Source organism: Rhizobium albus (assembly GCA_030160035.1).
Classification (GTDB): Bacteria; Pseudomonadota; Alphaproteobacteria; order Rhizobiales; family Rhizobiaceae; genus Georhizobium; species Georhizobium albus.
In genome coordinates, this window is the sequence record BSNO01000001.1 from 1,198,725 (window position 1) to 1,308,532 (window position 109,808).

General features: G+C 63.1%; 118 protein-coding genes, 1 tRNA gene and 2 pseudogenes (2 of these 121 cut by a window edge). 65 read left to right on the forward strand and 56 right to left on the reverse strand.

Annotated elements, in window-relative coordinates; all coding sequences use genetic code 11:
• The 4 genes in view from cbiE to cobM are tightly spaced (each overlapping or abutting the next) and all read left to right on the forward strand, a layout consistent with a single transcriptional unit that may run on beyond the window.
• Positions 1-895, forward strand: partial view of a bifunctional cobalt-precorrin-7 (C(5))-methyltransferase/cobalt-precorrin-6B (C(15))-methyltransferase gene (gene cbiE, locus QQL76_RS05700; protein ID WP_499206745.1) — the 3' portion only. The gene continues 350 nt to the left of window position 1, outside the view; the window shows 895 of its 1,245 coding nt (coding positions 351-1,245); its start codon lies beyond the left edge, outside the window; its stop codon occupies positions 893-895.
• A complete protein-coding gene (cobI, locus tag QQL76_RS05705) occupies positions 892-1,620 on the forward strand; it encodes a precorrin-2 C(20)-methyltransferase (RefSeq protein ID WP_499206746.1) in 729 nt (242 codons plus the stop codon). Before cbiE ends, cobI begins: the two co-directional genes overlap by 4 nt.
• The gene (cobJ, locus tag QQL76_RS05710) at positions 1,617-3,440 is read left to right on the forward strand and encodes a bifunctional cobalt-precorrin 5A hydrolase/precorrin-3B C(17)-methyltransferase (protein ID WP_499206747.1); all 1,824 of its coding nucleotides are present in this window, start codon (positions 1,617-1,619) and stop codon (positions 3,438-3,440) included. The genes cobI and cobJ overlap by 4 nt, the downstream gene beginning before the upstream one ends.
• Positions 3,437-4,216 carry a cobalt-precorrin-4/precorrin-4 C(11)-methyltransferase gene (cobM, locus tag QQL76_RS05715; RefSeq protein ID WP_499206748.1) on the forward strand — a complete coding sequence of 260 codons (780 nt, stop codon included), beginning with the start codon at positions 3,437-3,439 and terminating at the stop codon, positions 4,214-4,216. The genes cobJ and cobM overlap by 4 nt, the downstream gene beginning before the upstream one ends.
• Here cobM and QQL76_RS05720 read toward each other — a convergent pair.
• Both QQL76_RS05720 and QQL76_RS05725 read right to left on the reverse strand, forming a co-directional pair.
• Positions 4,211-4,978: a precorrin-6A/cobalt-precorrin-6A reductase gene (locus tag QQL76_RS05720; protein WP_499206749.1), complete on the reverse strand. Its 768-nt coding sequence runs from the start codon at positions 4,976-4,978 to the stop codon at positions 4,211-4,213. The genes cobM and QQL76_RS05720 overlap by 6 nt on opposite strands.
• Positions 4,962-6,083 (reverse strand): cobalt-precorrin-5B (C(1))-methyltransferase, encoded by a 1,122-nt coding sequence (locus QQL76_RS05725; protein WP_499206750.1) that lies wholly within the window; start codon positions 6,081-6,083, stop codon positions 4,962-4,964. Before QQL76_RS05725 ends, QQL76_RS05720 begins: the two co-directional genes overlap by 17 nt.
• A gap of 47 nt (positions 6,084-6,130) precedes the next feature.
• Here QQL76_RS05725 and cobA point away from each other — a divergent pair, with 47 nt between their 5' ends.
• Genes cobA through cbiB form a run of 4 tightly spaced genes read left to right on the forward strand, consistent with a single transcriptional unit; the run spans position 6,131 to position 10,302 of the window.
• Positions 6,131-6,985, forward strand: coding sequence for a uroporphyrinogen-III C-methyltransferase (cobA, locus tag QQL76_RS05730; protein ID WP_499206751.1), 855 nt, complete (start codon positions 6,131-6,133; stop codon positions 6,983-6,985).
• 1 nt (position 6,986) lies between these two features.
• A complete protein-coding gene (locus QQL76_RS05735; RefSeq protein ID WP_499206752.1) occupies positions 6,987-8,288 on the forward strand; it encodes a hydrogenobyrinic/cobyrinic acid a,c-diamide synthase in 1,302 nt (433 codons plus the stop codon).
• Positions 8,285-9,319: a threonine-phosphate decarboxylase gene (cobD, locus tag QQL76_RS05740; protein WP_499206753.1), complete on the forward strand. Its 1,035-nt coding sequence runs from the start codon at positions 8,285-8,287 to the stop codon at positions 9,317-9,319. The genes QQL76_RS05735 and cobD overlap by 4 nt, the downstream gene beginning before the upstream one ends.
• On the forward strand, positions 9,316-10,302 hold the full coding sequence (cbiB, locus tag QQL76_RS05745; protein ID WP_499206754.1) for a cobalamin biosynthesis protein CobD/CbiB: 987 nt from the start codon (positions 9,316-9,318) through the stop codon (positions 10,300-10,302). The genes cobD and cbiB overlap by 4 nt, the downstream gene beginning before the upstream one ends.
• On the opposite strand, the gene QQL76_RS05750 is transcribed toward cbiB, so the two are convergent.
• The 6 genes from QQL76_RS05750 to QQL76_RS05775 all read right to left on the reverse strand — a co-directional run bounded on the left by QQL76_RS05750 (position 10,286) and on the right by QQL76_RS05775 (position 15,711).
• The gene (locus QQL76_RS05750; protein WP_499206755.1) at positions 10,286-11,215 is read right to left on the reverse strand and encodes a lipid A biosynthesis lauroyl acyltransferase; all 930 of its coding nucleotides are present in this window, start codon (positions 11,213-11,215) and stop codon (positions 10,286-10,288) included. The genes cbiB and QQL76_RS05750 overlap by 17 nt on opposite strands.
• Positions 11,216-11,228: 13 nt before the next feature.
• On the reverse strand, positions 11,229-12,257 hold the full coding sequence (locus tag QQL76_RS05755; RefSeq protein WP_499206756.1) for a zinc-binding dehydrogenase: 1,029 nt from the start codon (positions 12,255-12,257) through the stop codon (positions 11,229-11,231).
• Between the two features lie 60 nt (positions 12,258-12,317).
• On the reverse strand, positions 12,318-13,598 hold the full coding sequence (locus QQL76_RS05760; RefSeq protein ID WP_499206757.1) for a beta-ketoacyl-ACP synthase II: 1,281 nt from the start codon (positions 13,596-13,598) through the stop codon (positions 12,318-12,320).
• Positions 13,595-14,794 carry a beta-ketoacyl-ACP synthase II gene (locus QQL76_RS05765; RefSeq protein ID WP_499206758.1) on the reverse strand — a complete coding sequence of 400 codons (1,200 nt, stop codon included), beginning with the start codon at positions 14,792-14,794 and terminating at the stop codon, positions 13,595-13,597. The genes QQL76_RS05760 and QQL76_RS05765 overlap by 4 nt, the downstream gene beginning before the upstream one ends.
• Positions 14,791-15,294 (reverse strand): 3-hydroxyacyl-ACP dehydratase FabZ family protein, encoded by a 504-nt coding sequence (locus QQL76_RS05770; protein ID WP_499206759.1) that lies wholly within the window; start codon positions 15,292-15,294, stop codon positions 14,791-14,793. Before QQL76_RS05770 ends, QQL76_RS05765 begins: the two co-directional genes overlap by 4 nt.
• Before the next feature lie 132 nt (positions 15,295-15,426).
• Positions 15,427-15,711: an acyl carrier protein gene (locus tag QQL76_RS05775; RefSeq protein ID WP_126009739.1), complete on the reverse strand. Its 285-nt coding sequence runs from the start codon at positions 15,709-15,711 to the stop codon at positions 15,427-15,429.
• Between the two features lie 190 nt (positions 15,712-15,901).
• On the opposite strand from QQL76_RS05775, the gene ade reads away from it, so the two are divergent.
• The 5 genes from ade to QQL76_RS05800 all read left to right on the forward strand — a co-directional run bounded on the left by ade (position 15,902) and on the right by QQL76_RS05800 (position 23,228).
• Positions 15,902-17,692: an adenine deaminase gene (gene ade / locus QQL76_RS05780; RefSeq protein ID WP_499206760.1), complete on the forward strand. Its 1,791-nt coding sequence runs from the start codon at positions 15,902-15,904 to the stop codon at positions 17,690-17,692.
• An 88-nt stretch (positions 17,693-17,780) separates the two neighbouring features.
• Positions 17,781-19,196 carry an NADP(+)-dependent, decarboxylating phosphogluconate dehydrogenase gene (gnd, locus tag QQL76_RS05785; RefSeq protein WP_499206761.1) on the forward strand — a complete coding sequence of 472 codons (1,416 nt, stop codon included), beginning with the start codon at positions 17,781-17,783 and terminating at the stop codon, positions 19,194-19,196.
• Between the two features lie 249 nt (positions 19,197-19,445).
• On the forward strand, positions 19,446-20,804 hold the full coding sequence (locus QQL76_RS05790; RefSeq protein WP_499206762.1) for an NAD(P)-dependent oxidoreductase: 1,359 nt from the start codon (positions 19,446-19,448) through the stop codon (positions 20,802-20,804).
• A gap of 15 nt (positions 20,805-20,819) precedes the next feature.
• A complete protein-coding gene (gene preA, locus QQL76_RS05795) occupies positions 20,820-22,133 on the forward strand; it encodes an NAD-dependent dihydropyrimidine dehydrogenase subunit PreA (RefSeq protein WP_499206763.1) in 1,314 nt (437 codons plus the stop codon).
• 129 nt (positions 22,134-22,262) lie between these two features.
• Entirely contained in the window at positions 22,263-23,228 is a 966-nt protein-coding gene (locus QQL76_RS05800; RefSeq protein WP_499206764.1) for a DMT family transporter, read from the forward strand.
• Here QQL76_RS05800 and QQL76_RS05805 read toward each other — a convergent pair.
• Together QQL76_RS05805 and QQL76_RS05810 are read right to left on the reverse strand one after the other, a co-directional pair.
• On the reverse strand, positions 23,225-23,533 hold the full coding sequence (locus tag QQL76_RS05805; RefSeq protein ID WP_499206765.1) for an EthD domain-containing protein: 309 nt from the start codon (positions 23,531-23,533) through the stop codon (positions 23,225-23,227). The genes QQL76_RS05800 and QQL76_RS05805 overlap by 4 nt on opposite strands.
• Positions 23,534-23,615: 82 nt before the next feature.
• A complete protein-coding gene (locus QQL76_RS05810; RefSeq protein ID WP_499206766.1) occupies positions 23,616-24,293 on the reverse strand; it encodes a TetR family transcriptional regulator C-terminal domain-containing protein in 678 nt (225 codons plus the stop codon).
• 298 nt (positions 24,294-24,591) lie between these two features.
• Here QQL76_RS05810 and aptA point away from each other — a divergent pair, with 298 nt between their 5' ends.
• From aptA to QQL76_RS05860, 10 genes are all read left to right on the forward strand, one after another.
• Positions 24,592-25,917, forward strand: coding sequence for an omega-aminotransferase AptA (aptA, locus tag QQL76_RS05815; RefSeq protein ID WP_499206767.1), 1,326 nt, complete (start codon positions 24,592-24,594; stop codon positions 25,915-25,917).
• Positions 25,918-25,969: 52 nt separating this feature from the next.
• Positions 25,970-27,217: a Zn-dependent hydrolase gene (locus tag QQL76_RS05820; protein ID WP_499206768.1), complete on the forward strand. Its 1,248-nt coding sequence runs from the start codon at positions 25,970-25,972 to the stop codon at positions 27,215-27,217.
• Positions 27,218-27,221: 4 nt separating this feature from the next.
• The gene (locus tag QQL76_RS05825; protein WP_499206769.1) at positions 27,222-27,734 is read left to right on the forward strand and encodes an endonuclease domain-containing protein; all 513 of its coding nucleotides are present in this window, start codon (positions 27,222-27,224) and stop codon (positions 27,732-27,734) included.
• 44 nt (positions 27,735-27,778) lie between these two features.
• A complete protein-coding gene (hydA, locus tag QQL76_RS05830; protein ID WP_499206770.1) occupies positions 27,779-29,236 on the forward strand; it encodes a dihydropyrimidinase in 1,458 nt (485 codons plus the stop codon).
• An 11-nt stretch (positions 29,237-29,247) separates the two neighbouring features.
• Positions 29,248-30,072 carry an ABC transporter ATP-binding protein gene (locus tag QQL76_RS05835; RefSeq protein ID WP_404864491.1) on the forward strand — a complete coding sequence of 275 codons (825 nt, stop codon included), beginning with the start codon at positions 29,248-29,250 and terminating at the stop codon, positions 30,070-30,072.
• Positions 30,073-30,084: 12 nt separating this feature from the next.
• Complete coding sequence (locus QQL76_RS05840) at positions 30,085-30,987, forward strand: ABC transporter permease (RefSeq protein ID WP_499206771.1); 903 nt, start codon at positions 30,085-30,087, stop codon at positions 30,985-30,987.
• Entirely contained in the window at positions 30,984-31,859 is an 876-nt protein-coding gene (locus tag QQL76_RS05845; protein WP_499206772.1) for an ABC transporter permease, read from the forward strand. The genes QQL76_RS05840 and QQL76_RS05845 overlap by 4 nt, the downstream gene beginning before the upstream one ends.
• Before the next feature lie 13 nt (positions 31,860-31,872).
• Positions 31,873-32,859, forward strand: a complete 987-nt coding sequence (locus QQL76_RS05850) for an ABC transporter substrate-binding protein (RefSeq protein ID WP_126009753.1) — start codon at positions 31,873-31,875, stop codon at positions 32,857-32,859.
• Positions 32,860-32,975: 116 nt separating this feature from the next.
• Positions 32,976-33,296 carry a hypothetical protein gene (locus QQL76_RS05855; protein ID WP_126009754.1) on the forward strand — a complete coding sequence of 107 codons (321 nt, stop codon included), beginning with the start codon at positions 32,976-32,978 and terminating at the stop codon, positions 33,294-33,296.
• 132 nt (positions 33,297-33,428) lie between these two features.
• Positions 33,429-33,677 carry a YMGG-like glycine zipper-containing protein gene (locus QQL76_RS05860; protein WP_499206773.1) on the forward strand — a complete coding sequence of 83 codons (249 nt, stop codon included), beginning with the start codon at positions 33,429-33,431 and terminating at the stop codon, positions 33,675-33,677.
• 97 nt (positions 33,678-33,774) lie between these two features.
• On the opposite strand, the gene QQL76_RS05865 is transcribed toward QQL76_RS05860, so the two are convergent.
• Positions 33,775-34,551, reverse strand: a complete 777-nt coding sequence (locus tag QQL76_RS05865) for a Crp/Fnr family transcriptional regulator (protein ID WP_499206774.1) — start codon at positions 34,549-34,551, stop codon at positions 33,775-33,777.
• A 302-nt stretch (positions 34,552-34,853) separates the two neighbouring features.
• Here QQL76_RS05865 and QQL76_RS05870 point away from each other — a divergent pair, with 302 nt between their 5' ends.
• Positions 34,854-35,216 (forward strand): response regulator, encoded by a 363-nt coding sequence (locus QQL76_RS05870; RefSeq protein WP_199864584.1) that lies wholly within the window; start codon positions 34,854-34,856, stop codon positions 35,214-35,216.
• Between the two features lie 43 nt (positions 35,217-35,259).
• On the opposite strand, the gene QQL76_RS05875 is transcribed toward QQL76_RS05870, so the two are convergent.
• Both QQL76_RS05875 and QQL76_RS05880 read right to left on the reverse strand, forming a co-directional pair.
• On the reverse strand, positions 35,260-35,832 hold the full coding sequence (locus QQL76_RS05875) for a sigma-70 family RNA polymerase sigma factor (RefSeq protein WP_126009758.1): 573 nt from the start codon (positions 35,830-35,832) through the stop codon (positions 35,260-35,262).
• Complete coding sequence (locus QQL76_RS05880) at positions 35,825-36,016, reverse strand: NepR family anti-sigma factor (protein ID WP_126009759.1); 192 nt, start codon at positions 36,014-36,016, stop codon at positions 35,825-35,827. Before QQL76_RS05880 ends, QQL76_RS05875 begins: the two co-directional genes overlap by 8 nt.
• Positions 36,017-36,174: 158 nt before the next feature.
• On the opposite strand from QQL76_RS05880, the gene QQL76_RS05885 reads away from it, so the two are divergent.
• Complete coding sequence (locus QQL76_RS05885; RefSeq protein ID WP_499206775.1) at positions 36,175-36,972, forward strand: response regulator; 798 nt, start codon at positions 36,175-36,177, stop codon at positions 36,970-36,972.
• A gap of 151 nt (positions 36,973-37,123) precedes the next feature.
• Here the strand turns inward: QQL76_RS05885 and QQL76_RS05890 are convergent, their stop codons facing one another.
• From QQL76_RS05890 to QQL76_RS05915, 6 genes are all read right to left on the reverse strand, one after another.
• Entirely contained in the window at positions 37,124-37,321 is a 198-nt protein-coding gene (locus tag QQL76_RS05890; protein WP_499206776.1) for a CsbD family protein, read from the reverse strand.
• 160 nt (positions 37,322-37,481) lie between these two features.
• Positions 37,482-38,471, reverse strand: a complete 990-nt coding sequence (locus QQL76_RS05895; RefSeq protein ID WP_499206777.1) for a hypothetical protein — start codon at positions 38,469-38,471, stop codon at positions 37,482-37,484.
• Positions 38,455-38,889, reverse strand: coding sequence for a phage holin family protein (locus QQL76_RS05900; RefSeq protein WP_499206778.1), 435 nt, complete (start codon positions 38,887-38,889; stop codon positions 38,455-38,457). The genes QQL76_RS05895 and QQL76_RS05900 overlap by 17 nt, the downstream gene beginning before the upstream one ends.
• A gap of 33 nt (positions 38,890-38,922) precedes the next feature.
• Positions 38,923-39,465: a hypothetical protein gene (locus QQL76_RS05905; RefSeq protein WP_499206779.1), complete on the reverse strand. Its 543-nt coding sequence runs from the start codon at positions 39,463-39,465 to the stop codon at positions 38,923-38,925.
• An 86-nt stretch (positions 39,466-39,551) separates the two neighbouring features.
• On the reverse strand, positions 39,552-40,523 hold the full coding sequence (locus QQL76_RS05910; RefSeq protein WP_499206780.1) for an NADPH:quinone oxidoreductase family protein: 972 nt from the start codon (positions 40,521-40,523) through the stop codon (positions 39,552-39,554).
• The gene (locus tag QQL76_RS05915; RefSeq protein ID WP_499206781.1) at positions 40,520-41,761 is read right to left on the reverse strand and encodes an acyl-CoA dehydrogenase family protein; all 1,242 of its coding nucleotides are present in this window, start codon (positions 41,759-41,761) and stop codon (positions 40,520-40,522) included. The genes QQL76_RS05910 and QQL76_RS05915 overlap by 4 nt, the downstream gene beginning before the upstream one ends.
• A 74-nt stretch (positions 41,762-41,835) precedes the next feature.
• Between QQL76_RS05915 and QQL76_RS05920 the strand changes: the two genes are divergently transcribed.
• The 7 genes from QQL76_RS05920 to modC all read left to right on the forward strand — a co-directional run bounded on the left by QQL76_RS05920 (position 41,836) and on the right by modC (position 47,509).
• Positions 41,836-42,657 (forward strand): Rossmann-fold NAD(P)-binding domain-containing protein, encoded by an 822-nt coding sequence (locus tag QQL76_RS05920; RefSeq protein ID WP_499206782.1) that lies wholly within the window; start codon positions 41,836-41,838, stop codon positions 42,655-42,657.
• A complete protein-coding gene (locus QQL76_RS05925) occupies positions 42,657-43,697 on the forward strand; it encodes a phosphotransferase (protein WP_499206783.1) in 1,041 nt (346 codons plus the stop codon). The genes QQL76_RS05920 and QQL76_RS05925 overlap by 1 nt, the downstream gene beginning before the upstream one ends.
• Complete coding sequence (locus QQL76_RS05930) at positions 43,690-44,466, forward strand: SDR family NAD(P)-dependent oxidoreductase (RefSeq protein ID WP_499206784.1); 777 nt, start codon at positions 43,690-43,692, stop codon at positions 44,464-44,466. The genes QQL76_RS05925 and QQL76_RS05930 overlap by 8 nt, the downstream gene beginning before the upstream one ends.
• A gap of 9 nt (positions 44,467-44,475) precedes the next feature.
• Positions 44,476-44,847, forward strand: a complete 372-nt coding sequence (locus QQL76_RS05935; RefSeq protein ID WP_499206785.1) for a winged helix-turn-helix domain-containing protein — start codon at positions 44,476-44,478, stop codon at positions 44,845-44,847.
• Positions 44,848-44,918: 71 nt separating this feature from the next.
• Entirely contained in the window at positions 44,919-45,698 is a 780-nt protein-coding gene (modA, locus tag QQL76_RS05940) for a molybdate ABC transporter substrate-binding protein (protein WP_499206786.1), read from the forward strand.
• A 6-nt stretch (positions 45,699-45,704) separates the two neighbouring features.
• Positions 45,705-46,394: a molybdate ABC transporter permease subunit gene (gene modB, locus QQL76_RS05945; protein ID WP_499206787.1), complete on the forward strand. Its 690-nt coding sequence runs from the start codon at positions 45,705-45,707 to the stop codon at positions 46,392-46,394.
• A 2-nt stretch (positions 46,395-46,396) separates the two neighbouring features.
• Positions 46,397-47,509, forward strand: coding sequence for a molybdenum ABC transporter ATP-binding protein (gene modC / locus QQL76_RS05950; RefSeq protein WP_499206788.1), 1,113 nt, complete (start codon positions 46,397-46,399; stop codon positions 47,507-47,509).
• An 18-nt stretch (positions 47,510-47,527) separates the two neighbouring features.
• Here modC and QQL76_RS05955 read toward each other — a convergent pair whose 3' ends face one another.
• Positions 47,528-48,292, reverse strand: coding sequence for a Rossmann-fold NAD(P)-binding domain-containing protein (locus QQL76_RS05955; RefSeq protein ID WP_499206789.1), 765 nt, complete (start codon positions 48,290-48,292; stop codon positions 47,528-47,530).
• 88 nt (positions 48,293-48,380) lie between these two features.
• Positions 48,381-49,331, reverse strand: coding sequence for a lytic transglycosylase domain-containing protein (locus QQL76_RS05960; RefSeq protein WP_499206790.1), 951 nt, complete (start codon positions 49,329-49,331; stop codon positions 48,381-48,383).
• Positions 49,332-49,496: 165 nt separating this feature from the next.
• Here QQL76_RS05960 and QQL76_RS05965 point away from each other — a divergent pair, with 165 nt between their 5' ends.
• From QQL76_RS05965 to QQL76_RS05975, 3 genes are all read left to right on the forward strand, one after another.
• Entirely contained in the window at positions 49,497-50,369 is an 873-nt protein-coding gene (locus QQL76_RS05965) for a D-alanyl-D-alanine carboxypeptidase family protein (RefSeq protein ID WP_499206791.1), read from the forward strand.
• Between the two features lie 93 nt (positions 50,370-50,462).
• A tRNA-Arg gene (locus QQL76_RS05970) sits at positions 50,463-50,539 on the forward strand.
• Positions 50,540-50,669: 130 nt separating this feature from the next.
• Positions 50,670-51,104 (forward strand): pyridoxamine 5'-phosphate oxidase family protein, encoded by a 435-nt coding sequence (locus QQL76_RS05975; protein ID WP_499206792.1) that lies wholly within the window; start codon positions 50,670-50,672, stop codon positions 51,102-51,104.
• A gap of 35 nt (positions 51,105-51,139) precedes the next feature.
• Here QQL76_RS05975 and QQL76_RS05980 read toward each other — a convergent pair whose 3' ends face one another.
• The 9 genes from QQL76_RS05980 to QQL76_RS06020 form a co-directional block, all read right to left on the reverse strand.
• Positions 51,140-51,919 carry a hydroxypyruvate isomerase family protein gene (locus QQL76_RS05980; RefSeq protein ID WP_499206793.1) on the reverse strand — a complete coding sequence of 260 codons (780 nt, stop codon included), beginning with the start codon at positions 51,917-51,919 and terminating at the stop codon, positions 51,140-51,142.
• Positions 51,916-52,569, reverse strand: coding sequence for a class II aldolase/adducin family protein (gene otnC / locus QQL76_RS05985; protein ID WP_499206794.1), 654 nt, complete (start codon positions 52,567-52,569; stop codon positions 51,916-51,918). Before otnC ends, QQL76_RS05980 begins: the two co-directional genes overlap by 4 nt.
• A complete protein-coding gene (otnK, locus tag QQL76_RS05990; RefSeq protein ID WP_499206795.1) occupies positions 52,566-53,822 on the reverse strand; it encodes a four-carbon acid sugar kinase family protein in 1,257 nt (418 codons plus the stop codon). The genes otnC and otnK overlap by 4 nt, the downstream gene beginning before the upstream one ends.
• 2 nt (positions 53,823-53,824) lie before the next feature.
• Positions 53,825-54,727 (reverse strand): NAD(P)-dependent oxidoreductase, encoded by a 903-nt coding sequence (ltnD, locus tag QQL76_RS05995; RefSeq protein WP_499206796.1) that lies wholly within the window; start codon positions 54,725-54,727, stop codon positions 53,825-53,827.
• Positions 54,724-55,710 (reverse strand): SDR family oxidoreductase, encoded by a 987-nt coding sequence (gene denD / locus QQL76_RS06000; protein ID WP_499207125.1) that lies wholly within the window; start codon positions 55,708-55,710, stop codon positions 54,724-54,726. The genes ltnD and denD overlap by 4 nt, the downstream gene beginning before the upstream one ends.
• Before the next feature lie 66 nt (positions 55,711-55,776).
• Complete coding sequence (locus tag QQL76_RS06005) at positions 55,777-56,526, reverse strand: Rossmann-fold NAD(P)-binding domain-containing protein (RefSeq protein WP_499206797.1); 750 nt, start codon at positions 56,524-56,526, stop codon at positions 55,777-55,779.
• Between the two features lie 31 nt (positions 56,527-56,557).
• Positions 56,558-57,835: a TRAP transporter large permease gene (locus QQL76_RS06010; RefSeq protein WP_499206798.1), complete on the reverse strand. Its 1,278-nt coding sequence runs from the start codon at positions 57,833-57,835 to the stop codon at positions 56,558-56,560.
• A complete protein-coding gene (locus tag QQL76_RS06015) occupies positions 57,832-58,350 on the reverse strand; it encodes a TRAP transporter small permease (protein WP_499206799.1) in 519 nt (172 codons plus the stop codon). Before QQL76_RS06015 ends, QQL76_RS06010 begins: the two co-directional genes overlap by 4 nt.
• A gap of 64 nt (positions 58,351-58,414) precedes the next feature.
• Positions 58,415-59,398 (reverse strand): TRAP transporter substrate-binding protein, encoded by a 984-nt coding sequence (locus QQL76_RS06020; protein ID WP_499206800.1) that lies wholly within the window; start codon positions 59,396-59,398, stop codon positions 58,415-58,417.
• A gap of 192 nt (positions 59,399-59,590) precedes the next feature.
• Between QQL76_RS06020 and QQL76_RS06025 the strand changes: the two genes are divergently transcribed.
• Positions 59,591-60,349: a FadR/GntR family transcriptional regulator gene (locus QQL76_RS06025; protein WP_499206801.1), complete on the forward strand. Its 759-nt coding sequence runs from the start codon at positions 59,591-59,593 to the stop codon at positions 60,347-60,349.
• Between the two features lie 73 nt (positions 60,350-60,422).
• On the opposite strand, the gene QQL76_RS06030 is transcribed toward QQL76_RS06025, so the two are convergent.
• The 3 genes from QQL76_RS06030 to QQL76_RS06040 all read right to left on the reverse strand — a co-directional run bounded on the left by QQL76_RS06030 (position 60,423) and on the right by QQL76_RS06040 (position 63,672).
• On the reverse strand, positions 60,423-61,880 hold the full coding sequence (locus QQL76_RS06030) for an aldehyde dehydrogenase family protein (RefSeq protein ID WP_499206802.1): 1,458 nt from the start codon (positions 61,878-61,880) through the stop codon (positions 60,423-60,425).
• Positions 61,881-62,040: 160 nt separating this feature from the next.
• Positions 62,041-62,766 carry a transcriptional regulator NanR gene (gene nanR, locus QQL76_RS06035; protein ID WP_499206803.1) on the reverse strand — a complete coding sequence of 242 codons (726 nt, stop codon included), beginning with the start codon at positions 62,764-62,766 and terminating at the stop codon, positions 62,041-62,043.
• An 81-nt stretch (positions 62,767-62,847) separates the two neighbouring features.
• Entirely contained in the window at positions 62,848-63,672 is an 825-nt protein-coding gene (locus QQL76_RS06040; RefSeq protein ID WP_499206804.1) for a phosphogluconate dehydrogenase C-terminal domain-containing protein, read from the reverse strand.
• 108 nt (positions 63,673-63,780) lie between these two features.
• On the opposite strand from QQL76_RS06040, the gene QQL76_RS06045 reads away from it, so the two are divergent.
• The 11 genes from QQL76_RS06045 (at position 63,781) to mnhG (ending at position 75,166) form a co-directional block, all read left to right on the forward strand.
• Positions 63,781-65,040: a ribulose-bisphosphate carboxylase large subunit family protein gene (locus QQL76_RS06045; RefSeq protein WP_499206805.1), complete on the forward strand. Its 1,260-nt coding sequence runs from the start codon at positions 63,781-63,783 to the stop codon at positions 65,038-65,040.
• Positions 65,037-66,350, forward strand: coding sequence for a four-carbon acid sugar kinase family protein (locus tag QQL76_RS06050; protein WP_499206806.1), 1,314 nt, complete (start codon positions 65,037-65,039; stop codon positions 66,348-66,350). The genes QQL76_RS06045 and QQL76_RS06050 overlap by 4 nt, the downstream gene beginning before the upstream one ends.
• A 746-nt stretch (positions 66,351-67,096) precedes the next feature.
• The gene (locus QQL76_RS06055; RefSeq protein WP_499206807.1) at positions 67,097-67,780 is read left to right on the forward strand and encodes a DUF5343 domain-containing protein; all 684 of its coding nucleotides are present in this window, start codon (positions 67,097-67,099) and stop codon (positions 67,778-67,780) included.
• Positions 67,777-68,265, forward strand: a complete 489-nt coding sequence (locus tag QQL76_RS06060; RefSeq protein ID WP_499206808.1) for a TIGR02391 family protein — start codon at positions 67,777-67,779, stop codon at positions 68,263-68,265. Before QQL76_RS06055 ends, QQL76_RS06060 begins: the two co-directional genes overlap by 4 nt.
• A gap of 310 nt (positions 68,266-68,575) precedes the next feature.
• A complete protein-coding gene (locus tag QQL76_RS06065; protein WP_499206809.1) occupies positions 68,576-68,953 on the forward strand; it encodes a hypothetical protein in 378 nt (125 codons plus the stop codon).
• A gap of 173 nt (positions 68,954-69,126) precedes the next feature.
• Positions 69,127-72,054 carry a monovalent cation/H+ antiporter subunit A gene (locus tag QQL76_RS06070; protein ID WP_499206810.1) on the forward strand — a complete coding sequence of 976 codons (2,928 nt, stop codon included), beginning with the start codon at positions 69,127-69,129 and terminating at the stop codon, positions 72,052-72,054.
• Positions 72,054-72,398, forward strand: a complete 345-nt coding sequence (locus QQL76_RS06075; RefSeq protein ID WP_499206811.1) for a cation:proton antiporter subunit C — start codon at positions 72,054-72,056, stop codon at positions 72,396-72,398. Before QQL76_RS06070 ends, QQL76_RS06075 begins: the two co-directional genes overlap by 1 nt.
• The gene (locus QQL76_RS06080) at positions 72,395-74,011 is read left to right on the forward strand and encodes a monovalent cation/H+ antiporter subunit D (protein WP_499206812.1); all 1,617 of its coding nucleotides are present in this window, start codon (positions 72,395-72,397) and stop codon (positions 74,009-74,011) included. Before QQL76_RS06075 ends, QQL76_RS06080 begins: the two co-directional genes overlap by 4 nt.
• A complete protein-coding gene (locus tag QQL76_RS06085) occupies positions 74,008-74,493 on the forward strand; it encodes a Na+/H+ antiporter subunit E (RefSeq protein ID WP_499206813.1) in 486 nt (161 codons plus the stop codon). The genes QQL76_RS06080 and QQL76_RS06085 overlap by 4 nt, the downstream gene beginning before the upstream one ends.
• Positions 74,490-74,771: a K+/H+ antiporter subunit F gene (locus QQL76_RS06090; protein ID WP_126009890.1), complete on the forward strand. Its 282-nt coding sequence runs from the start codon at positions 74,490-74,492 to the stop codon at positions 74,769-74,771. Before QQL76_RS06085 ends, QQL76_RS06090 begins: the two co-directional genes overlap by 4 nt.
• Positions 74,768-75,166, forward strand: coding sequence for a cation:proton antiporter (mnhG, locus tag QQL76_RS06095; protein WP_499206814.1), 399 nt, complete (start codon positions 74,768-74,770; stop codon positions 75,164-75,166). The genes QQL76_RS06090 and mnhG overlap by 4 nt, the downstream gene beginning before the upstream one ends.
• A gap of 13 nt (positions 75,167-75,179) precedes the next feature.
• Here the strand turns inward: mnhG and QQL76_RS06100 are convergent, their stop codons facing one another.
• The 5 genes from QQL76_RS06100 to QQL76_RS06120 form a co-directional block, all read right to left on the reverse strand.
• On the reverse strand, positions 75,180-75,512 hold the full coding sequence (locus tag QQL76_RS06100; protein WP_499206815.1) for an Hpt domain-containing protein: 333 nt from the start codon (positions 75,510-75,512) through the stop codon (positions 75,180-75,182).
• Positions 75,513-75,673: 161 nt separating this feature from the next.
• Positions 75,674-77,245 (reverse strand): GMC family oxidoreductase, encoded by a 1,572-nt coding sequence (locus QQL76_RS06105; RefSeq protein WP_499206816.1) that lies wholly within the window; start codon positions 77,243-77,245, stop codon positions 75,674-75,676.
• Between the two features lie 14 nt (positions 77,246-77,259).
• Complete coding sequence (locus QQL76_RS06110; RefSeq protein ID WP_499206817.1) at positions 77,260-77,784, reverse strand: Twin-arginine translocation pathway signal; 525 nt, start codon at positions 77,782-77,784, stop codon at positions 77,260-77,262.
• Between the two features lie 76 nt (positions 77,785-77,860).
• Positions 77,861-78,256: a VOC family protein gene (locus QQL76_RS06115; protein ID WP_499206818.1), complete on the reverse strand. Its 396-nt coding sequence runs from the start codon at positions 78,254-78,256 to the stop codon at positions 77,861-77,863.
• An 89-nt stretch (positions 78,257-78,345) separates the two neighbouring features.
• Positions 78,346-78,639 (reverse strand): ribbon-helix-helix domain-containing protein, encoded by a 294-nt coding sequence (locus QQL76_RS06120; RefSeq protein WP_499206819.1) that lies wholly within the window; start codon positions 78,637-78,639, stop codon positions 78,346-78,348.
• A gap of 439 nt (positions 78,640-79,078) precedes the next feature.
• On the opposite strand from QQL76_RS06120, the gene QQL76_RS06125 reads away from it, so the two are divergent.
• The gene (locus QQL76_RS06125; RefSeq protein WP_499206820.1) at positions 79,079-79,651 is read left to right on the forward strand and encodes a manganese efflux pump MntP; all 573 of its coding nucleotides are present in this window, start codon (positions 79,079-79,081) and stop codon (positions 79,649-79,651) included.
• Here QQL76_RS06125 and cysQ read toward each other — a convergent pair.
• The 3 genes and pseudogenes from cysQ to QQL76_RS06140 form a co-directional block, all read right to left on the reverse strand.
• Positions 79,648-80,484, reverse strand: a complete 837-nt coding sequence (gene cysQ / locus QQL76_RS06130; RefSeq protein ID WP_499206821.1) for a 3'(2'),5'-bisphosphate nucleotidase CysQ family protein — start codon at positions 80,482-80,484, stop codon at positions 79,648-79,650. The genes QQL76_RS06125 and cysQ overlap by 4 nt on opposite strands.
• Positions 80,477-81,079: pseudogene (gene cysC / locus QQL76_RS06135) on the reverse strand (adenylyl-sulfate kinase); the annotation flags it as partial. The pseudogene cysC and the gene cysQ, both read right to left, overlap by 8 nt.
• Before the next feature lie 27 nt (positions 81,080-81,106).
• Positions 81,107-81,568, reverse strand: coding sequence for a MarR family winged helix-turn-helix transcriptional regulator (locus QQL76_RS06140; protein WP_499206822.1), 462 nt, complete (start codon positions 81,566-81,568; stop codon positions 81,107-81,109).
• A gap of 218 nt (positions 81,569-81,786) precedes the next feature.
• On the opposite strand from QQL76_RS06140, the gene QQL76_RS06145 reads away from it, so the two are divergent.
• The 3 genes from QQL76_RS06145 to QQL76_RS06155 all read left to right on the forward strand — a co-directional run bounded on the left by QQL76_RS06145 (position 81,787) and on the right by QQL76_RS06155 (position 84,072).
• Entirely contained in the window at positions 81,787-82,836 is a 1,050-nt protein-coding gene (locus QQL76_RS06145; protein ID WP_499206823.1) for a TRAP transporter substrate-binding protein, read from the forward strand.
• A gap of 121 nt (positions 82,837-82,957) precedes the next feature.
• Positions 82,958-83,851: a substrate-binding domain-containing protein gene (locus QQL76_RS06150; protein ID WP_499206824.1), complete on the forward strand. Its 894-nt coding sequence runs from the start codon at positions 82,958-82,960 to the stop codon at positions 83,849-83,851.
• A gap of 11 nt (positions 83,852-83,862) precedes the next feature.
• Entirely contained in the window at positions 83,863-84,072 is a 210-nt protein-coding gene (locus QQL76_RS06155; RefSeq protein ID WP_499206825.1) for a TOBE domain-containing protein, read from the forward strand.
• Here the strand turns inward: QQL76_RS06155 and QQL76_RS06160 are convergent.
• From QQL76_RS06160 to QQL76_RS06205, 10 genes are all read right to left on the reverse strand, one after another.
• The gene (locus QQL76_RS06160) at positions 84,053-84,853 is read right to left on the reverse strand and encodes an ABC transporter ATP-binding protein (RefSeq protein ID WP_499206826.1); all 801 of its coding nucleotides are present in this window, start codon (positions 84,851-84,853) and stop codon (positions 84,053-84,055) included. The genes QQL76_RS06155 and QQL76_RS06160 overlap by 20 nt on opposite strands.
• Entirely contained in the window at positions 84,844-85,845 is a 1,002-nt protein-coding gene (locus tag QQL76_RS06165; RefSeq protein WP_499206827.1) for a FecCD family ABC transporter permease, read from the reverse strand. The genes QQL76_RS06160 and QQL76_RS06165 overlap by 10 nt, the downstream gene beginning before the upstream one ends.
• A 72-nt stretch (positions 85,846-85,917) precedes the next feature.
• Positions 85,918-86,973: an iron ABC transporter substrate-binding protein gene (locus tag QQL76_RS06170; RefSeq protein WP_499206828.1), complete on the reverse strand. Its 1,056-nt coding sequence runs from the start codon at positions 86,971-86,973 to the stop codon at positions 85,918-85,920.
• Positions 86,970-87,770, reverse strand: a complete 801-nt coding sequence (locus QQL76_RS06175) for a substrate-binding domain-containing protein (RefSeq protein ID WP_499206829.1) — start codon at positions 87,768-87,770, stop codon at positions 86,970-86,972. The genes QQL76_RS06170 and QQL76_RS06175 overlap by 4 nt, the downstream gene beginning before the upstream one ends.
• Positions 87,754-88,584 carry an ABC transporter substrate-binding protein gene (locus tag QQL76_RS06180; RefSeq protein WP_499206830.1) on the reverse strand — a complete coding sequence of 277 codons (831 nt, stop codon included), beginning with the start codon at positions 88,582-88,584 and terminating at the stop codon, positions 87,754-87,756. Before QQL76_RS06180 ends, QQL76_RS06175 begins: the two co-directional genes overlap by 17 nt.
• Positions 88,585-88,617: 33 nt before the next feature.
• A complete protein-coding gene (locus QQL76_RS06185) occupies positions 88,618-89,361 on the reverse strand; it encodes an energy-coupling factor ABC transporter ATP-binding protein (RefSeq protein ID WP_499206831.1) in 744 nt (247 codons plus the stop codon).
• Positions 89,354-90,061 carry an ABC transporter permease gene (locus QQL76_RS06190; protein WP_499206832.1) on the reverse strand — a complete coding sequence of 236 codons (708 nt, stop codon included), beginning with the start codon at positions 90,059-90,061 and terminating at the stop codon, positions 89,354-89,356. The genes QQL76_RS06185 and QQL76_RS06190 overlap by 8 nt, the downstream gene beginning before the upstream one ends.
• 177 nt (positions 90,062-90,238) lie before the next feature.
• The gene (locus QQL76_RS06195; protein WP_499206833.1) at positions 90,239-91,246 is read right to left on the reverse strand and encodes a 4-hydroxyproline epimerase; all 1,008 of its coding nucleotides are present in this window, start codon (positions 91,244-91,246) and stop codon (positions 90,239-90,241) included.
• Positions 91,247-91,256: 10 nt separating this feature from the next.
• The gene (locus QQL76_RS06200) at positions 91,257-92,504 is read right to left on the reverse strand and encodes an NAD(P)/FAD-dependent oxidoreductase (RefSeq protein WP_499206834.1); all 1,248 of its coding nucleotides are present in this window, start codon (positions 92,502-92,504) and stop codon (positions 91,257-91,259) included.
• A gap of 4 nt (positions 92,505-92,508) precedes the next feature.
• Positions 92,509-93,414, reverse strand: a complete 906-nt coding sequence (locus tag QQL76_RS06205) for a dihydrodipicolinate synthase family protein (RefSeq protein ID WP_499206835.1) — start codon at positions 93,412-93,414, stop codon at positions 92,509-92,511.
• Positions 93,415-93,745: 331 nt separating this feature from the next.
• Between QQL76_RS06205 and QQL76_RS06210 the strand changes: the two genes are divergently transcribed.
• From QQL76_RS06210 to QQL76_RS06235, 6 genes are all read left to right on the forward strand, one after another.
• A complete protein-coding gene (locus QQL76_RS06210) occupies positions 93,746-94,669 on the forward strand; it encodes an ABC transporter permease subunit (protein WP_404861536.1) in 924 nt (307 codons plus the stop codon).
• A gap of 1 nt (position 94,670) precedes the next feature.
• The gene (gene livM / locus QQL76_RS06215; RefSeq protein ID WP_499206836.1) at positions 94,671-96,005 is read left to right on the forward strand and encodes an ABC transporter permease family protein; all 1,335 of its coding nucleotides are present in this window, start codon (positions 94,671-94,673) and stop codon (positions 96,003-96,005) included.
• Between the two features lies 1 nt (position 96,006).
• Positions 96,007-97,080, forward strand: coding sequence for an ABC transporter ATP-binding protein (locus tag QQL76_RS06220; protein ID WP_499206837.1), 1,074 nt, complete (start codon positions 96,007-96,009; stop codon positions 97,078-97,080).
• The gene (locus QQL76_RS06225; RefSeq protein ID WP_404861539.1) at positions 97,077-97,841 is read left to right on the forward strand and encodes an ABC transporter ATP-binding protein; all 765 of its coding nucleotides are present in this window, start codon (positions 97,077-97,079) and stop codon (positions 97,839-97,841) included. Before QQL76_RS06220 ends, QQL76_RS06225 begins: the two co-directional genes overlap by 4 nt.
• On the forward strand, positions 97,841-98,188 hold the full coding sequence (locus QQL76_RS06230) for a DUF6867 family protein (protein ID WP_499206838.1): 348 nt from the start codon (positions 97,841-97,843) through the stop codon (positions 98,186-98,188). Before QQL76_RS06225 ends, QQL76_RS06230 begins: the two co-directional genes overlap by 1 nt.
• A gap of 139 nt (positions 98,189-98,327) precedes the next feature.
• Positions 98,328-99,446, forward strand: coding sequence for a branched-chain amino acid ABC transporter substrate-binding protein (locus QQL76_RS06235; protein WP_499206839.1), 1,119 nt, complete (start codon positions 98,328-98,330; stop codon positions 99,444-99,446).
• A gap of 112 nt (positions 99,447-99,558) precedes the next feature.
• Here the strand turns inward: QQL76_RS06235 and QQL76_RS06240 are convergent, their stop codons facing one another.
• Positions 99,559-99,711 (reverse strand): DUF3563 family protein, encoded by a 153-nt coding sequence (locus QQL76_RS06240; RefSeq protein WP_499206840.1) that lies wholly within the window; start codon positions 99,709-99,711, stop codon positions 99,559-99,561.
• 275 nt (positions 99,712-99,986) lie between these two features.
• On the opposite strand from QQL76_RS06240, the pseudogene QQL76_RS06245 reads away from it, so the two are divergent.
• The 3 genes and pseudogenes from QQL76_RS06245 to QQL76_RS06255 form a co-directional block, all read left to right on the forward strand.
• Positions 99,987-100,385: pseudogene (locus tag QQL76_RS06245) on the forward strand (transglycosylase SLT domain-containing protein); the annotation flags it as partial.
• A 64-nt stretch (positions 100,386-100,449) separates the two neighbouring features.
• Positions 100,450-101,541 carry a serine hydrolase domain-containing protein gene (locus tag QQL76_RS06250; RefSeq protein ID WP_499206841.1) on the forward strand — a complete coding sequence of 364 codons (1,092 nt, stop codon included), beginning with the start codon at positions 100,450-100,452 and terminating at the stop codon, positions 101,539-101,541.
• Between the two features lie 126 nt (positions 101,542-101,667).
• On the forward strand, positions 101,668-101,928 hold the full coding sequence (locus tag QQL76_RS06255) for an acyl carrier protein (protein ID WP_404861540.1): 261 nt from the start codon (positions 101,668-101,670) through the stop codon (positions 101,926-101,928).
• Positions 101,929-101,997: 69 nt separating this feature from the next.
• On the opposite strand, the gene groL is transcribed toward QQL76_RS06255, so the two are convergent.
• Together groL and QQL76_RS06265 are read right to left on the reverse strand one after the other, a co-directional pair.
• Positions 101,998-103,626: a chaperonin GroEL gene (gene groL / locus QQL76_RS06260; protein WP_499206842.1), complete on the reverse strand. Its 1,629-nt coding sequence runs from the start codon at positions 103,624-103,626 to the stop codon at positions 101,998-102,000.
• Positions 103,627-103,675: 49 nt separating this feature from the next.
• Positions 103,676-103,990, reverse strand: coding sequence for a co-chaperone GroES (locus QQL76_RS06265; protein ID WP_126009915.1), 315 nt, complete (start codon positions 103,988-103,990; stop codon positions 103,676-103,678).
• 291 nt (positions 103,991-104,281) lie between these two features.
• Between QQL76_RS06265 and QQL76_RS06270 the strand changes: the two genes are divergently transcribed.
• Entirely contained in the window at positions 104,282-104,548 is a 267-nt protein-coding gene (locus QQL76_RS06270; RefSeq protein ID WP_404861543.1) for an usg protein, read from the forward strand.
• Positions 104,549-104,575: 27 nt separating this feature from the next.
• Here the strand turns inward: QQL76_RS06270 and QQL76_RS06275 are convergent, their stop codons facing one another.
• Positions 104,576-105,871 carry a hemolysin family protein gene (locus QQL76_RS06275; protein ID WP_499206843.1) on the reverse strand — a complete coding sequence of 432 codons (1,296 nt, stop codon included), beginning with the start codon at positions 105,869-105,871 and terminating at the stop codon, positions 104,576-104,578.
• A gap of 270 nt (positions 105,872-106,141) precedes the next feature.
• On the opposite strand from QQL76_RS06275, the gene QQL76_RS06280 reads away from it, so the two are divergent.
• The 4 genes from QQL76_RS06280 to QQL76_RS06295 all read left to right on the forward strand — a co-directional run bounded on the left by QQL76_RS06280 (position 106,142) and on the right by QQL76_RS06295 (position 109,152).
• Positions 106,142-107,545, forward strand: coding sequence for an MATE family efflux transporter (locus tag QQL76_RS06280; protein ID WP_499206844.1), 1,404 nt, complete (start codon positions 106,142-106,144; stop codon positions 107,543-107,545).
• Positions 107,546-107,643: 98 nt separating this feature from the next.
• Complete coding sequence (locus QQL76_RS06285; RefSeq protein ID WP_499206845.1) at positions 107,644-108,501, forward strand: urease accessory protein UreD; 858 nt, start codon at positions 107,644-107,646, stop codon at positions 108,499-108,501.
• 31 nt (positions 108,502-108,532) lie between these two features.
• Positions 108,533-108,835: an urease subunit gamma gene (locus QQL76_RS06290; RefSeq protein WP_126009920.1), complete on the forward strand. Its 303-nt coding sequence runs from the start codon at positions 108,533-108,535 to the stop codon at positions 108,833-108,835.
• Positions 108,836-108,846: 11 nt separating this feature from the next.
• A complete protein-coding gene (locus QQL76_RS06295) occupies positions 108,847-109,152 on the forward strand; it encodes an urease subunit beta (RefSeq protein WP_499206846.1) in 306 nt (101 codons plus the stop codon).
• Between the two features lie 32 nt (positions 109,153-109,184).
• Here the strand turns inward: QQL76_RS06295 and QQL76_RS06300 are convergent, their stop codons facing one another.
• Positions 109,185-109,808, reverse strand: the 3' portion of a protein-coding gene (locus tag QQL76_RS06300) for a hypothetical protein (RefSeq protein WP_499206847.1). The gene runs 15 nt beyond the window's last position; the window shows 624 of its 639 coding nt (coding positions 16-639); its start codon lies off the right edge, out of view; the stop codon is at positions 109,185-109,187.

The following is a 109,808-nucleotide window of genomic DNA, read 5'->3' on the forward strand; positions in this document are numbered from 1 at the left end:
TGGCTGGCCGCTGCAGGATGTCGCCTGTATTTCACTGCACGGACGACCCGTCGCTCGCCTTGCCGCGCATCTGGCCGACGGGCAACGCATTCTGGCGCTGACCTCCGATGGCCAGACGGTGCAGGAGGCAGCGGCGATACTGGCACGCGCCGGCTATGGTGCGTCACGGCTGACGGTGCTGGAGCATCTCGGCGGACCGAGAGAGCGGATCGTCGATCTGAAAGCGAGGGAGGCGCAAGGCCAACTGTTCGCGGACTTCAACACGCTGGCGATCACCTGCATCGCAGATGCCGGCGTTATGATCGACGGGCCGATGTCGGGCCTTCCCGACGATGCCTTCGAGCACGACGGCCAGATGACCAAGCGCGAAATCCGCGCGGCGGTGCTGGCGCATCTGCGGCCCGGCGGCAGTCGTTTGCTGTGGGATGTCGGTGCCGGCTGCGGGTCGGTCGCCGTCGAGTGGCTGCGGGCTGCGCCGCTCGCCCGAGCGATTGCGATCGAGCCGGTCGAGCGAAGGCTCGCCATGATCCGCGCCAATGCCGAGACGCTCGGCGTACCGCATCTGTCGATCGTCGAAGGCCGTGCACCTTCGGGGCTCGCGGGGCTCGCTCAGCCCGACGCCGTCTTCATTGGCGGAGGAATTTCAACGGATGGGACGTTCGAGACGGCGTGGGCGGCGCTTCGTGGCAACGGTCGGTTCGTGGCGAGCGCCGTAACGCTGGAAAGCGAAGCGCGGCTTCTCGATCTACACGCCCGCTTCGGTGGCAATCTCGTGCGCATGGCCGTCTCGCGGGCCGAGCCAGTCGGCCGCTTCATGGGTTGGAAGCCGCTGATGCCGGTGACGCTCTGGTCGGTGACGAAGTCAGCGGATGATTCAGGCGGAGAGCAACCATGAGCGGCACGCTCTACGGGCTGGGTGTCGGTCCCGGCGACCCGGAACTCCTGACACTGAAGGCGCATCGCATCCTCATAGCGGCACCCGTCGTCGCCTATCCTGCGCCGGACAGTGGCGAGAGCTTTGCACGCTCGATCGTCGCTGGGTTTCTCAAACCTGAGCAGCGCGAAATCCCGATCGTCGTGCCGATGCGCGTCGAGCGTTTCCCGGCCCGCGCGGTCTATGACAAGGCCGCCGCGGAGATCGGTGCGGCGCTTGTCGCGGGCGACGATGTCGCGGTGCTCTGCGAGGGCGATCCGTTCTTCTACGGGTCCTTCATGTATCTGTTCGAGCGGCTCGCTGGCGCGCATCGGACCGAGATCGTGCCCGGCGTCTCCTCCATGGTGGCGGCAGCCGCCGCTGCCGGTCGGCCGCTTGCCGCGCGCAACGACGTGCTGACGGTTCTGCCGGCGCCGCTCGACGACGCGGCGCTTCGCGCACGGATAGAGGCCGCAGAGGCGCTCGCGATCATCAAGATCGGTCGCCATTTCAACCGGATCAGGCATTTGCTTCAAGCATTAAATCTGGAGGCCGCGAGCCTCTATCTCGAACGGGTGACGCTCGCATCCGAGCGCGTCCTGCCGCTCAGCGCCGTCACCGAGGACGCAGCGCCCTATTTTTCGATGATCCTCGTCTACAAGGGTGCCGAAGACTGGATCGCCGATCTCACGGAGGCCAGACGATGAAGCCGGCGATCGTCATCCTGTCCACCCATGCGGTGCCGCTGGCGCAGCGGGTCGCCGCCGCGATCGGCGGCGAGGTGCATGGGCTTGCACGCCGGGTGGAGGGCGTCGACGTGCCGTTCGAGGATACGGGTGCCCACTTCGCCGCGCTCTACCGGGCGGGCCGCCCGATCGTCGCAGTGATGGCGAGTGGAGCGATTATCCGGCTTCTGGCGCCGCATCTTGCCGACAAGCATGGCGAGCCGCCGGTCGTAACCGTTTCCGAGGATGGCGCAAGCGTCGTGCCGCTGCTCGGTGGGCATCATGGCGCGAACGATCTCGCCCGCGCGATTGCGGCCGCACTCTCTGCCCATGCGGCGATCACAACGGCCGGCGACCTGCGCTTCGGCGTGGCGCTCGACGATCCGCCCGCGGGCTACCGACTGGCGAATCCGCTAGACGCGCGCGCGGTGATGGCCGATCTCGTTGCTGGTGCATCCGTGCACCTCAAAGGGCAGGCTGCGTGGCTTGAGGAAAGCCGTCTGCCCATCGACACCGGTGGCGCCGTCACGCTGACGGTCACAGACGCGGCAACGGCTCCGGGGCGGAGCGAACTTGTCTATCACCCTGCGACGCTCGTTCTCGGCATGGGTTGCGAGCGCGGTGCCTCCGCCGCTGAAGCCATCGCCCTTGCCGAAGAGGCGCTTGCGTCTGCTGACCTTGCTCCGGCAAGTCTTGCGGCTGTGGTCTCGCTCGATCTCAAGGCAGATGAGGCCGCGATCCATGCCGTTGCCGCGCATTTCGGCGTGCCGGCGCGCTTTTTCGATGCAGCGATGCTGGAAGCCGAAGCGCATCGGCTCAAAAATCCGTCCGATGTCGTCTTTGCGGAAGTCGGGTGCCACGGCGTGGCCGAGGGTGCGGCGCTTGCGGCCGTTGGTCCGGAAGGCGCGCTCATCGTCCCGAAGCGCAAGACCCGCGCCGTCACTGCCGCCATTGCGCGGGCCACCGTCCCTTTGGACGCCGAAACGATCGGGCGGGCGCGGGGTATGCTCTTCATCGTCGGCATCGGGCCCGGCAGCGACGCCTGGCGCTCGCCGGAAGTGAGCGGCATGGTGGAACGGTCGACCGACCTTGTCGGCTACGGCCTCTATATCGACCTGCTTGGGCGCCTCGCAGATGGCAAGACGCGGCATGATTTCGATCTCGGCGCGGAGGAGCTGCGCGTGCGCCATGCGATGGAGCTTGCTGCCACCGGGCGGACCGTTTCGCTCGTCTGTTCGGGCGATGCCGGCATCTATGCCATGGCGACGCTTGCCTTCGAGCTTCTGGATAAAGCTGGCGGCGAGACAGGCCTGACGGATGCGGCGCGGCGGATCGAGATCGTTGTCTCGCCGGGTATTTCCGCTCTGCAGGCGGCAGCCGCGCGCGTGGGCGCGCCACTCGGGCATGATTTCTGCACGATTTCGCTGTCGGATCTTCTGACGCCCTGGGCCGACATTCAACGGCGCTTGAAGGCGGCGGCGGAGGGTGATTTCGTGATCGCCTTTTACAATCCCGTCTCGAAGCGCCGGCGCACGCAGCTTGCCCATGCCCGCGACGTACTGCTGCAACATCGGCCGGCCGGTACGCCCGTGGTGCTCGCCACCAATCTCGGGCGCGAGGGCGAAACCGTGCGGGTCGTGCCGCTCGCAGAGCTTCAGATCGACGATGTCGACATGCTGACGGTGGTGATCGTCGGCTCGTCGGAAACCCGAACGGTCAAGACGGGCGACGGGCGCACATGGGTCTATACGCCGCGCGGCTATGCCGGCAAGGCGGGAACAGCGATGGGAACATCCTCATGACGGTCTATTTCATCGGAGCCGGGCCGGGTGCACCGGATCTCATCACGGTGCGGGGGCTCAGGCTCATCGAACGCTGCCCCGTTTGCCTCTATGCCGGATCGCTGGTGCCGGAGGAGATCGTGAAGGCCGCACCGGAAGGCGCGCGCGTCATGGACACCGCGCCGATGCATCTCGATGAGATCATTGCCGAGATCGAAGTCGCGAATGGGCGAGGCGAGGATGTCGCGCGTGTTCATTCCGGCGACCCGTCGATCTACGGTGCGGTTGCCGAACAGATGCGGCGGCTCGATGCGCTCGGCATCGATTACGAGATCGTGCCCGGCGTTCCGGCCTTCGCCGCCGCCGCCGCGAAGCTGACGACGGAGCTGACGCTGCCGGAAATCGCTCAGACGGTGATCGTCACCCGCACCGGCATGAAGGCCTCCGCCATGCCCGAGGGCGAGCAACTGGAAATTCTCGGCCGCTCCGGCGCCACGCTCGCCATCCATCTCTCGATCCGCAACCTCGTCTATATCCGCGAGGCGCTGGAGCCCTATTACGGAGCGGACTGCCCGGTCGTAATCGCCTACCGCGCGACCTGGCCGGACGAGCTCTATATCCGCACCACGCTTGCCGGCATGAAGGACGCGGTGCGCGAGGCGAAGATCACCCGGACGGCGCTCGTCATGGTCGGCAAGGTGTTTGGCGAGGTGGAATTCCGGGATTCCGCACTCTATGACGCCGCTTATGCCCATGTGCTGCGCAATCGGGGCAAGAAGCAGCGGGCGACTTCATGATGGGTCGGCCAGCTCTCGCAAGAGATCTGCACCGAGAAGCGCCTCGACGGACACGTAAATGTGCGAACCGACGGGCTGCTCAGGACGGTCGATCATGATCACCGGCAGGCCGAGCCGGCGCGCGGCTTCGATCTTGGCATATGCGCCCCGGCCACCGGAGTTGCGGCAGACGATCGTGTCGATGCCATGGGCGACCAGCATCGACTCCTCGGCTGCAATGTCGAGATCGGGTTTGCCGAGCACGAGCACAAAACGCGCAAAGGGCAGCTCGGCCTCGGGTTCGTCCACCATGCGGATGACGAAGGTCACGTCGGCGCGGCCGGCAAAGGGTGCAATATGCTGGCGGCCGAGGGCGAGCAACACGGTCGCACCTTCAGGGATGGCGGTAACGGCATCGGCGATGGTCGCGACGCGTTGCCAACGATCGCCGTCGACAGCCTCCCAGGCAGGGCGCGCAAGACTGATGAGCGGGATGGCGCAGATATCCGCCGCTCGCCGCGCATTGGTCGAGATCGTGCCGGCAAAGGGATGGGTCGCGTCAATCAGGAGGCCGACGGCATTGTCCTCGAGATATGTCGCAAGACCGTCCGCGCCGCCGAAGCCGCCGATCCGGGTTTCGCCTGCCATCGGTTTCGGTTCGCGCGTCCGTCCTGCAAGCGAAGTGACGATGCGGGCCTTGCGGCTTGCCGCGAGCCTCGCGGCGATCTCGGCTGCTTCGAGCGTTCCGCCGAGGATCAGGATCGTTTCAGGCACTGCGGGCAAGGATGTCTCCCTGACGATCGGTGACGATGATTTCGATATTCACCGCCGCGCCGCGCAAGGTTTCGATGGCCGTCTGACGGGCGCGCGCGGCAATCGTCGGTGCGAGATCGATGCCGGAAGCCCGGGTCAATGCAAGCACTTCCAGCGCCGTATTGGCATTCAGAATCCGCTCAAGAAGTTCGGCGTCCGCATGTCCCGCAAGATCGGCGAGGAACGCCATGTCGACCTGGCTGCGCGCCGAATGCAGATCCAGCGCACCTTGCGCGAGCTTCGTCAGCTTGGCGAACCCGCCGGCGATCGTCAGCCGCTCGATGGGGTGCGCGCGCAGATATTTGAGCAGGCCGCCCGCAAAGTCGCCCATGTCGATCAGCGCGATCTCGGGCAGTCCATAGATCGTCTGCGCGGCCGCTTCCGAGGTCGAGCCTGTCGCCGCGATCACATGGGTCAGCCCCTCGGCGCGCGCGACATCGACGCCGCGATGGATGGAGTGGATCCAGGCGGAGCAGGAAAAGGGACGGACGATACCCGTCGTGCCGAGGATCGAAAGCCCGCCGACGATGCCAAGGCGCGGGTTCCAAGTCTTTTCCGCAATCGCCTCGCCGCCGGGGACAGAGATCGTGACCTCCACATCCGGCGAGCGCCCATGCTCCATGCAGAGCGCCTCGATTTCCGCCCGCATCATGGCGCGGGGCACCGGGTTGATCGCCGCTTCGCCGACAGGCACCGGCAGGCCGGCCTTTGTCACCATGCCGACGCCCGGACCAGCGCAAAAGACGATGCCGGCGCTTTGAGGGAGAAAGCGGACGGACGCGATCACCGTCGCGCCATGGGTCACGTCCGGATCGTCGCCCGCGTCCTTGACGATGCCGGCCGAAGCGACGCCGTCGCCAAGCGTTTCAACAGCGAGCGGGAAGGCGGGTTCTTCACCTTTTGGAAGGCGGATCGTCACGGGATCGGGAAAGCTGCCCGTGATGAGCGCGGTCAGCGCCGCCTTGGTCGCGGCGGTGGCGCAGGCACCCGTCGTCCAGCCACGTCGCAAAGGCGCCGCCCCGCCGTCGCCGGCTGGCTTGCTTCTTTTGCCGCGGGCTGTAGCGTCGTCGACCATGGTTCGCTTATAGGCGAGCGCCCGGCACGGGGAAAGGAGACCAGCCGTTGAGGCAATCACCAACGCCCTTTGCCGGCCTGCCCGAGCTTCTGCCGGGTCACGTCTGGCTCGTCGGCGCCGGCCCCGGCGATCCCGGCCTGATGTCGATGCTGGCAGTCCATGCGCTGATGCAGGCCGATGTGGTCGTGCATGATGCGCTGGTGGATGAAACGTGCCTGCAATGGGCACGGCCGGGTGCCGAGATGATCTTTGCCGGCAAGCGCGGCGGAAAGCCTTCGCCGAAACAGCGGGACATTTCGCTCAGGCTGGTCGAACTGGCGCACGCCGGGCGGCGCGTGCTGAGATTGAAAGGCGGCGATCCGTTCGTTTTCGGGCGCGGCGGGGAAGAGGCGCTGACGCTCGTTGAACACCAGATCCCGTTCCGCATCGTGCCGGGCATCACGTCGGGCATAGGCGGCCTGGCCTATGCGGGCATTCCCGTGACGCACCGCGAGACGAACCACGCGGTCACCTTTCTCACCGGCCATGATTCCTCCGGCCTCGTGCCGGACCGGATCGACTGGAACGCCGTTGCCAAGGGATCGCCGGTGCTCGTCATGTACATGGCGATGAAGCATATCGGCGTCATCGTGGAAAAGCTTTTGGAAGCCGGTCGCCGCTCAGACGAGCCGATGGCGTTCGTTTGCAACGCCTCGACGGCCGAGCAGCGCGTGCTCGTCACCACGCTTGGGCAAGCGCTTCCGGCGCTTGAGGATGCCGGGCTCGCACCGCCGGCAATCGTCGTCCTCGGCGAAGTGGTTCGGCTGCGCGCAGGCCTCGACTGGCTGGGCGCGCTTCAGGGCAAGACGCTGACCGCCGACCCGATGGGCGACCGCAGCGACCAGAAGCGGGATGCCGGCTGATATGGCGGGGTTGCTTATTGCTGCACCGAGTTCGGGGCAGGGAAAGACGACTGTCACATTGGGGCTCCTGCGTGCTCTGAAACGGCGCGGCATTGCGCTTGCGCCGGGCAAGGCCGGACCGGATTATATCGATCCGGCATTTCATACGGCGGCTGCCGGTTCCGCCTGCTTCAACTACGACCCCTGGGCCATGCGGCCGGAACTCATGCTTGCCAATGCCAGCCTGCAGATGGCGGGCGGCAAGCTCTTCGTCGTGGAAGCGATGATGGGGCTGTTCGACGCCGCCGCCGACGGCCGGGGCTCCTCCGGCGATCTCGCACGGCTCATGCGGCTGCCGGTCGTCTTCGTCGTGGACGCATCGAAGATGTCGCATTCCATCGCGGCGCTCGTGCGGGGCTTTGCCGGCTTCGACGCAGGCGTGATGATCGCCGGCGTGATCCTCAACAATGTCGCGAGCGAGCGCCATGCGGCGATGCTGCGAGATGCGCTCGGCCGCGCGGGCATTTCCGTGTTCGGTACACTGATGAGCGATCCGGCCCTCAGACTGCCCGAGCGGCATCTCGGTCTCGTCCAGGCGCAGGAGCACGAAGCGCTCGAAGGCTTCATCGAGCGCGCCGCCGACGCGGTTTCGGCCGGCGTCGATCTCGATGCCGTGCTGCGCGCAGCAGGCCTTTTCCGGCAGCCGGAAAGTGAGGCCAATATTCATCGCCTGCCGTCACCGGGCCAGCGCATCGCCGTCGCGCAGGATATCGCCGTTGGTTTCGCCTATACGCACATGCTCTTCGGCTGGCGGCGGCGCGGCGCGGAAATCTCGTTTTTCTCGCCGCTCGCCGACGAAGCGCCGCCGGCCGATTGCGACGCCATCTACCTGCCGGGCGGTTATCCCGAGCTGCATGCGGGGCAGCTTGCCGCGGCGACGCGGTTTCGCAACGGAATGATTGCCGCGCGGGACCGGGGAGCGACGATCTTCGGGGAATGCGGCGGCTACATGGTGCTCGGCGATGGGATCATCGATGCTGACGGCGTCGAGCACCCAATGCTCGGCATGTTGTCGCTCACGACGAGTTTTGCCGAGCGGCGGCGCCATCTCGGCTACCGCGTGCTGACGCCGCTTGCGGGCGCGCCGTCCACCGCGCGCATGACCGCGCACGAGTTTCACTATGCGACGATCGTGCGGGAGGAGGGCGACCGGCTTTTCACAGCGACAGACGCGCTCGGCGCCGATCTGGGACAGGTGGGATTGCGGCGCGGGCGCGTTTCGGGCTCCTTCATGCATCTGATCGATCTTGCGGGTGACGCATGAGTGCTTTGCCGCGCCATGGCGGCGGGATTGCCGCCGCCTGCCGGCTTTTCGGCGGCCAGCCGCGCGACTGGCTGGATCTTTCCACCGGCATCAACCCGCAGCCGGCGGAATTTGCTTGGCCCCCTGGCGACATCTGGCAGCGCCTTCCGGATGCTGATCTGACGGCATCCGCGCGCGCCGCTGCTGCCTTGCATTACGGTGTGCCGACCGATCATCCGCAGCCCTTGCCGGTGCCCGGAACGCAGGCCGCGATCCAGATGCTTCCGCGGCTTGTGGTTGGCGGTCGGCGCATGGTCTTCGCGGCGCCGACCTATAACGAATATGCCCGTGTGTTTCGCGCGAGCGGCTGGCAGGTGGACGAACGGCCGGCGGATGATGCGCTTGAAGCGGACGCGGATGCAATCGTCGTGGTCAATCCGAACAACCCCGATGGGCGGCTTCTCGCACGCACGGACATTCTCGCCGCAGCCGACCGGCTGGCTGCGCGGGGTGGAGCGCTGGTCGTGGATGAGGCGTTCGCCGATACCGACCCGCGTGAAAGCGTGGCCGGCGATGCCGGATCGCGCGACAATCTGATCGTGATGCGCTCCTTCGGCAAGTTCTTCGGCCTTGCCGGCCTCCGCCTTGGCTTCGTCATTGCGCAGGAGGCCCGCCTTACGGCGATCGACGCGATGATGGGGCCCTGGCCCGTGTCGGGTCCGGCGCTCTCCATCGCTGCCGATCTGATGGCAGATTGCGTCAAGGTCGAGGCGATACGCGAGGCAATCCGGGCTCGCCTCCGAGAAACGCGAGATGTCCTTGACCGGACCGGTCTTCCCATCATCGGCGATGGCGGGCTGTTCCTGCTCGTCCAGCATCCTGCCGCCTCGGAAATCTACGCGCATCTCTGCCGTCAGCATGTCCTCGCTCGCGCTTTCGACTTTCGCGCCGACTGGCTGCGTTTCGGGCTAGCGAAGGCTGCGCCGGACGCGCAGCGTCTCGCTGACGCACTGTCCGAATTCCCGCGTTACCGAGATCCTGACCGGCCATGATCATCGATCTCGAACGGCAACTGCTCATCCTTGCCGCAGCACTCCTTATCGATCGCATCGTCGGCGACCCCGACTGGCTGTGGCGGCGCCTGCCGCATCCGGTCGTGATCTTCGGCAAGGCGATCGGTTTTGCGGACAAGCGTTTCAATCGCGAGGGGGCGAGGCCTGCGTCACGTCGCCTCGCGGGCCGGCTCGTCATCGGGACGCTGTTGGCTGCTTCAGTCGTCGTAGGCGCCACACTGTCGCTGATGTTCGCGCATGCCAGCGTCGTCGGCGTGCTGCTCGAATTGATCGTGGTTGCGGTGCTTCTCGCGCAACAGAGCCTCTCGGATCATGTCCAGGCGGTTGCGATCGGCTATCGCACCGGCGGTATCGAGGGCGCGCGTTTCGCGGTTTCCATGATCGTCGGCCGTGATCCGGCGACCCTCGATGAGAAAGGCGTTGCCCGCGCGGCGATCGAAAGCCTCGCTGAGAACTTCTCCGATGGCGTCGTTGCGCCGGCCTTCTGGTATGCGCTTCTCGGCCTTCCGGGGATCCTCGCCTACAAGATGCTGAACACGGCCGACAGCATGATCGGCCATCGCTCCGTCCGCCACATCGATTTCGGCCGCGCTTCCGCGATTGCCGACGACTGGGCGAACTGGCCGGCCGCGCGGCTCTCAGCCGGACTGATCGCCGCTGGCGCCTTCGTCGAGGCGGGCTTGCGTGCGGCGCGGCGGGCGCTGAAAGTTGCCCTGATGGATCACGGGCTGCACCGCTCGCCCAATGCCGGCTGGCCGGAATCGGCGATGGCGGGTGCACTGGATGTGGCGCTCGCCGGCCCTCGGACCTACGGCGGCGAACGCGTTGCCGAACCGATGCTCAATGCGGCCGGCACGGTCTGCACGATGGCCGATATCGATCGCGCGATCCGCATTTACGTCGCGGCGTGCTCGGCTCTGCTCGTTTTGACGGTGCTTGCCGCACTCACAGTTCGTGCTTGATCGCCCAGCGATCGTGGAACCACTGCCATTGGCCGGGATATTCACGCACCCAGGCCTCCACCTTGTCATTCAGCATCTGCGCGGTGGCGGCGACGTCGACATTGCCGTTGGCGTCCTTGGGGATCGTGACGGCCGGCTCGATTTCCAGGCGAAAGCGACCGTTCGGCAGGCGGATCGAGCGGGCGGGATAGACCTCGCAATCATACTGGCGCTGCAGCTTGGCGAGCAGCGGGTTGGTCTTGACCGGCAGCCCGAAGAACTGCGTCGTTACGCCCTTGTGGAACTTCTGGTCGACGAGCATGCCGACCGCGCCGCCGTCTTCCAGCGTGCGCGCCAGCGTCCAGGCGGCGCCTGAGTTGGAGGCAACAAGCTTGCCCATGCGGCTTTGGCGCGCTTTCATGACGCGCTCGGCGACATAGCGATTGTTCGGCGGCCGGAAGAGCGCCGTCACGTCGAGATCGAAGGCCGAAGCCGCAATCGGCAAAAGCTCGAAATTGCCCGTATGGGCGGTGAAGACGATGAAGGGGCGGGGATTGTCGCGCAGGTCCAGGAAGATGTCCGTGCCGGACACTTCGATGGTGCCCGTGTTGCCCGCATTCGGGTCGTAGTCGAACAAATCGTCGAGAAACACGTATTCCGCGGCAAGGCGCGCCATGTTGCCCCACATGTCGCGCGCGATGTCCTCGCGTTCGGCTTCGGTCTTTTCCGGATAGGCGCGGCGCAGGTTCTCCATCGCAAGCTTGTGGCGCGAGGTCATCGGGCCGATCCGCCGCGCCATGCGATCGACGAAATCGATCGCCTTCGCCGTCGGCAGCATCTGCAGAAGCCCGAGCAGGCCGAAGATCAGCTGCGCCGTTGCCCAGTCGCCGAATTTCTTGAGCGCCAGAACGATGCGGGTGATGAAGAGCTTCAAGCGAGCGTGCCCGTCAATCGATCTTCAGGATGATCTTGCCGAAGACCTGCCGGCCTTCCATACGCTGCAAGGCCGTGTCGAGATCGTCAAAGCCAACTTCCGTGTCGATGACGGGATGCGCGATGCCGCGCGCCATCTTCTCCATGGCGTCTGCCATGTTCTCCATGCGGCAGCCGAAGGACCCGATGATGCGCAGTTGCTGCTGAAAGACGTGCATGAGGTTGATCGATGTCGAAACGCCCGAGGTCGAGCCGCAGGTGACGAGGCGGCCGCCGCGCTTCAGGCAGAGCATGGAGCCGGCCCAGGTGTCGGCGCCCACATGCTCGAACACGACGTCGACGCCCTTCTTCTTCGTGAGCTTGCGCACCACGCCTTCGAAGCGGTCTTCGCGGTAGTTGATGACGTGATCGGCGCCGAGCGCCTTCGCCTTCTCGATCTTGTCGTCCGATCCGACCGTCGTGATCACGGTGCAGCCCATCTTCTTGGCAAGCTGGATTGCCGCCGTGCCGATGCCGGAGCCGCCGGCATGGACAAGGATCGTTTCGCCGGGCTCAAGCTTGGCGTTGTCGAAGAGCATGTGCTCGACCGTGCCGAAAGTGACGGGGCTGAGTGCCGCAGCCACCGCATCGACGCCGGGCGGGGCAGGGACGAGCAGGCGAGCGGGAAGATTGACCTTTTCCTGCGCAAAGCCATCCAGGTGGAAGCCGTGCACGCCGGACACGTTTTCGCAGAGATTGTCCCGGCCTGCGCGGCAATGGCGGCAAAGGCCACAGGTACGCGCACCATAGATCGCGACGATCTGGCCCGGCTGCAAATGGCCGACGCCGGGGCCGACCGTTTCCACTTCGCCGGCGGCTTCCGCGCCGATGACGAGCGGCATCTTGCGCTTGGCAAAGGCCATGCCGCGCCAGCCCCAGACATCGATGTGGTTCAGCGCGACGGCGCGGATGCGCACGGTCACTTCGCCGTGGGTCGGCGGCAGCGGCGGTGCGATGTCGGCGATTTCGAGCTTGCGGTCTTCGATGAGCTGGAGGGCACGCATGCGGGTCTACCTTCGCCTTTTAAGGCGCCTGTTCGGTCTTTCGGATGATTGGCCGGTCAGTTAGGCCGGTTCTGCTGTCATGACAAGACAGGCGTTCTGCCCGCCAAAGCCGAAGGAGTTCGACAGAACGCTGGTGACGGCCTTGTCGCGCTTGATATTCGGCACGACGTCTAGAGCGATCGCCGGGTCCGGATTGTCGTGATTGATGGTGGGCGGCAGCGTGCCGTTCGCTATCGTCAGCAGCGAGAATACCGCTTCGATGGCACCAGCCGCCGTGAGCGTATGGCCGATCATCGATTTATTCGACGAGACCGGCACGTTCGGCAGGTGGTCGCCGAAGACCGACGAGATCGCCAGATATTCCATCTTGTCGTTTTCGGGCGTCGAGGTGCCATGGGCGTTCACATAACCGATCTGGCTCGCGTCGAGCCCGGCATCGGCCATGGCTTCACGGATCGTCGCGATCGCCGGCCCGCCATCGGGTGAAGAGCGGGTGCGGTGGAAATGATCGGCCTTCTCGCCGCAGCCCGCCACGATGCCGAGCACGCGCGCGCCCCGGGCAACCGCGCTTTCCAGCGATTCAAGCACCAGCGTTGCCGCACCTTCCGCCAGCACAAAGCCGTCGCGGTCCTTGGTGAAAGGCTTCGACGCCTTTTCCGGAGGATCGTTTTGGGTCGACAGCGCCGAGAGGAGCGAGAAGCGCACAAGAGATTCTGCCGAAACCGACCCGTCCGTCGCAACCGTCAGTGCGCGATCGGTGCGGCTCTGGCGGATCGCCTCGACGCCGAGCTGGATCGCCGTTGCGCCAGAAGCGCAGGCGGTGGAGAGTGTAACCGGCAGGCCGCGCGTACCGAACTTGTCGGCGAGCCGCTCGGAGATCGTGCCGAAAAGGACGGCCTGGTGCAGATCGGGGTCAGCGCGCTCGCGCAGCACGGCGTTGAAGCGCTCATAGGCGTTGCCTTCGGCCTCGATCGCGCGTGCCATGTCGGCATAACCGAATCGGGTCGACCATTCGGCTTCGATCGGTGGTGCCGCCAGGAAGAGCGGCCCGCCGAATTCGCCGGACAAGCCTGCTTCGGCGAGTGCTTCCTCGGTCGCTTCACGCGCCATGGCGAAGGAAATCTCGGTCGCGTTGATCAGCGGCACGTTGACGAATTCGACGGTTCCCGCGATTTTCGTCGACAATCCGTCGGTCGGGAAGCGCGAGATCGGGTGGATGCCCGACACGCCGCCTGAAAGCTTCTGCCAATTGTCGGCCTTGCCGCGTCCGAGTGAGGACACGATGCCCATGCCGGTGACGGCAACGATCGGCCGGCCCTTGTGATCGCGATAGGATGTCATGCCTTGCCTCCGACGCGGGAGAGACGAGCGACGCCTTCGCCGCGCACATAGCCAACCGTGGTGACGAGCGCCGTGTCGATCGGCTTGTCGAGCGCCTTGTCGTCGGCCTCGAACGGCGCGATCGCGCCATCTGCCTTCAACGCGAGCGCTGCGAGGCCGAGGCCAATTGGGAACTGGGCTTCCAGCGCGTGGCCAACGACGTTGGCATAGCGCCGCAGGATTGCATCGGGGAAGCTGTTGCGCCAGACCGACGCTTCGCGCTCGGTAATGCCGACGAGGCCGCTTGCGCCCGAAACGATGAGATCAGGTGTCGCCGCGCCGTCCATCATGCGTTGCAAACGGCGTTCGAGCCCCTCGTCATCGCGCGAGCCACGGTCCCCTTCGACAGCCTCGATTTCCGCGTAGATCGTTGCACCGCGGGCAGTTGCTCGTTCCCGCGATTCCAGCACCAGGAAGCAGGCTGCCGAACCGAGCACGATGCCGCCGCCGGCCTGATTGGAGCGCGCGGCAAGCGGCTGCCAGTCGCCCTGCGCCAGCGCCTGGATGCCTTCGAACACGAAGTGCATGTCGGGACGTTCCGCCACATGTCCGCCACCGACCAGCGCGTGGGTGGATTGGCCCGCCCGGATCCGCGCGAACGCCGTTTCGACGGCCGAGATGCCGGCAGCCTCTTCGCCCATGAAGGTGCGGGACGAGCCCGTGACCTTGTGGACGATCGAGATGTTCCCGGCCATCAGGTTCGACAGCTGCGCCAGGAACAGTGTTGGGCGCAATTCCGTCATCAGCTTCTCGTTGAGAAGCCGTTCGCGGTCGTTGTGGTTCGCCGCCTCGTCGATGATCAGCGTGTCGACGGTCAGATCACGCTCGCCGCCACCGGCCGCGACGATCATGTCCATCGACGCCGTCGCTTCCGCGTCGTCCTTCAGCCCGGCATCTTCGAGCGCCAGACCCGCCGTAAAGACGCCGAGACGCTGCCAGTCGTCCATCTGGCGCTGGTCGCCGCGCTTCGGAATCTGCGCCGACCAGTCGATTTCAGGCAGCGGGTGCACGGAATAGGGCGCATAGCGCGCATTGTCGACGACCGGTTTCGGCGATGTGGTGCCGGCGAGCAGTGCTTCATGCGCCGAGCGGCCGACGCCGAGACTTGTAACGATACCGATGCCTGTGATCACGACCCGTTGCGGCGTAGTGTTCATGTGGCGTCTCCAGAGACTGTGCGTCCGGCGCGATCCACTTTGATGGCGTCCATCAAGCCGATATCGAGCGCGCGCTTCTTCACTTCGGCAGCGAGAACCGCATTATCGGCGGGCAGGATGCGCAGCTTCAGTTCGCAATCGGCGATGCGCTTTCCTTCGCGTTCGATCATGCCCTTCATCACGGCAAAGCCAGAGCCTTCGTGCACCAGCGTTGCTGCGACCGACAGCGGCGTGTTGGGATCGACGAAGGTGCGGAGCTTCGCCTTGTCCACGGATACGAGGAAAGGCATCGATTCGAAGTTTGTTTTGGCCAGGATGAGATAGCCGGACGCCTGCGCCATGGTTTCGATCAGGAGCACGCCCGGCACGAGCGGCAGGCCTGGAAAATGGCCCTCGAAGACAGGACTCTTCTCGGGCGTGGTGGAGCGGGCAGCGAGCTTGCCGCCTTCGAGATCGACCGTTTCGACGCGATCGATCATCTGGAAATATTCAAGAAGCATCCCGGCTCCGCCCATTCGAGGCGCTAGCGCGTTTCCAGGTGGATTGGATTCCGGCTCACCGCCAGGAAACGCGTCAAATCAAAAACTTGGAGTCATTGAGCGATTCGAAGAAAAGCGAAATCACTCCAGGGTTCAGCTTGCGGCCTTGGCGGCGCGCAGCTCGTCGATCTTGGCGCAGAGGTTCTTCAGCACGAAGTATTCTTCGGTGGAAACCTGGCCGTCATTCACTTCCTGGGTCCACTTTTCGAGCGGGATCTTGATGCCGAATTCCTTGTCGATCGCAAAGACGATGTCGAGGAAGTCGAGGCTGTCGATGCCCAGATCGTCGATCGTGTGGCTTTCGGGCGTGATCTTGTCGCGGTCGATTTCGCTGGTTTCCGCGATGATGTCGGCGACTTTGTCGAAGGTGGCGGACACGAAGAATTCCTCATCTGATGCCATTTTGCGGAGGAGCTATAGGGAAAAGCCGACGGATTGCCAATGGCCGCCGGGGCCTTTCACGGGCAGCGACAGGATCGCCGTGCTGCGTGTTTACGTGCACATGCGAACTGGCGTATCGCTTGCTTCAAGCGACGATGAAGACGTGTCAGCCGGAAGGACAGCTCCCATGACGATCAAGACTTGGCCTGAAGCCGCCCGCCGCCTGATCGGCGTGGCCGCCGGTCGCGAACCTGCCGACACGGTGATCCGCAACGGCCGGTGGGTGAATGTCCATTCGGGCGAAATCATAGAGGCGACGGATATCGCGATCGCCGAGGGGCGATTCGCCTATTGTGGCCCCGATGCCTTGGCGATGATCGGCCCCGACACGCGGGTGATCGATGCCGACGGGCGCTATCTGGTGCCCGGGCTTTGCGATGCGCACATGCACGTGGAATCGGGCATGCTGACGGTCGGTGAATTCGTGCGGGCCGTTCTGCCGCACGGCACGACCTCGATGTTCATCGATCCGCACGAGATCGCCAACGTTCTCGGTCTTGCCGGCGTGAAGCTGATGCATGACGAGGCGGTGCTCCAGCCGATCAACGTCTATGTCCAGATGCCGTCCTGCGCACCGTCGGCACCTGGGCTCGAAACCACGGGCTTCGAGATTACACCGGATGACGTGGCGCACGCGATGGCCTGGCCGCAGATCATCGGGCTCGGCGAGATGATGAACTTTCCGGGCGTTGCCAATGCCGACCCGAAGATGCTTGGCGAGATCGCCGCGACGCAGAATGCCGGCAAGACGGTCGGCGGCCACTATGCCTCGCCCGATCTCGGTTCCGCCTTCCACGCTTATGTGGCCGGCGGCCCGGCCGACGATCACGAGGGGACGCGGGAAGAGGACGCGATCGCACGTGTGCGCCAGGGCATGCGCGCGATGCTCCGGCTCGGATCGGCCTGGTACGACGTGAAGAGCCAGATCACGGCCGTGACCGAAAAGGGGCTCGATGCCTCCAATTTCATCCTGTGCACCGACGACAGCCATTCCGGAACGCTGGTCAATGACGGGCACATGAACCGGGTCGTGCGCCACGCCATCGAATGCGGTGCATCGCCGATGCAGGCAATCCAGATGGCGACGATCAACACGGCGCGTCATTTCGGTCTGGAGCGTGAGCTCGGCTCGATCACGCCTGGCCGACGCGCCGACCTGATCCTCACCTCCGACCTTGAAACGCTGCCTGTGGAACTGGTGCTGGCCCGCGGCGTGGTTGCTGCCGAAAAGGGTATCTGCACGGTCGAGCGCGTGGCGTTCGAATACCCGGACACAGCACGCGATACGGTCAAGCTCGGCCGTGCGCTGGTATCGGTCGATTTCGACATTCATGCGCCGAAGGGCTCGGACATCGTTACCGCCAATGTCATCGGCATGGTCGAGAACCAGGCGCCGACGCGGGCGCTACAGGTCGAGTTGCCGGTGCGTGACGGTCTTGTTCGCGGCGACCGCGACCGCGATGTCTGCCAGATCGCGCTTGTCGAGCGCCACCGCGCGACCGGCGGCGTCGTCAACGGCTTCGTCTCCGGTTTCGGCTACAAGGGCGCTTGCGCCGTTGCCTCCACGGTGGCCCATGACAGCCACCACATGATCGTCGTCGGCACGTCGAAGGAGAACATGGCGGAAGCGGCCAACCGGCTGGCGGCAGTCGGCGGCGGCATCTGCGTCTTCAAGGACGGCAAGGAAATAGCGCTCGTCGAACTGCCGATCGCCGGCCTGATGTCGGACGAGCCCGCAGAGATCGTGGCCGAGAAAGCGCAGCGCATGGTCGATGCCATGGCCGAATGCGGCTGCACGCTGAACAATGCCTATATGCAGCATTCGCTGCTGGCGCTTGTCGTCATCCCCGAGCTGCGCATTTCCGATCTGGGTCTGGTCGACGTGCGCAAATTCGAGTTCGTGGAACTGTTCGCCTGAGCTTGTTCTTCATCACAGATGCATGAGCGGGGTTGCGATCCGGCCGTCTAAATCCATTTAGATGGTCGGATTTCAATGGATCGAAGACATGCCTCAAGCAGAAATCGGCCTGATCGGCCTTGGCGTGATGGGCAGCAATCTCGCGCTCAACATCGCTGAAAACGCCAGCACCATCGCAGTCGCCAACCGCACGACCGAAAAGGTCGATGCCTTCCATGCCGAAGCCGGAGCGCTCAAAGACCGGATCGTGCCCTGCCACTCGCTGGAAGCTCTTGTCGGCGCCATCCGTGCACCGCGGCCGATCATCATCATGACGAAGGCAGGGGCGGCGGTCGACGAGCAGATCGCAGCGCTGCGGCCGCTGCTGGAAGCGGGCGACATCATCATCGATGCCGGCAATGCCAACTTCCACGATACGGTGCGTCGGTCGAAGGAACTGGAAGATACCGGCCTTACCTTTATCGGCATGGGTGTGTCCGGCGGTGAGGAGGGTGCCCGTTACGGTCCCTCGATTATGGTCGGTGGCACGGCAGAGGCCTATCGGCGCGTCGAGCCCATGCTGAAGGCGATCGCTGCCCGTTTCGAAGGCGAGCCTTGCGTCGCCCATCTCGGAGCCGACGGCGCCGGCCATTTCGTCAAGACGATTCACAATGGCATCGAATATGCCGACATGCAGATGATCGCCGAGATCTACGGCATCATGCGCGATGGTCTCGGCATGGCCCCGGCCGAGATGGCCGACATCTTTGCACGCTGGAACGAGGGACCGCTCAATTCCTACCTGATCGAGGTGACGGCGAAGGCACTCGCGGCCAAGGACGTGGAGACAGGCGGCGCGCTCGTCGACCAGATCCTCGACAGTGCGGGCCAGAAGGGTACGGGACGCTGGGCGGCGATCGAGGCGCAGATGATCGGCGTTGCCGCAACCACGATCGAATCGGCGGTGGCTGCGCGCATTCTGTCGGCCATGAAGGCGGAGCGCGAAGCGGCCGAACAGGTCTTCGGTCTAATCGAACCGCTCGATGCGTCGATCGACCGGGTGGCTATCATCGACCAGCTCGAGCAGGCTTTGCTTGCAGCGAAGATCGCGGCCTATGCGCAAGGGTTCGCGGTGATGGCTGGCGCAACTGCCGATCACGGCTGGGACCTGCCGCTCGCAACCATCGCGCGGATCTGGCGTGCGGGCTGCATCATCCGATCACAATTCCTTGACGAGATCGCAGCCACTTTCGAGGCCGAGAGCGGGACGGCCAATCTTCTCGTCACGCCGCGGTTCTCGGCGATGATGAGGGACGCGTCCGCCGGCCTGCGCAAGATCGTCGCTCTATCGGCGACCTCCGGTATACCGACACCGGCGCTTTCTGCGGCGCTCGCCTATTTCGATACCTATCGGCAGGCACGCGGTACGGCCAACCTCATCCAGGCGCAGCGCGATTTTTTTGGGGCGCACGGCTTCGAACGGCTGGACGGATCGGGCCCGCACCACGGGCAATGGAACGCCTGACGGGCAGGTAGATCACATAACCAGCCTACACTGAACGGAGCCTCTCAAGGGCTCCGTTTTCGTTTGCGGGAACACGGCGCGAAGAATTTTTTGATCGGATGATAAAAAAATTGACGCCTTAAATTTTTCCGCTCATTCTCACTGCAATAAGAAGACGCCGGATCGGCAGACCCACAAAAAATCGGCACGCATCGGGGTGGGACCGGGCGGCTGACCGAGGGCGCGACCGGCTGAACCCGAGGTGGAACAATGACGATTTCCGTGCCAGCCGCACGGGACGTGAAGCCTGGCCGGCTCGCGCCCGAGGAGTATTCGACGAATTTCTCCGACCTGCATCCGCCGCTCGATCGCCACGAGGCGTTCGTAGAGGCCGATCGTTGCTATTTCTGCTACGATGCGCCGTGCATGAATGCGTGTCCGACCTCGATCGACATTCCGCTCTTCATCCGTCAGATCGCCGCCGACAACCCGACGGGCGCGGCCAAGACTATTCTCAAATCCAACATCATGGGCGGCATGTGCGCCCGCGTCTGTCCGACCGAGACGCTGTGCGAAGAGGTCTGCGTGCGCGAAGTGGCGGAAGGCAAGCCGGTCAAGATCGGTCAGTTGCAGCGCTACGCGACTGACTATCTGATGGAGACCGCTGCGACGCACCCGTTCACGCGGGCCGAACCGACGGGCAAGCGGGTCGCGGTCGTCGGCGCCGGTCCGGCCGGTCTGTCCTGCGCCCATCGTCTTGCCGCGCTCGGCCATGACGTGACGGTGTTCGATGCCCGCGAAAAGGCCGGCGGCCTCAACGAATACGGGATCGCTGCCTATAAGTCGGTTGACGGCTTCGCTCAGGCGGAACTGGACTTCATCCTCGGCATCGGCGGCATCGAAATCAAGGCTTCGACGGCGCTTGGCCGCGACATCGCTCTTTCGGATCTGACGGCCGATTTCGATGCGGTCTTCCTCGGAATGGGCCTGCCGGGCGTGAACGATCTCGGTCTCGACGGTGAGGATGCCGAAGGCTCAATCGATGCGGTCGATTATATCGCCAAGCTCCGCCAGACGGACGATCTTGCATCGCTGCCGGTTGGTCGCCGCGTCGTCGTCATCGGCGGCGGCATGACGGCGATCGATGTTGCGACGCAGGTCAAGCTGCTCGGCGCGGAAGACGTGACGATCTGCTACCGCCGCGGCCAGGAGGCGATGAATGCGTCCGAATACGAGCAGGAAGTCGCCAAGACCGCAGGCGTCACGATCCGTCACTGGCTGAAGCCGAAGTCGCTCCTGCGCGGCGAGGGCGGCGCGATCGTCGGTATCGAACTGGAATACACCGCGCAGCCGAACGGTCAGCTCATCGGTACCGGCGAAACGATGATCCTGCCGGCCGACCAGGTCTTCAAGGCAATCGGCCAGACCTTCGATGCCGGTCCGCTCGCCGGCACGGCCATCCGACTCGAAAAGGGCCGCATCCTGACCGATGAGAAGCGGCGTACATCGCTCGCCAAGGTCTGGGCCGGTGGCGACTGCATCTTCGGCGGCGAGGACCTGACGGTCGTCTCCGTCGAAGACGGCAAGATCGCCGCCATGGACATCCACGCCGCCTTGATGGGCGCTTGAGAAAGGGACGAGACAATGGCTGATCTTTCCACCAATTTTCTCGGCATCAAGTCGCCCAATCCGTTCTGGCTGGCTTCGGCGCCGCCGACCGACAAGGCCTACAATGTCGAGCGCGCCTTCGAAGCCGGGTGGGGCGGGGTCGTCTGGAAGACGCTCGGCTCGGAAGGGCCTCCGGTCGTCAACGTCAACGGCCCGCGCTATGGCGCGATCTGGGGTCCGGACCGGCGCCTGCTCGGCCTGAACAATATCGAGCTCATCACCGACCGCGACCTTGAGACGAATTTGCGCGAGATCGCCGAGGTCAAGCGGCGCTGGCCGGACCGCGCGATGATCGCCTCGATCATGGTTCCCTGCGAGGAAGCCGAGTGGAAGGCGATCCTGCCGCGCGTCGAGGATACGGGCGCCGACGGGATCGAACTCAATTTCGGCTGCCCGCACGGCATGAGCGAGCGCGGCATGGGTGCGGCCGTCGGGCAGGTGCCGGAATACATCCAGATGGTCGCCGAGTGGTGCAAGATGTATTCGCGCCTGCCGGTCATCGTGAAGCTGACGCCGAACATTACGGATATCCGCTATCCGGCCCGTGCGGCAAAGCGCGGTGGTGCGGATGCGGTCTCGCTGATCAACACCATCTCGTCGATCACGTCGGTCAATCTCGACACCTTCTCGCCCGAACCATCCATCGACGGCAAGGGATCGCATGGCGGCTATTGCGGCCCGGCGGTAAAGCCGATTGCGCTCAACATGGTAGCGGAAATCGCGCGGGATGGCGAAACGCGCGGGCTGCCCATCTCGGGCATCGGTGGCGTCACGACCTGGCGCGATGCGGCCGAGTTCATCGCGCTCGGCTGCGGCACCGTGCAGGTCTGCACGGCAGCCATGACCTACGGCTTCAAGATCGTTCAGGAAATGATCGACGGTCTTTCCGACTGGATGGACGAGAGGGGCTACCGCACGATCTCGGACTTCCAGGGCATGGCGGTGCCGAACGTCACGGACTGGCAGTATCTCAACCTCAACTACGTGACCAAGGCACGTATCGATCAGGATCTCTGCATCAAGTGTGGCCGCTGCCACATCGCCTGCGAGGACACGTCGCATCAGGCCATCACGTCGATGGTCGATGGCGTTCGCCACTTCGAGGTGATGGACGACGAGTGCGTCGGCTGCAATCTCTGCGTCAATGTCTGCCCGGTGGAAGACTGCATCACGATGGAGCAGCTCGTTGCCGGCGCCGATCCGCGGACCGGCCGTCCGATCGACCCGAACTACGCCAACTGGACGCAGCACCCGAACAACCCGATGGCCGTCAAGGAAGCTGCCGAGTAAGCAGACGCGTCGTTCTCCTTCAAAAAGACTTTCGAGCCCCGGTGTGACCGCCGGGGCTCTCTTCGTTTTGCCACACGCATAGCTGCTGACGATCTGGCATCGCTTCACGAAGCCGGGTAGGGATCAGCCATGCGCACAGATGTTCAGCAGGCCTCGATCTCCGACAGTCCGGTTCGGCCGGCAACCACCAGCTACGCCATTGGGCGGGAGAAGCTTTTCGGGCATCTCGCGATGGTCGGTTTCGCGCTGATCGTCGCGATATCGTTCTCGCTCGGCTCGCGGGCGGCGCCGCACATCGGGCCGGTGGCTCTCAATGCCATACGGTTCGCCATCGGCGTCGCGATCATGGCGGTGGCGGCGGCAGTCCTTCTGCGTGGCACGCCGCACCGGCTCTTGTCCGTGCCGCGCGCGCCATGGCGCTACCTGGTGCTGGGCGCCCTGATGGCGATCTATTTCGTCACCATGTTCATTTCGCTCGGCCTGACGAGCCCGGTATCGAGCGGCGCCGTCTTCACGCTCATCCCGTTCATGAGCGCCGGCTTCGGCTTCCTGCTGCTCGGCCAGAAGGCAAGTCCCGTCGTGCTCATCAGCCTGCTGGTCGCCGGCGCCGGTGCCGTATGGGTGATCTTTGGCGGAAGGCTCGACGCGCTGCTCGGTTTCCAGATCGGCACTGGAGAGGCGATCTTCTTCATCGGCTGCGTCGCACACGCGATCTACGCGCCGCTCGTCAAGAAGTTCAATCGAGGCGAGCCCATTGTCTACTTCACGTTCTGGACGCTCTTTGGCACGGCACTTTGCATCATCGTCTATGGCGCAGGCGAGATCGCGCGCACCGACTGGGCAAATTTGCCCGGCATCGTCTGGCTGACGGTCGTCTATCTCGCGATCTTCGCGACGGGGGTGAGTTTCTTCCTGCTTCAATACGCGTCGATGCGTCTGCCCGTCTCGAAAGTGTTCGGCTATTCCTACCTGATTCCAAGCATCATCATCGTGCTGGAAGGCTTGTCCGGGGCAGGGTGGACGACGTTGAGCGTGCTTGCCGGCGCGCTCGTAACCGTGCTTGGGCTCGTGGTGCTCGTGGTCGCAGCCGATTAGACTTTTTCGTCGTCGAAGAAGATGAGATCAACGCCGGCGTCGGCAAAATTGGCGAGGTCGGCCGCCGTTGCCTGGCCCTGCGCGGACTGCAGTCCCTCGTTGATCGCCGAGAGCGACTCGAACGACAGCATCGCGATCAGGTAGTAGGGCGCTTGCCCTTCGGGCGTCGCGATCGACGAGGTGCTGATCTCGTAGTTTGTCAGGCCTGGAATGGTCTTCGCGAGCGGAATATGCGTATCGCGATAATAGGCATCGAATTTTTCGGTATCGGCGGGCTGTTTGTAGAGCGCGATGAGCTTGGCCATGGTCGGATCCTCCCCGGGGTGCGCACGCACTCTTGCAGCGGTCGGCAGCCAGAACAATGGCGACCTTGGTGCGGGTCCGTCTTCAGGATCTCGGGCGAATGCCGTTCAGGAGAATCGTCAGCACCGCCTGCGCGGTTTGCTCATGGTGGCCCGGTTGGTCGACCTGATGGCCGAGCACGGCGCGGATCTGCACGTCGAAATCCGCGTAGTGCTGCGTCATTGCCCAGATGCTGAAGATCAAATGATAGGGATCGACCGGCGCAAGCCGGCCTTCGCTGGTCCAGCGCGAGAGCACCGCAGCCTTTTCGCGCACCAGCTTCTTCAGATGGGTTTGGAGAAAATGCCCGATGCGCGGTGCGCCGTGCAGGATCTCGTTGGCGAAGAGCCGTGACGCCTCGGGCTTGCGGGCCGACATTTCGAGCTTCAGCGTAATGTAGCGGCGCAGTTCTTCGATCGGATCGCCGTCGGGATCGATCGCCTCGAAGGGATCGAGCCATTCCTCGAGCGTTTTTTCCAGCACGGTGACGTAGATGTCGTCCTTGCGCGGGAAATAATAGAGGAGGTTCGGCTTCGACATACCGGCTTTTTCCGCGATCTGATCGATCGTCGATCCGCGGAAGCCGTAGGTGGAGAAGATGTCCAGCGCCGCATCGATGATGAGGCCGCGGTTGATCGCCTGGATGCGCGTGCGCTTCTCAGCCGGCTGCTGGTCTTCCGACAGCCGCGACTTGCGCGATTTCGGCTTCGCACGAACGTCCATTGCCACTCCCCCGAGCCGTCCGAAAGCCTGTCGACCAGCGCCGATCTCTGTCCGCATCACATGCCTCGGGCGCATGCCAGGAGACGCGTCTGTGGCTCAAGCGGCGGCTTGCAGAAATCGGGCTTGACCGGCCTATGCTGCTCTTCTAGCGTACATTTTGACCAATCAGTCAAGTTTTTGAAGGTCTTCGCAAAGAAAGACCTCCGCTTGCGCGGGACGGGCGGATTGGCCAGGGGATCAACATTTCAAGGCATGGCGGCAGGCGCACAGCCGCGTCCATGCGGGAGGCATGCCGCTAATGGCCAGCGCACCTGTGAGAACCAACAATCTTGAAGCCTTCTGGATGCCGTTTACGGCAAACCGGCAGTTCAAGCAGGCGCCGCGCATGTTCGTGTCGGCCGACCGGATGCATTACACCACATCCGACGGCCGCCAGGTGCTCGACGGCACGGCTGGTCTCTGGTGCTGCAATGCCGGTCACAACCGCCCGAAGATCGTGGAGGCCATTCGCCAGCAGGCGGGTGAGCTCGATTATGCACCCGCGTTTCAGATGGGCCACCCTAAGGCATTCGAGCTTGCCTCGCGTCTCACTCAAATCACGCCGGAAGGCTTCGACCACGTATTCTTCACCAATTCGGGTTCGGAGTCGGTCGATACCGCGCTGAAGATCGCGATTGCCTATCAGCGCGCCAAAGGGCAGGGCTCACGCTTCCGCCTGATCGGGCGCGAGCGCGGTTATCACGGCGTCAATTTCGGCGGCATCTCCGTCGGCGGCATCGTCACCAATCGCAAGATGTTCGGAACGCTGCTCACCGGCGTCGACCACATGCGCCACACGCATGATCTCGACCGCAACGCTTACACGGTCGGCGAGCCGGAGCATGGCGCGGAACTGGCCGACGACCTGCTGCGCATCGCGACCCTGCATGATCCCTCGACCATCGCTGCCGTCATCGTCGAGCCGGTGGCCGGTTCCACCGGCGTGCTCGTCCCGCCGAAGGGTTACCTCAAGAAACTGCGTGAAATCTGCGATCAGCACGGCATTCTTCTGATCTTTGATGAAGTCATCACCGGGTACGGCCGGCTCGGCACTCCGTTCGCCGCCGACTATTTCGGCGTGACACCGGACATCATGGTGACGGCGAAGGGGCTGACCAACGGTGTCATTCCGATGGGCGCGGTGTTCGTGAAGAAGGACATCTATGATGCCTTCATGACCGGGCCGGAGCACCTGATCGAGTTCTTCCACGGCTATACCTATTCGGGCAATCCGATCGCGTCTGCCGCGGCACTCGGCACGCTCGACACCTATCAGGAAGAGGGCTTGCTCACGCGGGCTGCCGAACTCGCACCCTATTGGGCCGATGCGCTCCATTCGCTGAAAGGCCTGCCGCATGTCATCGACCTGCGCTCGATCGGCCTGATCGGGGCTATCGAGTTGGAGCCCATCGCCGGGCTGCCGACGAAGCGCGCCTTCTCGGCGTTCCTCAAGGCCTATGATGCGGGCCTGCTCATCCGCACGACCGGTGACATCATCGCGCTGTCACCGCCGCTCATCATCGAGAAAAGCCAGATCGACTTCATCTTCGACACGCTGAAGGACATTCTGGCGTCGCTGGACTGACGGCGCCCGCCGATATCGACCCGCTTTATCTTGCATACTGAAAGGACTGGCCATGGCACTTGCTGGAAACATGCGCGTCGACGGCGATCGCCTGTGGAACAGCCTGATGGACATGGCCAAGGTCGGCCCTGGGCTGCGCGGCGGCAACAACCGCCAGACCCTGACCGACGAGGATGGCGAGGGACGGCACCTCTTCAAGCGCTGGTGCGACGAGGCGGGCCTCACCATGGGCGTGGACGAGATGGGCAACATGTTCCATCGCCGCGAAGGCACCGATCCGGACGCGCTTCCGGTCTATGTGGGCAGCCACCTCGACACGCAGCCGACCGGCGGCAAATATGATGGTGTGCTGGGCGTCCTCGGCGGGCTCGAAGTCATCCGCACGCTGAACGACCTCGACATCAAGACCAGGCATCCGATCGTCGTCACCAACTGGACGAACGAGGAGGGCACGCGCTTTGCCCCCGCGATGCTCGCCTCCGGTGTCTTTGCCGGGATCCACGACCTCGACTGGGCACTTTCGCGCACAGACGCCAAGGGCTCGAAGTTCGGCGACGAACTGGAGCGCATCGGCTGGAAGGGTGAAGAGTCGATCGGTCAACGCAAGATGAAGGCGTTCTTCGAACTGCACATCGAGCAGGGCCCGATTCTCGAAAAGGAAGGCAAGGACATCGGCGTCGTCACCCATGGTCAGGGCCTGTGGTGGCTGCAGATCACGCTGACGGGGAAGGACGCTCATACCGGTTCGACGCCGATGCCGATGCGACGGAATGCCGGCCTCGGCATGGCGCGCATCACTGAGCTCGTGCACACCATCGCCATGGATCACCAGCCGAACGCCGTCGGTGCGATCGGCCACTGCGAAGTGTTTCCGAATTCCCGCAACGTCATCCCCGGCAAGGTCGTCTTCACCGTCGATTTCCGTTCGCCCGACCAGGCGACGCTCGATGCGATGAAGGCACGATTGGAGGCAGAGGCGCCGAAAATTGCGGCAGAGCTTGGCCTTGGCATCGACATCGAAGCGGTCGGCCATTTCGATCCCGTCACCTTCGATGCCGGTTGCGTTTCCGCCATACGCAGCGCTGCCGAACGTCTCGGTTACAGCCACCGCGACATCGTATCGGGCGCCGGTCACGACGCCTGCTGGATCAACCGCGTCGCGCCAACCGCGATGGTCATGTGCCCCTGCGTCGACGGCCTCAGCCACAACGAAGACGAAGAGATTACAAAAGAATGGGCGAAAGCCGGCGCCGACGTGCTTTTCCACGCGGTCGTGGAGACTGCGGAGATCGTGGAGTAACGCGATGCACGGCCCCTCACCCGACCTGCGCTTTGCTTCGGCCACCCTCTCCCCCGAGGGGAGAGGAGGGGCTTCGCGTCCTGGGCGCCGTGATGGTGCAACGACAACGGCCAGGCGGCTTCGCGCCGATGAGACCGAGGCGGAATATCGGCTTTGGGGTGAGTTGCGGAACCGGCAGCTGAACTGCCACAAATTCGTGCGGCAAATGCCAATCGGCCCGTATTTTGCAGACTTCGTTTGTCGAGCAAAACGACTTGTCGTCGAACTGGACGGTTTTCAGCACGCTGGCTCCGCACATGACGTTCTGCGCACGAACTGGCTCAATGCTGAAGGATACTCTGTTCTGCGGTTCTGGAACCATGAGGTCCTCCAAGAACGACGAGCTGTTCTTGAGACCATATTGGCGGTGTTGGAGCGGCAAATCGTGGTGGCGAGTTCGGAGCTTCGTTTCTCACCGGCGGCTCAGCGCGCTGCCTCCTCTCCCCTTGGGGAGAGGTCGACGCGCAGCGGCGGGTGAGGGGGCGGCGCCGCAGATACGAAGAGATTTGAAGGGGAATATTCATGTCCACCAAAGTCATCAAGAACGGCACGGTCGTCACCGCCGATCTCACCTATGAAGCCGATGTGCTGATCGAGAACGGGGTGATTGCGAAGATCGGGGCCAACCTCTCGGGCGACGAGGTGCTGGACGCGACGGGGTGCTATGTGATGCCGGGCGGCATCGACCCACACACGCATCTCGAAATGCCCTTCATGGGCACCTATTCGTCCGATGATTTCGAGACCGGCACCCGGGCGGCTCTGTCGGGCGGCACGACGATGGTCGTCGATTTCTGCCTGCCGGCGCCGGGGCAGTCGCTGCTCGAGGCGCTGCAGGCCTGGGACAACAAATCGACGAAGGCGATGTGCGACTACTCGTTCCACATGGCGGTCACCTGGTGGGGCGAGCAGGTCTTCAACGAGATGGAGACGGTCGTTCGCGAGAAGGGCATCAACACCTTCAAGCACTTCATGGCCTACAAGGGCGCTCTCATGGTCAATGACGATGAGATGTACGCCTCGTTCCAGCGCTGCGCCGAGCTCGGCGCACTGCCGCTCGTTCACGCCGAGAACGGCGATGTCGTCGCCTCGCTTCAGCAGAAATTGCTCGCAGAAGGCAATAACGGGCCGGAAGCCCATGCCTATTCCCGCCCGCCGCAGGTGGAAGGCGAGGCGGCCAACCGGGCGATCATGATCGCCGACATGGCGGGTGTTCCGCTCTACATCGTGCACGTCTCCTGCGAAGAGGCGCATGAGGCGATCCGTCGTGCGCGCCAGCTCGGCAAGCGTGTCTATGGCGAGCCGCTCGTCCAGCATCTCGTCCTGGATGAAACCGAATATCAGCATCCGGATTGGGATCATGCGGCGCGGCGCGTCATGTCGCCGCCGTTCCGGTCCAAACAGCATCAGGACAGCCTGTGGGCTGGTCTTGCCGCCGGGTCTTTGCAGGTGGTCGCGACGGACCATTGCGCGTTCACGACCGAGCAGAAGCGCTATGGGGTCGGCGATTTCACCAAGATCCCGAATGGCACGGGCGGGCTTGAAGACCGCTTGCCGGTGCTTTGGAGCAAGGGTGTCGCGACAGGCCGGTTGACGATGAACGAATTCGTGGCCGTCACCTCCACCAACATCGCCAAGATCATGAACATGTACCCCAAGAAGGGCGCGATCCTCGTCGGCGCCGATGCCGATATCCTCGTGCTCGATCCCAAGGCGAACAAGACGATCGCTGCCGATACCCAGGCCTCTGCGATCGACTACAACGTGTTCGAGGGTGTCGAAGTCACCGGCCTGCCACGCTTCGTGCTGACGCGCGGCCATGTCGCGGTGCGCGACGGCAATTTCGAAGGACGGATGGGTCACGGGCAGTTCGTGGCGCGCAAGCCCGACCAGCCGGTCAACCGCGCGCTTTCCACCTGGAAGGAACTGACCGCACCACGCAAGGTCGAACGCACCGGCATTCCGGCGAGCGGGGTCTGATGAACGTGGCAATGCCCGGACACACGACAGTGAAGAGCGATCCAGTGCCGGCGAACTTCGGCAAGCCGGTCATCGAAGCGCGCGACCTCGATCTCACCTTCCAGACCGGCGACGGGCCGGTCCATGCCCTGTCGAAGATCAACCTCACGGTCCGGCAAGGTGAGTTCGTGTCCTTCATCGGGCCGTCCGGCTGTGGCAAAACCACGCTTCTGCGCGTCATCGCCGATCTGGAACAGCCGACCGGCGGCGCCATCTCCGTCAACGGTCTCAGCCCGGAAGCCGCACGCAAGGCGCGGGCCTACGGCTACGTCTTCCAGGCGCCGGCACTCTACCCCTGGCGCACGATCGGCAAGAACATCGCGCTGCCGCTCGAGGTCATGGGCTTCAGTGCGGCCGAGCGGCAGACGCGCATCCGCGACAATCTCGCGCTGGTCGATCTCGCCGGCTTCGAAAACAAATTTCCCTGGCAGCTGTCCGGCGGCATGCAGCAGCGTGCGTCGATCGCGCGTGCGCTGTCCTTCGATCCCGACATGCTGCTGATGGACGAGCCGTTCGGCGCACTGGACGAGATCGTGCGCGATCATCTGAACGAACAACTGCTGAAGCTCTGGGCGAAGACGCAAAAGACCGTCGTCTTCGTCACGCACTCGATCCCGGAGGCCGTTTTCCTGTCGACGAAGATCGTGGTGATGAGCCCGAGGCCGGGCCGGATCCACGAAGTGATCGATTGCGACCTTGGCACCGATCGTCCGCTGGAAATCCGCGAGACGCCGGAGTTTCTCGCCATCGCCGCCCGCGTCCGCGATGGGCTAAGGGCAGGGCACAGCTATGATTGAGCGTTGCGTGCAATGACGGCTGTTACCGCCCCCCGCCGCCGCTTGACCGAAGGCCGCGCCGTGCCGGTGGCGACAATGGTGCTTGCCATCCTCGTCATCTGGTATGCCTGCACCATCTGGCTCAATGCCCGGTGGCAGCTGCAGGTGTTCGACCGGGCAGGGCAGGCCGATTGGACCATCTGGCAGTTCGTCGCCGGTACATTCGCGCAGGATCGGCCGGTTCTGCCGGCGCCGCATCAGGTTCTGGTCGAACTGTGGAATTCGGTGGCGATGCAGGATGTCACCTCGCGCCGCAGCCTCGTCTACCATGCCTGGATCACGTTGTCGGCGACGCTTCTCGGCTTCGTCATGGGCACGGTGCTCGGGATCGCGCTGGCCGTTCTGATCGTGCACAACCGCGCGGTCGACAGATCATTGATGCCGTGGCTGATCGCATCGCAGACAATCCCGATCCTTGCGATCGCGCCGATGATCGTCGTCGTGCTCGCATCGATCGGTCTGACTGGACTCGTGCCGAAATCGCTGATCTCCACCTATCTTTCATTCTTCCCGGTCGTCGTCGGCATGGTGAAGGGCTTCCGCAGCCCCGATGCGCTGCAGCTCGATCTCATGCGCACATATCATTCCTCGCGTGGCCAGGTGTTTGGCAAGCTGCGCTGGCCAAGCGCCATGCCCTACCTCTTCACCTCGATGAAGGTCGGCGTGGCGGCAAGTCTCGTCGGGGCGATCGTCGGCGAATTGCCGACGGGTGCTGCGGGCGGTCTCGGTTCGCGCTTGCTCGCTGGGAGCTACTACGGCCAGACCACGCAGATCTGGGCGGCACTCTTCATGGCAGCAGCACTTTCTGCGACGCTGATTTTCGTGATCGGCCTCGTCGAGCGCATCGTGCTGAAGCGCATGGGAGTGCGTCCATGAACGCAGGCTGGATCGTATTCGCGCTTGTCGTGTGGCTGGGCTGCTGGGCGGCCAACGAATATCTCGTGCGGGTCGAAACGCGACAGGCCGGGACACGCCGCGCGATCAACCTGGTCGTGCCGATCCTCTTCGGCGTCTCGCTGCTTGCTTTGTGGGAAGGCCTGGTACGGGGGTTCAACGTGCCGCCGGTTCTCCTGCCACCGCCAAGCGCGATCTGGGCGCAGATCACCAGTTCCGTGCCGACGCTGTGGGCTGATTTCCGCCAGACCTTCCTTAAATCGGTTCTCATCGGCTACGCCATTGGCTGCGCCGCAGGCCTGGTGGTTGCCATTGCGATCGATCGTTCGCCGTTTCTGAAGCGTGGCCTGCTACCGATCGGCAGCTTCGTCTCGGCGCTACCGCTCGTCGGCATCGCGCCGATCATGGTCATGTGGTTCGGCTTCGACTGGCAGTCGAAGGCAGCCGTCGTGGTGGTCATGACGTTCTTCCCGATGCTGGTGAACACCGTCGCCGGACTGGCCGCCGCGAACGCGATGGAACGCGACCTGATGCACACTTATGCGGCGAGCTACTGGCAGGGGCTTTTCAAGTTGCGTCTGCCGGCCGCCTGGCCGTTCATCTTCAACGCGCTGAAGATCAACTCGACGCTGGCGCTGATTGGCGCGATCGTGGCGGAATTCTTCGGCACGCCGATCGTCGGCATGGGCTTCCGCATATCGTCCGCCATCGGGCGCCTGCAGGTGGATATGGTTTGGGCCGAGATCGCGGTTGCCGCGCTTGCCGGCTCGCTCTTTTACGGGTTGATCGCGCTCATCGAGAAGCGCGTCACCTTCTGGCATCCGTCGGTCCGTGGTGGGCGGACGGGACAATAAGGGGAATGGCACAATGAAGAAACTTCTCGCCTCCACGCTACTCGCCGGCCTGATGATGACGGGCGCCCATGCCCAGGATCTCGAGCCGCTGACCTTCCAGCTGAAATGGGTCAATCAGGGCCAGTTCGCCGGCTATCTGGTTGCCAAGGATCTTGGCTATTACGAAGAGGAAGGCCTCGACGTGACGATCAACCCGGGTGGCCCGGATATCGCGCCCGAGCAGGTAATCGCCGGCGGTGGCGCCGACGTGATCACGACTTGGATGGCGGCAGCCCTCGCTGCGCGCGAGCGCGGCGTGGCACTGGTGAACATCGCCCAGCCATTCCAGGGCTCGGCACTGCAGCTGGTCTGCTCCGAGGAAAGTGGTGTCGAAACCACCGAAGACTTCCCGGGCAAGACGCTTGGTGTCTGGTTCTTCGGCAATGAGTATCCATTCTATGCCTGGATGGCGAAGCTTGGCTATTCCACGGAAGGTGGCGACGAGGGCGTCGAAGTGCTGCGGCAGGCTTTCTCCGCAGACCCGCTGCTGCAGGGCCAGGCCGACTGCATCTCCACCATGCGCTACAACGAGTACAAGCAGATCCTCGATGCCGGCATTCCGGAAGACAGCCTGACCGTCTTCAACTTCCTCGATGAAGGCGTCGGCATGCTGGAAGACGGCATCTATGTGCTCGAGGAAGATCTCGCCGACGAAGCCTTCGTCGACAAGATGGTGCGCTTCGTCCGCGCTTCCATGCGCGGCTGGGAACATGCCAAGGAAAACCCGCAGGAGGCCGCCGAGATCGTTCTGGAGAACGACATGTCCGGCGCGCTCACGCTTGAAAGCCAGGTCTACCAGGTCGAAGAAGCGGCTGCGCTCGTGGGCGACAGTGCAGCACTGGACGAGGCTGCCTATGAGCAGACGGTTCAGACGCTGCTGAACGCGGTTTCGCCAGACAATCCGGCCATCACAGCAGAACCGGAAGGCGCGTTCTCGACCGTCGTCACCGACCAGCTCTAAAAGACGAGCGCCTGCATATGGGCGCTTGACATCGGTTTGATTTCTGTTCAGCCGGCGGAACCAAGTCCCGCCGGCTGCATTTTTCCATCGAAACGATCCCATGAGAGGACGGACCGATGGAACATATTGCAGCAATTATGGTGCTTATCGGATGTGGTCACGGCGACATCGAATGCCGCGAACTCTCAGCGCCGACCGTCGGTTATGAAACGGTCCAGATGTGCGAACAGGACATGGAGCCAGTGCTGCGCAGCATCAGCAACGATCACCCGGTCGTCTATGGTCAGTGTGCAGTCGTCGATCCTGCCGATTTCGAACAGGACGCGATCGTAGCCTGGGACTTCAACACCAGCGGCGAGCTTCTGGTCGATGTAGTAGCAGGCGATTCGCTCTATGCGTCGAGTGACGTTGCACTGACGAAGACATCGCGTCAGTAAGCACGGAACCATTCGACGACTTTCGCGTTTCGGGTGCGATGCTAGGCGACGGAGGGGAGTGTGGGCTCCCGGTCTTGCAATCGGTCACCTGCGGAAATCTCCGCTCCAGTTTCGGTTATTGGGAACAAAATCATGAAAAAAACACTCGCAGTCGCCCTTCTCGCCCTCCCGCTCGCAGCATGCACGCAGACGCAGCAGGGCGCTGTGGTCGGTGGCGTCGGTGGCGCGGCAATCGGCGCAGCAGTCGGTGGCACTGATGGTGCTCTGATCGGCGGCGCCGCAGGCGCAGTCGGTGGCGCGTTGATCGGTCGCGCGTCCGAAAACAGCAGCCAGTGCATATACGAAGATCGTTATGGTCGCCGGTACACAGCTGCTTGCTGATATCGATTTTAGATCACGTTCAAGCGCGCCGCAGAAATGCGGCGCGCTTTTTTTGTACGCTTATGCTCCCAAGTAAGTGAGGGCCCTGCTGCCGATCTCAACGAGAAAGTGCGCTTGCTACGAGCCGGCTCGCCTGGAAGTTCTCCAGGAAACGCTCGTCGAAATCCGCATATTCGATCGACCGGGCAGGGTCGGGAAACCCCACGATGCCGTTGTTCATCGACAGCAGGCCTTCGCGTTGAAGCTTGCGCAGGTTTTTGTTGGTGTGAACCAGCGACAGACCCATCGTGTCGGAGATCTGCTCCTGCGTCATCATCAGCTTGAAGCCGTCTTCATCAGCCTCGCCAATGCTACGCAAGCGGCACCAAAGCTCCAGCATGAAATGCAATATCCGCTGGCTTGCGGGTCGGGCGCCGAGCGAGACATTGTGCTCGCTGAGAATGTTAAAGTTGCGGACCGACATCCAGTCCAGACCCGAGGCGAGAACCGGGTATCTCTGATAGACCTCAAGCAGCCGGATCGGCTCGATCACGGCGGTTTCGAGTTCGGTTAGCGCTGCCACCGAATAGGACGCGCGCCTTTGGAAATTGATGTGAAGGCCGATGAAGTCTCCGGGCAGCGCCACACCAATGATCTGGCGGCGTCCGGCCTTGGTGATCTTGTACTTGATGGCCCAGCCGCGGCGCACCAGGAAGCAGACGCGGAAATCGTCTCCATCCACCACCAGATCCTCGCCGCGTTGATATGCCACACGGTTGATCTGAAGTTGTTCGAAGAAGTCGACTTCCTCTTCGTTCAAGAGAACGGTGTTGGCAAGCCGATGGACAGCCGCGCTCATGGCGGCTGAAGTCGCACTCTTGATGGTCGTCGCCATTCTTAAACCGCTAATGCCCAAACCCGGCGGCACACCCCGTGCCCCTACCAAGCACACTGATAGCATGTGCCTGGCTTCCGATCACACTTCTTTTGTAGCAGAAAGCCCCAAGCTTCGTGTTGCCGCTTCGCGCATGTGTGCAACTGCGAAATTCGTGTTCCTCAAGACCAGATGCCCAATTGCGTCGGCAATTGCTATGTCATAAGTAAAAGACCGGGGAAGGGGCGGCACGTTACATCGGTGACGATTTCCAGTTAATAGGTTCTTCATAAATGAATTTGCCCCCGGAAGGTGGCGGTCCCTTGTCCAATTTGTCTGCTCTCATACTGGAAGACGCGTTTCTCATCGCGTATGAGGCGGAGCAGGCATTGCTGGAATTGGGTGCCAACAGCGTCGTGATCTTTCAGGATCTGGTCGAGGCGATCGAAGCCATCAACCGGTCCGACCGCTTCGATCTGGCCGTTTTGGACCTGTCGTTGTCGGATGGAAATTCGATCGAATTCGCGAAGACGATCAAGGCGCGCGGCATTCCGTTCGTCTTCACCTCGGGCTACGCCAAGCCGGAAGAGGTCGCGACCGAATTTCCGGACGTACCTTATCTTGAGAAGCCCTATCATTTCGACAGGCTCAAGCAGGTCATCCAAGATCTTCTGAAGAATCGGTAGGGGGGGGAGGGATCAGCCGGATCGTTCGACCCGGCTGACTACGTTACATGTTCGATCGGCTCGAGCCGGTCATGATCTGACGCGTGACAGCGTCAGGACCGAATTCGTCTTCGGCTTCGACGCTCATCAACTCGGCAAGGCGCGTGCGCGCACGGCTGACACGGCTCTTGATCGTGCCGATGGCGCAATTGCAGATTTCCGCCGCTTCTTCGTAGGAAAAGCCCGAACCACCCACGAGGATGATCGCTTCCTTCTGGTCGGCCGGCAGCAGCTCAAGTGCCTTGCGAAAGTCCTGCAGATCGAGGTGACCCATCTGTTCGGGATGCCCGGCCATGCGCGCGGCATGGATGCCGTCGGCGTCGGAAACTTCACGGCCTTTCTTGCGCATCTGCGTATAGAACTCGTTGCGCAGAATGGTGAAGAGCCAGGCCTTGAGATTGGTGCCGCGTTCGAAGCTGGATTGCTTCGCCCACGCCTTCATCAGCGTTTCCTGAACGAGGTCATCCGCTCTGTCGGCCGAGCCGATCAGCGACATTGCAAACGCGCGCAGGTTGGGAACGACGGCCAGAAGATCCTTTCGGAACGCCGACAGGTCGGCGGGATCAGGCTCACCCATTCGAGCGATCCTTTTCTGCACGCTCCAGGCTGGCGAGCAGGTCCATGAATTTATCGGGGACAGGTTCTTGCGCGACTTCGTCGTACATCGACTTCAGGCGCTTACCGATTTGTGATGACGAGAGATCATCCAGCGGCCGCTGCGACGCTGCGCCACCCGATCCCTCACTCTTCGTAGAATTCATATGCAATGGTATCCTTTCCGACCCCTACTCGCAGCCGTGCAACGCAGCTTGTTGAAAATTGTTCCGCCCTATAGGGAACTTTTTTTGACATTCGATTGTTTATCACCCGGCGACGCACATTCGACTTTCCACAGCGCGCCCATTCGAGGGAGTTCCATATGTCTTTAGCTGCCGAGCTTGCTCCGCACCTTCCATTCTTGCGGCGCTTTGCACGCTCGCTCACCGGTTCCCAGAGCAGCGGCGACGCTTATGTCACTGCAGTGCTCGAGGCGCTGATTGCCGATGTCGATCTGTTTCCCCGCGGTCACGACGCGAAGATCGGCCTCTATAAAACTTTTGCGACGATCTGGAAGTCCATCGAGGTCAATGTCACCCCGCATTCCGGTCTCGGCGGCATGGAAAAGAGCGACCATAACCTTCAGATGATCGCGCCGCTGCCGCGCCAGGCATTTCTTCTCGTCGCGGTCGAAGGCTTCTCGAAGTCCGAGGGTGCCGAAATCCTTTCAATGTCCGAAGACGATTTCTCTGAACTCCTCGTTCAGGCCTCGCGTGACATCGCCCAGCAGGTTGCCACCGATGTCATGATCATCGAGGACGAGCCGCTGATCGCGATGGACATCGAAAACCTCGTCATCGACCTCGGCCATTCGGTCACTGGCATTGCGCGCACACACTCGGAAGCCAACGCACTCTTCGCAAAGAAGAAGCCGGGCATCATCCTGTCGGATATCCAGCTTGCCGACGGCAGTTCCGGCATCGATGCCGTGAACGACATTCTCAAAGAAACCGACGTTCCGGTGATCTTCATCACGGCTTATCCAGAGCAGCTTCTGACGGGCAAGCGGCCAGAGCCGGCGTTCCTTGTCACCAAGCCGTTCCAGCCCGACATGGTTCGCGCACTCATCAGCCAGGCATTGTTTTTCAATCGTCAGTCGGACAAGAAGTCCGCAGCCTGACACGTTCTGGATAGGTTCCGGATTGCCAAAGCCCGATGCGGTCGTCGATCGCATCGGGCTTTTTCCTATTCCCGCATCAACTTCTGCGGCAAAACAAAAACGCCGCCCGTGATGACGAGCGGCGTTCGCACTGGCCTAAGCCTAATGACTGCTAGTGGCGGGAGCGCCACTCGTCGACCTGACGCTCAGCTTCGTCCCGTTCGACGCCGTAGCGCTGCTGAATAAGGCCGGCGAGTTCCGTGCGGCTGCCCTTGGCGCGATCAAGATCGTCGTCCGTGAGCTTGCCCCACTGCTGCTGGGCCTTGCCGCGAAACTCGTTCCACTTACCTTCGATGATGTCCCAGTTCATTAGGCATCTCCTTGTTTTTCTAGAGAGAAGCCGTTGCAGCTTCTTCATCTGAAAAACGTCCCAGCGGGAATCGGGTTCCGCGAATTGATCAGCCCAGGCAAAGAAAAAAGCCCGGCCCATGCCGGGCTTTCTGCTGAGCAGTTCGTCAGAACCCCTGCGATCAATGCACCTGCGGGGTGGACGTCGTCGAAGCCGTCGTTGCAGGAGCGGAAGACTGGTTCGTCGTCGAAGCGGCGTTGTTGCCATTACCGCTCGAAGCCGTAGACGTCGATGCCTTGTCGGCGGCCGGCGTCTTACGGGCGCGGGTCTGGCGTGCCTTCCGCACGGTTTCCGAAGCGCCAGAGGCTGCCGTCTTCGATGACGCTGAGGTCGAGCGTTTGCGCGTTGCCGGCTCATTCGCCGCAGATTTACGCGTGGACTTGCGTGTGGTGCCAGCTGCGGAAGCTGCTGCAACTGGCGCGCTGCGCGGCGCGCGCTTTACGGGTGCGCGACGTGCAGGGATCGGGGCATCATCATCGTCGCTGTCGTCGGAGAGAGCAGCGAGCACCGGATCCTGGTTGCGACGTGCGGCGAACATCGAGGCTGCTGCAGCGCCGATCGCCAGCGCGAACAAGCCCGTTGCCGTCGGGTTGCGCTTGACCCACTCGACGCCTTCCTGCGTGGTGTCGGCGGAATAGCGGGCTGCACGACGTGCTGCGAGTTCTGCATCATGGGCCGAACGGGTTACGGCGCGGCTCGCGCTCTCGGCTGTCTCGCGGGCGTAATGCACAGCGTCGTCAGCTGCTTCGACAGCGACATCGGCGGCATCATGGATGTAGCCACGGGCGGTATCGGACGCCTTGGATGCATAGCCGCGAATCCGTTGAGTGCCCTTGTCCACGTCACGACGCGACAGAAGGCGCGTGCGCTCGTTGGACTGGGTTGCGAGGCCAAGCAGGCCGAGCGCCACCAAAGCTGTCGAGAGCGGATTGTTGCGTGCCTTCTGCACGGCCCAGTCCATCATCTCGCTGGCGGAAGGGTCTTCCTGGCCCGTGACACGACCAGCCAGTGCCTTCGGCGAGAATTCGCGGGCAGTGGTGTCGATCCGGTCCTTCATGCGCTCACGCAGGCCGTCAATTTCTTCTTCGATGCGCTCACTTGATTTTGTCATTGAAGGTCTCCTTGAATTGGGTCGCATTCTCGCTCGTTGCGCGAATGGTTCTCACAGGTTTCAGATTTTGCGGCTTCAGCCGGGCGGCCCCGATCCATAAGGCGATGACACCGAACAGAAGGACAGCCGCACCGATTGCGAGTGCTGCACCGGCCGGGCCGAGGTAAATCGCGAGCCATGCAACCAACGCCTGAGCAAGCAGGAAGGTTGCGACGGCACACAGCAGCAGTCCGCAAAAAATCATCGTCAGGCCGCTCTGTGCCTGCGACAACTTCTCCGAAAACTCCGCCTTTGCGAGTTCGATCTCCTTGCGGAATAGATCGATCGTATCTTCGAACAGAGCCCTGAGGTTCTGGATCAGCGATGGCGGTTGAATCGGTCGTTGTGGATCGGTCATCGTTCTCTCAATGCTCGGCAAGAAAGGTGCCGGGTACGCAACGCGTCATGTCCCTCAGGCGGTCGATTTCGTCGTGCGCCTGCGGGTGGTCGTGCCTGCAGACTTCGCGCTGGCTGACCCACGTGGCGCGCGCGATTGCGGCTGGCGTGTGCTTGCCGGACGCGGCGCTGCGATGTTGCGCTGCTGGCGGTGCTGCGCAGCGGACTGCAGGGTGTTGGCGACAAGGAAGCCTGCGATTGCCAGCGCGCCGTAAGCGACCAGTGGCTTTTCGCGCACGAAGTCTTCGACGCGCTGCGTGGCGGAGCGCATGTCGAGATCGTCCACGTTGGTCGTCATCTCTTCGGCCTTGGTGGCGACATCATCGACCATGCCGGCAACGGTTGCATAACCTTCGTCGCGCAGTTCGTCGCCGCCGCGGCGAAGCGCGCGCACGATCGTCATGCAGAAATTCTTGAATGCATTGCGCTGTTCGTCGACGACGGCTTCAGCCTGCGCGCGTCCAGTCTCGTAGGCCTTGCCGGCAAAGCGGCCGACCTGATCTTCCACGGTCTCGAATACTTCGTTTGCCGTGCGCTCAATACTTGCTTTCGTGGGCATCGTCCGCCTCCGTTTCGTTGCCCCCTCAACGCGACGGAAGATGACTTGTTCCACATTTGCTTATGTAAGGTTGCGTCGCGGCAATATCAGGGCACGAGCACCGTCTTGCCACGCGCACCGCGCTGCAGAATTTCGCTCAACACGGCGGCCGCGTCGGCGAGCGGGCGCTTGTCACCGACATGAGGTCTCACGCGACCATTCGCGTGCCAGGCGAACAGCTCGCGCATGTTTTCCAGATAGAGCGCGCGTTCCCTGGCGATGAAGTTTCCCCAGAATACGCCGATCACGGCAAACTCCTTCACGAGTGCCAGGTTGACGGGAAAGCTCGGAATGCGCCCCGACGCGAAGCCGACGACGAGCAGCCTGCCGCCCCGCGCCATCAGCCGCGTGGCCGTGTCGAAGGCATCGCCTCCAACGGGATCGAAGACGACATCGACACCTCGGCCGGCGGTCTCCTGCTTCACCGCGTCTTTCAGGTCATCATAGCCGAGCACGACGTCGGCGCCGTTTGCTTCAGCCAGCGCACGCTTATCCTCGCTCGATGCGACCGCGATGACATGTGCGCCCATCGCCTTGCCGATCTGGATCGCGGCAATGCCGGTGGAACCCGCAGCACCCAGCACCAGCAGCTTCTCGCCCGGTTGAAGTGACGCACGTTGCTTCAGCGCATGATGCGACGTGCCATAGGCACAGAGCAGGGCACAGGCGTCATCGAACGACACGTGATCGGGAAGCGCGATCAGATTGGCGGCATCGGTCACGAGTTCGCTCGCATAGCCGCCGGTGGTGAGGAGTGCCGCGACGCGATCGCCGATCGCAAAGCCTTCGACATTGTCGCCCAATGCCGCGATCGTGCCGGCGACTTCCATGCCGGGGGTGAACGGCGTTTGCGGCTTCATCTGGTAGAGGCCCTGCACCAGAAGCCCATCCGGATAGTTGACGCCGATCGCTTCCGCTTTGACCTGCACTTTGCCCGCAGCCGGCGCCCTCAACTCGACCCTTTCCAACCGCAACTGATCGAGCGGGCCGAAGGTGTGGCAGACGATGGCGCTGGTCATTTGGCGGATCCTTCGCGGTAAAGGGCGAGTTCGTTGCGCGCCACCTGGCGGCGGTGGACAGCGTCCGGTCCATCGGCAAGACGCAGCGTGCGCAGATGCGTCCACATGCGCGCAAGCGGCGTGTCCTGTGACACGCCCTGACCGCCAAACATCTGCACCGCTTGATCGACGACCTTGAGCGCGACATTCGGCGCTACGACCTTGATCTGGCTGATCCAGGGTGCAGCAGCCTTTGCATCCTTCTGGTCCATGGCAAAGGCGGCGCGCAGGCAGAGAAGCCGCGCCATTTCGATCTCCATGCGGCATTCGGCGATGATGTCGTGGTTGGCGCCGAGATCGGCGAGGTGCTTGCCGAAGGCTTCGCGCTCGACGGCACGCCGGCACATGAGTTCGAGGGCACGTTCCGCCTGGCCGGTGGCGCGCATGCAATGGTGGATGCGGCCGGGGCCAAGCCGACCTTGCGCGATCTCGAAGCCGCGTCCTTCGCCGACGAGCAGGTCCTCGACCGGTACACGCACATCGCTGAAACGCAGATGCAGATGCCCGTGTGGCGCGTCGTCATCGCCATAGACCGCCATGGCCCGCAGCTTCTCGATGCCTGGAGTTTTCGCGTCGACCACCAGCATGGAATGGCGGCGGTGGCGCGGCACATCTTCGCCACCGGTCCGCACCATGACGATGTAAACGGCGCAGCGCGGATCGCCGGCGCCCGACGCCCACCACTTCTCGCCGTTCAGCACATAATGGTCGCCATCGCGGTCGCAGCGCATGGCGATGTTGGTGGCGTCGGAGCAGGCGACGTCCGGCTCGGTCATCAGATAGGCCGAGCGGATATCGCCGGCGAGCAGGGGCTTCAGCCAGCGCTCCTTGTGAATATCCGAGCCGTAGCGTTCGAGCACTTCCATGTTGCCGGTGTCGGGCGCGGCGCAGTTGAAGATCTCGGCTGCCAAATGCGACTTGCCCATTTCTTCGGCGAGATAGGCATAGTCCACCGTCGTCAGGCCGTAGCCGCGCTCGCTGTCGGTGAGCCAGAAATTCCAGAGACCGCACTCGCGCGCTTTTGCTTTCAGCGTTGTCAGGATTTCGCTTTGGCGGGCGGTGTGCGACCAGCGATCGCCTCTACCGACTTCGGCGAGGAACTCTGCGTCAAGCGGGGCGATCTCCTCTTCGATCATCTGCTTTACCGCAGCGTGAATCGGGATGAGCCGGTCCGTCATTCCAAGGTCCATGGCGCTCATCTCATCCTTCCTCCTCGGTTGTCCTTCGCCGTCTCCATCGACTAAGGATCGATGAGGACAGGGCGGAGGAGCATATGGCCTATCTGGAGGACCTCTTTACGGTCAAGGACAAGACGGCGCTCGTGACGGGCGGTGCCACCGGCATCGGACGCATGGTTGCGACGGCGCTCGTGCAAGGCGGCGCGCATGTCTACATCGCTTCGCGCAAGGGCGCGGATTGCGAAGCCGTGGCACAAGAGCTGAACGGTATTGGCGCATCCGGTCGTGCTGAAGGCTTTGCCGGCGATGTCGGCAGCGAGGAGGGCGTGAAGGCGCTTGCAGCGGAACTGGCGCAGCGCACCGACCGCCTGAATATCCTCGTCAACAATGCCGGTATCTCCTGGGGCGAGCCGCTCGAGAGTTTTCCTCATGCCGCCTGGCAGAAGGTGATGAACGTCAATGTCGCGGGCCTGTTCACGCTGACGCGGGACCTCCTGCCGCTGCTCGACAAGGCCGCCAGCGATGCGGACCCGGCGCGCGTCATCAATCTCGGCTCGGTCATGGGAACGGTGCCGCTCGCCGATGGCGCCTATTCCTATTCGGCGTCGAAGGCCGCGGTGCATCACCTCACGCGCATTCTCGCCAATGAATTCGCGGCCCGCCGCATCACCGTCAACGCTTTCGCGCCTGGGCCTTTCCAGAGCAAAATGACGGCATTTGCCACCGGCACGGATGAGAAGGCCGAAATCGTCGGTCGCGGCGTTCCGCTGGGGCGGATCGGGTCGCCTGACGATATCGCGGGCGCCACGCTCTACCTTTGCTCGAAGGCGGGCGCGTATATTTCGGGCGCAATCCTGCCGCTCGATGGCGGCATGTCCGCGCATGACAGCAACCGACTGTTCAAGGACTTCCAGTGATGGCGGCGGTGACGGATATCGTGGACATGCCGGACATCGATGCGCTGGAAGCTGTGCTGGCCGGCGAGATCGAGGGCTTCGGCCGCATCAGCGAAATGCGCAAGTTCGACACTGGCCAGTCGAACCCGACCTATCTGATTGTCACCGCGGACCGCCGCTTCGTGCTGCGCGCCAAGCCGCCCGGGCAGCTCTTGAAATCCGCGCATCAGGTCGATCGCGAGTTTCGCGTCATGCGCGCGCTCGGCGGCACGGCGGTGCCGGTTCCAAGGGTTCACTATCTCTCGCCGGAGGACTCCGTCATGGGTCGGATGTTCTTCGTCATGGAGCATCTGGATGGGCGCATCCTGTGGGATCCGGCCTTGCCCGAACTGTCCGCGCACGAACGTCAGGCAATCTATGACGCGATGGTCAAGGCACTGGCTGCGCTGCACGATGTCGACATCGAGGCTGCCGGGCTTTCCGATTTCGGGCGGCCCGGCAATTATTTCGAGCGCCAGCTGAAGCGCTGGAGCGAGCAGTACCGCGCAAGCGTCATCGATCCGATCCCCGACATGGATGCGCTGATCGACTGGCTTGCCGAAAACCTGCCGGACGATGACAGCCAGGTCTCGCTGGTGCATGGCGATTTCCGCATGGACAACATGATCTTTGCCAAGGACAGCGCGACGATCCTCGGCGTTCTCGATTGGGAGCTGTCGACGCTCGGTCATCCCTATGCCGATCTTTCCTACCAGTGCATGCAGCTACGGCTGCCGCATGACAGCACGTTCAAGGGGCTGGGTGGGCTGGATCGCGCCGCACTCGGCATCCCGAGCGAAGAGGACTATGTCGCGACCTATTGCCGGCTGCGCGGCATCGATCGCATCGACAATTGGCGCTTCTATCTCGCCTTCGCCTTCTTTCGCCTCGGCGCGATCCTGCAGGGCGTGCTGAGGCGCGCTGTCGACGGCAATGCGTCCAATCCGGAACGCGCGCGCGAAATGGGCCGCGCGATCCCGCTGATCGCTTCTGAGGCGATGGACGTGATCCGCAATGGGTGAGCGGGGCGGACCGTTCGTAGGCGCTGTCGTCCTCATCACCGGGGCGGCCGGCGGGTTCGGCCGCGCGATGGCGAAACGCTTTGCCGATGAGGGAGCGCGTCTCGTTCTTGCCGATCGCGACGAGGCGCTGCTTGCCGAAAGCGCAGCCGGGCTGGATTGCGAAACGGTGCTGCTTAGCGGCGACATCATTTACGAAGAGACATCGGCACATCTTGTCGCTGCGGCGCTCGACCGGTTCGGCGCCATCGATGTCGCCATCAACAATGCCGGGATCGCTACGGCCTTCAAGCCGCTGCATGAGGTGACGGCAGCGGAAGCGGAGCAGTTGATCGCCGTCAATCTCATGGGCGTGATCCACGGCATGCGGCATCAACTCCCGCCGATGCGCCGGCGCTTTGCCGCGACGGGCCGGCCGTCCGCCATCGTCAACATCGCGTCCATCGCCGGCGTCATCGGCGCCAATGGGCTCGCGGTATACGCGGCGGCGAAACACGGCGTCGTCGGACTGACGAAATCGGCGGCGCTCGAGAATGCCCGCCATGGCGTGCGGGTCAACGCGATCTGCCCGACATTTTCCCCGACCGCGATGGTGACCGAGACGATCACGAAAGGCGGCCCGGACGTGGATCTGCTGGCAAAGGGCATCCCGATGCGGCGGCTGGCGAGCGTCGAGGACGTGGTCGAAGCCGTGATCTATGCGGCGTCGCCTGCATCGAGCTTCATCACCGGCCAGACATTCAATGTCGACGGCGGCATCACCGCTGGCTAGGTTTTGGCGATGACCCATTCGAAGAGCGATCCGACCGTCAGGCTGCGCATCGTGCTCGGCGCCGACATCGCGTTCGGGCCCGGCAAGGCGGACCTGCTCGACGGGATCCGCGAAACCGGCTCCATCGCAGCCGCCGGTCGACGCATGGGCATGAGCTACAAGCGCGCCTGGACGCTGATCGAAACGCTGAACCGAAACTTCTCAAGGCCACTCGTCGAAACATCCAAGGGTGGCTCAGAACGCGGCGGCGCGGTGCTGACCGAAGCCGGGGAGGCGGCCCTCGCGCTTTACCGTCAGATGGAGGCGCGGGTGGTTGCCGAGAGCGTGGCAGAGGTCCAGAAACTCAAGGCGATGCTTTCCGATATGTCCGAACGGAAATAACGGTTGCGCGGCCGCGTCATCTCTGGTTCCCTGCCGATATGTTCGTCAAAACCTATCGGGCGCCTCTTGCCATGCTGACATCGCCTGCCAAGCTCCGCCGTTTCACCGTTGGCGCTCTCGCGTTTGCTGCGGTGATAGGCGCACAGCCCGCGCGCGCGGCGGAAGCGACACTTGCTGTTGCCGCGAATTTTGCCGAGGTGGCCGAGGTTCTCGTCGATGCGTTCGAAGCAGAAACCGATCACACGCTGAGGATCTCCGCAGGGTCAACCGGTCAGCTTTATGCGCAGATCATCAATGGTGCGCCGTTCGACGTGTTTCTCTCCGCCGATCAGCGCTCCATCGCGCAGCTGGAAGCCGAGGGCGGTGCGGCTGAGGGAACGCGTTTCACCTATGCGATCGGCAAGCTGACGCTGTGGAGCGCCGACGAAACCCTGATCGGGGAGGATGGCGCCGCGTTCCTTCAAGCCAACACCCTCCGCGCACTCGCGATCGCCAATCCCGATGTCGCGCCCTATGGGCTGGCAGCGCGCCAGACGCTTGAAGCGCTCGGTCTCTGGGAGACGCTCGAGCCCAAGATCGTGCGCGGCGAAAATATCGGTCAGACCCACGCGATGGTTTCGACCGGCAATGCGGAAGCCGGCTTCGTCGCGCTGTCCTACGTGCTCAGCCCTTCCAATCAGCAGCCCGGCAGCCGCTGGGACGTGCCCCAGGAGTTCTACGAGCCGATCCGCCAGGATGCGGTCGTCACCGCGCGCGGCGCGGACAACGAGGCTGCGACTGCGTTCATCGCATACCTTGCCAGCGCGCCGGCAAAGGCCATTATCGAAGACTATGGCTACGCCACAGAATAGAGCCTGATGCTGTCTTCAATCCCGCTTCCCGATCCCGGCCCGCTCATTCTCACGATGCAGCTTGCTGCCGTGACGACGCTCGTGCTGCTCGTGCTCGGTACGCCGCTTGCGTGGTGGCTGGCGCACACACGCGCGTGCCTGAAACCGGTGGTCGAGGCACTGACGGCACTGCCGCTCGTGCTGCCGCCCACCGTCATCGGCTTTTATCTGCTGGTTTTGATGAGCCCGCGCGCGCCGCTCGGCGCGTTCTGGGTGAGCCTGACAGACACGACGCTCACCTTCTCTTTCATCGGTCTCGTGATCGCGTCCGTCTTTTATTCGCTGCCCTTCATGGTGCAGCCGCTGCAGGCCGCATTCGAGGCAGTGGGCAAGGCGCCGCTCGAAGCGGCTGCAACCCTGCGGGCAGGGCCGCTCGACCGCTTCTTCTTCGTTGCCGCACCGCTGGCCGCGCGCGGGTTCCTCACGGCGATCGTGCTGACGTTCGCGCATACGGTCGGCGAGTTCGGCGTGGTGCTCATGGTCGGCGGCAACATTCCTGGCGAGACGCGCGTCATCTCGATTGCGATCTACGAGCATGTCGAGACGCTGCGCTATGCGGAAGCGCATGTCCTGTCGGCCATCATGCTCGTCTTCTCCTTCGTCGTGCTGATGACGGTCTATACGCTCAACCGCCGCTTTCCGCTGAAGACGGTCTGACGATGGCGATGCTCGACATTGGCATCGCGCGCCGCTTCGGCGCCTTCGATCTTGAGGTGGAAGAGGCGATCCCGCTTGCCGGCATCACGGCGCTTTTCGGCCATTCCGGCTGCGGCAAGAGCACGCTTCTGCGCATTCTCTCGGGTCTCGACCGCGAAGCGAGCGGCCATGTGCGCTTCGACCGCGACATCTGGCAGGAAAGCGCCACGGGGCAATTCGTGCCGACGGAGCGGCGTGGCGTCGGCTATGTGTTCCAGGATGCGCGGCTCTTCGATCATCTTTCGGTAAAGGGCAATCTCGCTTTCGCCGACCGCCGCTCGCGCAAGATCGGGGACAGGCCGACCTTCGATGACGTTGTCGATGCGCTCGATCTCGCACCGCTGCTCGACCGATCCGTCACGGCACTGTCCGGCGGCGAACGCCAGCGCGTCGCCACCGCCCGAACGCTGCTTTCGCGGCCGCGTCTGCTGCTGCTCGACGAGCCGCTCGCGGCGCTCGATGGCAGGCGCAAAGCCGAGATCCTGCCGCATATCGCCAGCCTGCCGCGTCGGTTCTCAATTCCGATCGTCTACGTCACCCATGCGGTGGAAGAGGTCGGGCAACTCGCCGATCGGATGATCGTGCTCTCAGCCGGTCGCGTCGCTGCCAAGGGGCCAGTCGAGGAGGTTCTGTCGCGCATCGATCTAGGGCCGCTTACGGGGCGCTTCGAGGCAGGTGTCACGTTGACGGTTGAGATCGTCGACCATGACGCGGAGTGGGCAATGACTAGGCTCGACCATCGCGGCCAGCCGCTCCTCGTTCCGCGCATCGACGGCGCGATCGGCCAGATGGTGAAGGTCCGGCTGCGTGCCCGCGACGTTGCTCTGGCGACGGAGCGGCCGAGCGGGCTTTCGATCCGCAATGTTCTCTCGGGCACCGTTCGTCAGATCGCGGCAGAGGCCGATACGGCCTATGCGGAAGTGCTGGTGGATGTGGCGGGTGTCGGCGTGCGCGCCCGCGTCACGCGCATGGCCGTCGCCGAGCTCGGGCTCGCCGAAGGCCGGCCGGTCTTCGTTCTCGTCAAGTCGATCGCGATCGACCGCCCGGCTCAGACCCATCGCCAGGATGATGTCTGAGCCGCGGAGAAGACGGCTTTATTTCGGCGCCATGCGAAGCGCGCCATCGAGGCGGATCGTCTCGCCGTTCAGCATTTCGTTATCGAGAATGGCAAGCACGAGCTTGGCGTATTCGTCCGGCTTGCCGAGGCGCGACGGAAAGGGCACCGAGGCACCGAGGCTCTTTTGCGCCGGCTCCGGCAGGCCGAGCAGCATCGGCGTTTCGAAAATGCCCGGCGCGATGCAGCAGACGCGGATGCCGATCTGCGCGAATTCGCGTGCGGCCGGCAGCGTCAGCGCCTTTACGCCACCCTTGGATGCGGCATAGGCCGTCTGGCCGATCTGGCCTTCATAGGCGGCGACGGACGCGGTGTTGATGATGACGCCGCGCTCACCGCTTTCCGAAACCGGATCGAGATTAGCTGCGCGCTCCGCCACGAGGCGCAGGAAGTTGAACGTGCCGATCAGATTGACTTCGATGGCCTTGCGGAACTCGTCGAGCGGCATGACGCCCGTTTTCGACAGAACCTTCTTTGCAGGCGCGATGCCGGCGCAGTTGACGAGGATGCGGGCCGGCCCATGCGCCTCTTCTGCACGCTTGACGGCGTCTTCGGCCTGCTCGGCGCTCGAAACGTCGCAGCCGATGCCGATGCCACCGATTTCGTCGGCGATTTGTTTCGCGCCCGCCTCATTGTGATCGATCAGGGCCACCTTGGCGCCTGCCTTCGCCAGTGCTCGCGCCGTCGCCGCACCGAGCCCGGACGCGCCGCCGGTGACGATTGCCGCTACTCCAGTGATGTCCATGATCCCGTCTCCTGGTCGTTTCGTTGGACGGGTTCTATCGGCGTTACCGCGACGCTTGCAAGCTTCCGTTGCGCCAAAGAACGTGCCGTCAGTTGCGCACGACCAGGCAGAAGCCACCGGCGCGCCTGATGTCGGCGCACAGCGCCTGGCTTTCCTCGCGCGTATCGCGCCCAACGCGCACGGCCGTACGGCTGCGGCTGCCGAAGGAGCGGTTGCGCTCGGCCACGAAAATGGGCGTTTCGCCGGCGAGCGCCGGTGTTCGCGCCTGGACGCGGGTGAAGATGCGCTCGGCATTGGCACGGGAGAAATCCGATCCCAGCTGCACGCCCCACGGCTTCCAGTCGCCCGCAGCCATCCGCATCTCGCTCATGCGGCTGTTCTTGGCGAGCTCCAGGCAGGCTTCCGTAAATGGCACATCAGTGGCCAGTGCGAAGTCGAGATCGGCCGGGGGATCGTCGCGCCACTGCTCGACGCCGCGGCCGGTGATGATGTGGACATAGGCGCGCGTCTCGCCCGGCATGAACGTGTCACCCGCCAGAAACCGCCGCGCGCGCTCCTCGCCCGCATTGTAGCCGATCGCGGCAAGTCCCAGGCTGCCGAAGCGGTCCTTCATCTCGGCAAGGTAGTGCGCCGAACGGGCAAGCGCCTCCGCCGGGTTGAAGGGGTCCGAAAGTGCCCTGAGCCTTGCCGTCGAGGGAATGAATTGCGCAATGCCCTGCGCTCCGGCGGGGCTCACCGCATTCGGATCGAAACGACTTTCCTGCCAGATCAGCCGCGCGAAAAAGCCGGCCGGCAGATTGTGGCTCTCCGAAAGATGCTCGATGGCTTGGCAAATGTCCTCGGCGAAATGGTCGGAACGGATGCAGATATCGGCCGGCAGGCGGCCCGGCAGTGCCACCGCGTGGCGCCAGCCGCAGCGTGCCTCTTCGGCCACAGCATGCTGAGCGGACAATTCGGCCGCCCTGGCGCCCGGTGCCGGCGCGACCGCGACGAGAAGCGCCAGCATGAGGGCGCGCAGACAGAAAGGCATGAGGCTCATCGGGATCCGCCAGCTCGTTCGCCCAAGAATTCCTCGCTCCAGCTTCTCATGCAAGTATGAATAACGCCGCCTTAATCTTGTCGGCTTAACACTGCGACTTCACGTCGAACTGCCGGGCACCGCCGGTATATTCGACAGTTCTGATTCAATGCACGGGGCCTTTGCTTGCAGACCATCCTTCATTTCGCGCCGGTTCCGCTGCGCCGATTCCTCGCGCTCGTCTTCGCGGCGGTCCTCCTGGCTGGCTGTACCAGCACGACCCTCCAGGTGTCCACGCCGGTCGCCCCGCCGCCACTTTCGGAAAAATATGCCGCCATCGTCGTCGATGCGCATTCCGGCCAGGTGCTCTATCAATATGGCGCCGATACGCCGCGCCATCCGGCTTCGCTGACGAAGATGATGACGCTTTACCTGTTGTTCGAAGGTTTGCGCGATCGCCGCTTCGCTGAAACCACACCGATCCCGGTCTCGGCTTACGCGGCCGCGCGTCCGCCGACAAAGATCGGCTTCAGGGCAGGGGAGACGCTTTCGGTCGAGGAAGCCATCCTCTCTCTCGTCGTCAAGTCGGCCAACGACGTCGCCACCGCCGTTGCGGAATATCTCGGCGGTTCGGAGGAGGGCTTCGCCGGCGTGATGAACGCCAAGGCCCGCCAGCTCGGCATGGCCAGCACGATCTTTCGCAATCCCCACGGGTTGCCGGACAGCGCGCAGATCACCACGGCACGCGACATGGCCGTGCTGTCGCTCGCCATGCGCCGCGACTTCCCGCAATATTACCGTTATTTCGGCAACAAGGACTTCATCTATCGGGGCACGACGATCCGCGGTCACAACGAGCTGGTCGGTTCCATGCCCGGTGTCGACGGCTTAAAGACCGGTTACATCCGCGCATCCGGCTTCAATCTCGCAACGTCCGCCCAGGCCAATGGCCGCAGCGTGGTTGCCGTCGTGCTCGGCGGCAACACCGCCAAAGAGCGCAACGACCATATGCGCCAGCTGCTCGAGATCTACATGCCGCTTGCCTCGCGCGGGCGGTGAGGTTTCGCGAAACCCACGCGCTCGCCAATTCCCCATTGAAGCGGAGCGCGCCATCGTCTATCACCAATTCCGCGCGGATCACGCTTCGCGCCGGCACCCGTAGCTCAGCTGGATAGAGCGCTGCCCTCCGAAGGCAGAGGTCACAGGTTCGAATCCTGTCGGGTGCGCCAATCGTTCCCAAAACCGTGATGCTGTCGCTACTTCAGTGGTTCGCGCTGGTTTGCGACATCGGCGCAACGTATTTGGCGTTCGCAAGTTCTCCACGGCAGACCTTCGCCCCTGTCGCTTCTGGAGACGACGATGACCGATCGAACGCTTGAGCAGATTTCAAAGACGATGCGCGACATCGATTTCACGATGTTGTTCACGCGCACGGAGAATGGTGCGCTGGCCGGGCGGCCGATGAGCAACAACCGGGATGTGGAATTCCAAGGTGACAGCTATTTCTTCACCTATGATTCGACACGAACCGTTTCGGATATCGAAAGTGACCCCAAGGTCTCCATGTCGCTTCAAGGATCCGCAGGGTGGCTTGGCAAGCCGCCGATTTTCATTGCGATCGAGGGGACAGCCGAACTCATCCGCGACAAGAGCGCCTTCGAGGAGCATTGGACGAAAGATCTGGAGCGTTGGTTCGAGAACGGCGTCGATACGCCAGGCTTGGTTCTGATCAAGGTGCACGCCGATCGCATTCATTACTGGGACGGTGAGGACGAAGGCGAGATCGGCGTCTGAAGCGTTCGGCGAGCGAACCGCGCGCGAGCAGCGCCTCAAAACGCCTTCAGCCACCCCAGCCCGTCCTCCGTCAGCCCGCGCGGCTTGTATTCCGCGCCGAAGGGACTGTCGTAGCCGGCGGCTGCAAGCGCGTTCAACAGCCATGGAAAGGCGATCTCGCCGTGGTCGGGCTCGGTGCGGTCGGGCGCAGCGGCAAACTGGATGTGGCCGATCTTCGGCAGATGCTGCGTCAGGCGCGTCAAGAGATCGCCGCCCATGATCTGCATGTGGTAACAGTCGGCCATGATGCGCAGGTTTGGTAGGCCGACGCGGTCGATGATGTCGGCCGCATGCGCAATATCCGTCAGGAAATAGCCCGGCACGTCGCGCGTGTTGAGCGGTTCGATCAGGATGCCGATGCCATGGGCGCCGGCCGCCTGGCAGGCGTAGTCGAGGTTCTCTGCAATAGTCCGCTCTGCGTCTTCGCCCTCGGCTCGACCGGCCATCACGTGCACATTCATCGCGCCAATCGCCTGCGCATAGGCGATCGCCTGATCGATGGCGGCGCGCGCTTCCGCTTCGCGCCCGGGCAGGGCGGCAAGGCCGAACTCGCCATTGTCGACATCGCCGCGCACCGTATTCAGCCCAAGCACGGGCAGGCCGGTTCCTTGCAGTGCTGAAAGCAGGTCTGCCGCCGGCGTCGCATAGGGCCAGTGCAGTTCCACGGCCTTGAAGCCGGCGCGGTGCGCTGCCCGCACGGCATCGGGCAGATCGTATTCGGTGAAGAGAAAGCCGAGATTGGCGGAAAAGGCGAGGGGCATGGCGTCGATGCTCAATCCCACTCGACATCGAACGTATCGACGATATCTCGGATCTCGCTGTCATTCAGCAGCCGCGGGTTCATGCCGCGCGTTAGAAGCGCCAGGCGCGCCGTCTCTTCCAGCTCTTCCATGGCGTAGACGGCGGCTTCGAGGTCCTTTGCGGCAACGACCGGGCCATGATTGGCAAGAAGCACCGCGCTGCGCCTGCCCGCAAGGCCGCGGATCGCCTCGCCCATGGCGGCATCGCCAGGGCGGAAATAGGGGAGCAGCTTCACCTTACCGAGCCGCATGATCGAATAGGGCGTCAGCGGCGGCAGCACGTTGTCCGGGTCCGTCTCCGGCAGCATGGAAAGCGCGACCGAGTGGCTTGAATGGAGATGCACGACCGCGCCGGTTTTCGCGCCGCGCGTTTCATAAAAGGCGCTGTGCAGCGCCATTTCCTTCGTGGGTTGATCGCCGGAAACGAGCGTTCCGGATGCGTCGAAATGAGAAAGCCGCGCCGGATCAAGCCGCCCCATGGAGCTGCCGGTCGGTGTCACCAGCAAGCCACCGTCGGCGAGTCGCATCGAGATGTTGCCCGAGGCGCCGCCGGTCAGACCGCGTTCGAAAAGCGATCGCGCCAGCGTGCAGACGAGTTCGCGCGCTTTCACCTCCTCGCTGCTCATGTTTGTGCCCCCAACGCCGCGACGGCCCTGTCGAAAAAGTCGTCCGAGCCGAAATTGCCGGATTTCAGCGCCACCGCAAGCGGCTTTCCCGTAACGCGCATCGCCGGAACGCCGGGATCGATCTCGGGGCCGATCTGCAGCGCATCGATGCCGAGCCCGCGCACCACCGCGCCCGAGGTCTCGCCGCCGGCCGAAACGATGCGGGTGAAACCCCTTGCCGCGAGTGCACCGGCGAGATCTGAAAAGAGGGTCTCGATTGCCTGGGCCAGCGGTTCTGTGCCGTGGCGCGCCTGTGCTGCCTTCACGGTCGCAGGATCGGCGGACGAATAGACCAGCGGCACGGCAGCGCGATGCTTTTCGACGAAGTGCACCAATGTGTCGACATCCACGCTGCTATTCATGACGGCATCGGCGCTCACCTCGAAGGACGGGTGCGCCTGCCGGTATCGCTCGACCTGGCATCGCGTGGCGTTGGAACAGGAGCCAGAGAGAATGACGGCCGGACCGTCCACGCCGCCCCACGCATCGCGCGCATCCGCCAGAAGACCGCGTTTGCGGAAGTTGCCGGGCAGTCCGGTCGCGATACCGGAGCCTCCGGTCAGAAGCGGGATATCGTGCGCCGCCGCACCGATCGCTGTGAGGTCGTCGTCGGTCAGCGCGTCGACGACGATCAGGCGATGGCCGGCCTCGTCTTCACGGATAAGGCCCCCGGCGATCGTTTCCGCGCCTCCCGCGACGTGCCTGTAGGCCACATGGCCGACGCTTCCCTTCGCCTGCAGGCCGAGCCAGCGACGGATATCGGGATCCGTCATCGGCGTCAGCGGATGGTTTTCCATGCCGGATTCGCTCAGCAGCCGGTCCTGCACGAAGAGGTGTCCCTGATAGAGCGTGCGGCCGGCACCCGGGAAGGCCGGGCAGACGATGACCTTGCGGGCGCCCAGCCGATCGGCCAGCGCCTCGGCGACCGTACCGATATTGCCCTCAGGTGTCGAATCGAATGTCGAGCAGTATTTGAACAGAAACTGGATGCAGCCCTGCCGCTGAAGCCATTCCAGTGCTTGCAGGGATTGTTCGATGGCCTCCTCGACCGGGATGCTGCGCGTCTTAAGCGCGACGACGCCGGCTTCGACGTCCGCTCCGGCATCGGTCTGCGGCAGTCCGCAATATTGCGTCGTGCGCATGCCGTTCTTGACGAGCGTGTTGGCGAGGTCGGAAGAGCCGGTGAAATCATCGCCGATGCAGCCGAGCAGCATGGTCAGTCCTTCGTCGTCTTATCGGGCAGGGCGATCCCACCTTCTTGTGCATAGAGCTTGGCAACGGCCACATCGCCGATCCGGCCAAGACCCTGTTCCTTGGCTTGTGCAAACCGGCCGAAGGCGGCATCTGCGAGCGTCACCGACAGCCCTGCCGCCTCCGCCATGTCGCGCACGATGCCGAGATCCTTGACGAAGATGTCGACGGCGGAATGCGGCCGATAATCGCCGTCGGCGATGTATGGCGCGCGGTTCTGGAACATCCAGGACGAGCCCGCCGAACGGGAGATCACCTCGATCATGCGGTGCGGGTCGATCCCCTGGCCGATGCCGAATGCCATGGCTTCAGCTGTCGAGACCACGTGGATGCCGGCGAGCAGCTGGTTGACGATCTTCATCGCCGAGCCGGGGCCAGCCTTGTCGCCAAGCTCAAAAACGGTCTCCGCCATGGCGTCGAGCGCTGGGCGGGCGCAGTCGAATGCATCCGCGCTGCCGGCGGCCATTATGGAAAGCTTGCCTTCCGCAGCGCGTGCCGACCCACCGGAGATCGGCGCATCGAGATAATAGATGCCGCGCTCTGCCAGCCGCGCCTCGAAGTCGATCGCGTGCTCCGGTGCGAAAGTCGCGCAGGACATGACGACGGCGCCTTCCTTCAGGCGCTTCGCAATGCCGTCATCGCCGAACAGGATCGCCTCGGTCTGCGCCGCATTGACGACGACCAGAACGGCGATATCGGCTTCACTTGCCGCATCGCCGAGAGCCGCCGGTTTGCCACCTTCGGCGGCGAAGCGCTCTACTGCATCTGGATCGATATCGTGGCCGCAAACCTCATGGCCGGCGCGCAGGAGCGATTGCCCCATGCCGAAGCCCATGGCGCCGAGGCCCACCAGAAGAACGGCGCTCATGCGGACAGCTCGATCTTTTCGTCGGTGATGTGCGCATCGAGGATCGCATCGAACGAAATGTCTGGCGTAAATCCGAGCTCGATCGCCCGCGTGGCGTCGAAGGCTTTCGGCCACGTGGAAATGATCGCATCGATCGCCGCATCCGGCTCATGGCGAATGCGCGCGACGGCGGCATCACCTGCCACGCGGCGCAGCGCCTCGATCTCCTCCGCGACCGTTGCCGTTACGCCAGGCATGGTGAGGTTGCGCCTCGTGCCGATCCTGTCGGCCGCGATGTCGCCGGCATGGACGAGGAAGCCGATCGCGGCGCGGGGGCTCGCAAACCAGTGCCGCACATCCGGCGAAACAGGCAGCACGGCGTCTTCGCCCACCAGCGGCTCGCGCAGGATGTTGGAGAAGAAGCCCGAAGCGGCGGCATTGGGCTTGCCGGGCCGGATGCAGATGGTCGGCAGGCGGATACCGATGCCATCCATGAAACCGCGCCGCGTGTAGTCTGCCAAAAGCAATTCGCCGATCGCCTTTTGCGTGCCGTAGCTCGACATCGGCGTCAACACCTGGTCGTCGCCGATTACGTCGGGCAGGGGCGCGCCGAAGACGGCGAGCGAGGAGGAGAAGACGACGCGCGGGCAGTAGCCGGACCTGAGGTGCTCTTGCCGGATCGCCTCGAACAGGTGCCGCGTGCCGTCGAGATTGATCCGGTAGCCCTTGTCGAAATCGCGCTCCGCCTCACCCGAAACGATTGCCGCCAGATGGTAGATGATCGCCGGGCGGCTCGCGATGAGCGCGTCCGCCGCACCGAGTGCCGTCAGGTCGCCTGTTCTAGCGGTGACCTCTATCGCAGCCTCGATGGCCGGCGCCTCGACAACATCGAAAAGCGTGATGGCATCGAGTGGCGTGCCGCCAATCGTGCCCTTGGCCGCGAGCGCTTTTGCCAGCCTGAGGCCCAGCATGCCGGCTCCGCCGATGATGAGGCATTCGCCCATGTCGATCGCACTCCAGAAAAGCAAAGGAAGGCTGCCCGACAGAACAGCCTTCCCGTTCAAACATTATCAGATGCAGCGGCCGCCATCGACTTCGAGGCAGACGCCGGTGATGAATTCGGCTTCGTCGGAGGCGAGGAACCCGCATGCCTTCGCGATATCGAGCGGGCGCGAGAGGCGGCCGAGCGGAATGCCGGCAATGATCTTGGCGCGGGTCTCGGGCGTATCGTCGCCCGGCAGGAACTGGTCGGTGAGCCCCGTCTCACCCATCACCGGATTAACGCCGCAAACGCGGATCTTCCGGTCGGCCAGTTCGACGGCCATCGACTTGGTGATCGCGATCGCAGCACCCTTCGAGCCGTTGTACCAGACGAGGCCCGGGCGTGGGCGCACACCGGCGGTGGATGCGATGTTGATGATGACGCCGCCGCCGTTTTTTTCGAGCACGGGCACGCCGTGGATGGCGGCATGGTAGAGCGACTTGACGTTGACCGCATAGACCTTGTCGAAGGTCGCTTCGTCGACGTTCAGCATGGACTGGTTCTTGTGCGTCGTGCCGGCATTGTTGACGATGATGTCGAGCTTGCCGAAGCGCTCCACGGCCGCGTCGATCATCGCCCTGGTGTCGTCGCTCTTCGTCACGTCGGCGGTGAAGGCGGAGGCGTTCTCGCCGATGGCGGCAGCGACTGTCTCGGCAGCATCGGCGCGAATGTCGACCACGAGCACCTTTGCGCCCTCCTGGGCAAAGTAATGCGCGATGCCTTCGCCATAACCGCCGCCGGCTCCGGTGATAAGTGCGACTTTGTCTTTCAGTTTCATGATGGTCTCCTCGAGAATGTCGTCGCGATGGTCAGCGATAGAAAAGTTCTACAAGTCCCAGTGAGATGAACGGGACGTAGGTGACGAGCAGCACGCAACCCATGACGACCAGAACCATCGGTACGAGCGGCGGGATGATGGTCTGCAGGGATATGCGGGCGACCGCGCAGGCGGCGAAGAGGTTCACGCCCACCGGCGGCGTGATCATGCCGAGCGCCAGGTTAACGACGATGATCAGCCCGAAATGGACCGGATCGACACCGTAGGCGATTGCGATCGGGGCGAGCAGCGGTGCGAGCACGAGGATCGCCGCCGACGTTTCGATGAACATGCCGACCATGAACAGGAACACGTTGACCGCGAGCAGGAAGCTCCACTTGTTGGTGAACATCTCCTGCACCCATTCCGCCACGATCGAAGGCAGGCCGCTTCTCGTGATGAGGAACGAGAATAGACCGGCGCCGGCGATGATGATCATGATGACGGTGGACGAGATCGCCGACGAGCGCAGCGCTTCGTGGATCTTGCGGAAGGTCAGCACGCGATAGACGAACATGCCGACGACCAGGGCGTAGACCACGGCCACGGCCGAGGCTTCGGTCGGCGTGAACACGCCACCATAGATGCCGCCAAGCACGATGAAGGGCATGAGGATCGCCCAGAAGGAGCGGCGCAATGCCCGGAAGAAGGGTTGGCTGTCGAGCCCGTCCTCCTTGCCGTAGCCTTTGATGCGGCAGAGGACGAGCAGATAGATGAAGAGCGCTGCGGCAACAAGAAGCCCAGGTCCGATGCCGGCGAGGAAGAGCTGGCCGATCGATGTCTCGGTTGCGACACCATAGAGGATGAGCGGGATCGACGGCGGAATGAGCACGCCAAGCTCCGCCGATGAAGCCTGGACGGCAGCTGCCGTGCCGACGGGATAGCCGTGCCTCACCATGGCCGGGATCAGGATGACGCCGATTGCGAAGGTCGTCGCGACGGACGAGCCCGACACCGAGGCGAAGATCATGCAGGTGATGACGCAGGTGCAGGCAAGGCCGCCCTGGATGCCGCCCACCATCGACTTTGCGAGATCGACGAGGCGTTCGGAAATGCCGCCTGCGGCCATGAGATTGCCGGAGAGGATGAAGAGCGGAACTGCAAGCAGCGGAAAGGAATCGAGGCTGGTGAAGACGCGTTGCGCCACCAGGAGCAGCGGCACCGTGGAAAAGAAGTGGATGCCGAACGCGCTCGCGAGCACCAGCGAAACGCCGATCGGGACCGCCAGCGCAAAGAGCGTGATCAGCGAAAAGGCGAGGGCGGCGTTCATATCGCGCCCTCCACGTCCTTGAGCTCGCCCTTGGTTGTGGTGTCGGCTTCATTCCAGACTTCGATGAACCGGGCGATGACGCCGAGCGTTGCCAGTGCCGAGCCCACGGGCAGCGCTGCATAGACCCAGGCGATCGTCACCTGCAGGCCAGCCAGGTTCTGGCTGCGCACCCGCATCGTCATGCCCCAGCCGTACCAGATGAGGATGGCCAGGAAGATCAGCGAGGCGATGAGGATTACGACATAGAGCACGCGCCGGAATGCATTCGGGCTGACATCGACAAGGAAATCGACCGCAATCATCGTGCCCTGACGGAACGCGGCGGCGAAGCCCAGAAAAACCATCCAGATCATCGCCGAACGGGCGGCGACTTCCGACCAAGCGGAGGGGTGGCCGAACACGAAGCGGGTGACGACCTGATAGAAGGCCAGTGCCACGACGATCGCGAGCGCGAGGATCGCAAGCTCCAGCGCGACGCGCGTCAGCCGCCGCTCGATTGCGAGAAACCACTGCATGGGACAAGCTCCATGAGGAACGGCCGCGTGAGCGGCCGTTCTCACATCGTTTCGATGCCTATGACTATTCCTGCGCTGCCTGAATGCGCTTCAGCATCTCGTCGCCATACTGGCCGACGAAGGTGTCGTAGGCAGGCGAGACCGCTTCGCGGAATGCTGCCTGGTCGACCTCTTCGATCACTTCCATGCCGCGTTCGCGCAGCATCGCGACGCCGGTGTGCTCGTCTTCCTCGACCTTCGCCCGTGTCGCGGCGACAGCCGTATCGGCAGCTTCCTCGAACCACGCCTTTTCTTCATCCGACAGCGAGTCCCACAGGCTCGGCGAGGCGATGATGATAGCCGGCGAATAGACGTGGCCGGTGAGCGTCAGATGGTCCTGAACTTCCCACATATTGGCCGAGGTGATGATCGGGATCGGGTTTTCCTGGCCGTCGATCACGCGCTGCTGCAGCGCCGCGAAGACTTCCGGAAACGCCATAGGAGTCGGCGATGCGCCGGCTGCCGTGAAGGCCTCCATGTGGACGCTGTTTTCCATCGTGCGGATTTTCAGGCCGGAGAGGTCGTCCGGCGCGTCGATCGCGCGGCTGGAATTGGTGATGTGGCGGAAGCCATTCTCGCTCCAGGCGAGCGCGACGAGCCCCTGCGCATTCACGGCCTCGAGAAGCTCGTCACCGATCTCGCCATCGAGGATCGAACGCGCCGAGGCGTAGTCCTTGAAGAGGAAGGGCAGGTCGAGCACCAGCGTTTCGGGCGCGAAATTGCCCAGTGGGCCGGTCGAGGAATAGACGAGTTCGACCGAGCCGATTTGCAGGCCTTCGATCATGTCGCGCTCTCCCCCGAGCGCGCCGGCGGCCTGTTCGCGAATCTCGAACTTGCCGTCCGACAATTCGGCGAGTTTCTCGCCGAAGGCCTGGACGCCGACGCTGTAGTGCGAGCCTTGCGCGGTGGTGTGCGCGAAATTCAAGGTTGTCTGGGCAACGGCGCTCCCGGCCACCCCGGCAGACAAGGCGAATACGGCAGCAGCCGTAATGGTGCGAAAACGAAACATGGTTCTCCTCCCTCAGTTTCGGTCATCACTGGCTTCGACATTGACCTTGAACCCATTTCCAGTCAACCTGTTTTACAACTTTCCAACCGCCGCTCGATCGCGTGTTCCGGATGCCTGTCGACTTGTGCCGGATCGCGAACTTGACCGGCGGCACCGATCGGGAAATTCCTGTTTCAGGAGCAAGACTTTTCCATGCCGACCAAGACCGCCGATATCCTCGTTGCCGATCTTCCCAACAACAAGGGTGAGCGGCTGTCCGAACGGGTCTATGAGAACCTGTTCCACGCGATCGTGACGGGCATGATCTCAGCCGGTGCCAAGCTCCCTTCGGAAAACGAGCTGGCCAAGCAGTTCGAGGTGTCACGCCCCGTGCTGCGCGAGGCACTGGACAAGCTGCGCGACGATGGCTTGATTTCGTCGGTGAGGGGCTCGGGCAATTATGTCTTGAATGCGCTCGGCGCGGGGGTCGACGGCGTGCCGAGCGACGAGGCGGACCGCGACGCGCTGCAGCGCATCGGCGATCTCTTGGCCGGCATTGAACTGCGCATGATCGTCGAGCCGCAGGCGGCCTATCTTGCCGCGAAACGGCGGGGACCCTCCGACATCGAGAGCATGCGGGCAGCGCTTGACCGCTTCGACCAGGCGATGAGGCAGAATGCCATCCTGCATCATCACGACTATGCGTTTCACGAGGCCATCGCGACGGCGACCTGCAATGCGCGCATCGTCCAGACGCTGAAATCGCTCGAATACGACGTGACCCGATCGGTCAATCTCATGCGCTTCCTGGTGCAGTTTCAGCCCTTCATTCGCAACGAGGCGGTGCGGGACGAGCATGAGGAGATTTTCCGGCACATCGAGGCCGGCGCGGCCACAAAGGCCAAGCGCGCCATGCGCAACCATATCGAGCATGCGCGGATCCGCATGATGAGCAACCGGCCTGGCTTTTAGGATCATTGGGATCGACAAAAAAAGGCGCCGCAGCAGGAGCCGCGACGCCGTCCCGGGAGGGATCGTGCCAAAATCAGCCGTGCTTGAGCACGACCGTCTTGATGGTGGTGAAGCTGATCATGCCTTCGAAAGCCTTTTCGCGGCCATAGCCGGACCGTTTCATACCGCCGAAAGGCAGTTCGATGCCCCCGCCGGCGCCGTAATTGTTGACGAAGACCTGGCCCGCCTCGATGGCGTTGGCGCAGCGCATCTGCCGCCCACCATCCCGCGTCCAGACCGACGCCGTCAGGCCGTAGGGTGTTGCATTGGCAATGCGGATGGCATCCTTTTCATCATCGAACGGGAAGGCGGCGAGAACCGGGCCGAACACCTCGTCCTGGCCGATCCGGCTTTCCGGGGATGCGCCGTCGAGCAGCATCGGAGGGTAGAAGAACCCTCCTTCGGGTGCATTCTCAGCCATGCTGGCGGAGGCGACGACCTTGGCCCCGTCGGCCAGCGCGGCGTCGACCAGTGACGTGACCCGCTCCAGCTGCTTGGCGCTGATGATGGGGCCGCAGTCGAGATCATCGACACCTGCGCCCACCTTCAGCGCCGAGAAGCGCTCCGAAAGCCTCGCCAGAACCTCGTCATAGATCGAGCGTTCGATCAGCACGCGGCTGCCGGCAGCGCAGGTCTGGCCTGCATTCTGGATGATCGCGTTGACGATGACGGGCAGCGCTTCGTCCAGATCGGCATCGGCGAAGATCACCTGAGGCGACTTGCCGCCGAGTTCGAGTGTCACCTGCACATGGTTTTCCGCCGCCGCCTTGGCGACAGCCGTTCCCGTCTGTGGCGAGCCGGTGAAGGAGATGTGGTTGATGCCCGGATGGCCGGCAAGCGCCGCGCCGGCCTCGGTGCCAAGCCCGCAAACGACATTCAGGGCGCCCGCCGGCAGGCCGGCTTCCAGGGCCAGTTCCGAGATCCGGAGAGGCGTCAGGCAGGCATCTTCCGCCGGCTTGACGACGCAGGCATTGCCCGCTGCAAGCGCTCCGCCGACCGAGCGGCCGTAAATCTGCGAAGGGTAGTTCCAGGGGATGATGTGCGCCGTCACACCGTGCGGCACGCGCAAAGCCAGCACGGTCATGCCCTTGCTGTAGGGGATCGTCTCGCCATGGTGCTTGTCGGCGGCTGAGCCGTAATACTCGAAATAGCGGGCAGTCGCGGTGATGTCGGCGCGCGCCTGCTTCATCGGCTTGCCCGTATCGCGCGATTCGAGCGCTGCCAGCTCCTCGAAATTCTTAAGGATCAGCGCCGAGATCTTCATCAGGATGCGGCCGCGTTCCAGCGCTGATTTCGCGCCCCATTCGCCTTCGAAGGCGCTGCGCGCGGCTTCGACGGCACGATCGACTTCGGCGGCGCCGCCCCTTGGAATACGGGCAAACACTTTGCCGGTCGACGGATCGAGCACGTCGATGCCGCCCGCAGTCGCGGGGTCAATGGTTTCGCCGTTGATGAGATGGCCATAGGCCGTGACGGATGTCTGATCCAGCATCGAGCTGGCCTCCTCGTTTCGTGGTCCTCCCGGCCGAGCGCCTCGAAGCGCTTCATCGATGCATCGGATCCACGCTTTCCGTGCCATCTGCCAACGCAGCAAAACTATCGGCGCCAGCACCGATCAGTCAATTGGCTTTACAAATTTCTCGCTACCGACTTCAGTGGTGGCGGTAGAGCGCCGCCGATCGGTCGAGGTGGCCGCGCATGGCGTCAGCCGCGCCATCCGCCTCTCCGGCAGCGAGACGATCAACGATCGCGGCATGTTCCCGCAAGGTGGTTTCTTCCTGGCCCGACCAGATCAGCAGGTCGGTGTGATACGTGAACAGCCAGTTCAGCATCGCGTCGCCGACGGCGGCGAAGATCGGGTTGCCGGCCATGCGGGTGATCTTGGCATGGAAGGCGATGTCTGCGCGAATGAACGCCTTCGGGTCGTCGATCTTGCTGCGCTGCTTCTCGATGAGATTGGTCAGTTCGGCGATGTCTTCGGCCGTCGCATTCTGAGCCGCAATGCGCACCATGCCGAGTTCGAAGAGGCGCCGTGCGTCCTTGAGGTGCTCGAGATTGTCGGGGGAGGCCGAAAGCAGCAGCCTCGCCACCGCGTCCATCTGCCGGAACGCGATATTGGCCGACAAGGCGCTGACCCTCGAGCGCTCGCCATGGGAGATCGTGATGAGGCCCATGGTCTGCATGGACTGCAGGGCCTCGCGCACGGCAGGACGACCGACGCCGAAGCGCTCCATCAGTTCGCGTTCCGACGGCATCGGATCGCCGGCTCCAAGTTCACCGCGCACGATCATTTCACGCAAGCGCTCGAACACCTGGTCGGAGAGCTTGCGGCGCACGATCCGGTCGTCAATCGCTTCCAGGTCGTTCAGCTTTTCCATCGTGATCAGCGCGTCCCGAATGTTGCTTCAGCCGATACTTGCAGCGGATCGCTGCGTTCGTCCATCCACGGCCGGCCGGCGTCAGGTGATCCGGCGAATGCTCTCGGTGATTTCGTGGGTCTCAAACACGCCGAGCCAGTCGTCGCGCATGAGGCGCGGCTTGCCATTCACGATGGCCTTGTTGCAGGCATCGGAGAAGACGCCATCGACTTCTTCCATGACGACAGCCGCGAGAATGTTCAGGTGCCCGAGCAGGAAATCGCGTGCTGCCACCCGGTCGACGCCGCGGCGCACCACCTCGTCCATCGCATCCTTCATCACGACAAGAAGCGTCGCGCACACGGTTTCCGACAGGCCGGGTTCCAGCAGCGCCATCTGCTCGACCGTCACGCGGTGGGACCGCAGGATCGGCTGGAAGATCGTCTTCGCGATCTCTTCGCCGATGGCAAAATGCTCTTCCGGCCCCTGCATCAGCGCGCTGACAATCGCCTGGCGCGCTGCAATGCCGCCGAAATAATCGCGCTTGGCCGCAAGATCGGTCTCGTCGTTGAAGATCGGCGGATGGCATGGATGGGTGACGAAATAGGTGACGTCCGCGCGCTCGGGAAAATGCCCGGCAAAGGGAGCCGCGGCATCGAGTGCGATGACGATCGTGCCAGGCGCGACCTTGGGCACGATATCGGCGCCTACCTTGCGGATCGCCGTGTCGGGAACAGCCAGGATCACGGCCTCTGCGCCTTTCAACGCCTCATCGACTGCGACGCACTCCGCGCCAACCTCGTCACGCAACCGCTTCTGGCCGATCTCGCTGACTTCGACATGGGCGACGTCGTAGCGCGAGCCCTTCAGATTGCGCGACAGACGCACACCCATTTTTCCACCGGCGCCGATCAGAGCGATTTTCATGCTGCTTGCCTCCCTCATTCGAGCCGGAGGATTGCAAAGGAAAGATCATGTTGTCAACTGGTATGATGAGATGATATTCCGGCTCGTTGTCAGGGGAGAGCTTCAGCGATGGCGCGCTTGTTCGCAGAGTACGAGGTCGAGAGCCCGGTCGGGCTCGAAAGGGCGGCCCGCGTCATTGCGGGCGAACAGTCCTGCGGCACGTTCATGCGGCTGCCGGGCGAGACCGATGATCTCAGAAGCCGCGCCGGCGCCAATGTCGAGGACGTCATTGTCGACGAAGTGCGGGACAGGCCGTCGCTGCCGGTGCGCAAACCGGGCACAGCCTATGAACGCGGGCGGATCGTTCTGTCCTGGCCGCTCGACAATATGGGCGCGTCGCTGACGAACACGCTGGCGACGGTCGCCGGCAATCTGTTCGAACTTGCCGAAGTTTCCGCCATCCGGCTTACCGATGTCACGTTTCCAGACGCGTTTGCCGAAGCCTGCCCGGGTCCCGCGTTCGGTGTGGAAGGCACGCAGCTTCTCGCAGGTGTCTCCGGCCGGCCGATGATCGGTACCATCGTCAAGCCGAGCGTCGGCCTGTCGCCGGATGAGACGGCGGCGCTCGTGCAGCAACTCTGTGATGGCGGCATCGACTTCATCAAGGACGACGAACTGCAGGCGAACGGACCCCATTGCCCGCTTGCCGAGCGGGTCAGCGCAGTCATGGACGTGATCAACGCCCATGCGGACAAGACCGGCAAGAAGGTCATGTACGCGTTCAATATTACCGACGAAGTCGATGAGATGAAACGCAATGCCGATCTGGTGCTGGCGCAAGGCGGCACCTGCCTGATGGTCAGCCTCCACTCCATCGGCCTTGCGGGTCTCGGCGCGATCCGGCGGCATGCGCAACTGCCGCTGCACTGCCACCGCAATGGCTGGGGCCTGTTCCAGCGCTCACCGGATATCGGGCTCTCCTATCGCGCCTGGCAGAAGTTCTGGCGGCTTGCGGGGGCGGACCACCTGCATGTCAACGGGCTCGGCAACAAGTTCAGCGAGAGCGACGACAGCGTCATCGATTCCGCGCGCGCTGTCGCCGAGCCGATGTTTTGCGGCAAGCGGGCAAGTTTTGCGGCGATGCCGGTGTTTTCGTCGGGCCAGACGGCGGTTCAGATCCAGCCGACCTACAAGGCGATCGGCACCACTGGCTTCATCTACTGCGCCGGCGGCGGCATCATGGGGCATCCGGGCGGCGTCGCCGGCGGTGTCGCGAGCCTGCGTCAGGCGGCAGAGGCAGCGGTCAAGGGCAGTCCCGCCGCCGACTACGCGCGGGATCACAAGGAACTGGCCGACGCGCTGAAGGTCTTCGGAGACCGCTTCGGATGAGCGGCGCGCCGCTGATCAGCTTCTACGGCGACGACTTCACCGGCTCCACCGACGCCATGGAGGCGCTGTCTTCGAACGGCATCGCAACGGTGCTCTTCACCCGCGTGCCAAACGCCGAAGAGTTTGCCCCTTTCGCCCATTGCCGGGCCGTTGGCCTCGCCGGAACAAGCCGCAGCCAGAGCCCCATCTGGATGGATCGGGAGCTGCGGGATGCGCTTTTCTGGTTGAAATCGCTGAACGCTGCGCACTGCCATTACAAGGTCTGCTCGACCTTCGACAGCGCACCGCACCAAGGCTCGATCGGCCGCGCGCTCGAAATCGGCCTCGAAATCTTCGGCCAGGACATGGCGGCGATTATCGTCGGCGTGCCGCAGCTGCGCCGCTACACCTTCTTTGGGCACCTTTTCGCAGGCTATCGCGACGCGGTCTATCGCATCGACCGCCACCCGGTGATGAGCCGCCATCCAGCGACACCGATGCGAGAGGCCGATCTCGTGCTTCATCTCGCGGGACAGACCGAGTTGCCGCTCGCACGCGTCGGCGGCGGCGAAGCCACGCCGGCAAGCCTTGCTGCGCTTCGCGACGACGGCGCGCGTGGCGTGCTGATCGACGTGCACGATCTTGCGACACAGCAGGCGGCCGGCGAGCTCATCCTCGCCGGGGAGGGCGAGCTTGGCCCCTTCGTCATCGGATCGTCCGGCGTCGATTACGCCTTGATCGCCGCCTGGCGCGCGCGCGGCGTGCTTTCGCCGGAGCTGCCTTCATTCGAGCCGCTTCAGCGCGAGGCGCGCATTGCCGTTGTTTCCGGCAGCTGCTCGCAGACCACAGAGCGACAGATCCGGACGGCTGCGCACGCAGGCTTCCTGCCCATCGAGGTCGATTACCGCGCCATCGTCTCCGGCATGAACGCGGATGCCGTCATCGATGCTGCGCTGTCTCGGGCGCTGTCAGCGCTGGAGGCTGGACAGAGCCCGATCCTGCACACGGCGCTCGGCCCCGACACCACCGTGTCGATGGACGCTGCCGAGAACGACGCGGTCGGCCGCGCTCTCGGTTACATGCTCGATCAGATCATCGACCGAACAAGCCTTGCCCGGGTGGCGGTGGCGGGTGGCGACACATCAAGCCACGCCCTCTCGCAGCTCGGCATCTTCGCCCTGACGCTCCGCCACCCCATCACCCAATCCCCCGGCTCCCCCGTCTGCCTCGCCCATCGCGACACGGGCGGCACGACCGAAATCACGTTGAAGGGCGGCCAGATCGGCAACGACGACTATCTGGTAAGAATCCGAGACGGCACGGTCGGGTGAGGGGCGCCTCTTGTGCCTGAGCCGGCAATGATCCCATCGCACGGCGTTCGGTGAGACGCTCTTACCGCGGAAGGAAGTATCGCGGCTTGTTACCATCCTCCCGGATTCGCGCGAAACCTGTACCAACCAAGAGGTCAAGAACCTGCTGTACGCGATCCTTTCGCTTCGCCGTGTTCCGGCCGTCGAAAACGGTCCAGATCGCATCGGCTGATGTTGGCGTCGCCGCCTTGGCCAGGACGTCGCTAATGATACGGAGTTGCTGAAATTCGTCATTCGGCCAGTTCACGCGTCGTTCCAATGTCGGCCTAGAGGGATCTCGTGGCGCCGCGTCGGGCAATCCCTCCATTGGCACGAGTTTCGGACGCTGAAAATCGGGTCGAAGCCACCACACATCGCCTCGCTCTTCCGATGATGACGCTCTTGATTGAGTGAGACCAGGCGCTCGAGCATCTGTTGCTCGGCCTCCAGGCGCTTCAACAATTCTAGGCTGACATAAAGCAAGTCACCGGTTTCGCATGCAGGTTCGAGCACGCGTGATGTGCAGAGCATTTGATGGAAAGACCGGATAGCCCGATTTCCCCCTCCCTAAGGGATATCCTTGGCTCTAACAGTTACTCAATGCAATAATTACAGCTTTACATTCGTCTCTAGTTGCGGTGTCTGTTATTCGATTGACCTGTGACATCCTGCTTGACTTGAATTGGATGCATCTCGATTTTGACGAGAGACATTTCAAGGATACACGCATGGCGACCCATCCATATATTTCTGGTGCCGGTAACATCACTCAGATGATCAACCAGTTGAAGCGGTCGTTTCCAGCGACGGTCAATTCGGACACGGTGAAAAAGCTAGGCTTGGCTCCGAACAATGAGAGCTACGTGATCAACGTCCTTCAGTTTCTGAAGATCATTGACGCGGAGGGCAAAAGCACTGAGCGCGGCGAGGACGTACTCACGACGCATGACCCAGTCGAATTCCAGAAAGCATTCGCTGAACTCGTCAAAGATGCTTATTCCGACCTATTCGACATTCATAAGGATGACGCCTGGGAACTCCCGAAAGCGAAACTGATCAATTACTTTCGCAAAGCGGATCGTACCAGCGAGATCATTGGCGGTCGTCAAGCCGGTGTTTTTCAAGCTTTAAGCGAGCTTGCTGGTTATCAGCCACCGGGGGCTGCGGCGGCACGTCCTAAAGCAAGCGCTGGGCCTAAACCAAGTTCCTCCGTAAGGGCACGGCCCGTCAAGAAGTCTCCCCCGCCTGAGATGGCTATCTCAGAGGTCCCGGCTACGAAGGAGGTTGAAGCGGGCACCAAGTCCCAGGACATGGCTCTCACCGTACGTATCGAGATTAATCTCCCTTCCGGGGAAACTCGTGAAACTTATGACGCCATCTTCAAGAGCATCAAAGAGAACCTCTATCCATGAGCAATGCTCTTCGGCTTTTTGAAAGGATCGTACGCAATAGTAGCAAAGCAGATGCCTCAAAGAGCTATGCGGATCCCCTGCCGGTTCACCCGTTCGATGAGCGCAATCTTCATCCAGAGGTGGCCGCTGTCGCAGTCAGGCTGTTCGACGATGGTCACTACTCGGAAGCGACCTTTGCGGCATTCAAGTTGCTGGAGAAGTCCGTCAAGAAAGCTTCAGGATGTGCGGACCTCGGCTTCAACCTAATGATGACAGCGTTCAATGAGGGAAAACCAGTCATAAAGCTCAACTCGTTCACGTCCGATAGCGATAAGGATGAGCAGAAGGGCTACCGACATATCTTTGCTGGAGCCATGTCAGGAATACGAAATCCCCGTGGACACGATAATCGACAAGATCCGATAGATCTCTGCCTTGATCATCTGGTCCTATCGAGCCTCCTCCTAAGGATCCTGGAGGGCCGCATCGAGTGGAGCCCGAAGTGAGGGACGAGACTCCCGCCGCAGGAACCGCCACAGGATTCCACCGAGATCATCAGCGCGATTTAAGCTGCGATGTCTACGGGAGGTGCTCTACAGCTCTCTCTGAGCTTTTATGTGCGAAGCTGCGGTTAACCGACGACTAAGTTTTAAAAGAGTTGGCTCTGAATTCCACAACCGCGCACTTTCTTCGCAGCTGCCATAATTTGACGATGTCCTTGTGAAAGACGCATATTGGGTTGCTGGAAGCGCGAGATTCGAGAGACGGCGAGTGGTCAGGATTGGGGCGGATTGGGAAGAGCGACGGGGGCGCCGCTTGCGTGCGACCGATTTTGCCGCCTATGCGCTTCTGCTGCTCGCCTTGCTCGGCTACGCCTGCCTTCCGTCGAAGCCGTCGAACGGCATCGAAATCGCCGAGCGGCTCGCCCCGGTCTCCCTGTCGGCCGCTCTCTCGGCCGACCTGACCCAGAAATACCGCATCCCCAAGCAAGAGCAGGAATATCGCGCCCGTAGCGTCAGCTTCGACGCAATCGCAGCCGAAACGGGCGATGTGCCGTCGTCTGCCCTGGCGCCGGCGGTGACGCTGGCGCTGCCGGAGTTCGATACGGCGATCGTGCGGATCGGGCCGACTCCTGCCGGCAGCGAGCGGGCACGCGTGACGCCGGCGGCGAGGGGCCCCCCTTCGATCGTCTGAGCCTTGCCAAGCGTCCAACGACGCTGCCGGCTTGGCCTCTTTCTTCGAATGGCACATGAAACGTGCATGCAGGAGCCAAGGACCCTCGCTTTCACGCGGCGGTTGCAACCGTTAGGCTTCCTGTTCGATGCGTTTACCCGCCCCACTTCAAGCGTCAGTTCCGGTACGTCTCCATGTGGTCTAGTGAATGGCTCATCCTGCTCGTCGGTCTTCCGTTTCTCGGAAGCCTGCTGACGGCTTTGTTGCCGAGCCATTCGCGCAGTGCGGCCAATTGGCTGGCCGGTGCCATGGCACTTGCCTGTTTCGGCATTGCGATCAGTGCCTATTCGTCAGTGACCGACGGCATGGTCGTGCGCCATCAGGTGGAGTGGGTACCGCATCTCGGTCTCTCGCTCACGCTGCGGCTCGATGGTTTCGCCTGGATGTTCTCCATGCTGATCACGGGCATCGGCGCCCTCGTGATCCTTTACGCGCGCTACTACATGTCGCCCAAGGATCCGGTCGTTCGCTTCTACGCCCTTCTGCTGGCATTCATGGGGGCGATGCAGGGGCTCGTGGTTTCCGGCAACATCATCCTGCTCGCGGTGTTCTGGGAGCTGACGAGCATCTTCTCGTTCCTCCTGATCGGCTACTGGCACCATAACCAGGCGGCGCGCGACGGTGCGCGCATGGCGCTGACGATCACCGGAGCGGGCGGTCTGTGCCTGCTGGCCGGCATGGTGCTGCTCGGCCAGATCGTCGGCAGCTACGATCTTGATGTGGTGCTGCAGTCCGGCGACCTGATCCGCGCGAGCGATCTCTATCTGCCGACCTTGCTCCTCATCCTCGCCGGCGCGCTGACGAAGAGCGCGCAGTTTCCGTTCCATTTCTGGCTGCCGAATGCGATGGCCGCGCCGACACCGGTTTCGGCCTATCTCCACTCCGCGACGATGGTAAAGGCGGGCGTCTTCCTGCTCACGCGGTTCTGGCCGGTGCTTTCCGGTACCGATGCGTGGTTTTTCATCGTCGGCTTCGCGGGCCTCAGCACGCTTTTGATCGGCGCCTACTTCGCCATCTTCCAGCATGATCTCAAAGGCCTGCTCGCCTATTCGACCATTAGCCATCTCGGGCTGGTCACGACGCTTCTGAGCCTCGGCAGCCCGCTCGCAGCCGTTGCGGCCATCTTCCACATGGTCAACCACGCGACCTTCAAGGCGTCGCTCTTCATGGCGGCCGGCATCATCGACCACGAGGCCGGCACGCGCGACATGCGGCGATTGAGCGGGCTCTTCAGTTTCCTGCCGATCACGGCGACACTTGCCATGGTCGCAAGCGCGGCCATGGCCGGGGTGCCGCTTCTCAACGGCTTCCTGTCGAAGGAAATGTTTTTCGCCGAAACACTCGAGCAGCACCGTGCATCGGTGCTCGACACGGTTACGCCCTATGTGGCGACCATTGCCGCAGCATTCGCCGTCACCTATTCGATCCGCCTGATCCACACGGTCTTCTTCGGCCCGCGCGCAAGCGACCTGCCCAAGGTTCCGCACGAGCCGCCGCGCTGGATGCGCTTGCCGATCGAGCTTCTCGTCCTGGCCTGCCTCGTCGTCGGCACCATTCCGGGCCTGAGCATCGGCTCCTATCTCGACACGGCGGTGGTCTCGGTGCTGGGCGACGCGACGCCTGTCTACAGCCTGTCTATCTGGCACGGCTTCAACCTGCCACTTGCGATGAGTATCGTCGCTCTCTTGGGCGGCATCGTTCTCTACATGGCGCTGAAATCCTATCTCGACTGGTGCGAAGAGGGGCCGCCGATTTTCCGTCGCCTCAAGGGGCAGCGCATCTTCGAGCGCATTCTCGTCGCCGTCAGCTGGCGCTGGGCGCGTGTGGCGGAGCGCTTCTTGGGCACGCGGCGGCTTCAACCGCAGCTGCGGTTGATCGTGGTGGCGGCAATTCTTGCCGGCGTGTGGGCCATGTGGGGTGCGCGGCATCTTGCGCCGCAACTGACCATCTCCGGCGTCGACCCGGTGCTCGCCATGATGTGGCTGGTTGGCGGAGGCTGCGCGGTCGCTGCCGCGTATCAGGCAAAATTCCACCGGCTTGCCGCGCTCATCTTTCTGGGCGTTGCGGGCCTCGTCACCTGCATCACCTTCGTCTGGCTCTCGGCGCCTGATCTCGGCGTGACGCAGCTTCTGGTCGAGATCGTCACCACCGTGCTCATCCTTCTCGGGCTTCGCTGGCTGCCGAAGCGCGACGATCAGATCGAGCGGCATGGCTTCTGGGTTCGGCTGCGGCGCGGGCGCGACTTCTTCATCGCCGTCATCGCCGGTGCGGGCATGGCGCTGCTCGCCTATTACATGATGATGACGCCGCTGCCGCCGTCCGTTGGCGACTACTATCTGCAGCATGCCTATAGCGAAGGCGGTGGCACCAACGTCGTCAACGTCATCCTCGTCGATTTCCGCGGCTTCGATACGCTTGGCGAGATCGTCGTGCTGGCCGTCGTCGCGCTGACGGTCTTTGCACTGCTGCGCCGTTTCCGGCCGGCGGAGGACAATTCCGAACTGCCGTATCAGCAGCGCGAACAGAACGAGTATGACAGCATCCAGCGCGATCGCGAGGTGGGCGAGACGCTGAAAGACTACCTGCTCGTGCCGTCGGTCATCATGCGCTGGATGTTCGCCGCGATCACGCTTCTGGCGGCCTACCTGTTCCTGCGCGGTCACGACCTGCCGGGCGGCGGCTTTGCGGCAGGCGTCGCGATGGCGATCGGCTTCCTTCTGCAGTATCTCGCCGGTGGCACGCGCTGGGTGGAAGAGCGCCTGCGCATTCGTCCCGTCCAGTGGATCGGCTTCGGGCTGCTGGCGGCGACGGCGACGGGGCTTGGCTCGCTCACGGTCGGCTACCCGTTCCTCACATCCTACTTCCAGTACACGGAGGTTCCCTTCATCGGCGGCGTGCCGACGGCCTCGGCCCTGTTCTTCGATCTTGGCGTCTTCAGCCTGGTGGTCGGCGCAACCGTCCTGATGCTGGTCGCCATCGCCCACCAGTCGCTGCGTGCACCGAAAGCGCGGCCAGATCGGGCGGTGGCCGAGCGGGCTGCGGTCGAGCAGGGAGAAAGCTGATGGAATTCGTCATTGCATTCGCCATCGGCGTGCTCGGTGCTTCGGGCGTCTGGCTCATCCTGCGGCCGCGCACCTATCAGGTCGTCATGGGGCTCGCGCTTCTGTCCTATGGCGTCAACCTCTTCATCTTCGGCATGGGCCGACTGCGGGTCAACGCGCCGCCCGTGCTGCCGGGGGAGGACGCCATCGATCCGGCGGCCTTTACAGATCCGCTTCCGCAGGCGCTCGTTCTCACCGCGATCGTCATCAGCTTTGCCACGACCGCACTGTTTCTGGTCGTGCTGATCGCTTCGCGGGGCCTCACCGGCACGGACCATGTGGATGGCCGGGAGGGCGAGCGATGACCGGGCAGTTCCCCCAATTGATCGTCGCACCGATCATCCTGCCGCTCATCGTCGGCGCCTTGCTGCTGTTCTTCGACGACCGCGAGCGCCGGCTGAAGACGTCACTCGCGATCCTTTCGGTCGTCGCACAGCTTGCGATCGGGCTCACCCTCTTGGTCGGGGTGCATGGGTCGGACGACGCGACGGCGCTCGTCTACCTGCTGGGCAACTGGCCGGCACCGATCGCGATCAACCTGATCGCCGACCGGCTGTCGAGCATCATGCTGGTGCTTGGCTCGCTGCTCGCGATCCCGGCGCTCGTCTTCGCCACCGCTCGCTGGGACAAGGCGGGGCCGCACTTCCATTCGATGTTCCAGTTCATGCTGGTCGGCATCAACGGTGCCTTCCTGACGGGTGACCTGTTCAACCTGTTCGTGTTCTTCGAGGTCATGCTGGCCGCGTCCTACGGGCTGGTGCTGCACGGGTCGGGACCGGCGCGCGTGAAGGCGGGGCTGCACTACATCGCCATCAATCTCGCCGCGTCGCTCGTTTTCCTGATCGGCATCGCGATGGTATTCGGCGCGACCGGCAGCCTGAACATGGCCGAAATCTCCATGCGTGCTGCGGAGCTTGAGGGTTTTGCGACGCCTGGTCTGCATGTCGGGCTCTCGATGCTTGGCCTCGCGTTCCTGGTGAAGGCGGCGATGTGGCCGCTCGGGAACTGGTTGGTGCCGGCCTATTCCGCATCTGCGGGGCCGGTCGCAGCCATCATGGCGATCCTCAGCAAGGTCGGCATCTATGCGCTGATCCGGCTGTCGCTTCTGGTGCCGGCGGAAGGCGAGGTCTTCGGATCGCTCGTCATCTTCATTGGTGGCGCAGCCACACTCGTCTTCGCATCGATCGGTCTCTTGGCAACGCAGTCGATCCGCACCGCGACGGCCTATCTCGTCATGGTTTCGTCCGGCACGATCCTCGCGACGCTCGGCCTCTCGGAGCCTGCGAGCACCACGGGTGCGCTTTATTACCTCGTCACCTCCACGCTTGCGACGGGCGCGCTCTTCCTGCTTGCCGAACTCTTGGAGCGCGACCAGGATCCATTGTCGGCGATGCTCTTCGTCACCATGGAAGCCTTTGGCGAGACCAGCCAGTTCGACACGGCGGAGGAGGAGATCGGTCGGCCCATGCCACAGGCAGCTGCGATCCTCGGCGCCGGCTTCGGTATCCTGGCCATGGTGCTGATCGGCCTTCCGCCGCTTGCGGGCTTCCTCGCCAAGTTCGCCATTCTGCATTCCGTCATCGGGCCGGGGGCGCAGGCGATGTCCGAGGCCGTGACCATGCGCCTCGGGCTTGCGGCCTTGCTCATCTTCTCGGGGCTGACGGCACTGATCGCCCTGTCGCGCGCTGGGATTCGGACCTTCTGGGCGCCGGTCGAGCCGTTCACGCCGAGGGTGTCGATCGTGGAGGTGGCGCCTGTCCTGTTCCTCCTCGGGGTGATCGTGCTTCTGTCGGTCTATGCCGGACCCGCGGTGGATCTCATGGCGGCCACAGCCAATGATCTCCACATTCCCAACGGCTATCTCGATGCCGTGCTCGGTGCCGAACGCGTGCCGCCATACGCTGGAGGTGAAGAATGAGCAGGATCTTCCCTTACCCGGTCATGACGCTTGGACTGTTCGTCATGTGGATCGCGCTTGCCGGGGCAACGCCCGGTCATACGGTGCTGGCACTCATCGTGAGCACAGGCAGCGCGCTTACCTTGAAGGCGCTCGGTGAAAAGAGCACCCGGGTCAAGCGCGTCGGTGCCATCGTCACGCTTGCGCGCGTGGTCTTCGTGGACATCCTGCGGTCCAACTATGATGTCGCCCGGCTCATCCTGTTCGGCAAAAGGCTCGACCGCAAATCCGGCTTCATGACTGTGCCGATCCGTCTCAAGAACCCGTCTTCGCTCGCGGTGTTGTCCATCGTGCTCACGAGCACGCCGGGAACCGCCTGGCTCGATTACAATGCCGCCCAAGGCACGCTGATCATCCACGTCTTCGACCTTAAGGATGAATCGCATTGGCTGGATCTCATCTCCAACCGGTATGAGCGGCTTCTCCTGGAGATATTCGAATGAGCGTCGTCATTCTCACGGTCGCGGTCTGGTTTTCGCAGATCATCCTCGCCTTGGCGATGATGCTGGTGGCCTACCGTCTCTTCATCGGTCCGCGCGCACAGGACCGCATTCTCGCGCTCGACATGCTCTATGTCTGCGCCATGCTGCAATTGCTGGTCTTCGGCGTGCGCACCGGCAACGCGATCTTCTTCGAAGCGGCGCTCATCATCGGCATGCTGGGCTTCGTCGCAACCGTGTCGCTCGCCAAGTTCCTGATGCGCGGGGAGGTCATCGAATGACGGTCGATCTCGTCGAATATCCGCTCTGGGCCGCGATCCTGGTTTCAAGCTTCCTGGTCATCGGATCGCTCCTGACGCTGATCGGCGCCATCGGCATCGTGCGGCTCAAGAGTTTCTATGATCGAATTCACGCGCCGACGCTTGCCACCAGCTGGGGCACGGGCGGCATGGCCGTCGGCTCGATGATCTTCTTTCTGGTGGGCGGCGGGCGTCCCCTGGTCCACGAATTGCTGCTCGCCGCCTTCGTTACGATCACCACGCCCGTCACCCTCATGATGCTCGGCCGCGCCGCGATCTATCGCGATCGATCGAGCGCGCGTCCGGGCATCCCGCCTTTGGGTCGACGGGTCGAGCTGAACTTGAGTGAAAAGCCTTCGGAAGGGGAGCTGAGCTAACGCTCGCCGGCCGTCATAGCGCGCGTTCTTTTTTCATCTGCGCGATCGCCGCATCGAGCTCGCGGATCAGTGAGGACAGGGCTTCGCGCTGTTCGGCTTCGGTGCTTTCAGCCTCGAGGGTCGCTTCCATCTCAGACGCACGGCGGCTGAGGTGGTCGAAGCCGAAGAAGCCGCCTGCGCCAGCAATCCCATGAGCGAGCTTTGCGATCTCACGGTGCCGAGTGTGGGACGTGACGGGGTGACTTTTTGCGATGGCGCCCAGGGCATTCCGGTCGCTGTGCAAACGCTCGATGAACTGCTCTTTCAAAGCATCCAGAGATCGAACCACCGCAAGCTCCTTGCTCATAAAAGCACTTCGCACGGAGATGCGCGGTACTTTAGCAAAAAATGAACTGTCGAGTGGTGCAACGCCCAAAAGCCTTTGCGGTTGCAGCAGACTTTTCCGGTGCAGATCAAAAAAAGGTGCGCAAGGCCGTTTGCTGGCGGCCTTGCGCAGGAGGAGAAGCTCTAGATGTTGCCGGCGCTGAGTTCCTTGGCGATGTGATCGGCCTGGCGGATTGCCAGCGCCACGATTGTCAGGGTCGGGTTTTCAGCCGCGCCCGTCGTGAATTGCGAACCGTCCGAGATGAACAGGTTCGGGATGTCGTGGGTCTGGCCCCACTTGTTGACCACGCCGTCCCGCGCATTCTCCGACATGCGGTTGGTGCCGAGATTGTGCGTGGAGGGGTAAGGCGGCGTCGGGAAAGCCCGGGTCGCACCGACCGCCTTGTACATCTCGATCCCCTGTTTGTAGGCATGATCGCGCATGGCCACATCGTTCGGGTGGTCTGAGAAATGAACGTTCGGAGCCGGCAGGCCGTACTGGTCCTTCACCTCTGAATTGAGGGTGATGCGGTTCGTTTCCTGCGGCATGTCCTCGCCCACGATCCACATGCCGGCCATGTTTTCGTATTGGTCGAGTGCGGAGGTGAACGAACGGCCCCAGCCACCCGGATCCAGGAAGGCTGCCATGAAGGGCAGGCCGAGCGACAGGGTTTCCAACTCGTAACCGCCGACGAAGCCGCGTGATGGATCGTGGCGCGCCTCGTCCTGGACGATCCCGGCCATCGTCGTGCCGCGCCACATGCGCACTGGTTTGTCGAACACGGCATAGACCGATCCGGTGACGTGACGCATGTAGTTGCGGCCGACCTGGCCGGACGAGTTGGCAAGGCCATCCGGGAACATGTTGGAGGCGGAGTTCAAAAGCAGGCGCGGGCTTTCGATCGTGTTGCCGGCGACGGCGACCAGACGGGCCTTCTGCAGGTGCTGGTTTCCGTCCTTGTCGGCATAGACCACGCCGGTGACCTTGCCGCTATCGTCATGCTCGATCTTGATGACGTGCGACCGGTCGCGCACTTCGAGATTGCCCGTGGCTTCACCGGCCGGGATTTCGGTGTAGGCGGCCGACCATTTAGCGCCCCATTTGCAGCCCTGGAAGCAGAAGCCGGTCTGCTGGCAGGGCGTGCGATCGCCGTCATCGCGGGTCTGGATCGCCATGCGCCCGGTGTGGACTTCCTTGTAGCCAAGCGCGAGCGCGCCTTTTTCAAAGACCTTGTAGTTGTTGTTGCCGGGCAGACCGGGGCGATTGCCGGTGCGCGTCACGCCGAGCTTTTCTTCCGCCTGATCGTACCACGGCGCCATTTCGTCGGCGTCGATCGGCCAGTCGAGCAGGTTTGCCCCGTCGACGCGGCCGTAATTGGTCAGCGCCTTCCATTCATGCGGCTGGAAGCGCAGCGACGCGCCGGCCCAGTGAATGGTGGTGCCGCCGACCGCCTTCACGATCCAGGCCGGCAGGCCCGAAAAATCCTTGGCGACGCGCCAGTCGCCGCTGGTGGTGCGGGCATCGAGCCAGGAGAGCTGGCCGAAGGCATCCCACTCGTCATTGAGATAATCTTCCGGCAGGTGGCGTCCGCCGGCCTCCAGTGCCACGACCTTGACGCCCTTTTGGGCGAGTTCGTTTGCGAGCACGCCGCCGCCGGCGCCGGTGCCCACGATGACGACGACGGAATCGTCGTTGAGATCAAATTTCGCAACCATGGTGCGCCTCCTCCCTACAGCCAGTTGATGTCGTCAAAGCCGCGCGACACGTAGCCGCCCTGGCTGTAGGACTCGCCCTCGTAACCGAAGAGCGGCCATACTTCCTTCTGGTTGTAGAGACCGGTGACGAGACCGCCCCGGATCTTCTGGAAGAAGGCACTCTCCTCCATGCCTCGCAGCACCTCGACGCGGTCGCGTTCCCAGCCGATCGACAGGTAGTCCGCATGGCCCTTGCCGCGCGCGGCGGCGTCCAATGCGGCGATGCCGTCTTCGATTTCCTGGGAGCTGTCGGCGGTGTCGTAGCCCTTGACGGCGGTTGCGTAGAAATGGTCTGCGAGATGGTCGTGCGGGTAAATGTCACGTGCCATCTGGATCAGTGTCGCCATGCTTTCGGGCTTCACCGCCGTCGTTTCCATGGCCCATGCGGCACCGTTGCCGGCGACGAAGTCTGCGCCGACGACGAATGTCGCGCCGACAGCCACGGAGCGAGCGAGAAGCTCGCGCCGGGTCATGCCGGTTTTCGATAATGTCTCAGTCATGTCAGTCCTCCCTCAAAATTCTGGCTGACGGTCCGAGGCTCCACTCCTCGTCGCGGCAGCCGGCGAATGCGCGGCGCTACAGGTAGCGACCGCCGCGTTTCAGCACCTCGATCTGGTATCCATCCGGATCGGAAATGAAAAAGAAGCGTGCGATGACCTCGCCGGCAGGCGCGAAATCGACCAGCTTGCGGGGCGAGAGGCCCGCATTGGTCAAGCGCTTGTGCTCGGCTTCCAGGTCGTCGACCGAAAAGGCGAGGTGGCCGTAGCCATCGCCGAGGTCATAGGGCTCGGTGCGGCCCTTGTTGACGGTCAGTTCCAGCTCGAAGCCGGTCTCGTCATTCGACATGTAGACCAGCGTGAAGCTTTCGAAATCGAGACGATCGGCCACCTTCAGCCCGAAGGCCTGATCGTAAAATGCTACGGACCGCGCCTCGTCGAGTACGCGGATCATGCTGTGTATGGCTTTAGCCACTCTGGCTTCCCTCCTTCTTCCGATTCAATGATCGAAGTCTGGAAGGAGGGACGACCCTTCAGGTAGTAGAATGCTACTACGCCGACTTTTTAAGCTGCCGCGGCGGCCTTGGTCTGCATCGGCGTGCGTCGATCCATTTCGATCAGGCATGCGCAGCGCAGCAGGGACGTGAAATTTTCCGGCTCGCCACGCAGTTCCAGAACTTCCGAATGCAGTTTCGATACGAAAGCCGGCGTCGTCGAACCATCGCGCGCGGCGATCTCGTCGATGATGGCCCAAAAGGCACGTTCAAGCCGGATGCTGGTGCTCTGGCCGTTCAACCGAAGCCTGCGCGTCACATATTCGTAGCGCGCTGGCTCCTGGCCCGCAAAAACCTGGCACATGATATTCCTCCCGCAAATGGCTCACCTGGCTGAAGGTGAGTTGCGCTGATGTTAGCGCCAAACCCGAGCGCGCACGACTCCGCCATTGGTGCATGTACGATCAAAACGGACGCGACATTCTTTCCCCACGCTTTCGTCAGGTGGGGTTGCGAATCGAGGTTGGATGCGGCTGCGGCAAGCGCGCGTCATTGCGGGCTTCTGCAAATGCCTCTCAAATTCATTTAAATATATGATTTTTATTGACATTTTCTCCTGCGCTTTTTACTTCGGGCCATCGGGGAGTAGCCACCAAGCGATTTGGGGGCGCGTCAACACGATCGCCCTCATGGCGTGGCGCGTTCAGCCGGCAATGCCGGCCCGGCAAGACCGTGGGTATGACTGACCGTTGGCGGACGGGCGGCACGTTCCCCCGATCTTCGATCCGTCTCTGGTTCTGCACATGTCTCCAGCAGCTGTTTTCTTCCTGTCCGTCTCCATGTCCGTCGACGCGTTTGCCGTCGCGGTGGGGCGAGGTACCGTGCTCGATCGCGCCCAATTGGGGCGTGCGCTGCGTATCGGGGCCGTGTTTGGTCTGGTCGAGGCGCTAACGCCGTTTCTCGGCTGGCTTGCCGGCATCGCTGCAAGTGACTGGGTGGCCCATGTGGATCACTGGCTGGCCTTCGGCCTGCTCGGACTGGTCGGCATCCACATGATCCACAATGCCTTCAGCCAGGAAGAAGGTGAGGGCGCCGAGCGCGCGGCCTCCGGCTCGTCGCTCGTCCTCATCGCGACAGCCTTCGGAACAAGCCTCGACGCCATGGCCGTCGGGCTGTCGCTCGCCTTCATCGACGTGGATCTTGCCGGGATCCTGGTCGTCTCCGCCGGCATCGGCATGGCGACCTTCGTAATGTCGACGGCGGGCGTGCTGCTCGGCAAAGCGATCGGCAACCGATTCGGCCGCTTTGCGGAAATGGCTGCCGGTGTCGTGCTCTGCGCGCTCGGCACGATGATCCTCATCGATCACATCGGCTAAATTCTAGCCGGGCGTCCCCGGCCAAACGCGATGAAGGGCGGGTTGGCGAAGGGGGCCGTGAAGCCTTGCGGGTCGTCCTCGCGTTTTTCGGGGCGCTTGCCATAGGTGAGGGGCGTGACTTCATCGGCAAGCGTTGTCCGCCCGCCGGCCGCGCGCAGCACGGCATCGCCGGCTGCCGTGTCCCACTCCATGGTGCGGGAAAAGCGCGGGTAGATATCAGCCTTGCCTTCCGCGAGGAGGCAGAATTTCAGTGACGAACCGATGCTGACGCAGTTCGTGATATCGCGACGGGCGAGATAGGCGTTGGTGTCCGGATCGCGATGCGACCGGCTCGCCACCGCGACAGGACCGTCGCTACTTGACGTCGCCATCAACTGCGTCGTCCGCTCGGCTTTGTCATCCACATGATAGGCGCCTGCGTCGGAGCCGTAATAGGTCTGCCCAAGGGCCGGCGCGACGACCACGCCCACCGTCGGGCTGCCATGTTCGATCAAGGCGATGTTGACGGTGAATTCCGCGCGACCGGACACGAATTCGCGCGTGCCATCCAAGGGATCGACAAGAAAAAACCGCTGCCCGAGGTCCGCCGGCAGAACGCCCGCAGCCGCTGCCTCTTCGGCGACAATCGGGATCTCGGGAAAGTGCGCGCGCAGGTCCGCCAGGATCAGTAATTCCGCAGCCGTATCGGCCTCGGTCACGGGGGAGCCATCGGATTTGCTGCGAATTTCGTAGCCCTGCGCAAAGATGCTGACCAGAACCGTGCCTGCCGCCTGCGCAGCTTCGCGCATGGTGGCAAGCACCGCCGCGTGATCGATATCCTTCGTCTCACCCATGGGGCACCAGGCCCTGGTTCTTCAGGTGATCGACGACCTCGTCGGCCAGCGCCTCGGCGCCGGTGAGGGCCGTCTTGAGGTGAATGTCCGGAGACGAGGGTGCTTCATAGGGCGAATCGAGGCCGGTGAAGTTTGAGAGTTCACCGGCCAGTGCCCTGCGGTAGAGGCCTTTCGGGTCACGGCGTGCGCATTCCTCAAACGACGTGTCGACGAAAATCTCGATGAACTCGCCATCGGCCATGCGCGCCCTTGCTGCTTCGCGTTCCGATCCGAACGGAGAGATGAAGGCGACGAGCACGATCAGTCCGGCGTCGCTCATCAAGCGCGCGACCTCGCTCACCCGCCGCATGTTTTCCACGCGGTCGGATGCGGAAAATCCAAGGTCGCTGCTCAAGCCGTGGCGCAGATTGTCGCCATCGAGCAGGAAGGTCTTGATGCCGGCCTGGTGCAGCCGGACTTGCACCAGATTGGCGATGGTCGATTTGCCAGAGGCGGACAGGCCCGTGAACCAGAGAACCGCCGGCTTCTGCCCCATCAGCCGCGCATGATCCGCCCGATTGAGCGTGGTTTTCTGCCACTGGATGACGTTGCTGCGCGGTGGAATGTCCTCAGCCATGCGTCTTCACTCCCCCTCATTCTGCACGCCGGACGATCCCGCACTCGCGCCGGCCGTCGCCTTTTTCAGCAGGGCGACAAGGCTTGCGCGCTCCTCCGCGCTCAGGCCTTCCAACATCCGCTCCTGGACCTTCTGGACCGCAGGCATCATCGCCTCCAGAAGGTCTCGGCCCTTCTCGGTCAGGTAAAGTTCGCGCGCCCGTCGGTCCTTTTCGCTGACTTCGCGCCTTATCAGGCCCTTCGTCAGCAGCCGGTCGACCACCCCGCCGATCGTCACGCGATCATAGGCGATCAGGCTGGACAGCGTCGCCTGGTCGATGCCTTCGTTCCGGGCGATCGCATAGATCGCCGCAAACTGAACCGGCGTCAGGTCGAAGCCGGCCGTCTGTGCTTCCTGCAGGAAAGTCGCGACGGAAATCTGGTTCATGCGCCGGATCAGGTGACCCGGCATTTCGTAAAGAGCCATCATCGCTGCGTTCGCTCTGCCTGCAATCTCATGCCACCGTGCATAACAGTCTTACCCGAAGGGACAAGTAACCAGCGGCAAGGATTGGCGCGCTGTGCACGTCATGCACCAAAAATCCTGCCCCATGATGGTCTTAGGCTGTTGGCATGGCGCTCAGTGCCTGCTTATGTCCAACGACGAGCGCGGGCATTGGGAGTACCGCGCCAGGGAGGATATGGACTATGACACGGACCACACGCATTCGCAGCCTGCTCGCAGGCGGCCTCGTTGCCTGCAGCGCGCTTCTCTCGGCAGGCATCGCCTCAGCACAGGAAGTGACGTTGCGGCTGCACCAGTTCCTGCCTGAGCAGGCGAACGTACCGGCCTACGTGCTGAAGCCGTGGATCGAGCGCGTTCAGGAAGCGTCCGACGGCCGCATCGCGATCGAGATGTATTCGGCGATGGCACTTGGTGGCACGCCTCCGCAGCTCATCGACCAGGCGCGTGACGGCGTGGTGGATATCGTCTGGACGCTGCCGGGCTCCACACCGGGCCGCTTCCCGCAGGCGGAAGTGTTCGAACTGCCGTTCTTCTCCTCCGACGCCGAGGCGACATCGCGCGCTTACTGGCAGCTTTTCGAAGAGAACATGCAGGATACCGACTTCGCCGGCATCAAGATCCTCGGTACCTGGGTGCATGGCCCGGGCCTCGTCCATGTGAAGGGCGATGGTGTGCGCTCACTTGAAGACATGGCGGACCTGAAGCTGCGCGCGCCGACCCGCATGATCACGCAGCTCCTCGAGCAGATGGGTGCTGCGCCGATCGGCATGCCGGTTCCGGCCATTCCGGAGTCGTTGTCCAAGGGTGTCATCGATGGCGCCGTCGTGCCGTGGGAAGTGACGCCGTCCCTGCGTCTTTCGGAGCTCGTCGACAGCCACACGGAGTTCGCCGGCACGCAGGCGTTCTACGTCGCGACCTTCGTGCTCGCCATGAACCAGGCTAAATACGACAGCCTCCCGGATGACCTGAAGGCCGTGATCGACGAGAACAGCGGGCTGGAATTCTCCGCTCTCGCCGGCAAGACGATGCAGGAATATGATGCACCGGCCCGCGCGATTGCCGAGGAAGCCGGCAATGAGATCATCGTGCTGGACGAGGCAGAGGTCGCACGTTGGGTCGAGGCATCGCAGCCTGTCGTCGACAGCTGGATCGCCGAGATGGACGGCCGCGGCCTGGACGGTCAGGCGATCGTCGATCGTGCCCGCACGCTGATCGAAGAAGCCACGCAGTAAGAGACGGCGATACTGGCTGGCGCGTCTTTCGGCGTGCCAGCTTCTGCTCCGGCATGAAATGCGACGCTTTGGCTGACCAAACTGCTTGCAGCCGATGGTCATGCCGTTATGTTGCACAACCATGCACGATTTTCTCACCGTCAAGGAAGTTGCGGACCTTCTGAGGATCAAGGAGCGCAAGCTCTATGATCTGACCTCGGAAGGCGTTCTGCCGGTTACCAAGGTAACGGGAAAGCTGATCTTCCCGCGTGATGCGCTGATGGCGTGGCTGCGAAAGAACACCGATTACGGCGCAGAACTATCGGCACTGCGCGACCATCCAGCCGTGGTCGCGGGCAGCCACGATCCGCTTCTCGATTGGGCGCTGCGCGCCTCCGGCAGCGAACTTGCCACCTATTACGACGGCTCGGCCGACGGGCTGAAGCGCATGAAGGCGGGGCAGGCGGTTGCCGCGGGCATCCATTTCCACCGGACGCCCGAGCAGGAAGCGAGCTCGAATGCCAATGAACGCCGCATCTCGCTTGACATGCACCACGAACCGGTCGTGCTCGTCGAATGGGCGAAGCGCAGCCAGGGCCTGATCATCAAACCCGAGCATGAAGCAGCCATCCGTTCGATCGCCGATATCGCCGGGCGACGCGTGGTCTTTCGCCAGGAGGGTGCCGGAAGCCAGGATCTGTTCCAGCTGCTGCTCGCCGAGGCGGGTCTTGCGCCCGGCCAGTTTACCCTGCTGCCCGATGTGGCGCGCAACCAGACGGATCTCGCCCAATCGGTCGCGCAGGGCGACGCGGATCTCGGCTTCGGGATCGCGGCCGTCGCACGCCAGCACAAGCTCGCCTTCGTGCCGATCACCGAAGAGCGGTTCGACCTCCTTGCCTGGCGACGGGATTTCTGCGGGCCGAGCTTGCAAAAGCTCTTCGCCTTCAGCCGCACACCGCAGTTTCAGGAACGTGCGGAACAGCTTGGCGGATATGATGTTTCCCAAACAGGAGCCATTCACTACAACGGCCCTTGAAAGGACCAGGCATGAAACTCAGCGCACGCAACGTGTTCGAAGGCAAGATCGTCGAAATCACCCGGGGTGCCGTTGCCGGCAAGGTGAAGATCGACATCGGCGGCGGACACCACATCACCTCCACCATCACGGTCGAGGCGATCGACGATCTCAATCTGTCCGAAGGCAAGACAGTCACCGCGATTGTCAAATCCTCCGACATCATCCTCGGCGTCGACTGACCCCTTGAATTTGCGGCACGGCGATCGTCGTGCCGCTTGCGAGCGTCTCCACCGCGATCTCCACGCCATAGACGTTTCGAAGCGCCTCTGCCGTCAGCGTTTCGCGTGGCGCGCCCCGGGCAAGAATGGCCCCATCCTTCATGAGGATCACATCGTCCGCAACCGCAAATGCATGGTCCGGGTCGTGCGTTGACATGAGGATCGTGAAGCCCGCCCGCGCCAGCCGTGCGGTCTCGGCGAGGATCAGCGCCTGATTGCCGAAATCAAGGCTCGCTGTCGGCTCATCCAGCACCAGTAGCGTCGTGTCCTGCGCAAGGGCGCGAGCGATCAGGACCATCTGGCGCTGGCCACCTGACAGGCGCGAGTAATCGGCATCGAGAAGATGCTTCATCCCGATGTGTCCAAGCACCGCTACGACCCGTTCGCGGTCGCGCTTGCCCGGTGCGGCAAAAAGACCGAGATGCGCCTGCCGGCCCATCATCACCACGTCACCGACGGTGAAGGGGAAGGGCGGTGCGTGTTGCTGCGGGACATAGGCGATGCGGCGCGCCTTCTCCGTCGCCGAAAGGCTCGTAATTGGCGCATGATCGACCGTCACCGATCCGGCGAGCGGCGGAATGAGGCCGATCAGCGTCTTCAGCAAGGTCGTCTTTCCGCAGCCATTCGGCCCGAGCAGGCATGTGATCGTACCGGCACTGATGGTGAGATCGATACCCGACGCGATCTGCGTCCGGCCGTAGCCGATGGCAAGGCGCTCGGCGCAGAGCAGGGTCACGACCATGCCCTCCGTCCGCGCGCCAGCAGATAGACGAAGACCGGTGCCCCGATGACGGCGGTCAGGATGCCGAGCGGTACTTCCTTCACCGCGATGGTGCGGGCGATCGTGTCGACGATCAGCATGAAACCTGCGCCGATCAGGATCGCTGTCGGCAGCAGGCGGTGAAAGCTCGGGCCGACCAGCATGCGCGCGAAATGCGGGATGATGAGCCCGACCCAGCCGACGACGCCCGCAAAGGAGACGACTGACGCGGTGATCAAGGTCGCCGCGACGATCAGGATGATGCGGATGCGGCCGGTGTCGACGCCGAGCGCACGGGCCTCCTCGTCGCCCATCGCAAGGACATCGACCTTGTGGCGCAAGAGAACCAGAGGCACGAGCGCCACCATCGCGAAAGGCAGGGCCGCCATGATGTCGCTGCCGGCAGTCGCCGCGAGACTGCCGAGCAGCCAGAAGGTGATGGCGGGCAGCTGGTCATAGGGATCAGCAAGCACCTTCAACAGCGACGTCGCCGAACCGGCCAGCGCGCCGATCACCACGCCGGCAAGCACCAGCACGAGCACCGTGTCCTGCCGCCGGATGCCGGCCGCCAGCCCCATGACCGCACCCACGGCCGCGAGGCCGCCGACAAAGGCGAGCATCTGGATGCCGATGACCGGGAGCGACAGGAAGATGCCGATGACGGCACCGAGCCCCGCGCCAGCCGAGACGCCGAGAATATCGGGCGAGACGAGCGGGTTGCGGAAGATCTGCTGGTAGACCGCGCCGGCCGCCGCCAGGCAGGCGCCGAGTGCGAGCGCGCCGAGCACGCGTGGTAGCCGGATCGACCAGATGACGATCCCAGCCTGCGAGTCCGATACGGCCTGTCCAAGGACGACGGCGAGAATGTCGGCGAGGTCCAACCGGTATGCGCCGATCGTCATGGCGAAGAGCGCCAACGCGACGATGCCGAGAGCGAGCAGGAGCAACGGCGCCGTCAATCGACTGCTGGTCATGTCCTGTCGCCACTTGAAACACTGATTCTGCAGGTGAGGCTATCGCGTTGAAAGATCAGGTGCCGCCCCATGTCAGCGCGGTGAGGTCGGTGGACGGCCATCCGACCATTCGACCAGCGTGTCCAGCTCCGCCTCCGAAAGCGTCACGTGGTAGAAGAGCTCGTAGAAGGCGCGCGTGTCCTCGCGAATGTCGAAGTCGATCCGGTCCGGGTAGAAAAGTCCGCTGAGCCATTTCAGGCCGATGATGCGGTTGATCGAAGGCGGTCGGTCGATCCAGCCGAACGGTGCCGTCGGGCTCAGGAAAACGCGCTCGCTGCGCACGGCGTCAATGCTTTGCCACAGCGGATCGGACCAGACGGCTGCGTAAAAATTGCGGTCCCATCTGATGATCGTATCGGGATTTGCGGCAAGCACCTGCTCCATCGAGGCCTGCACCAGGCCGCGCTGGCCGTTGCCGGGATCAGCGACGTTGCGCCCACCGGCACGCTCGATGATCTCGGTGTTGATCGAACCCAGCAAGCCGGTTTCGAGCCCATCGGGTCCTCGGGCGAGATAAGTGCGCGGACGCTCCTCTACCGGCACCTCGGTCAGAACCCGGTCGATATCGGCGAAGGTCTCCTCCACATAAGTGGCCAGTTCCAAGCCACGCTCGGGCACGCCCAGCGCTTCCCCAACAAGGCGCAAAGCCTCCGCGGTGTTCTCGAACCGTCCGTCGATCAGGAGATAGGGGATGCCGGTCTGCTGCTGCACGCGATCGGCGAGCGACACATAAGTACCCGTGACGGAACCGAAATCGAGAATGAGATCGGGCTCGATCGACAGCACCACCTCCAGATTGGCTTCCCCGCCGCGTCCCGTCAGCCGGCCCGTCTCGGGCAGATCGCGATAGGGCTCGGCGATATAGGGCATTTCTTCCGGGTAGGGCCGGCGTGGCCAACCAGTCATCACCTCGGGGCGCAACGCATAGAGCAGCACCATGGCCGGCGGTCCGGCGGCATAGACGCGCTGAATCTCGTCCGGAATTTCGACCACGCGCCCCGCGCTGTCGGTGATCGTGCGCGCATGAGCGATCGGCATGAAGAGGAGAGACGCGAGAATTACGGCAGCAAGTTTTGTCGTGATCGTCATGGCTGCGGCTCTCCCAGCTGCGTGAACCCATGGCGCTCGAAAATGTCGCCGGCGCTCCTGCTCGACAAGTGCTCGGCGAAGCGCTCTGCCGCATCTCCAGCGCCCTTGAGCAGCGCAAGGCCATAGGTTGCGCCGACCGCCAGATTTCCCGGCAGATCGACAAAGCTCAACGATGGCTCTTCTTGCAAAGCGATGATCGCATTCGTTCGATAGGTGAAGAAACCATCGGCTGCGGGCCTTGCCATCAGCCAGGCGTAGAGATTGCGGCCGCCGGGCGCCTTCGGCTTGTCCGCACTGCCGGTCAGCTGTCGGGCTCTCTCGCTCAAATGGTCGAAGCTTCCGGGCCGCAGTGCATCGCATCGGCGGAAGAACTCGAGCGCATAATCGCCGGAAGGATCGTCTCCGGGCGTCGACATGCCGATCGTCAGTTCGCGCTCCAGCAGGGCATCGAGGAGTGTGTCCGGCTCAAGCGTCAGCCCGGCGCGCAGGATGAGGCAGAGCGTGTTGCCGACGATCGCGCGCGGCGGCCTGGCCAGGCCGGCTTCGTACAGTTGCGACGGGTGATGAAGATCGGCGGAGAAGAAGAGGTCGGGCCGTTGCCCGGTCTCGATGCGCTGGCGGAGCAAACCGGATGCGCCGAAACGGGTGGTGACCTGCGTTTCGTTCGCCGCGCCATAGGCCGCTGCAATTTCGCCGATGACAGCCTTCAGGCTGCCGGCGGCGTGGATCGACACCCGCGCGCTCATCGCGTCCGGGTGTCTGATTTCAGAGATCGAGAGATCAGCTCTGGCTCTCATCGGCGTCCGGGAAGAACAACTGCTGGCCGTCGATCTTGTAGTCTTCGATCGCCTGCTGGCCTGCATCCGAAAGCATCCAGTCGATGAAGGTCTGGCCGGCTTCCGCCTTGACGTTTTCGCAGTGCTCGGGGCTCACGAGAATGATGCCGTAAGGGTTGAACATCGCTTCGTCGCCTTCGACGGCAACGGTGTATTCGCCCTTGTTGCCGTAGTTGATCCACGTCGCGCGGTCGGTCAGCACGTAGCCGCCCATGCCGATACCGGTGTTGAGCGTCTCTCCCATTCCGGAGCCGGTTTCGCGATACCAGCTGCCGCTGACGGCCGCGACATCGATGCCGGCCACTTCCCAAAGCTCCAGTTCCTTGCTGTGCGTGCCGGAATCGTCGCCGCGAGATGCGAAAATGGCTTCGCTTTCAGCGATCTTGGTTAGCGCATCGACAACGTCGGTCGAACCGGCGACGCCGGCGGGATCAGCGGCAGGGCCGACGATGACGAAGTCGTTGTACATCAACGGTTCGCGCGAAACACCGAAGCCAGCCTCGACGAAGGCTTCTTCCTGCGCCGTTGCATGCACCAGCAGAACGTCGCCATCACAGTTTTCGGCGTTGTTGATCGCCTGGCCGGTGCCGACCGCAACGACGCGAACCTCGATGCCTGCTTCTTCCTGGAAGATCGGCAGCAGATGCTGGTAAAGGCCGGACGCTTCGGTCGAAGTCGTCGACTGGACGATGATGAAGTCACCTTCCTGGGCGAGAGCCGGTGCGGCGGCGAGCGTGAAGGCCACGCCCGCGGATAGCAGTGTCAGTCTGGTCATGGGTCGTTTCTCCCGTTGGATTTTTCGTGTCGGTTAGAGAAGGATTTCGCCGGCCGCGAAGGCGCGCGCTTCCGGCGTATTCGGACGATCGAAAAAGTCGGCGGTGCGGCCAGCCTCGATGATCCGGCCGCGATGCATCAGAAGCACGCGCTCGGAGAGCCGCCGCGCCTGCGCCATGTCATGGGTGACGAGCACGATGATCGTGCCGACCTTCGCAGCGGCGCCGATCATCTCCTCGATGCGCAGCGTCGAGGCGGGATCGAGGCTCGCCGTCGGCTCATCCAGGAAAAGGATTTCAGGCTTGAGCGCCAGCGCGCGGGCCATGGCCAGACGTTGCTTTTCACCGCCGGAGAGAAGGCGCGCCGAGGTATCGGCAATAGCGGAGAGGCCCGCCTGGTCGAGCGCTTCGTGCGCGAGCGCCTGGGCGTCACGGGTGCCTTGGCCAGCCTGCTTCAGCGCATAGATCACGTTGGCGATCGCCGAACGGCGAAACAGCACGGGATGCTGCAACAGCATGCCCACCTTGCGGTAGCCGTCGCGCGAGGGCGTCGAGCCATTCCAGGACACGTCACCCCGGTCAGGCTTCTGCAGCCCGGCAAGTGTCTTGATCAGCATGGACTTGCCGGCACCGTTGGGGCCGAGGATGGCGGTCACGGCATCACCGCCGAAGACGATCTGTTCGACGCCGAGCAGGAGCCTGCCGCTGCGTTCGATCTTGAGGTTGTGGCCCGAAACGGGGGTGGCGGAAAGCGCCTTGGTGTTGGTGCGGTCAAGCATAGGCGGCGCGCTCCGCAGTTCCACGCAGCGCGAAGACCAGGCTGTTCACGGCAATGGCGATCGAAACCAGGATGATGCCGAGGCCGAGCGCGAGCGCCAGATTGCCCTTCGCGGTTTCCAGCGCGATCGTCGTCGTCATGACGCGGGTGACGTGGTTGATGTTGCCGCCGACGATGATGACCGCGCCGACCTCTGCGATCGCGCGTCCGAAGCCGGCGAGCAGCGCGGTCATCAGCGAGAATCGCCCCTCCCACAGCAGCGTCACCAGCCGCTGGCCGCTGGTCAGGCCGAAAAGGGTCATCTGCTGGTGATATTCGTCATTCAAATCCTCGATCGTCTGCCGTGCGAGCGCTGCGATGATGGGCGTGATCAGCAGTGACTGCGCGATGATCATCGCAGTGGGCGTGTACAGCAGTTGCAGCGGCCCGAGCGCTCCGGAATTCGACAGCAGCAGATAGACGATCAGGCCGACCACAACCGGTGGCAGGCCCATGAGCGCCGTGATGGCGACAACAATGGCAGTACGGCCCGGAAATCGCGACACCGCAAGAAATGCACCGAGCGGCAGTCCGATGATCGCGGCGACGATGACAGCCGAAAGGCTCACCTGCAAGGACAGGAACACGATGGCGCGCAGATCGGCATCGAAAGATGCAATCAGCCGAAAGGCCTCGCCAAACGCGTCCGCAAAACTTTGCATTTCGTGTTATTTTGTCCGTTAATCTTATGTGAAATGGACAATATGGGATGAAAAGCGCAGGCGCAACGCCAAATGACCCGTTTCAGGACGCGGCCGACATCGTGCCGCAGTCGCAATCTGCGGCTGCAGCGGGCTTTGTCGGAAGAGCTGCGGCGAAAGTCTTAGGATGTGGGCGTCTTAGAGCGCGGCGAGAGAAAAGCCGTGTGCGTAGGGGTCGCGATCGTCGATGAAGATCGTGTTGAGCCCGGTAACGCGCGCCCAGCCGCCGATGGACGGAATGATCGCCGGCTTGCCGCCGACGGTCGTCTCACTCTCGACGCGGCCGTGGAAGAGGGAGCCGATGATCGATTCGTGGATGAAATCGTTGCCCGCTTTCAGTCGACCTTTTGCCGCCCAGTGCGCCATGCGCGCCGAGGTGCCCGTGCCGCATGGCGATCGGTCGATCGCGGCTTCGCCGTAGAACACGGCGTTGCGCGCATGCGCTTTTGGATCGCGCGCCGCCCCGGCCCACAGCACGTGGCGCAGGCCCTTGATGTCGGCATGTTCCGGGTGCTGAAACGCGTATTTGGCGTTCAGCGCTGCGCGCAGGCGCGGGCTCCACGTCAACAGGTCCTGCACGGACACGTCGGCAACATCGGAAAATGCGGCCTGCGGCTCGACGATGGCGTAGAAATTGCCGCCATAGGCAACGTCCACCGTGATCTCGCCCAGGCCTTCGACGTCCGCCGTCAGCCCTTCGGCATGGAGGAAGGACGCGACATTGGTGATGCGCACCTCTTCAACATAGTCGCCTTCCTGCCGGTAGGTTGCGGTGACGAGGCCCGCCGGCGTGTCGAGCTTTACGATGCCCGGCGTCTTCGGCTTGACCAGCCCGTGTTCGATCATCGTCGTGACCGTGCCGATGGTGCCATGGCCGCACATGGGCAGGCAGCCCGACGTCTCGATGAAGAGGATGGCGACGTCGCAGTCCGCCCGAGTCGGCGGGTAGAGGATCGAGCCGGACATGATGTCGTGGCCGCGCGGCTCGAACATCAACCCGGTGCGGATCCAGTCATATTCGGCGATGAAATGCGCGCGCCGCTCCAGCATGGTTGCGCCCTGAAGCTGCGGCCCCCCGCCGGCAACGACGCGAACGGGATTGCCGCAGGTGTGACCGTCGATGCAGAAGAAGGAGTGGCGCGCCATGGGAATGCTTTCAGAACCGGTCCGGTGAATAGGGTTTAAGCGGGATTTCCGTCTCGCGGTCGAGTGCGATGTCGGCCACGAGCTTTGCGGTTGCCGCCGATTGCGTCAGGCCAAGGTGGCCGTGGCCGAAGGCATGGATCACGCGGGGCACGCGGTGCGATCGGCCGATGGCGGGCAGGGAATCGGGCAGGGAGGGCCGAAAGCCCATCCATTCCGTCCCACCCACAGGGTTCAGTTCCGGAAGAAACCGTGCCGCCTTGGCCAGCATCGTCTTGGAGCGTTGGAAGTTCGGCGGGCGGTCGAGCCCCGCCAGCTCCACCGCGCCGCCGACGCGCACGGCCTGGCCGAGCGGCGAGACCACGAAGCCATGGTCGTCGAAGATGACCTGACACTTGAGATCGAACGCCGATTTGGGCAGCGTCGTGTTATAGCCGCGCTCCGTTTCGAGCGGGATCCGGTCGCCGATCAAGGCAGCCAGCCGATGCGACCAGGCGCCGGCCGCAATCACCACCTGCGCGGCGAGCAGCGAGCGCCCATCGGTGAAGGAGAGGCGGACGCCCGCATCTTCGACAGCCATCCGTTCGATATCGGCGATTTCCAGATCAACGCCTTGGGCCACGGCGCGCTCGCCAAGCGCAACGACATAGGCTTTCGGGTCAGCGACGTTCGACCAGCCGGCCACGTAGGTGCCGTGGCGAAAGCTCTGCGCGATGCCCGGCTGGATCGCGTCTATGCCGGCGCGGTCGAGATGGCGGTGGCTGATGCCGTACTCAGTGCGCCGATCCCAACCGCGCGCAGCCGCATTGAAGCTGCGTTCGGTGTCGTAGAGATGCAGGGCTCCGCGTGCCACGATCATGTGCTTCAGGCCGGTGCGCTCCAGAAGCTTCTCCGTCTCGGCCTCGGCCACACGCATCAAGGCCGCCTGCGCCGCAATACTGCGCTCGAAGTTCTTGCTGCTGCCTGCCTTGAAGAACCGCCACAGCCATGGCGCGATCGTCGGCAGATAGGCGGGCGGCAGCGAAAGCGGCCCGGTCGGGTCCATTAGCCAGAACGGCGCCTTCAGCATGATGCCCGGCGAGGCGAGCGGCAGAATGTCGGAAAAGGCAAAGGCGCCGGCATTGCCAGCGCTGGTCTCCGCCGAAATGCCCTTGCGATCGATCAGCACAACCGTGAGACCGCGCTCTGCGAGATAGAGCGCGGTCGTCGTTCCGATCACACCGGCGCCGATGACGGCGATATCGTATCGGCCGGCGTTCATGGGGTCAGGCCGCGATGTCCAGTGCGGGGAGACTTGGGCGCGTTTCGATTGCATCGCGGATGATGCGTTCCACCTCGGCGCGGCGTTCGCCGGCAAGCGGCAGCCGGGGCCCGCGGACCCGCTCGGTGGATTTGATTGCCAGCGCCTCGGCCAGCTTGATGTTCTGGACGAGATAGGTTGAGACATCGAGGTCGAGCAGCGGGCGGAACCAGCGGTAGATCGCAAGCGCCTCTTCGCGACGACCTGCCTGCATCAATTGCCAGATGGCGACAGTTTCCTTAGGGAAGGCGACGACGAGGCCGGCCACCCAGCCCGTTGCGCCAACCGAAAGCGCCTCGAAGGCCAGATTGTCGACCCCGGTCAGCACGGCGTAGCGATCGCCCAGATGATTGATGATCTCGGTGGTGCGGCGGATATCGTCGGAGGATTCCTTGATCGCGACGAAGCGGGCATCGTCGGCGAGGTCGGCCATCAATTGCGGAGTCACGTCAACGCGGTAGGCGACACGGTTCGAGTAGATCATCACCGGCAGATCGCCCGCAGCCGCGATGGCGCGCAGATTGGCTTCCGTCTCGCGCGCGTCGGTATGATAGATCGGGCTCGGAACGACCATCAGGCCGTCCGCCCCGGCCTCAGCTGCCTTCTTCGCCATGGCGCACGCCGCCGCTGTCGACGCTTCCGCAACCGTCAAAAGGACGGGTCGCTTGCCGGCTGCCGCCTTGGCGGTGCGATATACCTCGATGCGCTCTTCCTGCGTCAGCATCGGGCCTTCGCCGAGCGATCCGGCGACGATCAGGCCATCGACGCCTGCGTCGATCTGCAGGTCGAAGCAGCGCTCCATCTCCGCATGATCGAGGCTGTCATCCTCCTTGAACTTCGTTGTTACCGCGGGAAGGATGCCACTCCACATGACCAGACTCCGGTGCTTCGAGCGTTTCGGTTCCGGCAGAAAATCCCAAAGCTTGATCAGTGGCAAGAGGCCGACCCCGCAGCGCCGCCCGCGATTCCAGGCGGCTCCACACCGGTTTCAAAGCTTTCCGTTTCATGGGCGGCAAAATGACGTTCAAGACGGTGGATTGACCCGTCAAAGCGCCTTCAATCGGCGTTTTTCTCTATTGACCTCATCGACCCATTGGCGATCTTAATAGCTGATATTGCAGACGACGATCGGCGGTGGTGGGAGCCTCGATCGATCGAACGGCAGAGCCGACGGGACAAGTCGGCCAGAGGGGTACATCACAGTGGAATATTTCGTTCAGCAGTTGATCAACGGGCTGACGCTGGGGTCCATCTATGGGCTCATCGCGATCGGTTACACGATGGTCTACGGCATCATCGGCATGATCAATTTCGCCCATGGAGACATCTTCATGGTCGGCTCGTTCATCGCCATGATCCTCATCGTCGCGCTTGGCATTACGGCCGGGGCAGGCTTCATCGTGCTCATCCTGGCGCTCATGCTCGTGCTCTTGATGGCGATGCTCTTCACGTCGGCCTGGGGCTGGACGGTGGAGCGGATCGCCTATCGGCCGCTTCGGGGATCCTTCCGCCTCGCGCCGCTGATCACCGCGATCGGCATGTCGATCGTGCTGCAGAACTTCGTGCAGATCGTGCAGGGCGCCCGCGTCAAGCCGCTGCCGCCGCTGGTATCCGGTGGGTATACGATCATGGACGGCAACAACTTCGACGTTCAGATTTCCAACATCCAGATCCTGATCCTGGTGACGACGGTCGTGCTGATGGGTGTCTTCACCTACATCATCAACAAGACTGCGCTCGGCCGCTCGCTGCGCGCCTGCGAGCAGGATCGCAAGATGGCCTCGCTCGTCGGCATCAATGTCGACCGCACGATCTCGCTGACCTTCGTGCTCGGCGCCGCGCTCGCAGCCGTCGCCGGTTTCATGTATCTGCTCTATTACGGCGTGATCGATTTCTACATCGGCTTCATCGCGGGGGTTAAGGCGTTCACCGCGGCCGTTCTCGGCGGCATCGGCTCTTTGCCGGGTGCGATGCTCGGCGGCATTCTGATCGGGCTCATCGAGACCTTCTGGTCCGGCTATTTCTCCGTGGAATACAAGGACGTGGCTGCCTTCTTCATTCTGGCCGCCGTGTTGATCTTCATGCCGTCGGGCCTGCTCGGCAAACCCGAAGTCGAGAAGGTCTGATATGGCTGCCTTGAACGCGGCTCCTGCCGCCGAAGAAAACATTGTGGTGGCTTCCCTGAAGGACGCCATCCTCGCCGGGGTTCTCGCCCTAATCCTGTTCTCCATCATCGTCGGTCTGCGCACCGACGCCGGTGCCGGCGGTCTGCAGATCACGACCGAGTGGGATCGCGTGCTCTGGATGGCAGCTGTTACTGCCGTCGGCCGGTTCTTGCTCAACATCTTCTTCTGGAAACGTGCCGGCGGCCCCAAGGGCCTCTCCGACGTGCTGCCGGATTTCAACAGGGCCGGCCATGTCTCGCGGTTCCTGGGGCCGCTGATGCTCGGCATTGCCGTCACGTTGCCCTTCATCGTCATGGTGCTGGTCCCGGGCCAGAGCCGCTACTATGTCGACCTCGGCGTGCTGGTGCTCACCTATGTGATGCTCGGCTGGGGTCTCAACATCGTCGTCGGTCTCGCCGGCCTGCTCGATCTCGGCTACGTCGCGTTCTATGCGGTCGGCGCCTATTCCTACGCACTGCTTTCCCAGTATTTCGATCTCGGCTTCTGGGTGTGCCTTCCGCTTGCGGGCATCCTCGCGGCATTTTGGGGCATCATTCTCGGCTTTCCGGTACTGCGGCTTCGCGGCGATTATCTCGCGATCGTGACGCTGGCATTCGGTGAAATCATTCGCATCGTGCTGTTGAACTGGTTCGAGCTGACCAACGGGCCAAACGGCATCACGCAGATTCCACGTCCAACCTTCTTCGGCTTGGACTTCACGCGGGATGAGGGTGGCTTTGCGGACTTTTTCGGCCTCGAATACGCCGCGATACACCGCATCATCTTCCTCTATTATATCATCCTGGCGCTCGCGCTTATCACCAACTGGGTCACGCTCCGGCTGCGCAAGCTGCCGATCGGCCGTGCCTGGGAGGCCTTGCGTGAGGACGAGATCGCCTGCCGCTCGCTCGGCATCAATACAACCAACACCAAGCTTTCCGCCTTTGCGATCGGTGCGATGTTCGGCGGGTTCGCCGGCGCATTCTTCGCCACGCGCCAGGGCTTCATCTCGCCGGAAAGCTTCACCTTCCTGGAATCGGCGATCATCCTCGCCATCGTGGTTCTCGGCGGTCTCGGCAGCCAGATGGGCGTCGTCTTCGCCTCGCTGGTTATGATCGGCGGCTTCGAGATGTTCCGAAACCTCGAGGAATTCCGCGTCCTCGTCTTCGGACTGCTGATGGTGCTGATCATGATCTGGAAGCCGCGTGGCCTGGTGTCGACGCGCAACCCCACGGTCTTCCTGAAGGAACGAAAAGCGGTCTCTGCCGATCTTGTGAGCCAGGGGGAGGGGCACTGACATGAGCCTGCAACCCGTATCTCCCACGCCTGCATCGGCAGGCGCTCCCCGGCAGACACTGCGCAATTGGGAAACCGATGTCGTCGTGCGCGTCGAACATCTGACCATGCGTTTCGGCGGACTGGTCGCTGTCGACAATCTGTCCTTCGACGTCGGGCGCGGTGACATCACGTCGCTCATCGGCCCAAATGGTGCCGGCAAGACGACCGTGTTCAACTGCCTGACCGGTTTCTATAAGCCGACCGAAGGCCGGATGATCATGGCGCACACGCCGTCGGCCTTCGCCAATCTGGAGGCGCGGACGCAGGAAGGGCGGCGCTATTTCGCCGATGACGGTCTCTATCTGCTCGAGCGCATGCCCGACATGGAGATTGCCGCCATCGGGAAGGTTGCTCGCACCTTCCAGAACATCCGTCTTTTCGGCGGCATGACGCTTCTCGAAAACCTGATGGTCGCGCAGCACAACGCGCTGATCGTGGCGTCCGGCTACACGTTCGGCGGCATTTTCGGTCTGCCGTCATACCGCAAGGGCGAGCGCGAGGCGATCGAACTGGCCAAATACTGGCTGGAGAAGACCAATCTCATCGACCGCGCCGACGATCCTGCTGCCGATCTGCCCTATGGCGATCAGCGTCGGCTTGAGATTGCTCGTGCCATGTGCACGCGGCCCAAGGTGCTGTGCCTCGATGAACCGGCGGCCGGTCTGAACCCGAAAGAGTCCAGCGAGCTCAACACACTTCTGCGCCAGATCCGCGATGACGAAGGCATTTCGGTGCTGCTCATCGAGCATGACATGAGCGTCGTGATGGAGATCTCCGACCACGTCGTCGTCCTAGATTATGGCCGCAAGATTTCCGATGGCGCGCCGCAGGACGTGCGTTCCGACCCGAAGGTCATCGCCGCCTATCTCGGCGTCGACGACGAAGAGGTCGACGCCGTGGAAGCCGAGGTCGGGCAGGAAACGGCCGAGCGCGGTGGGGGTCATGTTCGGGTGGTTGATGCAGAAGCGGCGCAGACGCTGAAGGAGATATCGTCCCGCGGCGTCGCCAAGGATCCAAAGGGAGACGGCCGATGAGCATGGCAAGCGTCAGCGACCCGATGGCCGTTCCAGCCAGCGAACCTGTTCTCGCCGTGCGCGGTGTCCACACCTATTATGGTGCCATCCATGCCTTGAAGGGCGTCGATATCGACATCATGGATGGTGAAATCGTCAGCCTTATCGGCGCCAATGGCGCCGGCAAGTCCACGTTGATGATGACGATCTGCGGAAATCCGCAGGCGCGGCATGGCAATGTGATCTATCGGGGCGAGGACATCACCCGCGTTCCCACCCACGAGATCATGCGCAAGGGCATCGCCCAGTCGCCGGAAGGGCGCCGCATCTTTCCGCGCATGACCGTGCGGGAAAACCTGCAAATGGGTGCCGGCATCACCGACATGACCCATTTCGAGAGCGATCTGGAGCGGATGTACACGCTGTTCCCGCGGTTGAAGGATCGGCAGGGACAGCGCGGTGGCACGCTTTCGGGCGGCGAGCAGCAGATGCTGGCCATCGCCCGGGCACTGATGAGCCGACCGAAGCTGCTTCTTCTGGACGAACCGTCTCTCGGGCTCGCGCCGCTGATCGTGCGGCAGATCTTCAATGCCATCCGCGACCTGAATCAGTCGGAGGGGCTGACGGTCTTCCTGGTCGAACAGAATGCCTATCATGCGCTGAAGCTCGCCCACCGCGGCTATGTCATGGTCAACGGCAAGATCTCGATCACCGGGACCGGCAAGGAACTGCTGGCGAGCCCGGAAATCCAGGCTGCCTATCTGGAAGGGGGAGCGCATTGATGGACGTGCTCTGGGACAATTCGCTCGTCGCCTTCATCGTCGTCACGCTGTTTCTGGGCGGTGGTGCCGCCTGGATGACCGGGCGGGCCATGGCCAAGACCTGGCAGCCCATCTGGCTGCTCGTCTTCTATTGCTTCCTCGTGTCGCTCGCGGTCCGCTTCCTAAACTTCGCGCTCTACGACGGCGAGTTGCTGACGCTCTACTATTTCCTCATCCATTTCGCGATCATCGTCATGATCGGCCTTCTCGGGCACCGCTATTTTCGGGCCCGGCAGATGGTGCGCCAATACACGTGGATCAACGAGCAGGCGGGTCCACTCGCCTGGAAGGTGAAGCAGGGATCGTGATCGAAATTTTCGGAAGCTTTCCCGATTGCCTTTGCCGGCAAAGGGGATAGCATCCGAAATAAGCCGGGACTGCAGACAAGTTCCGGGCGCGGATCTGGGGCATGTGCTCCGCCGCAAAACACCAGAGGGAGACTAACGAATGAAAAAACTTCTGATGACTGGCGTGGCCGCATCCGCGCTCGTTGCAACCGCCGGTATCGCGTCGGCCGATATCGTCATCGCGACCGCGGGCCCGATGACCGGGCAGTATGCGTCGTTCGGCGCACAGATGCAGGCTGGTGCCGAAATGGCCGTGGCCGACATCAACGCCGCTGGCGGCGTTCTCGGCGAACAGCTCGTGCTTGAAGTCGGTGATGATGCCTGCGATGCCCGTCAGGCCGTTTCGGTCGCCAACCAGCTCGTCGGCGAAGGCGCGGTCTTTGTGGCCGGCCATTTCTGCTCGGGCTCGTCGATCCCGGCCAGCGCCGTTTATGACGAGGAAGGCGTGATCCAGATTTCGCCGGCGTCCACCAACCCGGCCTTCACGGATGAGCGTCCCGGCCCCGGCATCTTCCGTACCTGCGGCCGTGATGACCAGCAGGGCGAAATCGCTGGCCAGTTCCTGATGGACAACTTCCCGGATGCCAAGGTCGCGTTCATTCACGACAACACCGCATACGGCAAGGGTCTCGCAGACCAGACGATGGCATTCTACGAGCAGGCAGGCGGGGAGCCGGCTCTCTATCAGGCTTACACCGCCGGTGAGCAGGACTACACTGCGCTCGTCACGCGCCTGAAGAACGAAGGCATCAACGTGCTTTACGTTGGCGGCTACCACACCGAAGCCGGCCTGATGAAGCGTCAGATGGCGGATCAGGGCATGGATACGGTGCTCGTATCCGGCGACGCGCTCGTCACCGACGAATATTGGTCGATCACGGGCGATGCCGGCGAAGGCACGCTCATGACCTTCTCCCCGGATCCGCGCCTCAACGAAGAAGCGGCCCCGGTCGTCGCGAAGTTCGAAGAAGCCGGCATCAACCCGGAAGGCTACACGCTCTACACCTACGCTGCGATCCAGGCCTGGGCCGCTGCCGTTGAAGAAGCCGGCTCGACCGATTTCGACGGTGTGGTCGAAGCCCTGAACGCAGGCACCTTCCAGACCGTTCTCGGCGAACTCGACTTCGACGACAAGGGCGACGTCACGCTGCCCGGCTACGTCATGTATGAGTGGACCGGCGGCGAGTACGGCTACTACGAAGAAGCTGCTGCTCAGTAAGCACGCGATCGGTGCGATGGGCCGGCTTATGCCTGGTCCATCGCCTATCAAACAAAAAGCCCGCTGCGAACGATCGCAGCGGGCTTTTGACTGTCAGAGCATCATGCTCGTCTTAAAGGCGGTTGCGGAACCGGCCGCTGTCGATCTCACGCATGCGCATTTCCAAGTCGACGATCGAGGTCGAGCCATTGAGATAGGCCGATTCCCGCTCGCGCCAAGGATCATCGCTGATGAGCTTAATGAAACGGCGTGTCATGTTCTTCATGGTTTTCTTCCTTCTTCTTGTTGTTGGCCATGAGATAGTCTTTCATGCTGCAATGCACAACCGACATTGCGGCATGTGAGCCATGCGGCGTCTGCAAATGGCAGTGCGACACAAGCATCACCACAATTCAGCCGCAAGCATTGAGCAATAAAGGCCTTCCCGCGCCGTTGGCGTGTCCATCGACGAGCCTTCATATGCGTCTTGCCGCACGAGTGTTGATCATCCTTCTTTGTGGCAGCGCACTGACCGCCTGCGCGACGAGCGGGCAGGAGACTGCTGGCCGGCAGACCACGAAACAGACCGCCGCGGTCGCCCCGCAATCGGATCTCGATCGGCTGATTGCCTCCCACGCTTCAGCATATGGCGTGCCGGAATCACTCATTCGGCGCGTCGTGGCCCGCGAGAGCAATTACAATCCGGCGGCGCGCAACGGGCCCAATCTCGGTCTCATGCAGATCCGGCACGACACGGCCCGCACCATGGGCTATCGCGGCGAACCCGCAGGCCTGCTCGATGCCGACACGAATCTTCGCTATGCGGTGAAGTACCTTCGCGGCGCCTATATCGTTGCCGACCGCAATGAAGATCGCGCGATTGCCCTCTACCAGCGCGGCTACTATTACGACGCCAAGCGCCGTGGGCTTCTCGTGGAGACGGGGCTGCGCGCTTCGTGATCGCGGCGGTTCCTGGTCGAGGCATGGACTTGCCGTCTCCCTCCCATATGTGATGCCCATGACCATGAAAAACACTGCACGTTCGAACGCCCTTCGCGGCGTCGTCCTTTTCTCCTGCCTTTCCGTCTCGGTGCTGGCGCATGCCCAGGATGCCGGGCCCGAGCCGTCGGCCGATGTGGAAGCCGTTGCACCCGCCGCCATTGTGTCGCTTGTCGAAGCGCGTGAAGCCGCTATCCAGGCGGCGGATGAGCTGGAAGGTCTTCACACGTTGATCGTCGCCCGCGATGGCGAGGTATGGATTGAAGAAGGCTTCGAGGGGCGCTCGGTTTCCACACCGACCAACATCAAGTCGGCTTCCAAATCGATCGTGTCCGCGATGGTTGGCATAGCGATCGACAAGGGCCTGCTCGAAGGCGTCGATCAGCCCATCGCGCCGCTGCTCGAGGACAAGATTCCCGCCGATGCCGATCCGCGCATCAACGAGATCACGATTGGCCATCTCCTGTCGATGCAGGCCGGTCTCGGCCGCACATCCGGCGAAAACTATGGCCGCTGGATTGCGAGCTCCGACTGGGTCCGTGCCGCATTGGCGGAGCCCTTCGCCGATGATCCCGGCGGGCGGATGCTCTATTCCACGGGCAGTACCCATCTTCTCTCCGCCATCCTGATGCGCGTCGGCGAGGCTGACACAATGGAACTTGCCAATGAATGGCTCGGCATGGACGGCGCCTTCCGCGTGACCGACTGGGAGCGCGATCCGCAGGGCATTCCGCTCGGGGGCAACCAGATGGCGGTATCGCCCCGTTCGCTTCTGGCGTTCGGCGAGATGTACCGCAATGGCGGTATCGGGCCCGACGGTGAGCGCGTCGTGTCGCAGCAGTGGATCGACCAGTCGTGGGAGCGCCGCACCAGCTCCGTCTTCTCGGGCGAGGCCTATGGCTACAGCTGGTTCCTGAGGGACATGGCGGGCGTCGATTGTTTCTACGCCTGGGGCTATGGCGGCCAGATGCTCTACATTTTGCCGGAGCTCGAGATGACGGTCGTCGTCACGTCGGCGGAAAACAGGCCGTCTGCACGCTCCGGCTATCGCGACGACCTGCATGCGCTGGTGGAGGACCGGCTCGTGCGTCCGGTGCTGGAAGCCAGTGGAAGTTAACCAGTCTTAACGGTTGCAACCTTTAGCCGTGTTGCATTGCACAGTCAGTTGAAGCACCTTGCCTTTGTGGGGCGGGCGGCGGAGTCGCATGACCCCCGGGGGCCGACATTTTGCCGAGGGAACGCGATGACGACTGACACCCTGAAGACTGAAATCATCCGTCACATTGCTGAATACAGCGACGCCAATGCCGACGACATCACGGGGTCGTCGATGGTGGACGATCTCGGTATCCACTCGCTGGAGTTGGCCGAACTCGTCATGGAACTGGAAGAAAAATACGACATCGAGATCGAGACCGACAGCGTGGAGTCCTGGAACTCGCTGAAGACGGTGGATGATATCGTGGCGGCCGTGCGCGCCATGCTGACCGCCAAGGCGGTATAATCACGCGGCCATCACTGTCGTGAGTGAAGCAGCGGGCGCCCTCGGGGCGCCCGCATCTTTTTGTTCTCCTCAGAAGTCCATGTCGCCGCCTGCAGGCATGGCAGGGGCGCGGTCCTTCTTCGGCTTTTCGGCAATCATCGCTTCGGTGGTGACGAGCAAGCCTGCGACGGACGCGGCATCCTGCAGCGCCGTACGCACGACCTTTGCCGGGTCGATCACGCCGGCCTTGTAGAGATCGCCGTATTCGCCTGTCTGCGCGTTCCAGCCGAAGCCGAAATCCGCCTGCTCCCGGATCTTGCCGACGATGATCGAACCTTCAGCTCCGGCGTTTTCTGCGATCTGGCGGGCAGGGGCTTCCACGGCGCGGCGAACGATGTCGACGCCCATCTTCTGGTCGGGATTGGCGACTTCGAGCGTGTCGAGCACCTTGGCAGCGCGCAGCAACGCCACGCCGCCGCCCGGCAGGATGCCTTCCTCAACGGCTGCGCGCGTCGCGTGAAGGGCGTCATCGACGCGGTCCTTCTTCTCCTTCACCTCGATTTCGGTCGAACCGCCGACGCGCAGAACCGCAACGCCACCGGCAAGCTTTGCCAGGCGCTCCTGCAGCTTCTCGCGGTCATAGTCCGAGGTGGTCTCCTCGATCTGGGCGCGGATCTGCGCGACGCGGCCGTCGATTTCGGGCCGCGAGCCGGCGCCATCCACGATCGTCGTGTCTTCCTTGGAGATGACGACCTTCTTCGCACGGCCGAGCATCTCCAGCGTCACGTTCTCGAGCTTGATGCCGAGATCCTCGGAGATTGCCGTGCCGCCGGTCAGGATAGCGATGTCCTGAAGCATGGCTTTGCGACGGTCGCCGAAGCCCGGAGCCTTGACGGCAGCGATCTTGAGGCCGCCACGCAGCTTGTTGACGACGAGGGTTGCAAGCGCTTCGCCTTCGACGTCTTCCGCGATGATCACGAGCGGCTTGCCCGACTGCACGACGGCTTCGAGAACCGGGAGCATCGCCTGGAGGTTCGAAAGCTTCTTCTCGTGGATGAGGATATAGGGATCCTCAAGCTCAGCGCGCATCTTGTCCTGGTTGGTGACGAAGTAGGGCGAGAGATAACCCCGGTCGAACTGCATGCCCTCGACGACTTCCAGTTCGGTGTCGAGCGACTTGGCCTCCTCGACCGTGATGACGCCTTCATTGCCGACCCGCTCCATGGCTTCTGCTAGGAACTGGCCGATCTCGGTGTCGCCATTGGCCGAAATGGTGCCAACCTGCGCGATCTCGGAATTGTTCTCGATCTTGCGCGCGTTGCGCTTCAGTTCGGCGACGACGGCGTCGACGGCCTGGTCGATCCCGCGCTTCAGGTCCATCGGGTTCATGCCCGAGGTGACCGCCTTTGCGCCTTCGCGCACGATGGCCTGGGCCAGAACAGTGGCGGTGGTGGTGCCGTCACCGGCCAGATCGTTGGTCTTGGAGGCCACTTCGCGCACCATCTGCGCCCCCATGTTCTCGAACCGGTCGTCCAGTTCGATCTCCTTGGCGACCGACACGCCGTCCTTGGTGATGCGCGGTGCGCCGAAGGACTTTTCGATGACAACGTTGCGCCCCTTGGGGCCGAGCGTCACCTTCACCGCGTCCGCGAGAATATCGACGCCACGCAGCATGCGCGTGCGGGCATCGGCATGGAATTTCACTTCTTTTGCAGCCATTTCCTTAATCCCTCAAAAACAGCCTTGATCGTTTGGATCCGCAGGTCTCTCAGGCGGCCTTTCGGGCAGCTTCTTCAGCCACCAGCACGCCCATGATGTCGGCTTCCTTCATGATCAGAAGGTCTTCGCCACCAACCTTGATCTCGGTGCCGGACCATTTGCCGAAGAGAACGCGGTCGCCGACCTTCACGTCGAGCGGCTGGATCTGGCCGTTGTCGGCGCGTGCGCCCGGCCCGACCGCCAGCACTTCGCCCTCCTGGGGCTTTTCCTTGGCCGTATCGGGAATGATGATGCCGCCGGATGTGCGCTCATCGGCTTCGATGCGGCGGACAACGATCCGGTCATGGAGTGGACGGAACTTCATCGTGTTTTCCTCCTGGGACAAACATGCAGGTTCAAGCTCCTCCGTCGGGACGCCGGGTCGGCAGTCCCGCCGTGGCACGGCCCTTCAAGGCGCCGCGCGGCAGGCGATTTGGTGGCGTGCCAAACCCTCTTCAAGAGGGGCACGCAAAAAAATCAGCACTCGCTTTCACGTGCTGCTAACACGCTGAATTGATGATGTTTTCGGCATTCCTTGCCGAAATTTCCATCTGGACGGGAAGCGCGAAGCAGAGCACACTTTTGCAATCGGATGACAGCCATGATGAGGACAAGCATGCAGTCAGCATTCGAAAAGCAGATGGCGGGTTATGGCCTGACCACCGCCCATATTCTCTACCGCCTGCCAGACCATCCTTCCGTGCTCCAGACCTATATCTGGCAGGAATACGATCTTGCGCCCGAGTTTCCCGAGATGCGCGGCTTTCTGAAATTCTGGGAGACCACGCTCGAAGGGCTGTTGCACTCGGTACGATACAGCCATCAAAAGCTGATCGCACCGCGCGAGTGGCGAACGGTCAACGGCGAATTCATTCTGCACTAGGCGGCGATTGCGTCTGGAAGAACAGCCTCAGGCCTCGGTGGCGTCGCCGATCGGGGCCGCGAGGATCTTGTCGATGCGTCGACCGTCGAGGTCGACCACCTCGAAGCGCCAGCCTTGCGCTTCGAAATGCTCGCCAGCTTCCGGGATATAGCCGAAAGATTCCAGCACGAACCCTGCCAGCGTTGCGAAATCGCCCCGGTTGATGGAGACGCCGGCGAGCACGCGGTCGACGTCGTCGATCGGCATTGCGCCATCGAGCAGCCACGAGCCGTCGTCACGCTGAACCGCATAGGGCAGATCCTCGCCCTCGCGCTCGGGCAGGTCGCCCGCGATCGCAACGAGGATATCGGTCGGCGTAATGACGCCTTCGAAGGAGCCATATTCGTCGATGACGATCGCCATATGGATCGGCGAATCCCGGAAGCGCTCCTGCAACTTCAGCACGCTCATCGTTTCGTTGACGTAGAGCGGCGTCGCGATGGCTGCCTCGATCTCCGCGTGGGTCGGCGCACGGCCGAGCGCGACGAGCGACTTCACGTGCAGGATGCCCATGACATCGTCGACGTCACCGCGGCAGACCGGGAAGCGGGAGTAGCCGCTTTCGGTGATTTCCCGCATGATGGTCTCGATCGGATCTTCGATTGACAGCCAGACGGTGTCGGGGCGGGGCACCATGATGGTGCGCACGTCGCGGTCGGCCAGGCGCAGCACGCCGTCGATCATGTCGCGTTCGGCATGTTCGAAAACGCCGGTCTTGGCGCCTTCCGCAATCAGCGCCTTCACTTCCTCTTCGGTTACGGTCGCTTCTTCGCTCTGCCGGATCCCGAGCAGCTTCAGCAGTGCTTCGGTGGAGAGGCGCAGGAACCAGACGATCGGGGCAGCGATCACGGCGAGGATCGTCATCGGGCCCGAGACGAAGCTTGCGATCGCTTCGGAATGGTTGAGAGCGATGCGTTTGGGAACCAGTTCGCCGACGATAAGCGACAGATAGGTGGTGCTCGCGACGACGATGGTGAACGCGATGGCGAAAGCGCTTTGCTCGATGAAGGACACCTCGCGCAGCACGCTGGCCAGCGGGTCGGCGAATGTCGCGCCGCTATAGGCACCGGCGACGATGCCGATCAGCGTGATCCCGATCTGCACCGTGGAGAGGAAGCCCGTCGGGTCTTCGGCGAGCTTGAGTGCTCTGCGGGCGCCTTTGCTGCCGTTCTCGGCCATCTGCTCGAGCCGGATTTTGCGGGATGAAACGAGCGCCATTTCAGACATCGCGAAAAACCCGTTGAGCAGGATCAACAGGAACACGATCAGCAATTGCAGGTACATTGGTGGGGTTGCCGGCTGTCCGGCTCCTCTGATTTGCAGCGCTGCCGGCAAGAGGGCCCGCCGCTGTCGCTTCACGATTTACGGGTTCTGCCAGTGATGTGCAACTGCCTCTGCCGCATGAAAGCGCGGTCGAAACTTCACGAAGCCTCTCTCTAAGCATCAACAACTGTCATCGCTGAAGCGTTTCATCCCGGTGGCATTTCGGTTAAGGAGGGCGGCCTGCGTCGCCGTGGCCAAGAGCCGGCGCGCCGTTTTCTATCGGAGACTATCATGGATACCCGCGTCGACGCGCTCGCCGTCGAGCAGACAGCCATCCGTCCTGGACTGACCTGGTTCGGACATGCGCGCGCGAGCATGCTGCTCGCAACGCCGCTGATCGGTGCCCAGCTCGGCCACATGGCGATCAACATCAGCGACACGGTGATGGTGGGCTGGCTCGGCGCGACGGAGCTCGCCGCCACGGTGCTGGCGACGCAGGGGTTCTTCCTCGTCTTCATCTTCGGTGTCGGCTTTGCCCAGGCCGTGATGCCCGTTGCGGCGAACGCCGAAGGGCGAGGCGACATCCGCGGCGTGCGCCGATCGGTGCGCATGGGGCTTTGGGTGCTCATGCTCTTTGCCGCGCTCGTCATGCTGCCTTTGTGGCATACGGAAGCGATCCTGCTGTCGCTCGGCCAGGAGCCGGCCATCGCCGCGCTGGCAGGCGAATACATGCGCGTCGCGCAGTGGGCCATGTTCCCGGCGCTGATCATGATGGGCCTGCGGTCTTATCTGGCCGTCGTCGGCAAGGCACATGTGCTGATGTGGGCGACCTTCGTCGGCGTCTTCCTCAATATCGGGCTGAACTACCTCTTCATCTTCGGCAATTTCGGCTTTCCGGCGCTTGGGATCGTCGGGGCGGCGGTTGCTTCGCTGGGTACCAATCTGTTCGGGGCTGCGTGGCTCTTCTGGTACACGAGCAGCAAGGATGTGCTGAAGAAGTACGAGCTTTACGTCCGCTTCTGGCGTCCCGACTGGCCGGCATTCTTCGACGTGGTGCGCCTTGGCTGGCCGATCGGGCTGACCATCATCGCCGAGGCAGGGCTCTTTGCGGCTTCGTCCATCATGGTCGGCTGGCTCGGCACGATTCCGCTCGCCGCACACGGCATTGCACTGCAGCTCGCCTCCATCGCGTTCATGATCCCGCTCGGGCTTTCCAGCGCGGTCACTGTCAGGGTCGGTGTCGCCCATGGCCAGCGTGACTGGACAGGACTGCAGCGTGCGGGATGGTCGGGCGTCATCCTGGCTGCCGCGATCGGCTTCGCCGCAGCGACGACCTTCCTGCTGATCCCGGACGTGTTGGTTGGCTTCTACATGGACGAGACCAATCCGAACGCCGCCGAGGTGATCGCCTTTGCCGTGCCGCTGCTTTACGTGGCTGCGGCCTTCCAGATCGTCGATGGCATCCAGGCGGTGGCAGCGGGCAATCTGCGCGGCTTGAAGGACACGCGCATGCCGATGATCATCGCGATCGTCAGCTACTGGGTGATCGGTCTGCCGGCAGCCTATGTCTTCGGATTCCCGCTCGGTTTTGGGGCCATGGGGATCTGGTTCGGGCTTGCGGCCGGACTGACTGTTGCCGCCGTTTTCCTGTCCTTGCGCTTCAGCAAACGCGGAGAGCTCGGTCTCATCGATTAAAGCCCGAGCGCACAATTTGCATGCAGTGAGCCCCTGCGCTCAGAAATTACGCATGACGCCGTTGCGCATGGAGGAGCGTTGGGTAAACTGCGCGGCGCATGCTCCAAATCAGCCCCAACATTTTGCCTGTCGCACATACGGTGCCTACGCTCCAGCGCGCGCGGGGCGATGGCCGCATCGCCGTGAAAAGTGCTGGCGGGATCAATCGGCTGGCGGTGCTCTATCAGGATGGTTGCGCCAAGATCCGGTTGCCGCGGGCAGCGCCCGGAGCGCCGCTGGAAGCGGTGCTGATCAACACCGCCGGCGGCCTGACGGGCGGGGACCGCATGAACTGGTCTATTTCCGTCGGGCAGGGCGCCGGGGCAAGTGTGACAACGCAAGCCTGCGAACGCATCTACAAGACGACGGGTCCCGCCGCACGCGTCGAAACCCGCATCGAAATCGCCGCTGAGGGCAGCCTCGCTTTCCTGCCGCAGGAAACGATCCTCTTCGACCGCTCTTCCTTCGAGCGTTCGTTGTCGGCCGATCTAGATGCCAGTGCCCGGCTCCTGGTGGTCGAGCCACTCGTTTTCGGCCGGCAGGCGATGGGCGAGGACGTGCTGGCGGCCCATTATCGCGACCGTTGGCGCATTCGGGTCGATGGACGGCTCGTGCATGGCGAAGACGTGGCGATGGACGGCGATGTGCAAGCGCTTCTCGGCCACCGCGCCGTCACCAACGGGGCACGCGCGATTGCGACCGTGCTCGTCATCGGAAGCGAGGTCGAGACGCAGCTCGATGCGGTGCGTACCATCATCGGCGACGACGGCGGAGCCAGTGCCTGGCGCGTTGGTGGAAGTGGCAAACTTCTTGCCCGTATCGTCGCGCCGGACAGCTACGATCTGCGCAAACGGCTGATACCGCTGATCGCCCTGCTCAATGGGCGTGCAGGGCTGCCTAAAATTTGGACGACATGAGCCGCTTTCGAGGCTTGAGGATTGGATCGACATGAATTTGACGCCGCGCGAAAAGGACAAATTGCTGATCTCGATGGCCGCGATTGTCGCGCGCCGTCGGTTGGAGCGGGGCGTGAAGCTCAACTACCCGGAGGCGATCGCGCTGATCACGGATTTCGTGGTGGAGGGAGCGCGCGACGGCCGTCCCGTGGCGGAGCTGATGGAAGCGGGCGCCGGCGTCATCACGCGGGAACAGGTCATGGAAGGCATCGCCGAGATGATCCACGACGTTCAGGTCGAGGCGACATTTCCGGACGGCACGAAGCTCGTCACCGTCCACCAGCCCATCCGCTAGGAGCCGCGCTCATGATCCCAGGTGAAATCATCACGGCCGCAGGTGACATCGAGCTGAATGTTGGTGCGGAAACGACCACGATCACGGTGGCGAATACAGGCGATCGGCCCGTCCAGGTCGGCAGCCACTATCACTTCTTCGAAGCCAATCCCGCGCTTCGGTTCGACCGGGACAAGGCGCGCGGAATGCGCCTCGACATCGCCGCGGGAACGGCCGTGCGGTTCGAGCCGGGGCAGATGCGCGATGTGTCGCTGGTGCCGATTTCCGGCAATCGCACCATCTATGGCTTCCGCCAAGAGATCATGGGCAAGCTTTGATTGCCCATGCGCTCCAGTTGCGGGTGCCGCGATTATTGCGGCTGAGCGGTCGGTTCTTCGGTGTCGGTTGCCGCATCGGCATCAGCCGGCATTTCGCTTTCGGCCGGCATCGCTGCGTCGTCTTCGGCAGGGGCGTCATCGCCGTTTTCGATGGTCTCGTCGCTGACGCCCGCATCCGGCGCAACGCCACGCACGAAGATCGTGGCGTCCGGCTCGTCAAGCAGAATGGACACGACATCGGCGATGTTGACCCGTTGCGAGTTCAACGCGTTGTAGAAAATCGCGCTGCTTTCCAGGCCGTTCTGGAGTTCGTCGATGCGCTCGGCGTTTTCAGTAACCGCCTCTTCAAGTTCGGCCGGCGCACCGCCGTCGATCATGTCGCTCAAATAGACGACATCGATGCGCTCCATGTTCGTGATGATCTTCACCCGGTCGACGCTTTCAGACAGGTTCTCAATGGACGCCATCAGATCTTCGAGCCGCTCGGCAGCGCGCGTGCCTTCGACGGAGATCTCGGAATCGGCGATGCTCTCGGACGGATCCTGGCTCTCGAAGCTCTGCGCAAGTACGGGAGCAGAGAAGGCAAGCGCTGCGGCGAGCACCGTCGCCGCCAAAAGACTGCCCTTGTGCGAGAAACCGCCATGCGCGTTTCGTCT

Bases quoted from the DNA above. Each gene is read 5' to 3' on its own strand.
- cobI (WP_499206746.1), top strand. From the start codon at position 892: ATGAGCGGCACGCTCTACGGGCTGGGTGTCGGTCCCGGCGACCCGGAA.
- cobJ (WP_499206747.1), top strand. From the start codon at position 1,617: ATGAAGCCGGCGATCGTCATCCTGTCCACCCATGCGGTGCCGCTGGCG.
- cobM (WP_499206748.1), top strand. From the start codon at position 3,437: ATGACGGTCTATTTCATCGGAGCCGGGCCGGGTGCACCGGATCTCATC.
- QQL76_RS05725 (WP_499206750.1), bottom strand. From the start codon at position 6,083: ATGGTCGACGACGCTACAGCCCGCGGCAAAAGAAGCAAGCCAGCCGGC.
- QQL76_RS05735 (WP_499206752.1), top strand. From the start codon at position 6,987: ATGGCGGGGTTGCTTATTGCTGCACCGAGTTCGGGGCAGGGAAAGACG.
- cobD (WP_499206753.1), top strand. From the start codon at position 8,285: ATGAGTGCTTTGCCGCGCCATGGCGGCGGGATTGCCGCCGCCTGCCGG.
- cbiB (WP_499206754.1), top strand. From the start codon at position 9,316: ATGATCATCGATCTCGAACGGCAACTGCTCATCCTTGCCGCAGCACTC.
- QQL76_RS05755 (WP_499206756.1), bottom strand. From the start codon at position 12,257: ATGCGTGCCCTCCAGCTCATCGAAGACCGCAAGCTCGAAATCGCCGAC.
- QQL76_RS05760 (WP_499206757.1), bottom strand. From the start codon at position 13,598: ATGACATCCTATCGCGATCACAAGGGCCGGCCGATCGTTGCCGTCACC.
- QQL76_RS05765 (WP_499206758.1), bottom strand. From the start codon at position 14,794: ATGAACACTACGCCGCAACGGGTCGTGATCACAGGCATCGGTATCGTT.
- QQL76_RS05770 (WP_499206759.1), bottom strand. From the start codon at position 15,294: ATGCTTCTTGAATATTTCCAGATGATCGATCGCGTCGAAACGGTCGAT.
- ade (WP_499206760.1), top strand. From the start codon at position 15,902: ATGACGATCAAGACTTGGCCTGAAGCCGCCCGCCGCCTGATCGGCGTG.
- gnd (WP_499206761.1), top strand. From the start codon at position 17,781: ATGCCTCAAGCAGAAATCGGCCTGATCGGCCTTGGCGTGATGGGCAGC.
- QQL76_RS05790 (WP_499206762.1), top strand. From the start codon at position 19,446: ATGACGATTTCCGTGCCAGCCGCACGGGACGTGAAGCCTGGCCGGCTC.
- preA (WP_499206763.1), top strand. From the start codon at position 20,820: ATGGCTGATCTTTCCACCAATTTTCTCGGCATCAAGTCGCCCAATCCG.
- QQL76_RS05800 (WP_499206764.1), top strand. From the start codon at position 22,263: ATGCGCACAGATGTTCAGCAGGCCTCGATCTCCGACAGTCCGGTTCGG.
- QQL76_RS05805 (WP_499206765.1), bottom strand. From the start codon at position 23,533: ATGGCCAAGCTCATCGCGCTCTACAAACAGCCCGCCGATACCGAAAAA.
- QQL76_RS05810 (WP_499206766.1), bottom strand. From the start codon at position 24,293: ATGGACGTTCGTGCGAAGCCGAAATCGCGCAAGTCGCGGCTGTCGGAA.
- aptA (WP_499206767.1), top strand. From the start codon at position 24,592: ATGGCCAGCGCACCTGTGAGAACCAACAATCTTGAAGCCTTCTGGATG.
- QQL76_RS05820 (WP_499206768.1), top strand. From the start codon at position 25,970: ATGGCACTTGCTGGAAACATGCGCGTCGACGGCGATCGCCTGTGGAAC.
- QQL76_RS05825 (WP_499206769.1), top strand. From the start codon at position 27,222: ATGCACGGCCCCTCACCCGACCTGCGCTTTGCTTCGGCCACCCTCTCC.
- hydA (WP_499206770.1), top strand. From the start codon at position 27,779: ATGTCCACCAAAGTCATCAAGAACGGCACGGTCGTCACCGCCGATCTC.
- QQL76_RS05835 (WP_404864491.1), top strand. From the start codon at position 29,248: ATGCCCGGACACACGACAGTGAAGAGCGATCCAGTGCCGGCGAACTTC.
- QQL76_RS05840 (WP_499206771.1), top strand. From the start codon at position 30,085: ATGACGGCTGTTACCGCCCCCCGCCGCCGCTTGACCGAAGGCCGCGCC.
- QQL76_RS05845 (WP_499206772.1), top strand. From the start codon at position 30,984: ATGAACGCAGGCTGGATCGTATTCGCGCTTGTCGTGTGGCTGGGCTGC.
- QQL76_RS05850 (WP_126009753.1), top strand. From the start codon at position 31,873: ATGAAGAAACTTCTCGCCTCCACGCTACTCGCCGGCCTGATGATGACG.
- QQL76_RS05855 (WP_126009754.1), top strand. From the start codon at position 32,976: ATGGAACATATTGCAGCAATTATGGTGCTTATCGGATGTGGTCACGGC.
- QQL76_RS05860 (WP_499206773.1), top strand. From the start codon at position 33,429: ATGAAAAAAACACTCGCAGTCGCCCTTCTCGCCCTCCCGCTCGCAGCA.
- QQL76_RS05865 (WP_499206774.1), bottom strand. From the start codon at position 34,551: ATGGCGACGACCATCAAGAGTGCGACTTCAGCCGCCATGAGCGCGGCT.
- QQL76_RS05875 (WP_126009758.1), bottom strand. From the start codon at position 35,832: ATGGGTGAGCCTGATCCCGCCGACCTGTCGGCGTTCCGAAAGGATCTT.
- QQL76_RS05880 (WP_126009759.1), bottom strand. From the start codon at position 36,016: ATGAATTCTACGAAGAGTGAGGGATCGGGTGGCGCAGCGTCGCAGCGG.
- QQL76_RS05885 (WP_499206775.1), top strand. From the start codon at position 36,175: ATGTCTTTAGCTGCCGAGCTTGCTCCGCACCTTCCATTCTTGCGGCGC.
- QQL76_RS05890 (WP_499206776.1), bottom strand. From the start codon at position 37,321: ATGAACTGGGACATCATCGAAGGTAAGTGGAACGAGTTTCGCGGCAAG.
- QQL76_RS05895 (WP_499206777.1), bottom strand. From the start codon at position 38,471: ATGACAAAATCAAGTGAGCGCATCGAAGAAGAAATTGACGGCCTGCGT.
- QQL76_RS05905 (WP_499206779.1), bottom strand. From the start codon at position 39,465: ATGCCCACGAAAGCAAGTATTGAGCGCACGGCAAACGAAGTATTCGAG.
- QQL76_RS05910 (WP_499206780.1), bottom strand. From the start codon at position 40,523: ATGACCAGCGCCATCGTCTGCCACACCTTCGGCCCGCTCGATCAGTTG.
- QQL76_RS05915 (WP_499206781.1), bottom strand. From the start codon at position 41,761: ATGAGCGCCATGGACCTTGGAATGACGGACCGGCTCATCCCGATTCAC.
- QQL76_RS05920 (WP_499206782.1), top strand. From the start codon at position 41,836: ATGGCCTATCTGGAGGACCTCTTTACGGTCAAGGACAAGACGGCGCTC.
- QQL76_RS05925 (WP_499206783.1), top strand. From the start codon at position 42,657: ATGGCGGCGGTGACGGATATCGTGGACATGCCGGACATCGATGCGCTG.
- QQL76_RS05930 (WP_499206784.1), top strand. From the start codon at position 43,690: ATGGGTGAGCGGGGCGGACCGTTCGTAGGCGCTGTCGTCCTCATCACC.
- QQL76_RS05935 (WP_499206785.1), top strand. From the start codon at position 44,476: ATGACCCATTCGAAGAGCGATCCGACCGTCAGGCTGCGCATCGTGCTC.
- modA (WP_499206786.1), top strand. From the start codon at position 44,919: ATGCTGACATCGCCTGCCAAGCTCCGCCGTTTCACCGTTGGCGCTCTC.
- modB (WP_499206787.1), top strand. From the start codon at position 45,705: ATGCTGTCTTCAATCCCGCTTCCCGATCCCGGCCCGCTCATTCTCACG.
- modC (WP_499206788.1), top strand. From the start codon at position 46,397: ATGGCGATGCTCGACATTGGCATCGCGCGCCGCTTCGGCGCCTTCGAT.
- QQL76_RS05955 (WP_499206789.1), bottom strand. From the start codon at position 48,292: ATGGACATCACTGGAGTAGCGGCAATCGTCACCGGCGGCGCGTCCGGG.
- QQL76_RS05960 (WP_499206790.1), bottom strand. From the start codon at position 49,331: ATGAGCCTCATGCCTTTCTGTCTGCGCGCCCTCATGCTGGCGCTTCTC.
- QQL76_RS05975 (WP_499206792.1), top strand. From the start codon at position 50,670: ATGACCGATCGAACGCTTGAGCAGATTTCAAAGACGATGCGCGACATC.
- otnC (WP_499206794.1), bottom strand. From the start codon at position 52,569: ATGAGCAGCGAGGAGGTGAAAGCGCGCGAACTCGTCTGCACGCTGGCG.
- otnK (WP_499206795.1), bottom strand. From the start codon at position 53,822: ATGCTGCTCGGCTGCATCGGCGATGATTTCACCGGCTCTTCCGACCTC.
- ltnD (WP_499206796.1), bottom strand. From the start codon at position 54,727: ATGAGCGCCGTTCTTCTGGTGGGCCTCGGCGCCATGGGCTTCGGCATG.
- denD (WP_499207125.1), bottom strand. From the start codon at position 55,710: ATGGGCGAATGCCTCATCATCGGCGGAGCCGGCATGCTGGGCCTCAGG.
- QQL76_RS06005 (WP_499206797.1), bottom strand. From the start codon at position 56,526: ATGAAACTGAAAGACAAAGTCGCACTTATCACCGGAGCCGGCGGCGGT.
- QQL76_RS06010 (WP_499206798.1), bottom strand. From the start codon at position 57,835: ATGAACGCCGCCCTCGCCTTTTCGCTGATCACGCTCTTTGCGCTGGCG.
- QQL76_RS06015 (WP_499206799.1), bottom strand. From the start codon at position 58,350: ATGCAGTGGTTTCTCGCAATCGAGCGGCGGCTGACGCGCGTCGCGCTG.
- QQL76_RS06020 (WP_499206800.1), bottom strand. From the start codon at position 59,398: ATGTTTCGTTTTCGCACCATTACGGCTGCTGCCGTATTCGCCTTGTCT.
- QQL76_RS06025 (WP_499206801.1), top strand. From the start codon at position 59,591: ATGCCGACCAAGACCGCCGATATCCTCGTTGCCGATCTTCCCAACAAC.
- QQL76_RS06030 (WP_499206802.1), bottom strand. From the start codon at position 61,880: ATGCTGGATCAGACATCCGTCACGGCCTATGGCCATCTCATCAACGGC.
- nanR (WP_499206803.1), bottom strand. From the start codon at position 62,766: ATGGAAAAGCTGAACGACCTGGAAGCGATTGACGACCGGATCGTGCGC.
- QQL76_RS06040 (WP_499206804.1), bottom strand. From the start codon at position 63,672: ATGAAAATCGCTCTGATCGGCGCCGGTGGAAAAATGGGTGTGCGTCTG.
- QQL76_RS06045 (WP_499206805.1), top strand. From the start codon at position 63,781: ATGGCGCGCTTGTTCGCAGAGTACGAGGTCGAGAGCCCGGTCGGGCTC.
- QQL76_RS06050 (WP_499206806.1), top strand. From the start codon at position 65,037: ATGAGCGGCGCGCCGCTGATCAGCTTCTACGGCGACGACTTCACCGGC.
- QQL76_RS06055 (WP_499206807.1), top strand. From the start codon at position 67,097: ATGGCGACCCATCCATATATTTCTGGTGCCGGTAACATCACTCAGATG.
- QQL76_RS06060 (WP_499206808.1), top strand. From the start codon at position 67,777: ATGAGCAATGCTCTTCGGCTTTTTGAAAGGATCGTACGCAATAGTAGC.
- QQL76_RS06070 (WP_499206810.1), top strand. From the start codon at position 69,127: ATGTGGTCTAGTGAATGGCTCATCCTGCTCGTCGGTCTTCCGTTTCTC.
- QQL76_RS06075 (WP_499206811.1), top strand. From the start codon at position 72,054: ATGGAATTCGTCATTGCATTCGCCATCGGCGTGCTCGGTGCTTCGGGC.
- QQL76_RS06080 (WP_499206812.1), top strand. From the start codon at position 72,395: ATGACCGGGCAGTTCCCCCAATTGATCGTCGCACCGATCATCCTGCCG.
- QQL76_RS06085 (WP_499206813.1), top strand. From the start codon at position 74,008: ATGAGCAGGATCTTCCCTTACCCGGTCATGACGCTTGGACTGTTCGTC.
- QQL76_RS06090 (WP_126009890.1), top strand. From the start codon at position 74,490: ATGAGCGTCGTCATTCTCACGGTCGCGGTCTGGTTTTCGCAGATCATC.
- mnhG (WP_499206814.1), top strand. From the start codon at position 74,768: ATGACGGTCGATCTCGTCGAATATCCGCTCTGGGCCGCGATCCTGGTT.
- QQL76_RS06100 (WP_499206815.1), bottom strand. From the start codon at position 75,512: ATGAGCAAGGAGCTTGCGGTGGTTCGATCTCTGGATGCTTTGAAAGAG.
- QQL76_RS06105 (WP_499206816.1), bottom strand. From the start codon at position 77,245: ATGGTTGCGAAATTTGATCTCAACGACGATTCCGTCGTCGTCATCGTG.
- QQL76_RS06110 (WP_499206817.1), bottom strand. From the start codon at position 77,784: ATGACTGAGACATTATCGAAAACCGGCATGACCCGGCGCGAGCTTCTC.
- QQL76_RS06120 (WP_499206819.1), bottom strand. From the start codon at position 78,639: ATGTGCCAGGTTTTTGCGGGCCAGGAGCCAGCGCGCTACGAATATGTG.
- QQL76_RS06125 (WP_499206820.1), top strand. From the start codon at position 79,079: ATGTCTCCAGCAGCTGTTTTCTTCCTGTCCGTCTCCATGTCCGTCGAC.
- cysQ (WP_499206821.1), bottom strand. From the start codon at position 80,484: ATGGGTGAGACGAAGGATATCGATCACGCGGCGGTGCTTGCCACCATG.
- QQL76_RS06140 (WP_499206822.1), bottom strand. From the start codon at position 81,568: ATGATGGCTCTTTACGAAATGCCGGGTCACCTGATCCGGCGCATGAAC.
- QQL76_RS06145 (WP_499206823.1), top strand. From the start codon at position 81,787: ATGACACGGACCACACGCATTCGCAGCCTGCTCGCAGGCGGCCTCGTT.
- QQL76_RS06150 (WP_499206824.1), top strand. From the start codon at position 82,958: ATGCACGATTTTCTCACCGTCAAGGAAGTTGCGGACCTTCTGAGGATC.
- QQL76_RS06155 (WP_499206825.1), top strand. From the start codon at position 83,863: ATGAAACTCAGCGCACGCAACGTGTTCGAAGGCAAGATCGTCGAAATC.
- QQL76_RS06160 (WP_499206826.1), bottom strand. From the start codon at position 84,853: ATGGTCGTGACCCTGCTCTGCGCCGAGCGCCTTGCCATCGGCTACGGC.
- QQL76_RS06165 (WP_499206827.1), bottom strand. From the start codon at position 85,845: ATGACCAGCAGTCGATTGACGGCGCCGTTGCTCCTGCTCGCTCTCGGC.
- QQL76_RS06170 (WP_499206828.1), bottom strand. From the start codon at position 86,973: ATGACGATCACGACAAAACTTGCTGCCGTAATTCTCGCGTCTCTCCTC.
- QQL76_RS06175 (WP_499206829.1), bottom strand. From the start codon at position 87,770: ATGAGAGCCAGAGCTGATCTCTCGATCTCTGAAATCAGACACCCGGAC.
- QQL76_RS06180 (WP_499206830.1), bottom strand. From the start codon at position 88,584: ATGACCAGACTGACACTGCTATCCGCGGGCGTGGCCTTCACGCTCGCC.
- QQL76_RS06185 (WP_499206831.1), bottom strand. From the start codon at position 89,361: ATGCTTGACCGCACCAACACCAAGGCGCTTTCCGCCACCCCCGTTTCG.
- QQL76_RS06190 (WP_499206832.1), bottom strand. From the start codon at position 90,061: ATGCAAAGTTTTGCGGACGCGTTTGGCGAGGCCTTTCGGCTGATTGCA.
- QQL76_RS06195 (WP_499206833.1), bottom strand. From the start codon at position 91,246: ATGGCGCGCCACTCCTTCTTCTGCATCGACGGTCACACCTGCGGCAAT.
- QQL76_RS06200 (WP_499206834.1), bottom strand. From the start codon at position 92,504: ATGAACGCCGGCCGATACGATATCGCCGTCATCGGCGCCGGTGTGATC.
- QQL76_RS06205 (WP_499206835.1), bottom strand. From the start codon at position 93,414: ATGTGGAGTGGCATCCTTCCCGCGGTAACAACGAAGTTCAAGGAGGAT.
- livM (WP_499206836.1), top strand. From the start codon at position 94,671: ATGGCTGCCTTGAACGCGGCTCCTGCCGCCGAAGAAAACATTGTGGTG.
- QQL76_RS06220 (WP_499206837.1), top strand. From the start codon at position 96,007: ATGAGCCTGCAACCCGTATCTCCCACGCCTGCATCGGCAGGCGCTCCC.
- QQL76_RS06225 (WP_404861539.1), top strand. From the start codon at position 97,077: ATGAGCATGGCAAGCGTCAGCGACCCGATGGCCGTTCCAGCCAGCGAA.
- QQL76_RS06230 (WP_499206838.1), top strand. From the start codon at position 97,841: ATGGACGTGCTCTGGGACAATTCGCTCGTCGCCTTCATCGTCGTCACG.
- QQL76_RS06235 (WP_499206839.1), top strand. From the start codon at position 98,328: ATGAAAAAACTTCTGATGACTGGCGTGGCCGCATCCGCGCTCGTTGCA.
- QQL76_RS06240 (WP_499206840.1), bottom strand. From the start codon at position 99,711: ATGAAGAACATGACACGCCGTTTCATTAAGCTCATCAGCGATGATCCT.
- QQL76_RS06250 (WP_499206841.1), top strand. From the start codon at position 100,450: ATGAAAAACACTGCACGTTCGAACGCCCTTCGCGGCGTCGTCCTTTTC.
- QQL76_RS06255 (WP_404861540.1), top strand. From the start codon at position 101,668: ATGACGACTGACACCCTGAAGACTGAAATCATCCGTCACATTGCTGAA.
- groL (WP_499206842.1), bottom strand. From the start codon at position 103,626: ATGGCTGCAAAAGAAGTGAAATTCCATGCCGATGCCCGCACGCGCATG.
- QQL76_RS06265 (WP_126009915.1), bottom strand. From the start codon at position 103,990: ATGAAGTTCCGTCCACTCCATGACCGGATCGTTGTCCGCCGCATCGAA.
- QQL76_RS06270 (WP_404861543.1), top strand. From the start codon at position 104,282: ATGCAGTCAGCATTCGAAAAGCAGATGGCGGGTTATGGCCTGACCACC.
- QQL76_RS06275 (WP_499206843.1), bottom strand. From the start codon at position 105,871: ATGTACCTGCAATTGCTGATCGTGTTCCTGTTGATCCTGCTCAACGGG.
- QQL76_RS06280 (WP_499206844.1), top strand. From the start codon at position 106,142: ATGGATACCCGCGTCGACGCGCTCGCCGTCGAGCAGACAGCCATCCGT.
- QQL76_RS06285 (WP_499206845.1), top strand. From the start codon at position 107,644: ATGCTCCAAATCAGCCCCAACATTTTGCCTGTCGCACATACGGTGCCT.
- QQL76_RS06290 (WP_126009920.1), top strand. From the start codon at position 108,533: ATGAATTTGACGCCGCGCGAAAAGGACAAATTGCTGATCTCGATGGCC.
- QQL76_RS06295 (WP_499206846.1), top strand. From the start codon at position 108,847: ATGATCCCAGGTGAAATCATCACGGCCGCAGGTGACATCGAGCTGAAT.